At 31.2% G+C, this 115,343-nt stretch carries 120 protein-coding genes, 2 pseudogenes and 2 riboswitches (1 of these 124 running past the window's edge); of the genes and pseudogenes, 109 read left to right on the forward strand and 13 right to left on the reverse strand.

Translation table 11 applies throughout. The features are described 5' to 3' along the window. The first annotated feature begins 427 nt into the window (after positions 1-427). The 19 genes from pxpB (at position 428) to holA (ending at position 16,360) form a co-directional block, all read left to right on the forward strand. Positions 428-1,159 (forward strand): 5-oxoprolinase subunit PxpB, encoded by a 732-nt coding sequence (gene pxpB, locus HMPREF2576_RS03455; RefSeq protein WP_001831296.1) that lies wholly within the window; start codon positions 428-430, stop codon positions 1,157-1,159. Beyond that, positions 1,149-2,153 carry a 5-oxoprolinase subunit C family protein gene (locus HMPREF2576_RS03460; protein ID WP_001832780.1) on the forward strand — a complete coding sequence of 335 codons (1,005 nt, stop codon included), beginning with the start codon at positions 1,149-1,151 and terminating at the stop codon, positions 2,151-2,153. The genes pxpB and HMPREF2576_RS03460 overlap by 11 nt, the downstream gene beginning before the upstream one ends. Beyond that, the gene (locus tag HMPREF2576_RS03465) at positions 2,154-2,594 is read left to right on the forward strand and encodes an acetyl-CoA carboxylase biotin carboxyl carrier protein (RefSeq protein WP_001832766.1); all 441 of its coding nucleotides are present in this window, start codon (positions 2,154-2,156) and stop codon (positions 2,592-2,594) included. It begins immediately after the preceding gene. A gap of 13 nt (positions 2,595-2,607) precedes the next feature. Beyond that, on the forward strand, positions 2,608-3,966 hold the full coding sequence (locus HMPREF2576_RS03470; protein ID WP_002493556.1) for an acetyl-CoA carboxylase biotin carboxylase subunit: 1,359 nt from the start codon (positions 2,608-2,610) through the stop codon (positions 3,964-3,966). A gap of 2 nt (positions 3,967-3,968) precedes the next feature. After that, positions 3,969-4,721 (forward strand): 5-oxoprolinase subunit PxpA, encoded by a 753-nt coding sequence (pxpA, locus tag HMPREF2576_RS03475; RefSeq protein WP_001830928.1) that lies wholly within the window; start codon positions 3,969-3,971, stop codon positions 4,719-4,721. Positions 4,722-4,732: 11 nt separating this feature from the next. After that, entirely contained in the window at positions 4,733-5,977 is a 1,245-nt protein-coding gene (locus tag HMPREF2576_RS03480) for an NRAMP family divalent metal transporter (RefSeq protein ID WP_002493232.1), read from the forward strand. 198 nt (positions 5,978-6,175) lie between these two features. Continuing rightward, positions 6,176-6,862, forward strand: coding sequence for a 5'-methylthioadenosine/adenosylhomocysteine nucleosidase (locus tag HMPREF2576_RS03485; RefSeq protein ID WP_001831322.1), 687 nt, complete (start codon positions 6,176-6,178; stop codon positions 6,860-6,862). Between the two features lie 43 nt (positions 6,863-6,905). Then, positions 6,906-7,409, forward strand: a complete 504-nt coding sequence (locus HMPREF2576_RS03490) for a YqeG family HAD IIIA-type phosphatase (protein ID WP_153647389.1) — start codon at positions 6,906-6,908, stop codon at positions 7,407-7,409. Next, on the forward strand, positions 7,410-8,510 hold the full coding sequence (yqeH, locus tag HMPREF2576_RS03495) for a ribosome biogenesis GTPase YqeH (protein ID WP_001832784.1): 1,101 nt from the start codon (positions 7,410-7,412) through the stop codon (positions 8,508-8,510). It begins immediately after the preceding gene. Between the two features lie 15 nt (positions 8,511-8,525). Continuing rightward, positions 8,526-9,335: a shikimate dehydrogenase gene (aroE, locus tag HMPREF2576_RS03500; protein WP_002468805.1), complete on the forward strand. Its 810-nt coding sequence runs from the start codon at positions 8,526-8,528 to the stop codon at positions 9,333-9,335. Next, entirely contained in the window at positions 9,335-9,628 is a 294-nt protein-coding gene (gene yhbY / locus HMPREF2576_RS03505) for a ribosome assembly RNA-binding protein YhbY (protein ID WP_001830956.1), read from the forward strand. Before aroE ends, yhbY begins: the two co-directional genes overlap by 1 nt. Beyond that, positions 9,625-10,200: a nicotinate-nucleotide adenylyltransferase gene (locus HMPREF2576_RS03510; RefSeq protein WP_002468827.1), complete on the forward strand. Its 576-nt coding sequence runs from the start codon at positions 9,625-9,627 to the stop codon at positions 10,198-10,200. The genes yhbY and HMPREF2576_RS03510 overlap by 4 nt, the downstream gene beginning before the upstream one ends. Further along, on the forward strand, positions 10,187-10,771 hold the full coding sequence (gene yqeK / locus HMPREF2576_RS03515) for a bis(5'-nucleosyl)-tetraphosphatase (symmetrical) YqeK (protein ID WP_001831144.1): 585 nt from the start codon (positions 10,187-10,189) through the stop codon (positions 10,769-10,771). The genes HMPREF2576_RS03510 and yqeK overlap by 14 nt, the downstream gene beginning before the upstream one ends. Continuing rightward, positions 10,772-11,125, forward strand: coding sequence for a ribosome silencing factor (rsfS, locus tag HMPREF2576_RS03520; protein WP_001831075.1), 354 nt, complete (start codon positions 10,772-10,774; stop codon positions 11,123-11,125). Positions 11,126-11,127: 2 nt separating this feature from the next. Continuing rightward, complete coding sequence (locus tag HMPREF2576_RS03525) at positions 11,128-11,847, forward strand: class I SAM-dependent DNA methyltransferase (RefSeq protein WP_002468837.1); 720 nt, start codon at positions 11,128-11,130, stop codon at positions 11,845-11,847. A 58-nt stretch (positions 11,848-11,905) separates the two neighbouring features. Continuing rightward, positions 11,906-12,580 carry a helix-hairpin-helix domain-containing protein gene (locus HMPREF2576_RS03530; protein ID WP_002440106.1) on the forward strand — a complete coding sequence of 225 codons (675 nt, stop codon included), beginning with the start codon at positions 11,906-11,908 and terminating at the stop codon, positions 12,578-12,580. Between the two features lie 79 nt (positions 12,581-12,659). Continuing rightward, positions 12,660-13,121 carry a ComE operon protein 2 gene (locus tag HMPREF2576_RS03535; protein WP_002440103.1) on the forward strand — a complete coding sequence of 154 codons (462 nt, stop codon included), beginning with the start codon at positions 12,660-12,662 and terminating at the stop codon, positions 13,119-13,121. 3 nt (positions 13,122-13,124) lie between these two features. After that, the gene (locus tag HMPREF2576_RS03540) at positions 13,125-15,341 is read left to right on the forward strand and encodes a DNA internalization-related competence protein ComEC/Rec2 (RefSeq protein WP_002468789.1); all 2,217 of its coding nucleotides are present in this window, start codon (positions 13,125-13,127) and stop codon (positions 15,339-15,341) included. Between the two features lie 44 nt (positions 15,342-15,385). Then, positions 15,386-16,360, forward strand: coding sequence for a DNA polymerase III subunit delta (holA, locus tag HMPREF2576_RS03545; protein WP_002468790.1), 975 nt, complete (start codon positions 15,386-15,388; stop codon positions 16,358-16,360). 117 nt (positions 16,361-16,477) lie between these two features. Here the strand turns inward: holA and rpsT are convergent, their stop codons facing one another. After that, positions 16,478-16,729: a 30S ribosomal protein S20 gene (gene rpsT / locus HMPREF2576_RS03550; protein WP_001831221.1), complete on the reverse strand. Its 252-nt coding sequence runs from the start codon at positions 16,727-16,729 to the stop codon at positions 16,478-16,480. 292 nt (positions 16,730-17,021) lie between these two features. Between rpsT and lepA the strand changes: the two genes are divergently transcribed. The 19 genes from lepA (at position 17,022) to recO (ending at position 35,735) form a co-directional block, all read left to right on the forward strand. Further along, the gene (gene lepA, locus HMPREF2576_RS03555; protein ID WP_001831284.1) at positions 17,022-18,845 is read left to right on the forward strand and encodes a translation elongation factor 4; all 1,824 of its coding nucleotides are present in this window, start codon (positions 17,022-17,024) and stop codon (positions 18,843-18,845) included. Positions 18,846-18,963: 118 nt separating this feature from the next. Beyond that, a complete protein-coding gene (hemW, locus tag HMPREF2576_RS03560) occupies positions 18,964-20,088 on the forward strand; it encodes a radical SAM family heme chaperone HemW (protein ID WP_002468788.1) in 1,125 nt (374 codons plus the stop codon). 99 nt (positions 20,089-20,187) lie between these two features. Then, positions 20,188-21,165 carry a heat-inducible transcriptional repressor HrcA gene (gene hrcA / locus HMPREF2576_RS03565; RefSeq protein WP_001831038.1) on the forward strand — a complete coding sequence of 326 codons (978 nt, stop codon included), beginning with the start codon at positions 20,188-20,190 and terminating at the stop codon, positions 21,163-21,165. 28 nt (positions 21,166-21,193) lie between these two features. Continuing rightward, complete coding sequence (grpE, locus tag HMPREF2576_RS03570) at positions 21,194-21,826, forward strand: nucleotide exchange factor GrpE (protein WP_001831117.1); 633 nt, start codon at positions 21,194-21,196, stop codon at positions 21,824-21,826. Positions 21,827-21,881: 55 nt separating this feature from the next. After that, entirely contained in the window at positions 21,882-23,711 is a 1,830-nt protein-coding gene (gene dnaK / locus HMPREF2576_RS03575) for a molecular chaperone DnaK (protein WP_002446567.1), read from the forward strand. A gap of 144 nt (positions 23,712-23,855) precedes the next feature. After that, positions 23,856-24,977, forward strand: a complete 1,122-nt coding sequence (gene dnaJ / locus HMPREF2576_RS03580; protein WP_002468806.1) for a molecular chaperone DnaJ — start codon at positions 23,856-23,858, stop codon at positions 24,975-24,977. Between the two features lie 3 nt (positions 24,978-24,980). Continuing rightward, positions 24,981-25,919, forward strand: coding sequence for a 50S ribosomal protein L11 methyltransferase (prmA, locus tag HMPREF2576_RS03585; RefSeq protein ID WP_001831256.1), 939 nt, complete (start codon positions 24,981-24,983; stop codon positions 25,917-25,919). Position 25,920: 1 nt separating this feature from the next. Then, positions 25,921-26,673, forward strand: coding sequence for a 16S rRNA (uracil(1498)-N(3))-methyltransferase (locus tag HMPREF2576_RS03590; protein ID WP_002456176.1), 753 nt, complete (start codon positions 25,921-25,923; stop codon positions 26,671-26,673). 5 nt (positions 26,674-26,678) lie between these two features. After that, positions 26,679-28,025 (forward strand): tRNA (N(6)-L-threonylcarbamoyladenosine(37)-C(2))-methylthiotransferase MtaB, encoded by a 1,347-nt coding sequence (mtaB, locus tag HMPREF2576_RS03595; RefSeq protein ID WP_001831098.1) that lies wholly within the window; start codon positions 26,679-26,681, stop codon positions 28,023-28,025. Between the two features lie 125 nt (positions 28,026-28,150). After that, positions 28,151-28,327: a 30S ribosomal protein S21 gene (gene rpsU, locus HMPREF2576_RS03600; protein ID WP_000048060.1), complete on the forward strand. Its 177-nt coding sequence runs from the start codon at positions 28,151-28,153 to the stop codon at positions 28,325-28,327. Positions 28,328-29,172: 845 nt separating this feature from the next. Continuing rightward, a complete protein-coding gene (locus HMPREF2576_RS03605) occupies positions 29,173-29,883 on the forward strand; it encodes an NfeD family protein (protein WP_001831053.1) in 711 nt (236 codons plus the stop codon). 14 nt (positions 29,884-29,897) lie between these two features. Further along, positions 29,898-30,887, forward strand: a complete 990-nt coding sequence (floA, locus tag HMPREF2576_RS03610; RefSeq protein WP_001830989.1) for a flotillin-like protein FloA — start codon at positions 29,898-29,900, stop codon at positions 30,885-30,887. Positions 30,888-30,902: 15 nt separating this feature from the next. Further along, entirely contained in the window at positions 30,903-31,586 is a 684-nt protein-coding gene (locus HMPREF2576_RS03615; protein ID WP_002456484.1) for a hypothetical protein, read from the forward strand. A gap of 285 nt (positions 31,587-31,871) precedes the next feature. After that, the gene (locus tag HMPREF2576_RS03620; protein WP_001831049.1) at positions 31,872-32,819 is read left to right on the forward strand and encodes a PhoH family protein; all 948 of its coding nucleotides are present in this window, start codon (positions 31,872-31,874) and stop codon (positions 32,817-32,819) included. After that, positions 32,820-33,287, forward strand: coding sequence for an rRNA maturation RNase YbeY (gene ybeY, locus HMPREF2576_RS03625; RefSeq protein ID WP_001831142.1), 468 nt, complete (start codon positions 32,820-32,822; stop codon positions 33,285-33,287). A gap of 1 nt (position 33,288) precedes the next feature. Further along, complete coding sequence (locus tag HMPREF2576_RS03630) at positions 33,289-33,645, forward strand: diacylglycerol kinase family protein (RefSeq protein ID WP_001831257.1); 357 nt, start codon at positions 33,289-33,291, stop codon at positions 33,643-33,645. Continuing rightward, positions 33,645-34,049, forward strand: a complete 405-nt coding sequence (cdd, locus tag HMPREF2576_RS03635; RefSeq protein ID WP_001830967.1) for a cytidine deaminase — start codon at positions 33,645-33,647, stop codon at positions 34,047-34,049. Before HMPREF2576_RS03630 ends, cdd begins: the two co-directional genes overlap by 1 nt. After that, positions 34,049-34,948, forward strand: a complete 900-nt coding sequence (gene era / locus HMPREF2576_RS03640; protein WP_001831081.1) for a GTPase Era — start codon at positions 34,049-34,051, stop codon at positions 34,946-34,948. The genes cdd and era overlap by 1 nt, the downstream gene beginning before the upstream one ends. A 25-nt stretch (positions 34,949-34,973) precedes the next feature. Continuing rightward, positions 34,974-35,735: a DNA repair protein RecO gene (gene recO, locus HMPREF2576_RS03645; protein ID WP_001830983.1), complete on the forward strand. Its 762-nt coding sequence runs from the start codon at positions 34,974-34,976 to the stop codon at positions 35,733-35,735. Between the two features lie 129 nt (positions 35,736-35,864). Here the strand turns inward: recO and HMPREF2576_RS03650 are convergent, their stop codons facing one another. Then, positions 35,865-37,256 (reverse strand): glycine--tRNA ligase, encoded by a 1,392-nt coding sequence (locus tag HMPREF2576_RS03650; RefSeq protein ID WP_002456487.1) that lies wholly within the window; start codon positions 37,254-37,256, stop codon positions 35,865-35,867. A 335-nt stretch (positions 37,257-37,591) separates the two neighbouring features. Between HMPREF2576_RS03650 and HMPREF2576_RS03655 the strand changes: the two genes are divergently transcribed. The 31 genes and pseudogenes from HMPREF2576_RS03655 to HMPREF2576_RS12090 all read left to right on the forward strand — a co-directional run. Continuing rightward, positions 37,592-38,215, forward strand: coding sequence for a transcriptional regulator CcpN (locus tag HMPREF2576_RS03655; RefSeq protein ID WP_010959185.1), 624 nt, complete (start codon positions 37,592-37,594; stop codon positions 38,213-38,215). Between the two features lie 11 nt (positions 38,216-38,226). Further along, positions 38,227-39,045 carry a pyruvate, water dikinase regulatory protein gene (locus tag HMPREF2576_RS03660; protein ID WP_001831146.1) on the forward strand — a complete coding sequence of 273 codons (819 nt, stop codon included), beginning with the start codon at positions 38,227-38,229 and terminating at the stop codon, positions 39,043-39,045. A 173-nt stretch (positions 39,046-39,218) separates the two neighbouring features. Continuing rightward, positions 39,219-41,015 carry a DNA primase gene (gene dnaG / locus HMPREF2576_RS03665; RefSeq protein WP_001831005.1) on the forward strand — a complete coding sequence of 599 codons (1,797 nt, stop codon included), beginning with the start codon at positions 39,219-39,221 and terminating at the stop codon, positions 41,013-41,015. A 270-nt stretch (positions 41,016-41,285) separates the two neighbouring features. Then, positions 41,286-42,392, forward strand: coding sequence for an RNA polymerase sigma factor RpoD (rpoD, locus tag HMPREF2576_RS03670; protein ID WP_002440071.1), 1,107 nt, complete (start codon positions 41,286-41,288; stop codon positions 42,390-42,392). Positions 42,393-42,546: 154 nt separating this feature from the next. Continuing rightward, positions 42,547-43,236, forward strand: coding sequence for a tRNA (adenine(22)-N(1))-methyltransferase (locus tag HMPREF2576_RS03675; protein ID WP_002468796.1), 690 nt, complete (start codon positions 42,547-42,549; stop codon positions 43,234-43,236). Continuing rightward, the gene (locus tag HMPREF2576_RS03680; RefSeq protein ID WP_001831093.1) at positions 43,226-44,326 is read left to right on the forward strand and encodes a Nif3-like dinuclear metal center hexameric protein; all 1,101 of its coding nucleotides are present in this window, start codon (positions 43,226-43,228) and stop codon (positions 44,324-44,326) included. The genes HMPREF2576_RS03675 and HMPREF2576_RS03680 overlap by 11 nt, the downstream gene beginning before the upstream one ends. A gap of 34 nt (positions 44,327-44,360) precedes the next feature. Continuing rightward, positions 44,361-45,707 (forward strand): DEAD/DEAH box helicase, encoded by a 1,347-nt coding sequence (locus HMPREF2576_RS03685; protein WP_070856459.1) that lies wholly within the window; start codon positions 44,361-44,363, stop codon positions 45,705-45,707. Positions 45,708-45,716: 9 nt separating this feature from the next. Then, positions 45,717-46,607 (forward strand): deoxyribonuclease IV, encoded by an 891-nt coding sequence (locus HMPREF2576_RS03690; protein ID WP_002456488.1) that lies wholly within the window; start codon positions 45,717-45,719, stop codon positions 46,605-46,607. A gap of 201 nt (positions 46,608-46,808) precedes the next feature. Continuing rightward, positions 46,809-47,607: pseudogene (locus HMPREF2576_RS03695) on the forward strand (metal ABC transporter ATP-binding protein). A gap of 33 nt (positions 47,608-47,640) precedes the next feature. Continuing rightward, complete coding sequence (locus HMPREF2576_RS03700; protein WP_001831102.1) at positions 47,641-48,489, forward strand: metal ABC transporter permease; 849 nt, start codon at positions 47,641-47,643, stop codon at positions 48,487-48,489. A gap of 2 nt (positions 48,490-48,491) precedes the next feature. Then, on the forward strand, positions 48,492-48,911 hold the full coding sequence (locus tag HMPREF2576_RS03705; RefSeq protein WP_001831164.1) for a Fur family transcriptional regulator: 420 nt from the start codon (positions 48,492-48,494) through the stop codon (positions 48,909-48,911). 412 nt (positions 48,912-49,323) lie between these two features. Then, positions 49,324-49,923: a superoxide dismutase gene (locus HMPREF2576_RS03710; RefSeq protein WP_001831217.1), complete on the forward strand. Its 600-nt coding sequence runs from the start codon at positions 49,324-49,326 to the stop codon at positions 49,921-49,923. Positions 49,924-50,323: 400 nt separating this feature from the next. Then, positions 50,324-52,414: a peptidoglycan D,D-transpeptidase FtsI family protein gene (locus HMPREF2576_RS03715; protein WP_002456490.1), complete on the forward strand. Its 2,091-nt coding sequence runs from the start codon at positions 50,324-50,326 to the stop codon at positions 52,412-52,414. 104 nt (positions 52,415-52,518) lie between these two features. Continuing rightward, entirely contained in the window at positions 52,519-52,668 is a 150-nt protein-coding gene (rpmG, locus tag HMPREF2576_RS03720; protein ID WP_001830957.1) for a 50S ribosomal protein L33, read from the forward strand. Between the two features lie 182 nt (positions 52,669-52,850). Next, positions 52,851-53,402, forward strand: a complete 552-nt coding sequence (locus tag HMPREF2576_RS03725) for a 5-formyltetrahydrofolate cyclo-ligase (protein ID WP_001831001.1) — start codon at positions 52,851-52,853, stop codon at positions 53,400-53,402. Next, positions 53,403-54,863, forward strand: a complete 1,461-nt coding sequence (locus tag HMPREF2576_RS03730; protein WP_001832757.1) for a rhomboid family protein — start codon at positions 53,403-53,405, stop codon at positions 54,861-54,863. It begins immediately after the preceding gene. After that, positions 54,847-55,047 (forward strand): YqgQ family protein, encoded by a 201-nt coding sequence (locus HMPREF2576_RS03735; RefSeq protein ID WP_001831138.1) that lies wholly within the window; start codon positions 54,847-54,849, stop codon positions 55,045-55,047. Before HMPREF2576_RS03730 ends, HMPREF2576_RS03735 begins: the two co-directional genes overlap by 17 nt. Further along, entirely contained in the window at positions 55,047-56,033 is a 987-nt protein-coding gene (locus HMPREF2576_RS03740) for an ROK family glucokinase (protein WP_001831113.1), read from the forward strand. The genes HMPREF2576_RS03735 and HMPREF2576_RS03740 overlap by 1 nt, the downstream gene beginning before the upstream one ends. Beyond that, positions 56,033-56,359, forward strand: coding sequence for an MTH1187 family thiamine-binding protein (locus HMPREF2576_RS03745; protein WP_001831234.1), 327 nt, complete (start codon positions 56,033-56,035; stop codon positions 56,357-56,359). Before HMPREF2576_RS03740 ends, HMPREF2576_RS03745 begins: the two co-directional genes overlap by 1 nt. Next, positions 56,359-56,982, forward strand: a complete 624-nt coding sequence (locus HMPREF2576_RS03750) for an MBL fold metallo-hydrolase (protein WP_001831016.1) — start codon at positions 56,359-56,361, stop codon at positions 56,980-56,982. The genes HMPREF2576_RS03745 and HMPREF2576_RS03750 overlap by 1 nt, the downstream gene beginning before the upstream one ends. Before the next feature lie 56 nt (positions 56,983-57,038). Continuing rightward, a complete protein-coding gene (gene comGA / locus HMPREF2576_RS03755; protein WP_001831109.1) occupies positions 57,039-58,013 on the forward strand; it encodes a competence type IV pilus ATPase ComGA in 975 nt (324 codons plus the stop codon). Then, on the forward strand, positions 57,985-59,052 hold the full coding sequence (gene comGB / locus HMPREF2576_RS03760) for a competence type IV pilus assembly protein ComGB (RefSeq protein ID WP_001831131.1): 1,068 nt from the start codon (positions 57,985-57,987) through the stop codon (positions 59,050-59,052). The genes comGA and comGB overlap by 29 nt, the downstream gene beginning before the upstream one ends. 17 nt (positions 59,053-59,069) lie before the next feature. Beyond that, positions 59,070-59,387 carry a competence type IV pilus major pilin ComGC gene (comGC, locus tag HMPREF2576_RS03765; protein WP_001831271.1) on the forward strand — a complete coding sequence of 106 codons (318 nt, stop codon included), beginning with the start codon at positions 59,070-59,072 and terminating at the stop codon, positions 59,385-59,387. Next, complete coding sequence (comGD, locus tag HMPREF2576_RS03770) at positions 59,377-59,814, forward strand: competence type IV pilus minor pilin ComGD (protein WP_001831025.1); 438 nt, start codon at positions 59,377-59,379, stop codon at positions 59,812-59,814. Before comGC ends, comGD begins: the two co-directional genes overlap by 11 nt. Next, complete coding sequence (locus HMPREF2576_RS11525; protein WP_001831116.1) at positions 59,801-60,094, forward strand: hypothetical protein; 294 nt, start codon at positions 59,801-59,803, stop codon at positions 60,092-60,094. Before comGD ends, HMPREF2576_RS11525 begins: the two co-directional genes overlap by 14 nt. After that, on the forward strand, positions 60,018-60,509 hold the full coding sequence (locus HMPREF2576_RS03775; RefSeq protein WP_002440043.1) for a competence type IV pilus minor pilin ComGF: 492 nt from the start codon (positions 60,018-60,020) through the stop codon (positions 60,507-60,509). Before HMPREF2576_RS11525 ends, HMPREF2576_RS03775 begins: the two co-directional genes overlap by 77 nt. 164 nt (positions 60,510-60,673) lie before the next feature. Further along, positions 60,674-61,186, forward strand: coding sequence for a shikimate kinase (locus tag HMPREF2576_RS03780; RefSeq protein ID WP_002485736.1), 513 nt, complete (start codon positions 60,674-60,676; stop codon positions 61,184-61,186). Then, positions 61,183-61,325, forward strand: a riboswitch (glycine riboswitch). Its footprint overlaps the gene before it by 4 nt. Positions 61,326-61,403: 78 nt before the next feature. Then, positions 61,404-62,495, forward strand: a complete 1,092-nt coding sequence (gene gcvT, locus HMPREF2576_RS03785) for a glycine cleavage system aminomethyltransferase GcvT (RefSeq protein WP_001831107.1) — start codon at positions 61,404-61,406, stop codon at positions 62,493-62,495. Between the two features lie 19 nt (positions 62,496-62,514). Then, positions 62,515-63,861 (forward strand): aminomethyl-transferring glycine dehydrogenase subunit GcvPA, encoded by a 1,347-nt coding sequence (gene gcvPA, locus HMPREF2576_RS03790; RefSeq protein ID WP_002456181.1) that lies wholly within the window; start codon positions 62,515-62,517, stop codon positions 63,859-63,861. After that, a complete protein-coding gene (gcvPB, locus tag HMPREF2576_RS03795) occupies positions 63,854-65,362 on the forward strand; it encodes an aminomethyl-transferring glycine dehydrogenase subunit GcvPB (protein ID WP_002468801.1) in 1,509 nt (502 codons plus the stop codon). Before gcvPA ends, gcvPB begins: the two co-directional genes overlap by 8 nt. A gap of 450 nt (positions 65,363-65,812) precedes the next feature. Beyond that, positions 65,813-66,155, forward strand: a pseudogene (locus HMPREF2576_RS12090) (transposase); the annotation flags it as partial. A 98-nt stretch (positions 66,156-66,253) separates the two neighbouring features. Here the strand turns inward: HMPREF2576_RS12090 and HMPREF2576_RS03805 are convergent. Continuing rightward, entirely contained in the window at positions 66,254-66,640 is a 387-nt protein-coding gene (locus HMPREF2576_RS03805; protein WP_001831303.1) for a rhodanese-like domain-containing protein, read from the reverse strand. Between the two features lie 159 nt (positions 66,641-66,799). Between HMPREF2576_RS03805 and HMPREF2576_RS03810 the strand changes: the two genes are divergently transcribed. Continuing rightward, positions 66,800-67,630, forward strand: coding sequence for a lipoate--protein ligase family protein (locus tag HMPREF2576_RS03810; protein WP_001830993.1), 831 nt, complete (start codon positions 66,800-66,802; stop codon positions 67,628-67,630). 40 nt (positions 67,631-67,670) lie between these two features. Here HMPREF2576_RS03810 and HMPREF2576_RS03815 read toward each other — a convergent pair whose 3' ends face one another. Both HMPREF2576_RS03815 and HMPREF2576_RS03820 read right to left on the reverse strand, forming a co-directional pair. Further along, positions 67,671-67,889 (reverse strand): SA1362 family protein, encoded by a 219-nt coding sequence (locus HMPREF2576_RS03815; RefSeq protein WP_001831076.1) that lies wholly within the window; start codon positions 67,887-67,889, stop codon positions 67,671-67,673. A 13-nt stretch (positions 67,890-67,902) separates the two neighbouring features. After that, on the reverse strand, positions 67,903-68,481 hold the full coding sequence (locus HMPREF2576_RS03820) for a hypothetical protein (protein ID WP_001831193.1): 579 nt from the start codon (positions 68,479-68,481) through the stop codon (positions 67,903-67,905). A gap of 102 nt (positions 68,482-68,583) precedes the next feature. Here HMPREF2576_RS03820 and HMPREF2576_RS03825 point away from each other — a divergent pair, with 102 nt between their 5' ends. The 21 genes from HMPREF2576_RS03825 (at position 68,584) to HMPREF2576_RS03925 (ending at position 88,939) form a co-directional block, all read left to right on the forward strand. Further along, positions 68,584-69,645: a M24 family metallopeptidase gene (locus HMPREF2576_RS03825; protein WP_001831174.1), complete on the forward strand. Its 1,062-nt coding sequence runs from the start codon at positions 68,584-68,586 to the stop codon at positions 69,643-69,645. Positions 69,646-69,671: 26 nt separating this feature from the next. Beyond that, complete coding sequence (gene efp, locus HMPREF2576_RS03830; protein ID WP_001831269.1) at positions 69,672-70,229, forward strand: elongation factor P; 558 nt, start codon at positions 69,672-69,674, stop codon at positions 70,227-70,229. A gap of 149 nt (positions 70,230-70,378) precedes the next feature. Then, positions 70,379-71,404, forward strand: coding sequence for an N-acetyl-gamma-glutamyl-phosphate reductase (gene argC, locus HMPREF2576_RS03835; RefSeq protein WP_002440029.1), 1,026 nt, complete (start codon positions 70,379-70,381; stop codon positions 71,402-71,404). A gap of 18 nt (positions 71,405-71,422) precedes the next feature. After that, on the forward strand, positions 71,423-72,616 hold the full coding sequence (gene argJ, locus HMPREF2576_RS03840; RefSeq protein ID WP_001831095.1) for a bifunctional glutamate N-acetyltransferase/amino-acid acetyltransferase ArgJ: 1,194 nt from the start codon (positions 71,423-71,425) through the stop codon (positions 72,614-72,616). A gap of 9 nt (positions 72,617-72,625) precedes the next feature. After that, on the forward strand, positions 72,626-73,363 hold the full coding sequence (gene argB / locus HMPREF2576_RS03845) for an acetylglutamate kinase (RefSeq protein WP_001830946.1): 738 nt from the start codon (positions 72,626-72,628) through the stop codon (positions 73,361-73,363). Further along, a complete protein-coding gene (locus HMPREF2576_RS03850) occupies positions 73,363-74,493 on the forward strand; it encodes an acetylornithine transaminase (protein ID WP_002440024.1) in 1,131 nt (376 codons plus the stop codon). Before argB ends, HMPREF2576_RS03850 begins: the two co-directional genes overlap by 1 nt. Positions 74,494-74,750: 257 nt before the next feature. Further along, positions 74,751-75,218, forward strand: coding sequence for an acetyl-CoA carboxylase biotin carboxyl carrier protein (gene accB, locus HMPREF2576_RS03855; RefSeq protein ID WP_001831211.1), 468 nt, complete (start codon positions 74,751-74,753; stop codon positions 75,216-75,218). Continuing rightward, positions 75,218-76,576, forward strand: coding sequence for an acetyl-CoA carboxylase biotin carboxylase subunit (gene accC / locus HMPREF2576_RS03860; protein ID WP_002440022.1), 1,359 nt, complete (start codon positions 75,218-75,220; stop codon positions 76,574-76,576). Before accB ends, accC begins: the two co-directional genes overlap by 1 nt. A gap of 11 nt (positions 76,577-76,587) precedes the next feature. Beyond that, entirely contained in the window at positions 76,588-76,950 is a 363-nt protein-coding gene (locus tag HMPREF2576_RS03865) for an Asp23/Gls24 family envelope stress response protein (protein ID WP_002440021.1), read from the forward strand. 75 nt (positions 76,951-77,025) lie between these two features. Continuing rightward, positions 77,026-77,415: a transcription antitermination factor NusB gene (gene nusB, locus HMPREF2576_RS03870; protein ID WP_001831090.1), complete on the forward strand. Its 390-nt coding sequence runs from the start codon at positions 77,026-77,028 to the stop codon at positions 77,413-77,415. A 14-nt stretch (positions 77,416-77,429) separates the two neighbouring features. Next, complete coding sequence (xseA, locus tag HMPREF2576_RS03875; RefSeq protein ID WP_002440019.1) at positions 77,430-78,767, forward strand: exodeoxyribonuclease VII large subunit; 1,338 nt, start codon at positions 77,430-77,432, stop codon at positions 78,765-78,767. Beyond that, entirely contained in the window at positions 78,760-78,990 is a 231-nt protein-coding gene (locus tag HMPREF2576_RS03880; RefSeq protein ID WP_001830935.1) for an exodeoxyribonuclease VII small subunit, read from the forward strand. Before xseA ends, HMPREF2576_RS03880 begins: the two co-directional genes overlap by 8 nt. Beyond that, positions 78,968-79,849: a polyprenyl synthetase family protein gene (locus HMPREF2576_RS03885; RefSeq protein WP_002440017.1), complete on the forward strand. Its 882-nt coding sequence runs from the start codon at positions 78,968-78,970 to the stop codon at positions 79,847-79,849. The genes HMPREF2576_RS03880 and HMPREF2576_RS03885 overlap by 23 nt, the downstream gene beginning before the upstream one ends. Positions 79,850-80,163: 314 nt before the next feature. Further along, positions 80,164-80,616 (forward strand): transcriptional regulator AhrC/ArgR, encoded by a 453-nt coding sequence (ahrC, locus tag HMPREF2576_RS03890; protein ID WP_002456185.1) that lies wholly within the window; start codon positions 80,164-80,166, stop codon positions 80,614-80,616. Positions 80,617-80,631: 15 nt separating this feature from the next. Beyond that, positions 80,632-82,308, forward strand: coding sequence for a DNA repair protein RecN (recN, locus tag HMPREF2576_RS03895; protein WP_001830981.1), 1,677 nt, complete (start codon positions 80,632-80,634; stop codon positions 82,306-82,308). Between the two features lie 256 nt (positions 82,309-82,564). Continuing rightward, positions 82,565-83,986 (forward strand): dihydrolipoyl dehydrogenase, encoded by a 1,422-nt coding sequence (gene lpdA, locus HMPREF2576_RS03900; protein ID WP_002440012.1) that lies wholly within the window; start codon positions 82,565-82,567, stop codon positions 83,984-83,986. Between the two features lie 14 nt (positions 83,987-84,000). Continuing rightward, entirely contained in the window at positions 84,001-84,999 is a 999-nt protein-coding gene (locus tag HMPREF2576_RS03905) for a thiamine pyrophosphate-dependent dehydrogenase E1 component subunit alpha (RefSeq protein WP_002440010.1), read from the forward strand. Next, positions 84,992-85,975, forward strand: a complete 984-nt coding sequence (locus tag HMPREF2576_RS03910) for an alpha-ketoacid dehydrogenase subunit beta (RefSeq protein WP_002440009.1) — start codon at positions 84,992-84,994, stop codon at positions 85,973-85,975. The genes HMPREF2576_RS03905 and HMPREF2576_RS03910 overlap by 8 nt, the downstream gene beginning before the upstream one ends. A gap of 12 nt (positions 85,976-85,987) precedes the next feature. Beyond that, complete coding sequence (locus HMPREF2576_RS03915; protein WP_002440006.1) at positions 85,988-87,307, forward strand: dihydrolipoamide acetyltransferase family protein; 1,320 nt, start codon at positions 85,988-85,990, stop codon at positions 87,305-87,307. Between the two features lie 204 nt (positions 87,308-87,511). Next, positions 87,512-87,949, forward strand: coding sequence for a bacilliredoxin BrxB (gene brxB, locus HMPREF2576_RS03920; protein ID WP_001831204.1), 438 nt, complete (start codon positions 87,512-87,514; stop codon positions 87,947-87,949). Positions 87,950-87,961: 12 nt separating this feature from the next. Continuing rightward, positions 87,962-88,939 carry an aromatic acid exporter family protein gene (locus tag HMPREF2576_RS03925; protein WP_002440004.1) on the forward strand — a complete coding sequence of 326 codons (978 nt, stop codon included), beginning with the start codon at positions 87,962-87,964 and terminating at the stop codon, positions 88,937-88,939. Between the two features lie 51 nt (positions 88,940-88,990). Here the strand turns inward: HMPREF2576_RS03925 and prli42 are convergent, their stop codons facing one another. Next, complete coding sequence (gene prli42 / locus HMPREF2576_RS12290; RefSeq protein ID WP_002493579.1) at positions 88,991-89,086, reverse strand: stressosome-associated protein Prli42; 96 nt, start codon at positions 89,084-89,086, stop codon at positions 88,991-88,993. A gap of 230 nt (positions 89,087-89,316) precedes the next feature. Between prli42 and HMPREF2576_RS03930 the strand changes: the two genes are divergently transcribed. The 3 genes from HMPREF2576_RS03930 (at position 89,317) to HMPREF2576_RS03940 (ending at position 93,752) form a co-directional block, all read left to right on the forward strand. After that, the gene (locus tag HMPREF2576_RS03930; protein ID WP_002440001.1) at positions 89,317-90,441 is read left to right on the forward strand and encodes a M20/M25/M40 family metallo-hydrolase; all 1,125 of its coding nucleotides are present in this window, start codon (positions 89,317-89,319) and stop codon (positions 90,439-90,441) included. Positions 90,442-90,520: 79 nt separating this feature from the next. Then, positions 90,521-91,927 carry an NADP-dependent phosphogluconate dehydrogenase gene (gene gndA, locus HMPREF2576_RS03935; RefSeq protein WP_002440000.1) on the forward strand — a complete coding sequence of 469 codons (1,407 nt, stop codon included), beginning with the start codon at positions 90,521-90,523 and terminating at the stop codon, positions 91,925-91,927. 169 nt (positions 91,928-92,096) lie between these two features. Then, on the forward strand, positions 92,097-93,752 hold the full coding sequence (locus HMPREF2576_RS03940) for a glycoside hydrolase family 13 protein (protein WP_002439997.1): 1,656 nt from the start codon (positions 92,097-92,099) through the stop codon (positions 93,750-93,752). Between the two features lie 262 nt (positions 93,753-94,014). Here HMPREF2576_RS03940 and HMPREF2576_RS03945 read toward each other — a convergent pair whose 3' ends face one another. Further along, complete coding sequence (locus HMPREF2576_RS03945; RefSeq protein WP_001831085.1) at positions 94,015-94,896, reverse strand: AraC family transcriptional regulator; 882 nt, start codon at positions 94,894-94,896, stop codon at positions 94,015-94,017. 200 nt (positions 94,897-95,096) lie between these two features. After that, the gene (zwf, locus tag HMPREF2576_RS03950; RefSeq protein WP_002456186.1) at positions 95,097-96,581 is read right to left on the reverse strand and encodes a glucose-6-phosphate dehydrogenase; all 1,485 of its coding nucleotides are present in this window, start codon (positions 96,579-96,581) and stop codon (positions 95,097-95,099) included. Between the two features lie 423 nt (positions 96,582-97,004). On the opposite strand from zwf, the gene rnz reads away from it, so the two are divergent. Continuing rightward, complete coding sequence (gene rnz / locus HMPREF2576_RS03955; protein WP_002439993.1) at positions 97,005-97,925, forward strand: ribonuclease Z; 921 nt, start codon at positions 97,005-97,007, stop codon at positions 97,923-97,925. A 49-nt stretch (positions 97,926-97,974) separates the two neighbouring features. Here rnz and proC read toward each other — a convergent pair whose 3' ends face one another. Then, positions 97,975-98,790, reverse strand: coding sequence for a pyrroline-5-carboxylate reductase (gene proC, locus HMPREF2576_RS03960; RefSeq protein WP_070856457.1), 816 nt, complete (start codon positions 98,788-98,790; stop codon positions 97,975-97,977). 160 nt (positions 98,791-98,950) lie between these two features. Here proC and HMPREF2576_RS03965 point away from each other — a divergent pair, with 160 nt between their 5' ends. Beyond that, positions 98,951-99,709 (forward strand): SDR family NAD(P)-dependent oxidoreductase, encoded by a 759-nt coding sequence (locus tag HMPREF2576_RS03965; RefSeq protein ID WP_001831231.1) that lies wholly within the window; start codon positions 98,951-98,953, stop codon positions 99,707-99,709. A 222-nt stretch (positions 99,710-99,931) separates the two neighbouring features. Here the strand turns inward: HMPREF2576_RS03965 and HMPREF2576_RS03970 are convergent, their stop codons facing one another. After that, positions 99,932-100,840, reverse strand: coding sequence for an aldo/keto reductase (locus HMPREF2576_RS03970; RefSeq protein ID WP_070856455.1), 909 nt, complete (start codon positions 100,838-100,840; stop codon positions 99,932-99,934). An 82-nt stretch (positions 100,841-100,922) separates the two neighbouring features. On the opposite strand from HMPREF2576_RS03970, the gene HMPREF2576_RS03975 reads away from it, so the two are divergent. The 3 genes from HMPREF2576_RS03975 (at position 100,923) to xerD (ending at position 102,949) form a co-directional block, all read left to right on the forward strand. Next, the gene (locus tag HMPREF2576_RS03975) at positions 100,923-101,465 is read left to right on the forward strand and encodes an NUDIX hydrolase (RefSeq protein WP_001831173.1); all 543 of its coding nucleotides are present in this window, start codon (positions 100,923-100,925) and stop codon (positions 101,463-101,465) included. 104 nt (positions 101,466-101,569) lie between these two features. Beyond that, complete coding sequence (locus HMPREF2576_RS03980) at positions 101,570-102,019, forward strand: ferric iron uptake transcriptional regulator (RefSeq protein ID WP_001831103.1); 450 nt, start codon at positions 101,570-101,572, stop codon at positions 102,017-102,019. Positions 102,020-102,061: 42 nt separating this feature from the next. Beyond that, positions 102,062-102,949: a site-specific tyrosine recombinase XerD gene (gene xerD / locus HMPREF2576_RS03985; protein ID WP_002439987.1), complete on the forward strand. Its 888-nt coding sequence runs from the start codon at positions 102,062-102,064 to the stop codon at positions 102,947-102,949. A 52-nt stretch (positions 102,950-103,001) separates the two neighbouring features. On the opposite strand, the gene HMPREF2576_RS03990 is transcribed toward xerD, so the two are convergent. Continuing rightward, on the reverse strand, positions 103,002-103,526 hold the full coding sequence (locus HMPREF2576_RS03990) for a DUF309 domain-containing protein (protein WP_001831156.1): 525 nt from the start codon (positions 103,524-103,526) through the stop codon (positions 103,002-103,004). A 97-nt stretch (positions 103,527-103,623) separates the two neighbouring features. Here HMPREF2576_RS03990 and HMPREF2576_RS03995 point away from each other — a divergent pair, with 97 nt between their 5' ends. The 6 genes from HMPREF2576_RS03995 to HMPREF2576_RS04020 all read left to right on the forward strand — a co-directional run bounded on the left by HMPREF2576_RS03995 (position 103,624) and on the right by HMPREF2576_RS04020 (position 109,360). Continuing rightward, complete coding sequence (locus HMPREF2576_RS03995; RefSeq protein ID WP_001831064.1) at positions 103,624-104,355, forward strand: segregation and condensation protein A; 732 nt, start codon at positions 103,624-103,626, stop codon at positions 104,353-104,355. After that, on the forward strand, positions 104,348-104,890 hold the full coding sequence (scpB, locus tag HMPREF2576_RS04000) for an SMC-Scp complex subunit ScpB (protein ID WP_001830975.1): 543 nt from the start codon (positions 104,348-104,350) through the stop codon (positions 104,888-104,890). The genes HMPREF2576_RS03995 and scpB overlap by 8 nt, the downstream gene beginning before the upstream one ends. After that, the gene (locus HMPREF2576_RS04005) at positions 104,883-105,620 is read left to right on the forward strand and encodes a pseudouridine synthase (RefSeq protein WP_001830978.1); all 738 of its coding nucleotides are present in this window, start codon (positions 104,883-104,885) and stop codon (positions 105,618-105,620) included. Before scpB ends, HMPREF2576_RS04005 begins: the two co-directional genes overlap by 8 nt. Positions 105,621-105,753: 133 nt before the next feature. Then, positions 105,754-106,479 (forward strand): response regulator transcription factor, encoded by a 726-nt coding sequence (locus tag HMPREF2576_RS04010; RefSeq protein WP_001831066.1) that lies wholly within the window; start codon positions 105,754-105,756, stop codon positions 106,477-106,479. Continuing rightward, positions 106,463-108,229: an ATP-binding protein gene (locus HMPREF2576_RS04015; protein ID WP_001831150.1), complete on the forward strand. Its 1,767-nt coding sequence runs from the start codon at positions 106,463-106,465 to the stop codon at positions 108,227-108,229. The genes HMPREF2576_RS04010 and HMPREF2576_RS04015 overlap by 17 nt, the downstream gene beginning before the upstream one ends. A gap of 393 nt (positions 108,230-108,622) precedes the next feature. After that, a riboswitch (FMN riboswitch) is annotated at positions 108,623-108,758 on the forward strand. A gap of 62 nt (positions 108,759-108,820) precedes the next feature. Then, positions 108,821-109,360 carry an ECF transporter S component gene (locus HMPREF2576_RS04020; protein ID WP_001830988.1) on the forward strand — a complete coding sequence of 180 codons (540 nt, stop codon included), beginning with the start codon at positions 108,821-108,823 and terminating at the stop codon, positions 109,358-109,360. Positions 109,361-109,764: 404 nt separating this feature from the next. On the opposite strand, the gene HMPREF2576_RS04025 is transcribed toward HMPREF2576_RS04020, so the two are convergent. Further along, entirely contained in the window at positions 109,765-110,013 is a 249-nt protein-coding gene (locus HMPREF2576_RS04025) for a ferredoxin (protein WP_001831262.1), read from the reverse strand. Positions 110,014-110,121: 108 nt separating this feature from the next. Between HMPREF2576_RS04025 and HMPREF2576_RS04030 the strand changes: the two genes are divergently transcribed. From HMPREF2576_RS04030 to ypdA, 4 genes are all read left to right on the forward strand, one after another. Next, a complete protein-coding gene (locus HMPREF2576_RS04030; protein ID WP_002456188.1) occupies positions 110,122-111,084 on the forward strand; it encodes a YpbB family protein in 963 nt (320 codons plus the stop codon). After that, positions 111,071-112,450, forward strand: a complete 1,380-nt coding sequence (locus tag HMPREF2576_RS04035) for a RecQ family ATP-dependent DNA helicase (RefSeq protein ID WP_002470635.1) — start codon at positions 111,071-111,073, stop codon at positions 112,448-112,450. The genes HMPREF2576_RS04030 and HMPREF2576_RS04035 overlap by 14 nt, the downstream gene beginning before the upstream one ends. Before the next feature lie 156 nt (positions 112,451-112,606). Further along, complete coding sequence (gene ebpS / locus HMPREF2576_RS04040) at positions 112,607-113,989, forward strand: elastin-binding protein EbpS (protein ID WP_107515759.1); 1,383 nt, start codon at positions 112,607-112,609, stop codon at positions 113,987-113,989. A gap of 132 nt (positions 113,990-114,121) precedes the next feature. Then, a complete protein-coding gene (gene ypdA / locus HMPREF2576_RS04045; protein WP_001831121.1) occupies positions 114,122-115,108 on the forward strand; it encodes a bacillithiol disulfide reductase YpdA in 987 nt (328 codons plus the stop codon). Positions 115,109-115,319: 211 nt separating this feature from the next. On the opposite strand, the gene HMPREF2576_RS04050 is transcribed toward ypdA, so the two are convergent. Next, positions 115,320-115,343 carry the 3' end of an asparaginase gene (locus HMPREF2576_RS04050; RefSeq protein ID WP_001831213.1) on the reverse strand. The gene runs 945 nt beyond the window's last position, so only the last 24 of its 969 coding nucleotides appear in the window; its start codon lies beyond the right edge, outside the window; it ends in the stop codon at positions 115,320-115,322.

Genomic DNA, 115,343 nt, shown 5'->3' on the forward strand with positions numbered 1-115,343 from the left:
AACAAACCACCCGTTCATACGGGTGGTTTTGATTTACTTATCCTGGAACTTTATGTCCCTGACTCATAAAAAGTGCATTATACTTGTAGTTTGATAGTTATGATTACACTTCAATGCACTTTAAAAGTTGAGACTATTTTCGATGTCTCAGGTATTTTGTGTAATTTGAGAATGGTTTAAATAAATGTTTGATGAGGTTTTATCCACCAAAATATGACAAACTGTTATCAATATGATTAAATGATAATAGAAATTTAATGTTTGGAAGTTTGCAATAATTAAGATAACCCAATAACTTTAATTCAATTTATTATTTGTTATTATTAGCTATTTGAATTAATTATTAAACAACATCTTTATTGCAATGGTACAATAAAATTGTTGTAACAAATAATTCCTTAGTATTTTTAAAAGGAGGGATTTTGTTTTGAGGACACAATTTATTAATGAACAAACAATGATGATTTACTTTGAAAATGAAATTAGTGAATCAACTTTCAAAAAGGTACAACAAACAATTCAATATATAAAATCGAAAAATTTATCTGAAATAACAAACATGATACCTTCATATCGTGCTATTCTAATTTACTTTGATAATTCGGGGATAAACGGAACTGAATTATTAGAAAATTTAGAACTCGATGAAAATTCGAACAGTAGAAAACAATCACATTTTAAACAGCGTATCATTCATATACCTGTATTATATGGTGGAGATTTTGGTCCAGATTTATCAGAAGTAGCTAACGTTAATAAATTAAGTCAGGAAGAAGTTATTCAAATACATACACAACAACCTTATCTAATCTATATGCTTGGGTTTATGCCGGGTTTCCCATACTTAGGTGGATTGGATGCTAAGTTGCACACACCTAGACGGTCTGAACCTAGAATCAAAATTAACGCTGGTTCTGTTGGAATAGCAAATAATCAAACAGGTTTATATCCTATGGACTCACCTGGTGGTTGGCAGATAATTGGTCGCACACCAATAAAAGTCTTTGATTTAAATAGGACACCAATGACGTTATATGAAGCTGGTGATTACATACAATTTTATAGTATAAATTATCAAGAGTTTGAAAAAATATCAAACGATATTAATAAAGGAAAATTTGATATAGATAAGTGGGTGACATATCAAGATGAGTATTAAAATTTTAAAGCCTGGCCTGTTTTCAACAATTCAAGATATAGGTAGATTAGGGTATCAGGATTTAGGATTTTCTGAAGCAGGTGCATTAGATTACTATAGTTTATCTATTGCCCAAAAACTTATCGGAAATCATGGACCAGCAATTGAATATACTTTAGTAGGTCCTAATATAGAATTTTTAACAGACAATACTTTTGCCATTGTCGGTGGTGATTCAGAACCGAAACTTAATGGTAACAAAATTGACTTATTAACTGTTTATCATGTAAGAAATGGAGACCAATTAGACATTGGTCAAATCACTGAAGGAGCAAGAGGATATATTGTTTTTGGACACCCACTTAAAATTAATAAAGTGGCTCAAAGCTATTCTACACATGTTAGAAGTGGAATGGGCGGATTTAAAGGTCGTGCATTAAAGAAATACGATGTTATTGCAACTCAAGTAAATCATAACTATAAAACTAATTTAGGAAAAACAATTGATTTCTCATCTATACCTGATAATAATTACATACACGTCATTGAAGGACCTCAGATCAATGAATTTGATGAAGAAACGATAGCTAAATTCGTAAATAGCGATTTCAAAATTTCTGATCAATCAGATCGAATGGGATACAGATTAAAAGGTAATACAGTAGCACCTAAAAATAGTGCTGATATCATTTCTGAACCTGTCGCTTTGGGAAGTATTCAAGTACCTAACGATGGTAATCCCATTATTCTTTTAAATGATAAACAAACAATTGGTGGTTATACAAAAATTGCAACGGTAACACAATTAGATTTAAGAAAATTAGCACAGATGAAGCCTGGAGACATTATACAGTTTAAATGGATAACTGTTGAAGAAGCTTCAAAAAAGCTTAAAGAATTTAATACTAAATTTGAACAATTATTAAAGCGTTTTGATGAGCAACCATTGTTTAACCTAAATCAACTTAGACATACTTCTAATAAAATCGCAGAAATAATTAAGGAGGATAGATAAATGGATATTAAAAAAATTGAGGAAGTCATTAAATTGGTAAAAGCTAATGATGTAAAAAAATTTAAGTATAAGGACTCTCATAATGAAATAGAACTTGATTTTACTAATGGAGCATCTCAACAACATTCGCAACAATCATCTCAAGATATTCAACAAGAGAATATTAAATCCTTAGATGAAAAGCAAGAGTCCATATCAAATGACCAGCAAGAGATTAAATCTCCTATGGTTGGAACATTTTTCTTACAAGATAGTAAAGAACTAACAGAACCTAAGATTAAAGTTGGCGATACTGTAACTGAAGGAGATATTATCGGTTACATTGAAGCTATGAAAGTTATGAATGAAGTAACTACGGATGTTACTGGTGAGGTCACTGAAATATTAGTAGAACATGGAGACAATGTTGAATATGATCAGCTACTAGTCAGAGTTAAATAGGAGGAATTCAATGATGTATCGATGTTTGATTGCAAATAGAGGCGAAATAGCAGTAAGAATTATAAGAGCTTGTAGAGAGCTTAACATAGAGACAGTTGCCATTTATGCAAAAGGTGATGAAAATAGCTTACATGTAAGTTTAGCCGATCAAGCAATATGCATAGGTGAAGCAAATCCATTAGACAGTTATTTAAATATTGATCGTATTATATCTGCTGCAAAAGTTACAGAATCAAACGTAATTCACCCTGGCTATGGTTTCTTATCGGAATCTACGAATTTTGCGAAAGCCGTTGAAGACAATCATATACATTTTATTGGACCTAGTAAGACAACTATGGAAATGATGGGGGATAAAATTACTGCCAGACAAACTGTTAAACAAGCAGGAGTACCTGTTATACCAGGTTCTAATGATGCTGTTCAAAGTGTAGATGAAATTAAATTATTATCCAAAGAAATAGGATTTCCAGTTGTACTAAAAGCAGCTAGTGGTGGTGGTGGGAAAGGCATCAGAATTGTTAAAGAAGCATCTCATTTGGATCAGGCTTTGAAAGAAGCTAAAAGTGAAGGACAAAAATATTTTAATGATGATCGAGTGTATGTAGAGGCGTTCATACCAGTAGCAAAACATGTAGAAGTGCAGATTATCGGAGACGGTAAAAATAACTATGTTCACTTAGGTGAACGCGATTGTTCTGTTCAACGAAAGAATCAAAAATTAATAGAAGAAGCGCCTTGTGCTGCATTAACTGAAGAAAGAAGAACAAGAATATGTGGCGACGCAGTTAAAGTAGCTCAAGCTTCAAGATATCGTAGTGCTGGAACAATAGAATTTTTAGTTACAGAAGATGCACATTATTTTATTGAAATGAATGCTCGTATTCAAGTTGAACATACAGTTACAGAAATGCGTGCTGATAGAGACCTATTACAAGCTCAGTTATATTTATTAACACACGGTGAATTACCATTCACTCAGAAAGATATTTTATTTAATGGTCATGTAATTGAGGCGCGTATAAATGCTGAAAATCCTGAAAAAAACTTTTTACCCACTCCAGGAAAAGTTAATAAATTACACTTACCACAAGGATTTAATATACGTGTAGATTCTTTACTTTACACAGGTTATCAGGTTTCTCCTTATTATGATTCACTTGTAGCTAAAGTGATTGTAAAGGATTCTAATAGACAAACTGCTATTAATAAATTAAAAGTTGCGTTAGATGAAATGGTCATCGAAGGTTTTACTACTACAGCTGACTTTTTATATGCGGTTTTAAATTATCCAATATATGCAAAAGGCGATGCCAGTAAAGTAGATATAAAATTTCTTGAAAAACATCAAATCATTAAAGAGGTGAAATGAAGTTGAAAATTGATTTAAATTGTGATTTAGGAGAAGCTTTTGGTAACTATACATTCGGTGGAGATCAGCACATTTTACCATTAATAACTTCTGCTAATATTGCTTGTGGTTATCATGCAGGTGATGAAGATGTTATGAATGAAACTGTTCAATTAGCGAAAAAAAATAATATAAGTATTGGAGCACATCCGGGTCTTCCTGATTTGAAAGGCTTTGGTCGTCGTAAAATGGATCTTACTCCAAATGAAATTTATAACTTAGTTATATATCAATTAGGTGCGTTAAGTGGCTTTTGTAAAATCAATCATGTAAAAATGATGCATGTTAAACCTCATGGTGCCCTTTATCAAATGGGGGCTAGAAATAAAGAAATTGCACATGCAATTGCTCAAGCAGTTTTTGATTTCGACTCAAATCTAATTTTCGTCGGCTTAGCGAATACATTACTTATTTCGGAAGCTGAATTAGTGGGGCTTAAGGTAGCTTCGGAAGTATTTGCTGACCGTCGTTATGAAGATGACGGACAATTGGTAAGTAGAAAAAAAACCGATGCCACTATCACTAATACTGACGAAGCAATCCAACAAGCATTAAAAATGGTTTTGGAAAATAAAGTTGTAAGTAAAAATGGAAAAATCATCGATTTGAAAGCTGATACAATTTGTGTTCACGGAGATGGAAAACACGCATTAGAATTTGTTACGCAAATTAGAAATGAATTAATGAAAGAAGGCATTGATATTCAATCCTTATAGGGGGTCAAAAGATGGGGGAAAATACAAAACAAGATTTCAATCAAAAAGGACAAAATTTTAAATTCACAAAAAAACATAGACGATTATTATATGGTTCAGTTTTTTTAATGGCTACATCAGCTATTGGTCCAGCATTCCTGACTCAAACTGCAGTGTTTACTGCACAATTTTATGCTAGTTTTGCATTTGCAATATTAATTTCTATTATTATAGATATAGGCGCTCAAATAAATATTTGGAGAATATTAGTGGTAACTGGATTACGTGGACAAGAAATATCTAATAAAGTATTACCTGGACTTGGTACTATTATCTCCATACTAATTGCATTTGGTGGTCTCGCATTTAACATAGGTAATATTGCTGGTGCAGGTTTAGGTTTAAATGCAATGTTTGGTTTTGATGTAAAATGGGGTGCTGCAATAACAGCTATTTTTGCGATACTTATCTTTGTTAGTAGAAGTGGTCAGAAAATAATGGATGTTATTAGTATGATTCTAGGTATCGTAATGATTTTAGTAGTCGCTTATGTCATGGTTGTTTCAAATCCCCCTTATGGAGATGCATTAGTACATACATTTGCACCTGAACATCCTTTCAAACTTATATTACCTATAATTACATTAGTTGGTGGTACAGTAGGGGGTTATATTACTTTTGCAGGTGCACATAGAATTCTAGATTCTGGTATAAAAGGTAAGTCATACCTTCCTTTCGTAAATCGATCTGCTGTAGCAGGTATTTTAACAACTGGTGTCATGCGCACCTTATTGTTTTTAGCTGTACTAGGTGTTGTTGTAACTGGCGTTACGCTTAGTTCAGAAAACCCACCAGCATCAGTTTTCCAACATGCATTAGGTCCTATAGGTAAAAATATTTTTGGCGTAGTAATATTTGCAGCAGCAATGTCCTCAGTAATTGGTTCTGCATATACAAGCGCAACATTTTTAAAAACACTACACAAATCGTTACTCAATAAAAATAATCTTATCGTTATTACATTTATTGTAATTTCAACTTTTGTTTTCTTATTTATTGGTAAACCGGTGAGTTTACTTATAATAGCTGGTGCGATTAATGGTTGGATTCTACCAATCACATTAGGTGCAATTCTCATTGCAAGTAGGAAAAAATCTATCGTTGGTAATTACCAACACCCAACATGGATGCTTGTTTTTGGTATTATAGCCGTAATTGTCACAATAATGACTGGTATCTTTTCATTACAAGATTTAGCAAGTCTTTGGAAAGGTTAATTGTATAATAAAGTTCTATGACTACCCGCAACTGTTTTTAAATCAATTGCAGGGTAGTTTTTAATTATAAATAAGAAGAGATATTATTTAATCATAGTGATTTAAGCATTGATACTTTAAAACTAGCTATCGTGGAGATATTTAAAATGTGATAAAATACTTATGCTAATGCTTTATAAATGAGGTGTAAAAAGATATATGATAGGAATTATTGGAGCAATGGAAGAAGAAGTGACGATTTTAAAGCGTAAATTGAATGATATGAATGAAATAAATATTGCGCATGTTAAATTTTATGTTGGCAAGCTAAACCACAAAGAGGTGGTTTTAACACAAAGTGGTATAGGTAAAGTTAATGCTTCTATCTCAACGACTTTGTTAATAGAAAAATTTAATCCAGAAGTCGTCATTAATACTGGATCAGCAGGTGCACTAGATCAAACACTATCTATTGGAGATATATTAGTGAGTAATCATGTATTATATCATGATGCTAATGCTACAGCGTTTGGTTATGAATATGGACAAATACCTCAAATGCCTAAAACTTATACTACTGATCCTACTTTGTTGAAAAAAACAATGCATGTATTAGAACAACAACAACTGAATGGTAAAGTAGGTATGATTGTTAGTGGTGATAGTTTTATAGGTAGCTCAGAACAGCGACAAAAAATTAAGCAACAATTTCCAGAAGCTATGGCTGTCGAAATGGAGGCAACTGCAATTGCGCAAACATGTTATCAATTTAAAGTACCATTTATCGTAACTAGAGCTGTTTCTGATTTAGCAAACGGTAAAGCCGATATTTCTTTTGAAGAATTTTTAGATAAAGCAGCTTTATCATCTAGTGAGACAGTTTCATTATTAGTAGAATCATTATAAAGGTAAAGGTGAAAAGATAGTGGGAATCATAAAAAAATTATTTATGCCAAATGCATATGTGAAATCAATATTTGAAATTGATATAGAAAAACTTGCCGATAGTGGTGTTAAAGGTATCATAACTGATTTAGATAATACACTTGTTGGTTGGGATGTTAAAGAACCTACTAAGGGTGTTAAATCATGGTTTGCTAAGGCTAAAGATTTAGGAATAACTGTCACAATTGTGTCAAATAATAATAAAAGTCGAGTATCAAGTTTCTCAAGTAATTTAGGTGTAGATTATATATTCAAAGCACGTAAACCGATGGGGAAAGCCTTTAAGATGGCTATTAAAAAAATGAAAATTCAACCGAGAGAAACCGTTGTTGTAGGAGATCAAATGCTTACTGATGTGTTTGGTGGCAATTGTAATGGTTTATATACAATTATGGTAGTACCTGTTAAACGGACTGATGGATTAATTACAAAGTTTAATCGATTAATTGAAAGACGATTATTAAATCATTTTAGAAAAAAAGGTTATATTAAATGGGAGGAAAATTGATTGAATGAAATACTAAAATGTATTGGATGTGGTGCACCCCTACAGTCAGAAAATAAAGACGCACCCGGCTATGTTCCAGAACATAATATGTTTCGAGAAGATGTCATCTGTAGAAGATGTTTTAGATTGAAAAATTATAATGAAGTTCAAGATGTGGGTATGGAAAGTGAAGATTTTTTAAATCTACTTACTGGACTATCTGAAAAAAAAGGAATTATTGTCAATGTAGTAGATGTGTTTGATTTTGAAGGGTCATTCATCAATGCAATACAACGGATTGTTGGTAATAAAAAAATTATATTAGTGGCAAATAAAATAGATTTATTACCTAAACAAATTAATCATCGACGTGTAAAAGAATGGTTGAGAAAATCTGCTCGTAAATATGGATTAGAAGCAGAAGATGTCGTTCTTATTTCTGCAAATAAAGGTTGGGGGATTGATGAATTATTGCAATCTATAAACCATGTAAGAAATAAAGATGACGTATACATTGTAGGTACAACGAATGTTGGAAAATCTACATTAATTAATAAATTAATTGAACAGAGTGTGGGAGAAAAAGATGTAGTAACTACATCACGCTTTCCAGGAACAACTTTAGATATGATAGATATTCCATTAGACGAAAAATCATTTATGTTTGATACACCAGGTATCATTCAATCACATCAAATGACAAATTATGTATCTGAAAATGAGTTGAAAATCATTATACCTAAAAATGAAATAAAGCAACGTGTGTATCAACTTAATGAAAAACAGACATTATTTTTCGGAGGATTGGCACGCATTGATTATGTATCTGGTGGTAAAAGACCACTTGTTTGTTTCTTTTCAAATGATTTAAATATTCATAGAACTAAAACCGAGAAAGCTAATGATTTATGGAAATCCCAATTAGGCGCATTGCTTTCACCGCCTCAAGATGCACAACAATTTAATCTTAATGATGTAAAAGCAGTAAGACTGGAAACTGGTAAAACTAAACGTGACATCATGATATCTGGTTTAGGATTCATAACTATTGATGCTGGTGCAAAAGTGATAGTTCGTGTTCCAAAACATGTAGATGTTATTTTAAGAAATTCAATTCTTTAAAAAGAGGTGATAAAAGTGAAATTTGCAGTAATTGGAAACCCCATTTCTCATTCATTATCGCCATTGATGCATCATGCTAATTTTCAATCTTTAAATTTGGAAAACACGTATGAAGCGATAAATGTACCAGTTAATCAATTTCAAGACATTAAAAAAATAATTTCAGAAAAGAGCATTGATGGATTCAATGTTACTATTCCACATAAAGAACGTATTATTCCGTACCTAGATGATATTAATGAACAAGCGAAATCTGTTGGGGCGGTAAATACAGTTTTAGTTAAAGATGGTAAGTGGATTGGTTATAATACTGATGGAATTGGTTATGTTAATGGTTTAAAACAAATATATGAAGGTATAGAAGACGCTTATATATTAATTTTAGGTGCAGGTGGAGCAAGTAAAGGTATAGCAAATGAATTATATAAAATCGTTCGTCCGACTTTAACAGTTGCAAATAGAACGATGTCTCGTTTTAATAATTGGTCGTTAAATATTAACAAAATAAATTTAAGCCATGCAGAAAGCCATTTAGATGAATTTGATATTATAATAAACACTACACCTGCTGGTATGAACGGCAATACAGATTCTGTAATTTCTTTAAATCGTTTAGCTTCACATACTTTAGTAAGTGATATTGTTTATAATCCATATAAAACACCAATACTAAAAGAAGCTGAACAAAGAGGTAATCCAATCTATAATGGTCTTGATATGTTCGTTCATCAAGGTGCTGAAAGTTTTAAAATTTGGACTAATCTAGAACCAGATATAAAAGCAATGAAAAACATAGTAATTCATAAATTGAAAGGAGAATTATGATGTTAACTGGTAAGCAAAAAAGATATTTACGTAGTTTAGCTCATAACATTGATCCAACTTTCCAAATAGGTAAAGGTGGTATTAATGAAAATATGATTCAACAAATTTCTGAAACATTAGAAAAGAGAGAATTAATTAAGATTCATATATTACAAAATAATTTTGATGATAAAAAAGATTTAGCAGCAATAGTATCTCAACAAACGCAAAGTGAATTGGTACAAATAATCGGGTCAATGATTGTGTTATATAAAGAGTCTGAAGAAAATAAAGAAATCAAATTGCCACAATGAATAAAAAAATCGTTCTCTTTGGCGGTCAATTTAACCCGATTCACACTGCTCACTTAGCAGTAGCAAGTGAGGTTTATCATGCTATTAAACCAGATATATTTTTCTTTTTGCCTAGTTATATGGCTCCTTTAAAGCATCATAATACACAATTATATTCTGAACATCGAGTGAAAATGATACAGCTCGCTATTAAGGAGATTGGATTTGGTGAAATTTGCACTACTGATTTAGATAGAAAAGGTCCAAGCTATACGTATGAAACCATTTTGCATCTCAAAGAAATATATCATAATGCACAGTTATACTTTATTATTGGAACAGATCAGTATAATCAATTGGATAAGTGGTATAAAATTAATGAATTAAAAAAACTTGTAACCTTTATTGTAGTGAATAGAGAAACTGATAACCAAAATGTAAGTAAAGAGATGATTTCTATAAAGATACCTCGAATAGATATAAGCTCAACAATGATTAGAAATAGAGTGAGAAGGAACCAATCTATAAAAGTTTTAGTACCTAAAAGGGTAGAGAATTATATTAAAGAGGAGGGGTTTTATGGAGATAAGTAGAGCTAAAGAACTGGTAAAAGAAAAACTGCCTGATAAACGTTATCAACATTCATTACGAGTGGCGGATACAGCAGTTAAGTTAGCAGAAATATACGATGGTGATATCAAAAAAGCTGAGTTGGCAGGTATATTACATGATTACTGTAAATACGAAGACTTAAGTACAATGTATCAAATTGTTAGACAATACGAACTTGAAAGTGATTTGCTTAGCTATGGTGGAGAGATTCTTCATGGACCAGTATGTGCGGCACTTATGAAGCATGAATTTGATGTAAATGATGAAGAAGTTTTACTTGCTATAAAATATCATACGACTGGGCGTCAACAAATGACTAAAACAGAGAAACTTGTTTTTATTGCAGACTATATAGAGCCTGGTAGAAAAACGCCTGGAGTTGAAGAAATTAGAGATATGGCATACAATCAAGGTAGCTTAGATAAGACAATTTATGAGATTTCTAAGCGTACTGTATTATTTTTAATAGAAAAGGATATTACTGTATATGGCGCCACAATTGCGTGTTTAAATTATTATAATTATAGCGATGAAAGAATAAAGGATGATTAAATGAATTCAGAAGAATTATTAAATATTGCTGTCGAAGCGGCAGAGAATAAGAAAGCAGAAGATATTATTTCTCTCAATATGAATGAAATTAGTGATATGACAGATTATTTTGTAGTCTGTCACGGGAACAATGAACGTCAAGTTCAATCCATTGCTAGATCTGTTAAAGAAGTGGCACATAAACATGATATTGACGTTAAACGTATGGAAGGCTATCAAGAAGCTCGATGGATACTTATTGATTTAGCAAATGTAGTTGTTCATGTTTTTCATAAGGATGAAAGAAGCTATTACAATTTAGAGAAATTATATCAAGATGCACCTATTAAAGAATACGGTCAGGCAGTATTTTAGTCATGAATCAATATGAAGATATGAGTTTAGTATATGACCAACTTACTCAAGATCAACCGTATCATTCGTGGTTTAATATTGTTGAGCATTTCTTACCTTCTGATAGTCAAGATTTGTTAGATATTGGTTGCGGTACTGGCAACTTAACACAATTACTAACGTCACTAGGTGAAGTCACTGGTATGGATATTAGTGTAGATATGTTATCAATAGCTAGACAAAAAACAAATCAAGTGAAGTGGATCGAAGGTAATATGACTCACTTTAATTTGAACAAAAAATTTAATATGATTACAATATTTTGTGATTCACTGAATTATTTAGAAACATTAAATGACGTAAAAATGACATTCGAAAGAGTGTATCAACATTTAAATAAAAATGGTGTTTTTATTTTTGATGTACATACTGTTCATAAAATGAAAACATTATTTAATAATAAAAGTTATATTGATGAATCTGATAATGTTTTTGTAGGTTGGGATGCAATATGTGGGGATGAACCATTAAGTGTTTATCATGAAATGACTTTCTTTGTATCACAGCAAAATGGATTGTATCAACGCTTTGACGAATCACATTATCAAAGAACATATGAGGAACAAATTTATCGAAATTTACTAAAAGATGTTGGGTATCATAGTGTTAAGACTTTTACAGACTTTAACATTCACAGTCATGAAGAAGATGCCCATCGCTTGTTTTTTGTTGCTAAAAAATAAATTTTTAAAAGTAAAATCACTTCTCAGTACGTTAATAATACTGAAGGAGTGATTTTTTGTGTTTAATATTAACAGACGATATATCGATTTTTTTATGAAATGGAAGTTGTACATCTTAATTATATTAATAATGTTAACAACATTCTTTTTTTACTTACTCAATGATAACAATAATGATTTGATACAGAATAGTCAGGAAAGACAATCTAAAATATCTGACCAGCAAATAAAAAATAGCAAAAAGTTAAATAAAAAAGAAGTGTCTATTCAAAAAGATAATACAAAAGAAACTAAAATATTTATCGATATTAAAGGTGCTGTTAAACATCCGAATGTATATGAAATGGCTTCTTCGAATAGAGTCATTGATGCTTTAAATAAAGCAGAGGTATTAAAGGATGCAGACTTATCACAATTAAATCTTTCTGAAAAATTAGTTGATCAAAAACTTATCTATGTTCCTAAAAAGGGTGAGAATAGTATGAAAATCAACTCACAGCAATCAACATTGAATTCGAGTGACGTAAAAATCAACACGAATCAACCTTTAAATTTAAACTCTGCTACTGAAGAACAATTGAAAAACATACCAGGAATAGGTCCAAGTAAAGCTAAAGAAATTTTAAATTACAGAGAACAAAATCATGGATTTAATAGTATCGATGACTTAATGAAAATAAAAGGATTCGGAAAGAAAACATTTGAAAAACTGAAAGAACATTTTACTATTTAAATTATCATTCATTGCAATATTAAGTCTAAATGATTAAGCTATAAATATTACAACTACTTAATTTAAGGAGGCATAGTTAATGGAACGAATTAAATGGGAAGAATACTTCATGGCTCAGAGTCATTTACTGGCATTAAGATCAACGTGTAAAAGATTATCAGTTGGTGCTACAATCGTAAAGGATAATAGAATAATAGCGGGTGGATATAACGGCTCAGTAGCTGGAGAAGTGCACTGTATTGATGAGGGGTGCTTAATTGAAGATGGACATTGTATACGTACTATACATGCAGAAATGAACGCACTACTACAATGTGCAAAACAGGGTGTATCAACAGAAGGAGCAACGATTTACGTTACTCATTTCCCTTGTTTAAACTGTACGAAATCAATAATACAAGCAGGTATCAAAACGATTTACTATGCACAAGATTATCATAATCATGACTATGCCATTAAATTATTGAAGCAATCAGGAATTGAATATAAAAAAATTCCGTTTTCACCTGAATATGTTGCTCAATATCTGACTCAAGAATAACCAATGTTTTACATTGCTCTTGCTTTTTTGGTAGGGGTACTTTGGATAAAATTCAAAGTAATCTCTATCTCCTTAATATTAACTCTTTTGTTACTAATTATGATAAAAAGGCTTAATATTATAATACTATTATTAATGTTTATTTCAGCTATAAGTTCATTTTTTTTAATAAGTTCCTATAACCAAACTGATATTAAAAACTTAAATAGTTTATATAGTGAACCGTTTATTGATGATTTTGTTCGTTTCAAATCTTTTACGCTTAAATCAACATACTATACTGGCATATTAAATTATAAAAATAAAGACTATAGATACTTTTACAAAATATTAAAGTCAAATTTCAAGCAAGATTTAACTCATAAAAGTTGTCGAGTTAAAGGAGAATTTAAATTCGAAAAAGAGTTGCCCTTGTTGGATATTTCAACAGTTCAATTTAAGTCTTGCCAAGAAAACAATATTTTCACTCCTATATATCATCATCAAAATTATATCACCAAAATAATTCATAAATCTGGCGTCACGCATCCTGAAAGAATATTAGCGTTGATAACAGGTGATACCTCTCTAATTGATGAATATTACAAATCTAACATCAAAGATATAGGTATTTACCATTTACTAGCTATAAGTGGTACACATGTTGGTACAATTATTGTCCTCGTTTATCAACTGTTAGTACGCTTAAATATACCTCTAGTTCTCATTAAAGGTGTAACTATTTTACTATTATTAATCTACGCTGTTTATACTGGATTTGTACCTAGTGCCATGCGTGCCATTTCAATTGCAATCATTATACTTATGTTGCCAATCCATTTTAGGAAAAGTTCTATACATGTGCTTTCATTTATATTTGTGTTAATGATTCTCTTAAATCCTCAATTTATAAATCACATTGGTTTTCAGTTCTCTTTTTTGATAAGTTTATTTATTATATTGGCAAAACCATATATAAGTGCTTTAAAACCACTTAAATGTTTGTTTATTATTAGTTTTTTGGCTCAATTAGGTTCAATTGTAATTAATACCTATCATTTTAATCAATTTCAATGGATAGGTTTGCTATCTAATTTTATATTTGTTCCATTCTATTCTTTTATATTATTTCCTTCGGTCATTATCTACTTTATTTTAATTCACTTTTTTCAACATAGCTTCCTATTAAATACTTATATAAATATGCTTTTTAAAATTCATGACTGGCTAGTTCAATTATTTTTAAATTTAAATCATTTTAAGTGGTACATTCCTAAATTAAACCAATATAGTTTACTTATTTTGATTATACTAACGTTAATTTTTCTTTACATACTTGTCTATAGAGGGTTTGTTACATCCGTACTAAGTTTTTTAATTGTTTTAATCATTTTTACACATTTAATTAGACCACATTATGCCGAGTTAACACTTTTTGATGTGGGTCAAGGAGATAGCATTTTATTCAAAACAAAGTCAAATAAAAGTGTTTTGATTGATACAGGTGGTAAAAGAAATGAAAATGTAAGTTTTAAACATAATAATATTGCCAAATATAAAATTTTACCAAGTATTAAGAAAAAGGGTATCACCACTATAAATTATTTAGTAATTACACATCCTCATGCCGATCATATGGGTGAATTAATATATTTTTTAAATAATATTAATGTGAATAATCTCGTTTTAAATATTGAAAGTTTCCCATTAGAATTACTTAAAGAGGTTACGACAAAATGCAAGGAAAAAAAGATAAATATCTTGGATGTAAATCAAGTTAAAAAAATAGATATTGATAATAGTAAGATAAGCTTTTTAAATAGTTTTATACCATTAAGTGATGATAAAAATGAACATTCCATTGTTACATTAATTGAATATAACGGCATTAATATTCTACTGATGGGAGATGCAACTGTTAATAATGAAGACATTCTAATGAAGAGATATAATTTACCAAAAATAGATATTTTAAAAGTTGGTCATCATGGAAGTAGGACAAGTAGTTCGGAATTATTTATTAAAGATATAGAACCTAAAATCAGTCTTATATCTAGTGGTAAAAATAATAAGTATCATTTACCTAATTTGGATGTTATTCAAAGATTAAAATATTATGGTAGTAAAGTTTTTGATACTCAAGACAACGGGGAATTAACTATAAATTTAGATGAAGAAGTTTACATAGTCTACCGTGATAATTTAAATCAAAAGAGTTTAGCTAGAGAAAGTGTATCGTAAAGTGATATAATTCATGAGTATGATATATAGAGGAAGGTGTACGTATGAGCAACAATATCTTCACTGTCTACGGTGAAGTACCAGAATTAGTCGAAAAGAAAACAAAAGAAATTGTAAATGATTATCTAGGACAAAAGATAGATGACTTTAATTATGTAAAATACAACTTGTATGAGAGTGACCTAACTCCGATTATTGAAGAGACACTTACTATGCCTTTTTTCTCAAATAAAAAAGCAATTGTTGTAAAGAACTCGTATGTTTTTACAGGAGAAAAATTTTCTAAAGATTTAAATCACAATTCTGACGAGCTTATAAAATTTTTAGAAAAATATGATGGTGAAAATCTCATTATCTTTGAAGTGTATCAGCCTAAACTAGATGAGCGCAAAAAACTCACGAAAACGTTGAAGAAAAATGCACAACTTAAGAAAATTGAACAAATGTCTGAAAAGGAATTAAAGCATTGGATTAAAAATACACTAAACAATAATTATAAAGATATTAAGCAAGATGCTCTTGAATTATTTATTGAATTAACTGGTGTTAACTATAATATTGTTTCTCAAGAATTAGAAAAATTAATTTTATTCATAGGTGAAAGACCTATAATTAATAAAGATGATATCGATTTAATTATTAATAGAAGTTTAGAACAAAATGTATTTCTACTAACTGAATACATTCAAAAAGGTAATAAGAATAAAGCTATACAATTAGTCAATGATTTAATTATTATGAAAGAGGAACCTATAAAATTACTGGCATTAATTACTAGTAATTATAGATTATATTATCAATGTAAAATTCTTAGTCAAAAAGGCTATAGTGGGCAACAAATTGCAAAGACTGTAAATGCACACCCTTATAGAGTAAAACTAGCACTCAATCAATCCCGACATTATAAACTAGAAAGTTTATTTAACATTATAAACGCTTGTGCAGAGACTGACTACAAACTAAAATCATCTTATATGGATAAACAACTCATTTTAGAATTATTCATACTATCTCTATAAAAAATTTGAGGTAGGAGATATAAAATAAATCCTATCGACAATAGAAATATTGGTTGTAAAGTAATAAAAAAGAGCCTAGGACAATTCGTTTTGTCCTAAGCTCTGTTTTAATAATCATTATTTATTAGCTGACATAAGTTTAGATTTAATACGGTCAGCTTTATTAGAATGGATTAAATTACTTTGAGATGCTTTGTCAACTTGTTTGATAGCAAATCTTAATAATTCATCTTTGTTTTCAGCATCAGTAGAGATAGCTGTTTTAGCTCGTTTCACAGCTGTACGCATAGCGTTTTTCTTAGAAATATTTCTTTCTTCAGCTGTTTCAGTTGTTCTTACACGTTTGATTGCAGATTTAATATTTGGCATTACTGTCACCTCCTAAAAGTGATCATAACTTATCAAAATTTATTTGATTACAACAAGAAATATTTTATCAAATGTCTTATATTTGTGCAATCATTTATTTAAAAGTAACTTCATTTGAATTTATTACTTTTTAATTGTTGGAATGAACTACTGAACTAGATATAATAGTTATGTTAGAATTTACATTTAATTAATTATGTCAAAGATATATTGCATTAAAGTAATAAAAACGTTACTATATCAAAGATACATAGAAGTGACAGGTTATAAAGATGAAAGCGAGAAGGATAAAATGGATAAGCAAGAACGATACAATAGAAGAGAAAATATTAGAAATTTCTCCATTATTGCTCATATAGACCATGGTAAATCGACATTAGCTGATCGAATTTTAGAGAATACAAAATCAGTTGAAACTCGAGAAATGCAAGATCAATTACTTGACTCTATGGATTTGGAAAGAGAACGAGGCATCACTATTAAACTAAATGCTGTTCGATTAAAATACGAAGCTAAAGATGGAGAAACTTACACATTTCATTTGATAGATACACCAGGACATGTCGACTTTACATATGAGGTTTCTCGCTCATTAGCTGCATGTGAAGGTGCAATTCTTGTAGTTGATGCTGCCCAAGGTATAGAAGCACAAACCTTAGCAAACGTTTATTTAGCATTAGATAACGATTTGGAACTTTTGCCAGTTGTTAATAAAATAGACTTGCCTGCAGCTGAGCCTGATAGAGTTAAGCAAGAATTAGAAGATGTTATAGGTATAGATCAAGAAGATGTAGTACTTGCAAGTGCTAAGTCAAATATAGGTATTGAAGAAATTTTAGAGAAAATAGTTGATGTTGTACCAGCACCGGACGGTGATCCAGAAGCCCCACTTAAAGCACTTATCTTTGATTCAGAATATGATCCATACAGAGGAGTAATATCTTCAATTCGAATTATTGATGGTGTTGTTAAAGCTGGAGATAGGATTAAAATGATGGCTACCGGTAAAGAATTTGAAGTTACAGAAGTCGGAATCAATACACCTAAGCAACTACCGGTAGAAGAATTAACAGTTGGTGATGTGGGTTATATTATCGCAAGTATCAAAAATGTTGATGATTCTAGAGTAGGTGACACAATTACTTTAGCTGAAAGACCTGCTGACAAACCGTTACAAGGATATAAAAAGATGAATCCAATGGTATTTTGTGGTCTATTCCCTATTGACAATAAAGACTATAATGACCTAAGAGAAGCTTTAGAAAAATTACAACTTAATGACGCATCCTTAGAGTTTGAACCAGAGTCTTCACAAGCACTTGGTTTTGGATACAGAACTGGATTTTTAGGAATGTTACATATGGAGATTATTCAAGAAAGAATTGAAAGAGAATTTGGTATTGAACTCATTGCAACAGCGCCTTCTGTTATTTATCAATGTATCTTAAAAGATGGTTCTGAAGTTTCAGTTGATAATCCAGCACAAATGCCCGAAAGAGATAAAATAGAACATATTTATGAACCATTTGTCAAAGCTACGATGATGGTGCCGAATGATTATGTAGGTGCAGTGATGGAATTATGTCAACGTAAAAGAGGTCAATTTATAAACATGGATTATCTTGATGATATAAGAGTTAATATTGTTTATGAAATTCCATTATCAGAAGTAGTTTTCGATTTCTTTGATCAACTTAAATCTAACACAAAAGGGTATGCTTCTTTTGATTATGAATTTATTGAGAATAAAGAAAGTAATCTTGTTAAAATGGACATATTACTGAATGGAGATAAAGTTGATGCTCTAAGTTTTATTGTCCATAGAGATTTTGCGTATGAAAGAGGGAAAGCGCTTGTCGAAAAATTAAAAACATTAATTCCACGACAACAATTTGAAGTGCCAGTTCAGGCGGCTATTGGTCAAAAAATTGTTGCACGAACAAACATTAAATCTATGGGTAAAAATGTTTTATCTAAATGTTATGGTGGAGATATCAGTCGTAAACGAAAACTTTTAGAAAAACAAAAAGCAGGTAAAGCTAAAATGAAAGCAGTAGGCAATGTAGAAATTCCGCAAGATGCATTTTTAGCAGTATTAAAAATGGACGATGAATAATGTAGATTAATGGGGTATAGACATTCTTAATGTCTTACCTCATTTTATAATGTCTAGAATGATATAAATATATAATGTAAAAACTATACTAAATGATTTAAAGATTGGTGGTTATAAAGTGAATGTAAAAAGTGCATATATTCATATTCCATTTTGCTATAGAATTTGTACTTATTGTGATTTCAACAAATACTTTATCGATAAACAGCCAGTTGATGAATACTTAGACGCACTTATTAGCGAGATGCAAGTTAAAAATAATAGAGACCTTGAAACAATGTATGTCGGAGGTGGTACACCGACAGCCTTGAATATGAGACAACTTGAGAAGCTACTTAGAGCAATTAATCAAACATTTACAATTAGCGGAGAATTTTCTTTTGAAGCTAATCCTGATGAGTTAACTTATGAAAAAGTTGCACTTTTAAAACAATATGGCGTAAATAGAATATCGATGGGTGTACAAACATTTAAACCTGAATTATTAAAAATTTTAGGCAGAACCCATAAAACTGAAGATATATATGATGCTGTTAGTCATGCCCGAAAGGCAGGTATTGAATCAATAAGTTTGGATTTAATGTATCATTTACCACAACAAACTATCGACGATTTTAAAGACAGCCTGGAGCGTGCCATTGCATTGGATATTGATCATATTTCAAGTTATGGATTAATTCTTGAACCTAAAACCCAGTTTTATAATTTATATAGAAAGGGACATTTAAAATTACCAAATGAAGATTTAGGGGCAGAAATGTATCGGTTTTTAATGGAGCGTATGAAAAACTCACCATTTCATCAATATGAGATTTCTAATTTTGGTAAACTTAATCATGAATCAAACCATAATAAAGTATATTGGTTAAATGAAGAATACTATGGCTTTGGTGCTGGTGCAAGTGGTTATGTAAACGGTGTACGTTACACAAATCTTAATCCAGTAAATCATTATATTAAAGCGATAAATGAAGGGAAAAAACCAATACTATCTGAAACGTCTCCTACTTATAACGAAAGAATGGAAGAAGAAATGTTTCTTGGTTTAAGAATGAATCAAGGTGTGAGTAAAAGCCGTTTTAAGAAAAAGTTTAATAAATTAATCGATGAGGTGTTTGTTGAAACTATTAAAGATTTGAGGTGTAGGGGACTCATAAAAGAAGAAGGAGAATTTATATCTTTAACCGAACGCGGAAAAGTTATAGGTAACGAAGTTTTTGAAGCATTTTTACTAAACTCATAAAAAGTTAGAAATTTTAGTGCTTTAACATTGACTTACTTTGACCAATTTGATAGATTATAATTAGCACTTGAGATAAAAGAGTGCTAATGAGGTGAAAACATGATTACAAAAAGACAATTAAGCATCCTTAATGCTATTGTTGAAGATTATGTTGATTTTGGACAACCGATTGGATCTAAAACTCTAATTCATCGTCATCACTTGGATGTGAGTCCAGCTACCATTAGAAATGAAATGAAGCAACTTGAAGAAATGCATTTCATTGAGAAGACACACACATCTTCTGGAAGGGTGCCATCTGAATCAGGGATTAGATATTATGTCAATCGCCTTTTAGAACAAACATCTCATCAAAGTCAAAACAAAATTCAACGTTTAAATCAATTATTAATTGAGAATCATTATGATAGTTCGACTGCACTCACAAACTTTGCACACGAATTATCTATGAAATCTCAATATGCAACGTTGGTAGTCCGCCCTAATCATAAACAAGATGTTATAAATGATATACATCTTATTCGTGCTAACAACCATTTGATTATTTTAGTAATGGTATTTTCCTCTGGACATGTTGAAAATATACATTTTGTATCACATGCTCAACTAAATAATATTAATTTAAATAAAATAGCAAACTTTTTGACCGAACATTTCAGTTTTAATCGTAAAGTACTAACTCAAAACATTGAGTCTTACTTTAGTCAAAAAGAAGAGCTATTACTTGCAAATGAAGTAGTTGAGATGATAAATTTACAAATTGGTAATCAAAGTAATAGCATTTATATGGGTGGAAAGGTTAAACTGATTGATGCGTTAAATGAGTCCAACGTTTCATCTATTCAACCGATTCTTCAATATATAGAATCAAATAAAATAACTGAATTATTAGAAGATATATCAACATCTCAAATCAATGTCCGAATTGGTAAAGAGATTGATGATAGTTTAAGCGATATATCAATTGTGACTAGTCAGTATCATTTTGATGAGTCACTAAAAGGTCAAATTGCAGTAATCGGACCAACTGCAATGCATTATCAAAATGTAATTCAATTATTAAACCGTATATGGTAGTAATTGGAATTGTATTGGAGGTCAGACTATGTCAGAAAAAGATCAGTCAGTGAATAATACTGAGGAAGATTTCAATGTAGAAACTGAAGACAATCAGAATGATACAAATATTGAAAACTCAGTATCTAACACAGATAATAGTGAAGCTAATGCTAGCGATTCAGAAAATAATTCAGAAGAAAGTATCAAGGATGAAGAGTCAGAGTCTCAAGATACTAAAATTAAAGAATTAGAAAAGCTTGCAAATGACAATGAAGAAAAATATTTAAGATTATATGCTGAATTCGAAAATTATAAACGTCGAATTCAAAAAGAAAATCAAATTAATGCTACTTATAAAGCTCAAGGTGTTTTAACTGACATTTTACCGTCTATAGATAATATTGAGCGTGCACTACAAATTGAAGGTGATGATGAATCGTTCAAATCACTTCAAAAAGGAGTGCAGATGGTTCATGAAAGTTTACTAAGAGCTTTAAAAGACAATGGTCTTGAAGAAATTTTAGCTGAAGGTAAGGAATTCGATCCTAATTTACATCAAGCTGTCGTTCAAGATGACAATCCTGATTTTAAATCAGGAGAAGTTACTCAAGAATTACAAAAAGGATACAAACTTAAGGATCGTGTTTTAAGACCATCAATGGTAAAAGTAAATCAATAATTTGATTGAAAATACATTGAAATAAATAAAATGATTAAATTGGAGGAATTATATTATGGGTAAAGTAATTGGAATTGATTTAGGTACAACTAACTCTTGTGTTTCTATCTTAGAAGGAGATGAACCAAAAGTAATTCAAAACCCAGAAGGTGCACGTACTACACCATCAGTGGTTGCATTTAAAAATGGTGAAACTCAAGTGGGTGAAGTAGCAAAACGACAAGCTATCACAAACCCTAACACTGTACAATCTATTAAACGTCATATGGGTACAGATTATAAAGTAGATATTGAAGGTAAATCATATACACCACAAGAACTTTCAGCAATGATTTTACAAAATTTAAAAAGCACTGCAGAAAACTATTTAGGGGATACAGTAGACAAAGCTGTTATCACTGTCCCTGCTTATTTCAATGATGGTGAACGTCAAGCAACTAAAGATGCTGGTAAAATTGCAGGCTTAGAAGTTGAACGTATTATCAACGAACCTACAGCTGCTGCACTTGCTTATGGTTTAGATAAAACTGAAACAGATCAAAAGGTTCTCGTATTTGACTTAGGTGGGGGAACATTTGACGTATCTATTCTAGAGTTAGGCGACGGCGTATTTGAAGTATTATCAACTGCCGGAGATAATAAACTTGGTGGCGATGACTTCGACCAAGTGATTATTGATTATCTTGTTTCAGAATTCAAAAAAGAGAATGGTGTAGATTTATCACAAGATAAAATGGCATTACAAAGATTAAAAGATGCTGCCGAAAAAGCTAAAAAAGATTTATCAGGTGTTTCTCAAACTCAAATTTCATTACCATTCATTTCTGCTGGAGAAAATGGCCCATTACACTTAGAAATTAGTTTAACTCGTTCTAAATTTGAGGAATTAGCTGATTCATTAATCAAAAAAACTATGGAACCGACTCGTCAAGCATTAAAAGATGCTGGTTTATCTACTTCAGAAATAGATGAAGTTATTTTAGTTGGTGGTTCAACACGTATTCCGGCCGTTCAAGAAGCTGTTAAAAAAGAAATTGGGAAAGAACCACATAAAGGTGTTAACCCAGATGAAGTTGTAGCAATGGGTGCTGCTATTCAAGCTGGTGTAATCACAGGTGATGTTAAAGATGTAGTATTACTTGATGTTACGCCATTATCTTTAGGTATCGAAATTATGGGTGGACGTATGAACACATTAATTGAACGTAATACTACTATTCCAACCTCCAAATCACAAGTTTATTCTACAGCAGCTGACAATCAACCAGCAGTAGATATTCATGTATTACAAGGTGAACGTCCAATGGCATCTGACAACAAAACTTTAGGAAGATTCCAATTAACTGACATTCCACCTGCACCACGTGGTGTACCTCAAATCGAAGTAACATTTGATATCGATAAAAACGGTATTGTTAACGTTACAGCTAAAGATTTAGGTACTAATAAAGAACAAAACATTACAATACAATCAAGCTCATCTCTATCTGATGAAGAAATCGATCGCATGGTGAAAGATGCTGAAGAAAATGCTGAAGCAGATAAAAAACGTCGTGAAGAAGTAGACTTGCGAAACGAAGCAGATAGTCTAGTATTCCAAGTTGAAAAAACAGTTAAAGATCTAGGCGAAAATATTAGTGATGAAGATAAGAAAAATGCTGAAGAGAAAAAAGATGCACTTAAAACAGCATTAGAAGGTGAAGACATCGACGATATTAAAGCTAAAAAAGAAGAACTTGAAAAAGTAATTCAAGAATTATCTGCAAAAGTTTATGAACAAGCTCAACAAGCACAACAACAAGCTCAAGAAGAACAAGGTTCTCAAGATAGTACTGTTGAAGATGCAGACTTTAAAGAAGTTAAAGATGACGAAGATAAAAAATAAGTTTAGTATCTAACTTATAATTATCTATTAATTTTTAGTAAAAAAAGTCAAAGTCAATCGATCATTGACTTTGACTTTTTATTTGGATATTAAGAAACAATTAGATAAACTATTCTTGTTAAACGTATAAAAGGAGAGGTAATTATGGCCAAAAGAGACTATTATGAAGTCTTAGGCGTAAACAAAAGCGCTTCTAAAGACGAAATTAAAAAAGCTTATCGTAAATTATCAAAAAAATACCATCCAGATATAAATAAAGAAGAAGGCGCAGACGAAAAATTCAAAGAAATCTCCGAAGCATATGAAGTTTTAAGTGATGAAAACAAACGTGCAAATTATGATCAATTTGGTCATGACGGACCACAAGGCGGATTTGGAAGTCAAGGCTTTGGTGGCAGTGACTTTGGTGGATTTGAAGATATTTTCAGCTCATTCTTTGGTGGCGGTTCACGTCAAAGAGATCCTAATGCACCTCGCAAAGGTGATGACCTTCAATACACAATGACAATAACATTTGAAGAGGCTGTATTCGGGACAAAAAAAGAAATATCAATAAAAAAAGATGTAACATGTCATACATGTAACGGTGATGGGGCTAAACCTGGTACAAGTAAAAAAACTTGTAGCTATTGTAATGGCGCTGGTCGTGTTTCTGTTGAACAAAATACTATTTTGGGTAGAGTGAGAACTGAACAAGTTTGTCCTAAATGTGAAGGTAGTGGACAAGAATTTGAAGAACCATGTCCAACATGTAAAGGAAAAGGTACTGAAAATAAAACAGTTAAACTAGAAGTAACTGTTCCTGAAGGCGTAGATAACGAACAGCAAGTTCGTTTAGCTGGAGAAGGTTCACCTGGTGTTAACGGAGGACCACATGGTGACCTATATGTGGTGTTCAGAGTTAAACCATCTAATACATTTGAACGTGATGGAGACGATATCTACTATAATCTAGATATTAGCTTTTCACAGGCTGCACTAGGTGATGAAATTAAGATACCTACATTAAAAAGTAATGTTGTTTTAACCATTCCGGCAGGTACACAAACGGGTAAACAATTCCGACTTAAAGATAAAGGTGTAAAGAATGTTCATGGTTATGGCCACGGGGACTTATTTGTCAACATAAAAGTGGTTACACCAACAAAATTAAATGACCGTCAAAAAGAATTATTAAAAGAATTTGCTGAAATTAATGGTGAAGATATAAATGAACAGTCATCTAATTTCAAAGATAGAGCGAAAAGATTCTTTAAAGGAGAATAGTCAATGAATTGGATGGAACTCTCAATTGTAGTTAATCACGAAGTAGAATATGATGTTACAGAAATTCTTGAAAGTTATGGCTCTAATGGAGTTGTAATTGAAGATTCAAATATTTTAGAAGAACAACCTGTTGATAAGTTTGGAGAAATTTATGACTTAAACCCTGAAGACTATCCTGAAAAAGGAGTTCGATTAAAAGCTTACTTTAATGAGTTCACTTATAATGAAAACTTAAAATCCAACATCAATTATGAAATATTAAGTCTTCAGCAAATTGATAAAACAATTTATGATTACCAGGAAAAACTTATTGCCGAAGTAGATTGGGAAAATGAATGGAAGAATTATTTTCATCCATTTAGAGCTTCAAAACAATTTACGATAGTACCAAGTTGGGAATCATATGTTAAAGAAAATGATAACGAATTGTGCATTGAATTAGATCCAGGTATGGCTTTTGGAACAGGTGATCATCCAACGACAAGTATGTGTTTAAAAGCAATTGAAACTTTTGTAAAACCAACTGATTCAGTTATCGACGTTGGAACAGGGTCAGGCATTTTAAGTATTGCTAGTCATTTACTTGGAGTTCAAAGAATAAAGGCATTAGATATAGATGAAATGGCTGTAAATGTGGCAAAAGAAAACTTTAAGAAAAATCATTGTGATGATGCAATTGAAGCAGTTCCAGGTAATTTATTAAAAAATGAAAATGAGAAATTTAATATCGTTATTGCAAATATTCTTGCTCATATTATTGAAGAAATGATTGAAGATACTTATAATACTTTAATTGAAGATGGTTATTTTATCACATCAGGTATTATTGAAGAAAAGTATCAAGATATAGAATCACAAATGAAGCGTATTGGTTTCAAAATTATTTCAGTAGAACATGACAATGGCTGGGTTTGTATAGTTGGTCAGAAAGTGAGTGGATAATTTGCAAAGATATTTTATGAATCAAAGCGCTGATGAAAATCAGTGCTTTTTTATTGAAAACAAAGAAGACTATCATCATATCGTGAATGTTATGCGCTATAAAGAAGGACAAAATATTATTGTCACTTTTTCAGATGAAAATGTATTCAAATGTAAAATTATTTCAATAAACGATCAATCGATTGAAATTAAATTAGTAGAAAAGCAACAAATTAACACTGAACTACCTCAGAACATTACAATATGTAGTGGTTTAATCAAAGCAGACAAATATGAATGGATGATACAAAAAGCAACTGAAATGGGGGCAAATGAGTTTATAGCTGTAGCCATGGAACGTTCTGTGGTCAAGCTCAATGATTCTAAAGTAGAAAAGAAATTATCGAGATGGCAAAAAATTATAAAGGAAGCTGCAGAACAAAGTTATCGTTTAACAATACCAAATATAAAATTTAAGTCGAATTTAAAAGAAATTTATGGTATGATAAGTCAATATGACTATGTTCTTATAGCATATGAAGAACAAGCAAAGCACGGTGAATTAAGTCAATTTAAGCAAACAATTAAACAATTTAAGACACAGGATCGTGTTTTAATCATATTTGGACCTGAAGGTGGGCTATCAGATAGTGAAATTTCATTATTCGGTGATGTAAGTACTATAGTTGGATTAGGTCCACGTATCTTGCGTGCTGAAACTGCACCTCTTTACGCTTTAAGTGCAGTAAGTTATGAAAAAGAATTATTGGGGTGAAGATTATGTCAACAGTTGCGTTTCACACATTAGGTTGTAAAGTAAACCATTACGAAACTGAAGCAATTTGGCAATTATTTAAAGATGCAAATTATGAAAGAGTAGAATTTGAAACAAATGCTGATGTATTTGTTATTAATACATGTACGGTGACAAATACAGGGGATAAAAAAAGTCGTCAGATAATAAGAAGAGCTATTAGACAAAATCCTGATGCAGTCGTTTGTGTAACTGGGTGTTACGCACAAACATCATCTGCCGAAATTATGGAAATCCCTGGTGTTGACATCGTTGTAGGTACTCAAGACCGACATAAATTATTAGATTATATACAACAATTTCAGGACGAGAGACAACCTATTAATGGTGTAGGCAATATCATGAAAAATAGAACTTATGAAGAATTAGAAGTTCCTTACTTTACTGATAGAACACGTGCTTCATTAAAAATACAGGAAGGCTGCAATAATTTTTGCACGTTCTGTATTATCCCGTGGGCACGTGGATTGATGCGTTCTAGAGATCCAGAAAAAGTAGTAGAACAAGCTACTCAACTTGTTAACTCTGGTTATAAGGAGATTGTATTAACAGGTATTCACACTGGTGGTTATGGGCAAGACCTTAAAAATTATAATCTAGCACAATTGCTAAGAGATTTAGATACTATTGAAGGGCTTGAACGTATACGTATTTCTTCTATTGAAGCAAGTCAACTTACTGATGAAGTTATTGATGTCATTGGAAACTCAAATAAGGTGGTACGTCATTTACATATACCGCTACAATCTGGGTCTGATGATGTGTTAAAACGTATGAGACGTAAATATACCATGGCACACTTTTCAGAAAGATTGACAAAATTACATCAAGCATTACCTGATTTAGCAGTTACTAGTGATGTAATCGTTGGTTTCCCTGGAGAATCTGAAGATGAATTCCAAGAAACTTACGATTTCATCGTAAATCATCATTTTTCAGAGTTACACGTATTCCCTTATTCTCCTAGAATAGGAACGCCTGCTGCAAGAATGGACAATCAAATTGATGAAGAAACAAAAAATGTTCGTGTACACAAACTAATTAGTCTAAGTAATCAATTAGCCAAAGAATATGCTTCTAAATTTGAAGATGAAGTTTTAGAAGTTATACCTGAAGAAATGGGTGAAGAACCACATACACTTGTTGGCTATGCTGACAATTATATGAAGGTAAGATTTGAAGGAGATGACTCATTAATAGGTCAAATAGTAAAGGTCAAGATAGTTAAAGCCAATTATCCAATTAATGAAGGCAAAGCAATACGTGTTGTTAAACATGCAACGAATCAATCTGAAAAAGAAGTACTTGTTTAATTAATAAAAAATTGTAAATTTTACTGATTGACCGTCATTTAGAGTTATATTATACTAATAACTGCATAGTTTTACTATGCAATGACTATAAAGTTCCGTTGATATTTGGAGGGAGGGAAATACAGATGTCTAAAACAGTAGTACGTAAAAATGAATCACTAGAAGATGCTTTACGTAGATTTAAACGTTCAGTATCAAAAAGTGGAACTATTCAAGAAGTACGTAAACGTGAATTTTACGAAAAACCAAGCGTAAAACGTAAAAAGAAATCTGAAGCTGCACGTAAACGTAAGTTCAAATAATTAATAGCTCTGTTGACTCCCTCAACAAGAATGTTAATTATATATTAGGACAGAATTTGAATTGAATTCACTGTTCTATCGAAAAATGAAGACTAGAACTGATTTATTTGTTTTTAACTTATTTCAGTTCTGGTCTTTAATTGTTAATAAGTAAAAAACTTGGGACAATGTCCCAAATATCGAAAAAAACACTTTCGTTGAATTCATATTAAAATTGATTCATGCGAAAGTGTTTTTCTATTAAAAGGAAATCTTATTCAATAGAAACAAAATATCAAGTAGTTGAAATGAAAGTAGATGAGTATAATTTAAAACAATTATGGAACCATTGAATATTCAAAATCATACACAAGTTAAGTATTGTTGGCGATGATATAAAAATATTATAAGCTACACATTTTCTCAACATACTAGAAAATATCAGAAAAGATATAGAATTGGAGATTAAAAGAGTATAAGGTAATGAAAAAACGGTATCAGCAAAAATGATTGAATTAGTGGAGCACTTAAAACTAAAATATCTATCCAAACTGATAATAAAAGTATTGTGCATATCTAAATTACCATAATACTATGATAGAAAGTTTCCATTCTTTTCAAGCGTGTGTTATTAATTATGCTCAGTTTTTTATTTTTATGCCCCGACTTCACGCTTGTACCTATAACAAACTGTTGTAACTAAATCTAAATGCGTTTGAGTAATAGTTAAAATGCTTTGATTTTATATTGTCTAATATTGCGTTTTTATTTTACTAAATTAACATACTATTTTTATTATAGATAAGTAAATGACTATATGATATGTTTCATTTCATGTATAATTATTTTGAGGGCGAGGTGAAAAAATGGATAACTTACATCTAATACATATGCTATTTATGGCAAAACCTTTAAATGGAATGAATTGGGTTGAAAACCTTGCACAGTTTATCACTCAACCTTTTGTTTCTCTTATTTTCACTTGTATTATATTTATTGGCTTTTTATACCAACTATATTCAAAGCGCATAAACTTAATGGGAATAATAGCATTACTTGCTTTACTACTTTTATTTTTAGCATTCCTAATTAATGGTGATGTCAATGTGATGTCAGTATTACTGTTTACAATTGGCCTCATACTACTGATTGTTGAATTATTTGTTATAGGCGCTGTAATAGGTATTATTGGTATTATTCTAATAACACTAAGTATTATTATACTTGGTGACAATATTTTATTAATGCTTGGAAATGTTATAGTTGCATTAATATTATCAATTGTAGAATGGGTGATTTTAGTGAAAATATTCAATAGAAAAATTCCATTTTTAGATAAAGTTATTTTAAAGGATTCAACAAATTCTGAAGCAGGTTATCGTTCACATGACGACCGCTCTCATCTTGTAGGAAAAACTGCACATACTGTTACCGATTTAAGACCAGCAGGAATTATAACTTGTGACAATGATCGAATAGACGCAGTATCTGATGGATCATTTATTTTACGTAATCGACAAGTTAAGATTCTTGAAGTTGAAGGTACACGTGTTGTTGTTAGAGAAATCGAAAAATAAAAAGGAGCGATTTAATGTTTAGTATTGGTTTTATAATCATTGCAGTCATTATAGTAGTTGCACTACTCATTCTGTTTTCATTTGTTCCGGTCGGATTATGGATTTCAGCACTAGCTGCTGGAGTACATGTTGGAATAGGCACACTTGTGGGGATGCGTTTAAGACGGGTTTCACCAAGAAAAGTTATCGCACCTCTGATCAAAGCGCATAAAGCTGGTTTAAACTTAACTACAAATCAACTTGAGTCTCATTACCTAGCAGGCGGTAATGTTGATCGTGTTGTAGATGCAAACATTGCAGCACAACGAGCAGATATCGACTTACCATTTGAGCGAGGCGCTGCCATTGATTTAGCAGGTAGAGATGTATTAGAAGCAGTACAAATGTCAGTTAATCCAAAAGTTATTGAAACGCCATTTATTGCAGGTGTAGCGATGAATGGTATCGAAGTTAAGGCGAAAGCTCGTATTACCGTACGCGCTAACATAGCAAGACTTGTTGGTGGTGCTGGTGAAGAAACAATCATTGCTAGGGTCGGAGAAGGTATAGTATCTACAATTGGTTCTAGTGAGCATCATACAGAAGTGCTCGAGAATCCAGATAATATCTCAAAAACAGTACTAAGTAAAGGTTTGGACTCTGGAACTGCATTCGAAATTCTATCTATCGATATTGCCGATGTTGATATTAGCAAAAACATCGGTGCTGATTTACAAACAGAACAAGCACTTGCTGATAAGAACATTGCACAAGCTAAAGCAGAAGAACGTCGCGCAATGGCTGTTGCTTCTGAACAAGAAATGAAAGCGCGTGTTCAAGAAATGAGAGCTAAAGTTGTTGAAGCTGAATCCGAAGTGCCTTTAGCTATGGCGGAAGCATTAAGATCAGGCAATATTGGAGTTAAAGATTATTATAACCTTAAAAATATTGAAGCGGATACAGGTATGAGAAATGCAATAAATAAGCGCACTGATCAAAACGATGATGAATCACCACAACAATAATGAAGAGGTGATAAGATGAATATTGGCATTATCATTTTCATCATATCTGTGATAATTACAGGTGTTAGCGCATTACGAGATAAAAGTCACGAGGACAGACAAAATCAAAGACCCAATCAAAAAACCTCAAACGAGCAACATCAAGAAGGTGGTTTCTTTGAAAAATTAGAAAAAACTTTTCAAGAAATTAGTGACGAATTAAATGATGAACCTGAAAAAAAACAGAGTAAACCTTTTGAAACTTCATTACCACCACTGAACGAAGATTGGAATGAAAATGAAAAGAAAAAAACATCACATCATAAAGAAAAACAAAATACTTCACAATCCAAACGTCAAACAACGTCTACTCATGAACATCAAAATATCCCTCAGCCAGATAAAACAACATCAAGAGATGATAATTATGAAAAACTTAAGCAAGAACTTGAACAAGATGTAACTAAAAATTTAATTGACGTACGTAAAGAAATTGATAAAGAAAAAGAAAAGCAACTTGTTATGATTGAGAGGAAAGCTCAAGACATTATCAACGATAAATATCTTTCAGAAAGAACAAAACGATATAGAATAAAACAACTACTAAATTCTAGGAATGTTGAGAAAAACATGTCGCGCTCTGCTTTTCAATATGATAGTGATGAAGTTATTAATGGTATTATTTGGTCAGAAATTTTAAATAAACCAAAACAGCTTTAATTATTTTTTTCAAACATTAATTTAAATATTTAAGCATATAAGAGAGTATATTGTAATTTATTACGGTATACTCTCTTTTTAGTTTGTCTAAAAACACGTATTTTAGTAAAATTTAATTAAGATTTAAAATGAATTTTAGCTATGAATGATAATAAGAGTTTAATTCAACATTTATTTATAGCAAGCATGATACAATATTGATGTATCAAGCTAAAATTTATATTATGAAATTTATCTCATGTTGATGAAACATTAAATTTACGTAACTTGAAAAGGAGCGCGTTTATGCCAGGAATAATTCAAATTGACGATATTAATCAATCTCAAGCTTTAATAGGAAATAACGATGAAAACCTAAAAGCGATTGAAGCACATTTTAATGTCGTAATACATGCTAGAGGTCAAGAAATTGCTGTTAAAGGTGAAAAAATAGAGCATGTTGAAAAAGCAGAATTAGTTCTAAAGAATTTACTTAAAGTAATTGAATTAGGTAATACAATTACGCTTAAAGATGTAGAAGCTGCTATAAAAATGGCCGACAATAATACAATTCATCATTTATTAGATTTATACGATGAAGAAATTACAAAAGATGCTTATGGTAAAACAATTCGTGCTAAGACTATGGGACAACGTATATATATTAATGCTATGAAACGTAATGATTTAGTATTTGGCATTGGTCCAGCTGGAACTGGTAAAACCTTTTTAGCAGTCGTATATGCGGCTAAACAACTACGTAAAGGATCTGTTAAGCGTATTGTTCTAACGAGACCTGCTGTTGAAGCAGGTGAATCTCTAGGATTTCTACCAGGCGATTTAAAAGAAAAAGTAGATCCATATTTAAGACCTCTTTACGATGGGTTAAATACTGTTTTAGGTAGAGAGCAAACTCAAAGACTCATCGAACGAGGTGTAATAGAAATTGCGCCATTAGCATATATGAGAGGTAGAACCCTAGATGATGCATTTGTTATATTAGATGAAGCTCAAAATACGACACATGCACAAATGAAAATGTTTCTTACCCGCTTAGGATTTGGATCAAAAATGGTTGTCACTGGTGATCAAACTCAAATCGATTTACCAAAAGGTGTAAAAAGTGGTTTGAAAGAAGCGGTAAAAAAACTAAGTGGTGTCAGCGGCATAAGTATCATGAAAATGGATCAAAGTGATGTAGTTAGACATCCACTTGTAAGTAAAATTATTAATCGTTATGAAGGAGTTGAATAAATGTTTACTATAGATTTTAGTGACCATACAGGTCTAGTAGAAACGTCTTGGTTTGACCAAATAGATCAATTATTAACATTCGCTAAGAAGAAAGAAAATATTCATAATGATGCCGAATTGTCAGTAACTTTTGTAGATAAAGATGAAATTCAAAATATAAATAAAGTATATCGCGACAAAGATAAAGTTACTGATGTCATCTCATTTGCTCTAGAAGAAGATGAACCAGAAATAGATTTCAATGACTTTGATATACCACGTGTTCTAGGTGATATTATTATATGTACAGATGTTGCCAAAGAACAATCAGAAAGCTACGGACACTCATTTGAGCGTGAATTAGGATTTTTAGCATTACATGGCTTTTTACATTTGCTAGGATATGATCATATGAATGATAATGATGAAAAAGAAATGTTTGGTCGACAAGATGCTATACTAAACGAATTTGGTCTAACTAGAAATTAATATGAAACGTTTTAAATATGCATATGAGGGTTTTTGCGCAATTTTAAAAAAAGACCAAAATTTCTTATTACACATTTTAGCGGCCATAATTATTATCATATTAGGATTTGTGTTAAATATTGATCGTATAGATTGGATATTAATCATCGTAGCTATAGGACTTGTTTTAAGTTTTGAAGCTATTAATACCTCAATTGAATTTGTTGTTGACCTAATTACAACTGACTATCATGAATATGCAAAATACGCTAAAGATATAGCTGCGTTTAGTGTTGTCATCGTTTCAATCGTTTCAATATGTATTGGGTTAATCGTTTTTTTACCATATATATTAGAAATATTTAAGGGAGGAATGTAATGAGTTATCAATCACACTACTTTAAAGAAGTCCGAGAGGCACAAAAAAATGCTTACGCACCATACAGTAACTTTAAAGTTGGTGCTTATTTAAAGACGAAAGATGGTCGATGTTTTTATGGAGCAAATGTTGAGAACGCTGCATATCCGATGGGAATATGTGCAGAAAGATCAAGTTTAGTAAGCGCTATATCAGAAGGTTATCAACCAGGTGATTTTGAATCCATTACAGTTACTGTCGATGCTGATAAACCATCATCCCCATGTGGCGCATGTCGCCAGGTGATGATGGAACTTTGTGATAAAGATATGCCTGTATATATGACCAATCAAAACGGAGATATGATAGAAGCTACAGTTGATGAATTATTACCATTAGGATTTTCTGGAAAGGATTTAAATTAATGACAGAACATAAATCAGGATTTGTTTCAATTATCGGTAGACCTAATGTAGGTAAATCTACCTTTGTAAACAGAGTAATAGGACATAAAATTGCTATTATGTCAGATAAAGCTCAGACGACTAGAAATAAAATACAAGGTGTGATGACAAGAGATGATGCTCAAATCATCTTTATCGATACACCTGGTATCCATAAGCCTAAACATAAATTGGGAGATTACATGATGAGAGTAGCTAAAAACACACTTTCTGAAATTGATGCTATTATGTTTATGGTTAATGTAAATGAAGATATAGGTAGAGGAGACGAGTATATAATGGAAATGCTAAAAAACGTCAAAACACCTATATTTTTAGTTTTAAATAAAATTGATTTGGTTCATCCAGATACATTGATGCCAAAAATTGAACAATATCAGTCATATATGGATTTTACAGACATAATTCCAATTTCTGCTTTAGAAGGGTTGAATGTTGATCATTTTATTGATGTATTAAAATCTTTTTTACCAGAAGGGCCTAAATATTATCCTGACAATCAAATTTCAGACCATCCTGAGCAATTTGTGGTGAGTGAAATCATTAGAGAAAAAATTCTACATTTGACTAGTGAAGAAATTCCACATGCAATTGGTGTCAATGTCGATCGTATGATTAAAGAGGATGAAGATAGAGTACGTATTGAGGCGACAATTTATGTTGAAAGAGATTCACAAAAAGGTATAGTAATAGGTAAAGGTGGTAAAAAGCTTAAAGAAGTGGGTAAACGTGCACGTAGAGATATCGAGATGTTACTTGGCTCGAAAGTTTATCTTGAATTATGGGTGAAAGTACAACGTGATTGGAGAAATAAGGTTAATTTTATAAGACAAATTGGATATGTTGAAGATCAAGATTAATCAATAGAAGGTTGGTGATCAACTGATGCTAATGAAACAAAAGGGCATCATTATCAAATCTGTTGATTATGGTGAATCAGACAAAATTATTACAATTTTAAATGAATACGGAGCTAAAATACCACTAATGGCCAGACGAGCAAAAAAAGTTAAGTCTGGACTTCAAGCAAATACACAGCTTTTCGTATATGGCTTATTTATATATAATAAATGGCGAGGCATGGGAACACTAAATTCTGTTGATGTGATTAATCAACATTATGAACTCCAACTCGACTTATTTGAAAGTAGCTATGCATCTTTATGTGCTGAAACAATTGACCGATCAATGGAAGAGAATGAGGTTTCAAAATATAATTATGACTTACTTCAATTTGTTCTTTCCAAAATTAACGAAGGAACCCCTGCACAATTAATGTCTGTAATCGTCTTATTAAAAAATATGTCTAAATTTGGATTCACAGCTTCATTTGATCACTGTGCAATTACCGGCATTCAAGATCAATCAAAACTTATAGCGTATAGTTTTAAATTTGACGGTGCTATTTCAGAATCTGCATTATATCAGGATCAACATGCTTTTCATCTCTCTAATCGCACCTTATATCTTCTTAATATCCTGCAGCAATTACCTATAAGTAAGATGAATCATTTAAATATTCAGCAAGACATATTAAATGAAATGTCTGAACTACTTATCATGCTTTATCGTGAGTATGCTGGTATGTTTTTTAAAAGTCAAAAATTAATAAACCAATTAAATAGATTAGAAAAAGATTCATTGTAAAAAGATTTCTATTATAATGAAAGATCTTAAAATAAATTTATCAATAAAAAGCTCCTATCTTTTGTTGTTAAAACTTAAGATAGGAGCTTTATTCGTATTCAAAATTTTTACTTATAACTAAATAGTAAACTAAAATTTAACTTTCTCAGCTAAAAATGTTTCAAGTTCTGATATAGGCATACGTACTTGTTCCATACTATCTCTGTCACGCACTGTTACTTGGTTGTCCTCTAATGAATCAAAATCAAAAGTAATACAATATGGTGTACCTATTTCATCTTGACGACGATAACGTTTACCAATAGATTGTGATTCATCAAAGTCTATTGCAAAGCTAGAGCTTAGTTGTTCAAAAATTTTAATAGCTTCACTTGATAATTTTTTACTTAATGGTAATACTGCCGCTTTATATGGTGCTAAAGCAGGGTGGAAGTGCATAACTGTACGTGCATCTTTACTACCTTCAACACCTTCTTCAGCATACGCGTCACATAAAAATGCTAAAGTCACACGATCTGCACCAAGAGATGGTTCAATACAATAAGGAATGTATTTTTCGTTTGTTTCAGGATCGTGATATTTAAAATCTTCACCTGAATGTTCACTATGTTGTCTTAAATCATAGTCTGTACGACTCGCAATACCCCATAATTCACCCCAACCAAATGGGAATTTATATTCAATATCAGTAGTAGCATTGGAATAGTGTGATAATTCATCTTCATCATGATCTCTAAGGCGCATATTGTCTTCTGAGATGTTTAAATCTGTTAACCATTCACTTGCAAAAGTTTTCCAATAATTTTGCCACTCAATTTCTTCGCCAGGTTTACAGAAGAATTCAAGTTCCATTTGTTCGAATTCTCTTGTTCTGAAAATAAAGTTTCCTGGTGTGATTTCATTACGGAATGATTTACCAATTTGACCAATACCAAAAGGTAATTTTTTACGCATAGAACGTTGAACATTTTTATAGTTCACAAAAATACCTTGAGCTGTTTCAGGTCGTAAAAATAATTCATTAGTAGAATCTTCAGTAACACCTTGGAAAGTCTTGAACATAAGATTAAATTGACGGATATCGGTCCAGTTTGCAGTCTTACTGACCGGACAAACAATTCCTTCATCATCTATAATTTTTTTCATCTCATCAAAACTTAAGCCATCTGCTATAAAGTTTTCGTCACCTTTTTCATTTTGCATATAATCTTCGATTAATTTATCTGCACGATAACGAATTTTACTGTCCTTATTATCAATCATAGGATCATTAAAATTTCCTAAATGTCCTGATGCTTCCCATGTTTTTGGATTCATAAGAATCGCAGCATCAATACCCACATTGTAAGGTGATTGCGTAATAAATTTTTGCCACCAAGCTTTTTTAATATTATTTTTTAATTCAACACCTAACGGACCATAATCCCATGTATTCGATAATCCACCATAAATATCACTACCAGGGAATACAAATCCTCTATGCTTCGCAAGTTGTACAATTGTATCCATATTTTTAACCATAAAAGCCTCTCCTTATACATAAAAACGCCCCAAGACAATACACATAGATTATGCAATATTATCTTGGGACGAGTTTAAATTATTTAAAACACATTGTTGTAATAACATGTGTTTATTTACTTTTCAACCCGCGGTTCCACCCAAATTAGTGTAAACACTCGCTTTTATAAAAATTTAATCATATGCCAAAATATATTTGTTAAGCTCACACCATCCTTAACTCGCTTATTAATAATTCTAATTGAAATAATTTTTAATAGCAAGTGTTTATATGTATTTGTAGCAATTGAAAATAAAAGTTATAATGAGTAAGTATTAAAAAGGGGTGAAGACCTATAGAATTAAGTCAAAGACAAGAACAAATAATAGAGATTGTTAAATCGGAAGGACCTATCACGGGCGAGCATATAGCTGAAAAAATCAATTTAACTCGTGCTACATTACGTCCTGACTTGGCTATACTCACGATGTCTGGTTTTATAGAGGCACGTCCTCGAGTAGGTTATTTCTATTCTGGTAAATCTAAAAATAAAATCATAAACGAAAAATTACGAAAATATGTTGTAAAAGATTATATGTCGCATCCTGTTGTCATAAAAGAAAACATGACTGTTTATGATGCTATATGTACCATCTTTTTAGAAGATGTCAGTACATTATTTATTACAAATGAGAATAACGATTTTGTAGGAGTATGTTCTAGGAAAGACTTACTTCGTGCCTCAATGATTGGTGAGGACATACATACAATGCCTATCAGTGTAAATATGACTAGAATGCCTCATGTTTCATATTTAAAAGAACAGGAACTCGTTATTTATGCTGCAAATCAAATGATTGATAAAGAGATAGATTCATTACCAATTGTTAGACCTAAAGAAAACGACAAATTTGAAGTAATAGGTCGCATCTCTAAAACAACAATCACTAAATTATTCGTTTCATTATTTAAAGAATAGGTGGTAAGTACATGGATAATATAAAGATAATTGTTGCCTCTGATTCAATTGGTGAAACTGCGGAACTCGTTGCAAGAGCAGGCGTTTCACAATTCAACCCTAAACAATGTAAGCATGAATTCCTTCGATATCCATATATCGAATCATTTGAAAATGTTGATGAAGTGATTCAGGTTGCTAAAGATACGAATGCAATCATTGTTTATACATTAATAAAACCCGAAATTAAAAAGTATATGATATCAAAAGTCAATGAACATGCATTGAAATCTGTTGACATCATGGGTCCACTAATGGAATTGTTATCGAATTCTATTGAAGAAACACCTTATTATGAACCAGGAATGGTTCACCGATTGGACGATGCTTATTTTAAAAAGATTGATGCAATCGAATTTGCTGTTAAATACGATGACGGAAAAGATCCTAAAGGATTGCCGAAAGCAGATATTGTGTTACTTGGCATTTCAAGAACATCAAAAACACCTTTATCTCAATATTTAGCACATAAAAGCTATAAAGTAATGAATATTCCAATAGTACCTGAAGTGACTCCACCAGACGGTTTATTTAATGTTGATCCATCAAAATGTATTGCGTTAAAAATTAGTGAAGAAAAATTAAATCGTATACGTAAAGAGAGATTAAAACAATTAGGATTAGGTGACAAAGCTAGATATGCAACTGAAGCAAGAATTCAGGAAGAATTAGATTACTTTGAAAAGTTAGTCGATAAGATTGGTTGTCCTGTTATTGACGTTTCAGATAAAGCCATTGAAGAAACAGCAAATGATATTATTCATTTTATCGAACAAAATAAATCGAAATGATTTCTTTTCCAATAAATTGAAGGTATAATAATAGAACTTTAATAAGATTGCTACCATAGAAATAAATGTATTTTATAGGTGGTATTTAATGTTTGAAATATATTCCTTCATTCTTTTAGCAACCACATAAAAATAAACAATTAGCAATTATGAATATTGATAGGTGATGTCTTTTGCGTATAGATCAATCCGTCATTGATGAAATAAAAAATAAAACTGATATATTAGATTTAGTTAGTGAATATGTAAAACTTGAAAAAAGAGGACGCAATTATATCGGTTTGTGTCCTTTTCATGATGAAAAAACACCCTCATTTACAGTTTCAGAAGATAAACAAATTTGTCATTGTTTTGGATGTAAAAAAGGTGGTAATGTTTTTCAATTTACGCAAGAAATTAAAGACGTATCATTTGTTGAAGCTGTAAAGGACTTGGGTGAACGAGTTAATATTCAAGTTGATATCGGGCAGAACCAAACAAATTCCTCGACAAAAATTGCGTCTGATGAGTTGAAAATGATTGAGATGCATGAACTCATTAAAGATTATTATCATTATGCTTTAATGAAAACAGTTGAAGGTGAGGAAGCCCTAAATTATTTACATGAACGCGGCTTTACGGATGACCTTATTAAAGAAAGAGAAATTGGATATGCACCTGATAACTCACATTTTTGTCATGATTTTCTTGAAAAAAAAGGATATGATATAGAACTAGCATTTGAAGCGGGTTTGTTATCTCGTAATGAAGAGAATTTCACATATTTTGATAGATTTAGAAATAGAATTATGTTTCCATTAAAGAATGGACAAGGACGAATTGTTGGGTATTCAGGACGGACATATACTGATCAAGAACCAAAATATTTAAATAGTCCAGAAACACCTATTTTCCAGAAGCGTAGAATTTTATATAATTTAAATAAAGCACGTAAATTTATTCGAAAGCAAGATGAAATTATTTTATTAGAAGGTTTCATGGATGTAATTAAATCAGATTATGCTGGTTTAAAACAAGTTGTCGCTAGTATGGGTACACAGTTATCACAAGAACATATTACTTTTTTACAAAAACTAACGCAAAATGTAACATTAATGTTTGATGGTGATTATGCTGGTAAAGAAGCTACTCTAAAAACTGGACAAGCACTGTTGAATCAAGGCTTAAATGTGTATGTGGTTCAACTACCTTCAGGTATGGATCCTGATGACTATATTAGAAAATATGATAACGAACAATTCTTAAAATTTGTTCAACAAGACAAACAATCATTTGTGCTATTTAAAGTTAAAATGTATCAAAATGAGATTAATCATAATGATCTTGCATACGAAAAACATTTTAAAGAAACTGTGCGAGACCTTTCTTTAGTCAATTCAGGTATCATTCGTAATAAACTTATTCAAAACATAGCTGATATATTTAAAGTTAATCCAGAAACCATTCAATATGAGTTAGATGCAACTTATCAACATCAGATGTCGTCGAACACTTATCCCACTTTTCAAGATGAGCCAAGCAAACAACAATTAATACTCGGTCGTCTGACTAAAAATGAGAAAGCAGAAAGAGCTTTAATTAAGCATTTAACGAAAGATAAAGATACTTTTTTGAATTATTATCAAAAAATTGTGCCAGAAGACTTTACAAATAGCTATTTAAAGCGTATATTTAGTTATTTGTACGACTATTATTCAAAAAATGATTATTATACAATTAGCGATATGATGCAATATATTGAATCTAATGAATTGAGAGAAGTTCTTATTGAATTAGATCAATATCATCTAAATGATGAACCTTATGAAAACGAAATAGAGGACTATATTCAAATTATTAAAAATAATAATAACGAAGATTCCTTAGAAAGTTTGAATTATAAATTAAGGGAAGCATCGCGTATTGGAGATTCAGAATTACAAAAATATTATTTGCAACTTATCGTTAACAAAAATAAAAATCGAATGTAAAAGCAATATTTAAAAGGATTTAATTTAAAATTCAAGAGTAGTTAATCGAATATGGTTACTTTAATTATTTATCGGGTAAATTTGTTATATCAGAACTTCAAAAGTGTATATTTATTCAATTGAACACCGCTTATTTAAGGTAATATCACTTGATTTTCACTTACTCAGTGTAATCTAGTGATTATTTAGAATATACAAATCATATTAAATTGATATAATATATAATTATTAATAGATTATCAGTATTTACTAAAATCGGGAGGCCTTTTCATGTCTGACAACCAAGTTAAAATTAAAAAGCAAACAATTGATCCGACTTTAACACTAGAAGATGTTAAAAAACAATTAATTGATAAAGGAAAAAAAGAAGGTCATTTAAGTCACGAAGAAATCGCTGAAAAACTGCAAAATTTTGAAATGGACTCAGATCAAATGGATGATTTCTTCGACCAATTGAATGACAATGACATTACACTTGTTAATGAAAAAGATAGTTCTGACACGGATGATAAAATCAATCCTAATGATTTGAGTGCCCCTCCTGGTGTCAAAATCAATGACCCAGTGCGTATGTATTTAAAGGAAATTGGTAGAGTTAATCTTTTAAGTGCTCAAGAAGAAATTGAGCTTGCAAAAAGAATTGAACAAGGTGATGAAATTGCTAAATCACGATTAGCCGAAGCAAACTTGCGTTTAGTTGTTAGTATTGCTAAACGATATGTTGGTCGTGGAATGTTATTCTTAGATTTGATTCAAGAAGGTAATATGGGCTTAATTAAAGCTGTGGAAAAGTTTGATTTTAGCAAAGGATTTAAATTTTCAACATATGCCACTTGGTGGATTAGACAGGCTATTACACGAGCAATTGCTGACCAAGCACGTACAATTCGAATACCAGTACACATGGTAGAAACGATTAATAAATTGATTCGTGTTCAACGTCAATTATTGCAAGATTTAGGAAGAGATCCGGCTCCTGAAGAAATTGGAGAAGAAATGGATTTACCACCAGAAAAAGTCAGAGAGATTTTAAAAATTGCACAAGAACCCGTTTCATTAGAGACGCCAATTGGTGAAGAAGATGATAGTCATTTAGGAGATTTCATTGAGGACCAAGAAGCTCAAAGTCCATCTGACCATGCAGCATACGAATTGTTAAAAGAACAATTAGAAGATGTTTTAGATACACTTACTGACAGAGAAGAAAATGTTTTACGTTTACGTTTTGGTTTAGATGATGGACGAACAAGAACACTAGAAGAAGTTGGAAAAGTATTCGGTGTAACACGTGAAAGAATTCGTCAGATTGAAGCAAAAGCTTTAAGAAAACTAAGACATCCTAGTCGAAGTAAACGTCTTAAAGATTTCATGGATTAAATTAAAGGAATAAGACATTGGCGTTTGAATTATTAATTAATAGTAATGTCGTTTAACTAAATCATCACACTAAAGAAGGGTGGGATAGTGAATTCAAATTTCTTATTACTGAATTCTATCCTACTCTTTTTTAATACATATAAGGAGTTTAAAAATGATTAACCTTAACCAAAGATTATCAATTGTATGCTCATTTATTAAAAGAGGAACATTGGCTGATATTGGCTCAGACCACGCATATCTACCTATATATGCAATTCAAAACGACTTATGCACAAAAGTAATAGCGGGAGAAGTGATTCAAGGACCTTATAAGGCTGCTAAAAGAAATATTGCAAATTATGAATTAAATCAACAGGTTGATGTACGTCTAGGCGATGGTCTAAGCGTTATAAACTCAGAAGACCAAATTGATAATATAACTGTTTGTGGTATGGGAGGGCCATTAATTGCAAAAATATTAAACGATGGAAAAGATAAATTAGTTAACCATCCAAGACTCATACTACAAAGCAACATACAAACTCAAGCATTAAGACAAACTCTTAATAAACTTTCATATGAAATCGTTGATGAAAGAATCATTGAGGAAAAGGGTCACATATATGAAATCGTGGTAGCTGAGTTTAATAATAACTTAGTTAAATTAAATATATTACAAGAAAAATTCGGACCATTTTTACTTAGAGAATGTAATAACATTTTTCAAAAAAAATGGCAAAGAGAGTTAGAAGCACTGCGTGATATAAAATCCCAATTGAATTCAACATCACATCATGAGAGACTAAAAGAAATAGAAGATGAAATTAACTTAATACAAGAGGTGTTAATTAATGAAAATTAGTGAACTGATGGAAGTTTTAAATAATCACGTTCCATTTCATCAAGCTGAATCATGGGATAATGTAGGATTATTAATTGGTAATGATAAGTTAGATATTACAGGTATTCTGACAACACTCGACTGCACCGATGATGTTGTTAACCAAGCAATTGAACTTAATACCAATACCATCATTGCTCATCATCCACTTATTTTCAAAGGAGTAAAACGTATCGTTGAAGATGGATATGGTAGTATAATTCGTAAACTTATCCAAAATAATATCAATCTTATAGCATTACACACTAATCTTGATGTAAATCCTAAAGGTGTCAATCGAATGTTAGCGGATCAAATAGGTTTAGAGAACATATCAATGATTAATACAAATAGCTCATATTATTACAAAGTTCAAACTTTTATACCTAAAAATTATATTGAAGATTTCAAAGACAGTTTAAACGAACTTGGATTAGCTAAAGAAGGTAATTACGAATATTGTTTCTTTGAAAGTGAAGGTAAAGGGCAATTTAAACCAGTAGGTGATGCAAGTCCTTATATAGGGAAGTTAGATAGTATCGAATATGTTGATGAAATAAAACTTGAGTTTATGATAAAAGACAATGAATTAGAAATAACTAAACGTGCTATTTTAGATAATCACCCATACGAAACACCAGTTTTTGATTTTATTAAAATGAACAAAGAAAGTGAGTATGGATTAGGGATTATTGGACAATTAAACCAAACTATGACTTTAGATGAATTTTCTGAATATGCCAAAAAACAGCTCAATATACCGAGCGTACGATATACAGGTCAACATGATAGTCCAATTAAGAAAGTAGCTATCATAGGTGGTTCAGGTATAGGATTTGAGTATAAAGCTAGCCAACTTGGAGCAGATGTTTTTGTTACTGGTGATATTAAACACCATGATGCTTTAGATGCTAAAATCCAAAATGTAAATTTATTAGACATCAATCATTATAGTGAGTATGTTATGAAAGAAGGATTAAAAGAATTATTAGAAAAATGGTTATTTAAATATGAAAATCAATTTCCAATATATGCTTCTGAAATCAACACAGATCCATTTAAATATAAATAAATGTTATTGATAAACATTTAAAGGAGAACAAATTATGTCAAAACATCCATTTGAACACTTTAATTTAGATGAGAATTTAATTGAAGCTGTTAAAAATCTCAATTTTGAAAAACCGACTGAAATCCAAAATAGAATCATACCGAGAATTCTTAAAGGAACAAATTTAATAGGACAATCTCAAACTGGAACTGGAAAGTCACACGCTTTTCTTTTACCATTAATTCAACTTATAGAAAGTGACATTCAAGAGCCACAAGCCATCGTAGTAGCTCCAACACGTGAACTTGCTCAGCAACTATATCAAGTTGCTATGCATTTAGTAAAATTCAAAAAAGGTATAAATGTAAAACTTTTCATTGGTGGTACCGATTTAGAAAAAGATAAACAACGATGTAGCCATCAACCACAACTCATTATTGGTACACCAACAAGAATTAATGATTTAGCACATTCAGGTTATCTTCATGCACATTTAGCGTCATATTTAATTATAGATGAAGCTGATTTAATGATTGACCTCGGTCTCATTGAAGATGTTGACCATATTGCAGCGAGATTAGATGATGAAAATGCTCATCTAGCGGTATTTAGTGCAACAATACCTAAATCATTACAACCATTTTTAAATAAATATTTAAGTCAACCAGAATTTGTAGAAGTTGATGGCAAAGCTCATAATAAAGAAAATATCGAATTTTATCTAATTCCTACAAAAGGTTCTGCTAAGGTAGATAAAACATTGGAATTGATAGATATATTGAATCCTTATCTATGTATTATTTTCTGTAACAGTCGTGAAAATGCCGATGAATTGGCAGACACTTTAAATAAAGAAGGAATTAAAATAGGTATGATTCATGGTGGTTTAACACCAAGAGAACGTAAACAACAAATGAAAAGAATAAGAAATTTAGATTTTCAATTTGTCATTGCAAGCGATCTTGCTTCTAGAGGAATAGATATTGAAGGCGTAAGTCATGTTATTAATTTCGATGTACCCAATGATATCGATTTCTTCACACATCGCGTAGGTCGAACAGGAAGAGGTAATTATAAAGGTGTAGCCATTACATTATATAGTCCTGATGAAGAAAGTAATATTACTCTTATTGAAGACAGAGGTTATAAATTTGAAAATGTAGATATTAAGAATGGTGAATTAAAACCGATAAAGGCATACAATATGCGTAAATCAAGACAGCGCAAAGATGACCATTTAACAAATGAAGTTAAACACAAAGTAAGAAGTAAATCAAAATGTAAAGTTAAACCAGGCTATAAAAAGAAGTTTAAACAAGAAGTTGAAAAAATGAAACGTCAAGAAAGAAAGCAGTATAGTAAAAAGCAAAATAGACAAAAACGAAAAAATAATAAAGGATAGGTGAAATGAATGTTAATAGGATCACATGTTTCAATGAGTGGCAAAAAAATGCTGCAAGGGTCAGCAGAAGAAGCACATAAATATGGTGAATCTACATTTATGATTTATACAGGTGCGCCTCAAAATACAAGACGTAAAAATATTGAAGATTTAAATATCGAAAAAGGCCAGCAGGCAATGAAAACATATGGCTTATCAAATATCGTTGTACATGCACCATATATCATTAACATTGCAAATACAACCAAACCTGAAGTATTTAATTTAGGAGTCGACTTTCTACAAAAAGAAATCGAAAGAACTCAAGCGCTCGGAGCGAAAGATATTGTACTGCATCCTGGAGCGCATGTCGGAGCAGGTGTAGATAAAGGAATTCAAAAAATTATTGAAGGACTTAATGAAGTACTCACACATGATAATGATGTAAGAATAGCACTTGAAACTATGGCGGGTAAAGGAACAGAAGTAGGGAGATCTTTTGAAGAAATTGCTCAAATAATTGATGGTGTTACACATAATGATCGCTTATCAGTATGTTTTGATACGTGCCACACTCATGATGCCGGTTATAACGTCAAAGAAGATTTCGATGGTGTACTAGAAAAATTCGACAGCATAATTGGAGTAGATCGAATTAAAGTAGTACATGTTAATGACAGTAAAAACCTAAGAGGTGCACAGAAGGATCGTCACGAAAATATCGGCTTTGGTCATATTGGCTTTGATGCACTTAATTACGTAGTACATCATGATACTTTTAAAAATATTCCCAAAATATTAGAAACTCCATATGTTGGTGAAGATAAAAAAAATAAAAAACCACCGTATAAATTAGAAATAGACATGTTAAAATCACAAAAATTTGATCCAGAACTCAAAAACAAAATTTTAACTCAATAAAATATTTATAAAATTAAGCCATTCATCGTCTTTTCATTCAGTGAATGGCTTAATTATTTCATCATGTTAAATAAAAATAACATCGTTTTAATTGCGACTATAAAGTCACTAGACTAATTATAGAACAAGCAAAACTATATGTAATTTAAAATAGTCGTAAACATTACTATTTACATAAAAATTAATAAGTTGTATAGTTATATGCGAGGTGAAAACCATGACAACACCAGTTTTTGAATTACGAAATTTAGATTATTATTTCGATAATAAGCATGTATTAGAGAACATAAATATCAAAATTAATCAGGGAGAATTTTTAGCAATTGTTGGTCCGAACGGGGCAGGCAAATCTACTTTACTAAAAGTTATACTAGGGCTATTGCCTATACAAAAGGGCGAGATAATTGTTGATGGAAAACCATTTAAAGGTAATAAATCTTCATTGAAAATTAGCTATGTTTCTCAAAAAGCTTCTGCCTTCAATGCAGGTTTCCCAGCTAGTGTAAAGGAAGTTGTTTTAAGTGGTCTGACTAAAACAAAAAAATTATTTCAAAGATTTAATAAAAATGACTATCAAAAAGTCACAAAGGTATTAGAGAGATTAAATATATCTCATTTAATAAATAAAAATATAGCTGAACTATCTGGTGGTCAACAACAACGTGTACTTATTGCTAGAGCACTTATTTCAGACCCAAGTGTGCTAGTGTTAGATGAACCTACAAACGGAATTGATGCAAAACATGTAAGCAAATTTTACGATACACTTGATAAATTAAAAAAACAGGGGATTACAATAATTTTAGTCACTCACGATATTGGCGTTGTAGCAGATACCGCTACTGAAGTAGCATGTTTAAATAAACATCTTCATTTCCACGGTTCCACAGAAGCATTTAAGTCTTTAGATGAAGTTGAAATTTCAAAAATTTATGGTCATCCTATTCAATTTGTTGATCATCAACACAACCGAACATGTTGTAATGAGGGAAATGAATAAATTTATATTAGAAACAAAGAGGAAGTGTAACTTTTGATAGATGCGTTATTAAATTTTGATTTTATTAGATATTCTTTGATTAGCGGTCTGCTTATTGGCTTTATCGCACCATTAATAGGTGCATTTATTGTAGTTCGGAGACTATCTTTAATTGCTGACGCTTTAAGCCACGTGACATTAGGTGGTATTTCCTTTGGTATGTTTTTGCTTACCATTATTCCCGTTTTCTCAGTAATAAACCCTATGTGGTTTGGTATTCTTTTTGCTGTTATTGGAGCGTTATTAATTGAAAAATTAAGGACTTCGTTTTCTAATTATCAAGAAATTGCAATTCCTATTATAATGAGCGCTGGTATTGCTCTAAGTGCTATTTTTATTTCTCTAGCAGATGGTTTTAATCAAGAAATCGTAGGCCTACTATTTGGATCAATTAGTGCAGTAAATATTAGTGATTTAACTACAATTATTATCATTACAATAATTGTTCTCATATTTATTGTTTTATTTTATAAAGAATTGTTTATTTTATCATTTGACGAAGAATATAGTAAGGTCATAGGTATACCAAAGTGGATTCAATTTTTATTTATAGTAATTGTTGCTATGGTAATATCTGCATCAATGAGAGTTGTAGGTATATTATTAGTAAGCGCGTTAATAACTCTTCCTATAGCAATTTCAATGAGAATAACTAAAGGATTTAAACAATTAATAGCATTAAGTGTTATATTAGGAGAATTATCTGTAATTCTAGGATTAATTATAGCTTTTTATATGAATATATCACCTGGTGGCGTCATTGTTGTACTATTGGTATTAATGCTCATACTAACGATGATTATTCAGAAGTTAAAAATTAAGTTTAAAAAGGGAGTCGTTTAAGAATGAATACAAATGATGCAATTAAAGTTTTAAAGGAAAACGGACTTAAATATACTGATAAACGTAAAGATATGCTAGATATCTTTGTTAAAGAGGATAAATATTTAAATGCTAAACATATTCAACAACAAATGGATAAAGACTATCCTGGAATATCATTTGATACTGTATACAGAAATCTTCATTTATTTAAAGATTTAGGCATTATAGAGAGTACCGAATTAGATGGAGAAATGAAATTCAGAATCGCATGCACAAATCATCACCATCATCATTTTATTTGCGAAAATTGCGGAGAAACTAAAGTGATTGATTTTTGTCCAATAGAAAAGATTAAAAGTCAATTACCCAATGTAAATATTCATACTCATAAATTAGAAGTGTATGGTATTTGTGAAGAATGTCAACGTAAAGCAAACTAAAATATCATTCGGATTATAATACTGGCACATTTCATCATTTAAATTTAAGATTTTCAATCATCGAATTTTAAATATTTAATTCTTAGCATAAAGTGAATACTCATGATTAGTAGGAAAAGAACCTAGTGACAATAACTGAGGTTCTTTTTATTAATTATAGGCCATTGGTCGTATTTATTAAAATTTATGCATTTTTATGTTTAATCTTCACAAATTTGAGATATATTTATAGTATATCAATTAGTAGGTTTAGAAAAATATTAACAAGATTCACATTAACAATTTTGTTTAATTGTCGTGTGAGTCGGGAAAATAATTTAATAATTAAAACTTTTTTGAAAGCATATTCTTTGTTGCTTATAAATCTACTTGTTATGATATAGTTATAGACAATTTAGGAGGATGATTATTTATGGCTTTTGAATTACCAAATTTACCTTATGCATATGATGCATTAGAACCACACATCGACAAACAAACTATGGAAATTCATCATGACAAACATCATAACACATATGTTACAAAATTAAATTCAGCAGTTGAAGGGACAGATTTAGAAGCTAAATCAATCGAAGAAATTGTTGCTAATTTAGATAGTGTGCCATCTAATATTCAAACAGCTGTTCGTAATAATGGCGGTGGTCACCTTAACCATTCATTGTTCTGGGAACTATTATCACCAAATTCTGAAGAAAAAGGTGAAGTAGTAGATAAAATTAAAGAACAATGGGGTTCTTTAGATGAATTTAAAAAAGAATTTGCAGATAAAGCTGCAGCACGCTTTGGTTCAGGATGGGCTTGGTTAGTTGTAAACAATGGACAATTAGAAATTGTTACAACACCAAATCAAGATAATCCAATTACTGAAGGAAAAACACCAATTTTAGGTTTAGATGTTTGGGAGCATGCTTATTATCTTAAATATCAAAATAAACGCCCAGATTATATCAATGCATTCTGGAATGTTGTTAACTGGGAAAAAGTTAATGAATTATATAATGCAACTAAATAATCAATATTAAATAACTTTAGAACATAAAAATTCTAAAAATCAGTTTGAACAATACCTTATATTTATTGTCATAGCCCTTAGATGATTTGCATCTAAGGGCTAATTACATATATAACTATATACTATCTACAACACGTGAGAAATGAGATTCATTACTTAATATCCATTTTTATTAAAATCTAAATGAACATAAAAGTATATACATTTAGTTTGAATTACAATACTGATGAAACCGATGTAAAAATTTTTGTTATTGATTATTGTTTAAAAGTATATTTATAAATTTGACTATCAATTGATAAAGGAATTTTTCTGCGCTTCTTTTTTGTTAAAATGATAGAAAAATAATCTAATATCATATATCATTTGTATGAGAGACTTTGAATAGAGGTAGGTTGTTTTGCTAAAAAGATTAAAAGAAAAATCAAATGATGAAAAAATGAGAAACACCATGAATAAAAGAATCAATTTCATATTTGGATTTATAGTATTTATCTTTGCTATAGTCGTATTGAGATTAGGTTATTTACAAATAGCACAAGGATCTCATTACAAACAATTAATCAAAAACGATGAAAACATAACTGTTAATGAATCAGTACCAAGAGGCCGAATACTAGATAGAAATGGCAAAGTACTAGTTGATAATGCTTCAAAGATGTCTATTACATACACTAGAAACCGTAAAACATCACAAAAGGAAATGTTAAATACTGCTAAGAAACTGACAGATTTAATTAAAATGGATACAGATAAAATTACTGAGAGAGATAAAAAGGATTTTTGGATTCAAATGTATCCGTCATCTGCTAAAAAGTTAATGAGAAAAGAACAATTAATGTTAGAGGATGGCAGTATTTCACAAGACCAATTTGATACCCAACTTAGAGATAAAATAGGAAAAAAACAATTAAAACAGTTAACTAAAAAAGATTTGCAAGTTTTAGCAATTTATCGGGAAATGAACGCTGGGTCAACTCTAGATCCTCAAACAATTAAAAATGAAGACGTAAGCGAGAAAGAATATGCAGCCGTATCACAACAGCTTTCTAAATTACCTGGTGTAAATACTACAATGGATTGGGATAGAAAATACCCATACGGTGATACTTTAAGAGGCATATTTGGAGATGTGTCGACTTCGACTGAAGGTATACCTAAAGAATTAACTGAACAATATTTATCAAAAGGTTATTCACGAAATGATCGGGTCGGTAAATCTTATCTTGAATATCAATACGAAGATGTTCTTAAAGGCACGAAGAAACAAATGAAATATACAACTGATAAATCTGGAAGAGTAATAAGTTCAGAAGTACTTAATCCTGGCTCAAGAGGTCATGATTTACAATTAACTATAGATATTGATTTACAGAAAAAAGTAGAATCTTTATTAGAAAAACAAATTTCTAAATTACGTAGTCAAGGTGCTAAGGATATGGACAATGCGTTAATGGTTGTCCAAAATCCTAAAAATGGAGACATTCTCGCTATTGCAGGAAAGCAAATTGATAAGCAAGGTAAACTCAAAGATTATGATATCGGCAACTTTACAGCTCAATACACAGTAGGTTCTTCAGTAAAAGGAGGAACATTATTAGCTGGATACCAAAATAAAGCTATTAATGTTGGAGAAACTATGGTAGATGAGCCATTAAAATTCCAAGGTGGTTTAACTAAGCGTTCTTATTTTAATAAAAATGGTCATGTATCTATCGATGATAAACAAGCACTTATGCATTCATCAAACGTATACATGTTTAAAACCGCACTTAAATTAGCAGGTGACCCCTATACTTCAGGTATGTCATTACCTAATAATATAGCAGATGCTGGTCGTAAATTGCGTAAAGGGTTAAATCAAGTAGGTCTTGGCTTAAAAACAGGTATTGACTTACCGAACGAAACGCCAGGCCAAATAGAACCCTTAACTAATAATCCTGGTAACTATTTAGACTTAGCTATTGGACAATACGACACATATACACCACTTCAGTTGTCCCAATACGTATCAACTATTGCTAATGATGGCTATAGAATTCAACCACATATTGGATTGTCTATTTATGAATCTACTAATAAAGATGAAACTGGTCCATTAAAACGTAAAATTAAGGGTAATGTTTTAAATAAGGTAAATAACTCAAATGACGAAATTAAAGAAGTTCAAGAAGGCTTCAAAATGGCTTTCAATGAAAAGCAAGGTACAGGTTATGCTAGTTTTAGAAATACTGTAGTACCTTCAGCTGGTAAAACAGGAACTGCTGAAGTTTTTCAAGACGGAGAACCTAGAGTTAACTCAACATATATCGGTTATGCACCCGTCGATGATCCTAAATTATCTTTTTCAATTGTCTATACAAATCAACCTGTTCCACCACCTTGGTTAAATGGTGGAGATTTAGGTAGAGACGTAATCAACTACTATTTTAAAGATAAGGATAATAAAAAAGATGACTCTCAATCTAATAACGAAGAGAAAGAAGATTAATTTAAATTGTCAACTCAACTAATCACGAAATTATACTTTGCAATTAGTTAAGTAATTGGTATAATAAAAAAGTCGTATTTTGAAAAGGTAAGGAGGAGAAACTCATGCGCGTAAACGTTACATTAGCTTGTACAGAATGTGGAGATAGAAACTATATCTCAACAAAAAACAAAAGAAATAATCCTGAACGTGTAGAAATGAAAAAATATTGTTCACGTGATAACAAACATACTTTACATCGTGAAACTAAATAATAAATTTTTTAAAATTTGTACATGACAATATAAAATCGATTTAATCCCTTTAAAGTAACCACTTATAAAAGTGAAAACTTTGAAGGGATTTTTCATTTACTTTTTTTATCATTAAATACCAACTTAATGACATTAGTAACTATAAACGTTATAATGTTAAGTGAACGAAATGGGTGAATAAAATGGATAAAAAAGGACTACGTAGAAATATAATTAAAAAGATGAAATCTTACGACAAAGAACAAAAATATTTGGCTGATGAATGGTTGGCTAAGAAATTATATCAAAGTGAAGCTTATCGCAAAGCTAACACAATTGGTTTTGTTTTATCGATGCCTCATGAAGTTAATACATATCCAATTATTACTCATTCGCTAAACAATAATAAGAAAATTTTTGTTCCTGAAACAAATTATCAACAGCAAGACATGACTTTTAAGCAACTATTATCAATTGAGGATATCGAGAAAGATAGCAAAGGTATTTATCATTCTATTTCCCCAGTCGGTACAACGAATAAAATGGACTTAGTTGTAGTACCGGGGGTTGCATTTGACAAATTGGGCTATCGAATAGGATATGGTGGTGGTTATTATGACCGATTCCTGAGCCAACATAAATGTAATACAGTTAGTTTACTATACGATTTTCAGTTAGCCCAATTCAATATAGAACCACACGATCAACCTGTAGAGCAATTAATTATTTATCACAATAAAGTGGTGGAGGAATAAATGAATATTAATAAACTTTATTGGAAGGCTTTATACTACTGGATTAGGTATCTTAATTATAATGTAATTTATCGTGATAAAGAGGACGATGAAATATGGTTGTCTCATAAGAGAAAACATTCAATTGTTGTATTTAGAAAAGATGTCACATCTACCCAAGAGATTAGGTTTGATAAATCAAAAATTATGGAACGACCTGAAGAAATACAACAATTCATCGGTTATATACCTGAATCTTATGAATTTTATTATTTTACGGATAAAGAGCTTTCAAAAGAAAATTTAAATGAAGAAAAACCAATTAAACTGAAATTTAAAATTATAAGCAATGAGCAAAGCTTAAATTCACTCCCTATAAACTTTTTACTTTTAAAAATGCTAATTAATAATGAAGATAAAAGGACTTACCTTCATTACAAAAGAAAAGTTTTAACACAAAATCTTGTTGATAAACATATGCAACGTTTTACCCCTATTACATATACACTTATCTTAATTAATATTGTGATATGGTTATGTATGATTTTATACTTAAATCGATTTTCTGATGTTAAACTATTAGAAGTAGGTGGACTTGTTCATTTTAATGTTGTTCACGGAGAATGGTATAGACTTATTTCGTCAATGTTTTTACATTTTAATTTCGAACACATTTTAATGAATATGCTCTCTCTATTTATTTTTGGTAAAATTGTCGAATCAATCATTGGATCATGGCGAATGCTAATAATTTATATAATATCCGGATTATATGGAAATTTTGTTTCTCTATCATTTAATACGACTACAATTTCAGTCGGTGCTAGTGGAGCAATATTTGGTCTAATTGGTTCTATTTTTGTGATTATGTATTTAAGCAAGAATTTTAATAAAAAAATGATTGGCCAGTTATTAATTGCTTTGGTTGTTTTAATCGTTTTTTCACTTTTTATGTCTAATATTAATATAATGGCACATTTAGGTGGATTTATCAGTGGTGTATTAATTACATTAATAGGCTATTATTTCAAAACACAACGCTCTTTATTTTGGTCATTTTTGATTGTATTTTTACTTATATTCATCATTTTACAAATTAGAATATTTACTATAAGTGAGGATAATATCTATGATAAATTAATTCGGGATGAAATGATTAAAGGTAATTATAGCGAAGCAAAAAATGTTGTAAAACAAACACTTAATAATAATTACGCCGATGATGAAACATATTACCTTAGTGGTTTGATTACTGCAACTAAGAGTTCGCAAGCAGAGGCCGTATCAGAATGGGAAAGAGGTTTAAGAAAATTTCCAAATTCAGGTGTACTTAATTATGAATTAGCTATAGCTAATCGTTCTTTAAGTGATGATAAAAAGGCTTTAAAATATATAAAAAAAGCTGTAGCAATTAATCCTAATAATAAAAAATATGTTAATTTAAAAAAAGAGTTGAGTAAATCTAATGACACGAAAAATTAAAAGTTTTTATGACGTGTTACAATTACTTAAAACATATGGTTTCATTATATATTTTAAAAATCCAGATGATATGTATGAAATGATGATACAAGAGATTAAATCCTTATATAGTTATCAATTGTTAACGAAGGATGAATATCTAAATTGTATACTGATAATTAATCAAAGAAGGAATGAAAAGTAATGACAGATATTATTTTAGCTGCTGATATAGGCGGAACAACTTGTAAATTGGGGATATTTGACAAGGATTTAGAACAATTGCATAAATGGTCTATTGATACTGATACAAGTGACCACACTGGTGAGTTACTTTTAAAAAACATTTATAATTCTTTTACTGAAAAGATTGCAGAATATAAATATGATTTTAACAATGTAGTTGGAGTCGGTATTGGTGTTCCTGGGCCTGTTGATTTTGATACTGGAGTTGTATACGGAGCTGTTAATTTACATTGGCCCGATAGTGTCAATGTAAGAGAAATTTTCAAACAATATGTTAATTGTCCAGTTTATGTTGATAATGATGCTAATGTTGCTGCTTTGGGAGAAAAACATAAAGGTGCCGGCGAAGGTGCTGATGATGTAGTAGCCATTACTTTAGGTACCGGCCTAGGTGGAGGTATAATTTCTAATGGAGAAATTGTACATGGACACAATGGGTCTGGCGCTGAGATTGGACATTTAAGAGCTGATTTTGATCAACGTTTTCAATGCAATTGTGGTAAATCAGGTTGTATAGAAACAGTTGCTTCTGCTACTGGTGTAGTAAATTTAGTTAATTTCTATTATCCTAAATTAACGTTTAAATCATCAATTTTACAACTTATTAAAGATAACCAAGTAACTGCAAAAGCTGTATTTGATGCGGCTAAAGCTGGCGATCAATTCTGTATATTTATAACTGAAAAAGTGGCAAATTATATCGGTTATTTATGCAGTATCATTAGCGTTACTAGTAATCCAAAATATATTGTTCTAGGAGGGGGCATGTCTACAGCGGGACTTATCCTTATAGAAAATATTAAAACTGAATACCGTAATTTAACTTTTACTCCAGCTCAAAATAATACTGAGATAGTACAAGCTAAGTTAGGGAATGACGCTGGTATTACTGGTGCAGCTGGGCTTATCAAAACATATATCATAGATAAAGAGGGTGCTAAATAATGGCAATTGTTGATGTAGTAGTTATTCCAGTAGGAACAGAGGGACCTAGTGTAAGTAAATATATAGCTGAAATCCAAACAAAGTTAAATGAATTTAAACAACAAGGGAAAATTGATTATCAATTGACACCAATGAATACATTAATCGAAGGTGATTTGAAAGACCTTTTTGAGGTGATTCAAGCGATTCATGAATTACCTTTTGATAAAGGGTTAGATAGGGTTTGTACAAATATTAGAATTGATGATCGTCGAGATAAATCAAGAAAAATGAATGATAAATTAAAATCAGTACAAAAACATCTAGACCATAGTGGTGAATTATAATGCGAATTTCAAATTTAACATTAGGAATAGTTGATACTAATACGTATTTCATTGAGAATGAAGAAAATGTAATATTAATCGATCCCTCAAGTGAAAGTCAAAAAATAATAAAAAAATTAAATCAAATCAATAAACCTTTAAAAGCAATTTTATTAACACATGCACACTATGATCATATCGGAGCATTAGATAATATTATTGAAAAATATCAGGTTCCAGTTTATATGAGTAAAGATGAGTTTGATTTTTTAACTGATCCAGATAAAAATGGCTCATCTAAATTTACACAATATGGTTTATCTAAAATAGAAAGTCACGCAAATCCCTTAAGTTTATCAGAAGGTCCTGCAGAGATTGAAGGATTTAAATTTAAAGTATTACATACGCCAGGTCATTCGCCAGGTAGTCTTAGTTTTGTTTTTAATGACTTTGCTGTTGTTGGCGATACTCTGTTCAAAAATGGTATCGGTCGTACAGACCTTTATAAGGGAGATTATGAAACATTAATTGATTCAATAAAAGATAAATTATTTGAATTAGAGGGTGATATGCCACTTTTCCCTGGACATGGGCCTTACACTACAGTTGACGATGAGCAACTCAATCCGTTTATAAATGGTTAAATATTATAGAGTAAAAAAATCACCTCCTACGTTTATATATGTAGGAGGTGATTTTTTTGAAAATTTTATTTGAACAGATTATCAATCATGCAATTAAGCAAGAAGCAAGTGACATACACTTTATACCATGTGAGGAACACACTATAATTAAGCTAAGAATTAAAGATGAGCTCACAATATATGATAGACTTTCATTTCCAATTTATAAAAAATTACTTATATACATGAAGTTTCAATCTGGCTTAGATGTATCAACACAGCATAGAGCACAAAGTGGTAGATATAGTTATAAGATGAAGCATTTATATTATTTAAGAATCTCTACATTACCTTTATCATTAGGCAATGAAAGTTGTGTAATTCGTATAGTACCTCAATACTTCCAAACTACACGAGAATCATATGAATTTAAAGATTTTAAACACTTTATGAAAAAGAAACAAGGTCTACTTTTGTTTAGTGGACCAACTGGCTCTGGCAAAAGTACTTTAATGTACCAAATGGTCCTTTATGCACATCAAAAATTGAATTTAAATGTAATATCAGTTGAAGATCCAGTTGAGCAAATACTTAATGGAATCACACAAATATCAGTCAATGAAAAGGCAGGTATAAATTATGAAAGCTCTTTCAAAGCCATTTTAAGGTGTGATCCAGATGTAATTTTAATTGGTGAAATCAGAGATTCTACCGTAGCTAAATACGTGATTCAAGCCAGTTTAAGCGGGCATTTAGTTTTGTCGACAATGCACGCGAATGATTGCAAGGGAGCACTATTACGATTATTAGAAATGGGTATTTCTGTCCAAGAGTTGTGCCAGGCAATCAATTTAATTTCTAATCAAAGATTAATCACTACTACTACAAATTATCGTCAACTAGTATCGGAATTAATGTTTCAAAGCCAAATAAATTATTTTTTTGAACATAATCATTCTTTACCTAAAAATTTCACAAAATTAGCTACACATTTAAACAAAATGTCTAAAGAAGGTGTTATATGTGAAGAAGTTGTCGATAAATACATTTAAATATAAGAGGAATAAATATCTTACTGAAATACAATCAATAGACTTACTACAGAGATTACAACAGCTTTTAAGTCACGGATTCACTTTATATCAAAGTTTTAAATTTTTAAACTCCTATTTTAAATATAAAGAGCGAACAATAAATAAAAAGATTATCCAACATCTACAAAACGGTGCTACATGTTATGATATTTTAAAAATAATAGGGTATCCAGAATTAGTTCTTCTTCAAATAAAATTTGCTGAAAACTACGGCAACATTGAGGAGGCTCTCGTTGATACTGTTCAATATATGAAAAGAAATCTGAAAGCTAAAAAACGACTCATCAAAACCTTACAATATCCTGTTGCATTAATTTCTATCTTCTTATTCATATTAACCATTTTAAATATAACTGTCATACCTCAATTTCAACAACTTTATGAGACTATGAATGTTAAATTATCAACATTTCAAAATCTACTAACTCTTATTATTACCCGTCTTCCCAAACTAACTTTCATTTTTATCTTTATTAGTGGTATAGCATTTTTTATCACTTATAAATTCTACTATTATCTACCAATTGAGAAAAAGTTAAAATCTATTTTAAAAATCCCAATGATTAATACGTATTATAAAATATATAGAACTTATCAACTTTCCAATCAACTTTCTTTATTTTACAGAAATGGTACAAGTCTTCAACAAATTGTCCGTATATATCGTAATGAGCAAGATAACGATTTTCTTAAATTTCTGGGTGATTATCTTTTTAAAGAAGCTAATAAAGGGCTCCCGTTACCTGTTATATTAATGAATTTAAAATGTTTTCAAAATGATTTGATTAAATTCATAGAACAAGGAGAGAAAAATGGGAAATTAGATATAGAATTAAAGTTATACAGTCAAATGCTATTACAGCAATTTGAAGAAAAAGTGTTAAAACAAACAAAATTTATACAACCTATCATCTTCTTTATCTTGGGAATTTTTATTGTATCTTTATACTTAGTCATTATGCTTCCTATGTTTGAACTTATGCAAACAATAAAATAATTTGAGGAGTGACATCAATGAAAACATTGAAATTATTGAAAAAAACACGAGCATTTACCTTGATAGAAATGCTTTTAGTATTACTAATAATAAGTTTATTGTTAATACTTATAATTCCAAATATTGCAAAACAAACATCTCATATTCAGTCAACTGGATGTGATGCTCAAGTTAAAATGGTAAACAGTCAAATAGAAGCCTACGCTTTAAAACATAATCGCAACCCTTCTAATATTGATGATTTGGTTTCAGATGGTTTTATAAAAGAAGGACAAAAAACATGTAAATCCGGTCAGACAATTAGTATTGCAAATGGAGAAGCAGTTGCCAATTAAAAACATTAAAGCATTTAGTTTAGTCGAGATGATTTTTACTTTATTTATTATCAGTTGCTTGTTGATAACAACTTTATGGTCACGAAGCCTGTTCGACATTCAGCTAATTGATGAAGAATATGAAATTAAACAATTAATAACAAAATTTAATTACTATAAATCTAAAGCTATTAGCAACAACGAATCAATAACTTTATTATTTTTTAATAATTCAAATAGAGTACAAGTAATTGAAGAAAATGGAGATAAATATAGTTTTAAACTTAATAAAGGCAAAGTGATTAATATAGCTAAAATTCAAACATTAAATTTTGATAAAAATGGAAATATAAATCATTTTGGATCGCTCATTTTACAATATAATTCACATGCTTATAGATTAATCTTCCATATTGAAAAGGGGCGTTTGAGATTTGTCAAAATATAAATTTAAAGGGTCTTTAATTATTGATGCATTGCTAGCCTTTTTTATAGTTAGTACAATAACAATGATTTTAATACCTATGTTTTCAAACTTAAACAATCAGTATCTTATCAATTTAAATAATATAAAAATCAAGCAAATCATGATAACTAGCCTTCAACACTATAAAAAGAAAGAACTTTATCAAGGGGTTGTAATAGAAAATTATGAAATACAATTATTCAATAATAAAATATGTGGGGAGGATAAAGCATTTAATACGCGAACATGTATTTCAATTTAATATAAAAGCATTTACTTACATCGAAGCATTATTTGCTTTATTTGTGACTACTTTAATTCTCGCTTTATTACCTACTATACTTAAATTGACTTCGTTTTATCTTAATACTGCTCAAAATAACGAAGATATTCAATTTGAATTTTTTAGAAGAGATTTACTTAAAGAGAAAATGACGACTCAAAACAATTATGAGATAGAAAATGCATATACAATTAAACTTAAGAAAGATAAAGATGTTATTAGATATATTTATAAAAACCGTAAAATTTACAAAAACATTAATCAAAAAGGTAATATTACATTGTTAAATCACGTCTTGTCTACTCGTATATTAAAAACGAACGATAATATAGTAAAATTATTAATAACAACAGGAGAAACGAACGATGAACACAAAGAAATCCTGTTTATATAGCCGAAAAGCGTTCATTAGTTTATATTTAATAGTAATTTTTTCAATTTATTTATCAATTATATCTTTTTATATCTCTCAATATAGTTTAAAATTAAAGACAATACATAACTTAGATGTTTACTACAATAAAGTTATCGTTAATAAGTTAAAAGAGGTAGATTAATTTGAAGAGTATTCAAGTGCCTATTATTTTAGTTGGTTTCATGGGAACTGGTAAAACTACTGTTGGAAAATATCTTTCAGATTTATATAATTTAAGTTATGTGGATTTAGATAATTTTATTGAAGTAAATGAATGTAAATCTATACCTGATATATTTAATGATATCGGAGAAAAAGGATTTAGATCATTGGAGACTAGATACCTAAAATCTTGTCTCAATACTTTCGATATTATTTCAACTGGAGGAGGTATTATAGAAGATACGAATTCATTAAAGCTCTTAAAAAATCAAAAGCATGTAGTTTGGCTAGACTGTGACATTGAAATCATTTTCAAACGAGTTAAAAATGATTCACATAGACCCAATGCTAAAAGTAAAAATCTTAACCAACTTGATGCCTTGTATTCTTCAAGACTTTCAAGATATAATGAAATCGCATTCATGAAAGTTGATAGTGCACAGAGTGTTTCTGAAATTTGCACTTTAATTAAAACAAAATTATTAAGCGATTGATCAGTATTAGAGAGAATAGAGATCAAAACTTGAATCATTATAAGTTAAACGTTTTTAGTCTATTACAATTTTGACTCTCTATCGCCGAAGGTGCAAGTGAAATAACGAAACTCTCAGGCAAAAGGATAATACTGTAACGCATTCCTGAAATGTGTATTAAAACAGGGTAGCTTTATGCTATCCTGTTTTTTAAAAATTATTAATTGGGGGTACACGTATGACAACAGATTTGAAAAAAACACCTTTATATCAAAATTACGTTGATAGTGGTGCTAAAATTGTTGAGTTCGGAGGATGGGCAATGCCTGTTCAATTCTCAAGTATCAAAGAAGAACATAATGCAGTTAGATATAATGTTGGTCTTTTTGATGTAAGTCATATGGGAGAGATAGAAATTAGTGGTAAAGATGCAGAACAATTCATACAATACATCCTTTCTAATGATACAAATCTTCTAACAAATGATAAAGCAATGTATAGTGCGTTATGTAATGATGAGGGGGGCATCATTGATGATTTAGTTACATATAAACTTAATGAAAACCACTACTTGCTTATTGTAAATGCAGCCAATACCAATAAAGATTATCAATGGATTAAGAAACATAGCTCTAATTTTACTGTAGATGTGAGCAATACTTCAGACAAATACGGCCAATTAGCTATTCAAGGTCCTCATTCAAGAGCATTAATAAATGAATTAGTGGATATAGATGTAAGCCATATGGCAATGTTTGAATTCAAACAGAACGTACAAATCTTTGGTAAATCTATTATTCTTTCGCAGTCTGGTTATACTGGAGAAGATGGCTTTGAAATTTACTGTAAGCAAGAAGATACTAAGGATATATGGGAGCAATTATTAGAATACGATGTTACACCATGCGGTTTAGGTGCTCGTGATACGCTAAGACTTGAAGCAGGATTACCTTTACATGGTCAAGATTTATCTGAATCAATTACTCCTTATGAAGGAGGGATAGCCTTCGCTGCTAAACCGTTAATTGAAAATCATTTTATTGGCAAATCCGTACTCAAAGCTCAAAAAGAAAATGGTTCCGAGCGTAGAACAGTAGGTCTTGAACTATTAGGTAAAGGCATTGCTAGAACAGGTTATGACGTACTAGATGAAAATAGTAATGAAATTGGTTTCGTTACATCAGGAACACAATCCCCATCTTCTGGTAAATCTATAGCACTTGCAATAATAGATAGAGATGCATTTGAAATGGGCAAAAAAGTAATTGTGCAAATACGTAAGCGTCAAGTTGAGGCAAAAATAGTTAAAAAAAATCAAATTGAGAAATAAATATAAAGGGGTGTAAATATTGAGTCATCGTTATATACCATTAACAGAACAAGATAAAAATGAAATGCTAAATAGTATTGGGGCAAAATCTATTTCCGAATTATTTGATGATATACCTACAGATATTTTATTAAAAAGAAATTTAAATATTGCCGAAAGCGAAGCGGAGACGATATTACTTAGAAGGTTAAATCGTCTCGCAGCTAAAAATACAACTAAAGAAACACATGCAACATTTCTAGGTGCGGGCGTTTATGATCATTATACTCCAGCTGTTGTCGATGCAATGATTTCAAGATCTGAATTCTACACCGCATATACACCTTATCAACCTGAAATTTCTCAAGGTGAGTTACAAGCAATTTTTGAATTTCAAACACTCATTTGTGAATTAACAGATATGGATGTAGCAAATTCTTCTATGTATGATGGTATGACTAGTTTTGCTGAAGCATGTATATTGGCACTAAGTCATACGAAAAAAAATAAAATTGTAGTTTCAAGTGGACTACATTATCAAGCTTTACAAATTCTACACACATACGCCAAAACTCGTGATGAATTTGAAATAATTGAAGTTGACCTTAAAGGTACTATTACTGATTTAGAGAAATTAGAACAACTTATCGATGACAACACAGCAGCTGTCGCTGTCCAATATCCCAATTTTTATGGTTCTATTGAAGATTTAGAACAAATTAATAACTATATAAAGGATAAAAAAGCTTTATTTATCGTATATGCCAATCCACTTTCTTTAGGATTACTAACACCCCCAGGTACATTCGGGGCAGACATAGTAGTGGGAGATACACAGCCTTTTGGTATTCCTACACAATTTGGGGGTCCGCATTGTGGATACTTTGCTACAACAAAGAAATTAATGAGAAAAGTACCTGGTCGATTAGTTGGGCAAACTCAAGATGACGAAGGTAATCGTGGATTTGTTCTCACGTTACAAGCTAGAGAACAACATATCCGCCGTGATAAAGCAACTTCTAATATTTGTTCAAATCAAGCTTTAAATGCACTTGCATCTTCAATAGCAATGTCAGCTTTAGGTAAACAAGGTATTTATGAAATTGCAGTTCAAAATCTTAAAAATGCCAATTATGCCAAAAATAAGTTTGAAGAACATGGTTTTGAGGTACTAAAAGCACAATCTTTTAATGAATTTGTAGTCAAATTTAATCAACCAATAAAAAATATTAATCTTAAATTAGCAGAATATGGATATATTGGTGGTTTTGACTTAGGTGAAGTATCTGATGATTTTAAAAACCATATGTTAGTAGCAGTTACAGAGTTAAGATCTAAAGATGAAATCGATGATTTCGTTACGAAAGCAGGTGAGTTAAATGATTAGTAAATCAAGTCCTTTAATATTTGAAAGATCCAAAAAAGATAGATATGCGTATTCATTACCACAAAATGACATTGAGAATATCAGTATTGCTTCACTCTTAGATGATAAGTATATTCGTAAACATAAGGCTGAATTTCCCGAGGTTTCAGAATTAGATTTAGTTAGACATTATACCGAACTATCAAATAAAAATTTCGGGGTAGATACTGGATTTTACCCATTAGGTTCTTGTACGATGAAATATAATCCTAAAATCAATGAAAAGGTAGCCCGTATTTCTGGTTTTAGTGAATCTCATCCTTTACAAGAAGAAGAACACGTTCAAGGTTCTCTTGAAATTATATATAGTTTACAAGAAGAATTGAAGGAAATTACTGGTATGGATGAAGTTACCCTACAACCTGCTGCAGGTGCACATGGTGAGTGGACTGCTTTAATGATTTTCAAAGCTTATCATGAAAAAAATGGACAAAGCCATCGTGATGAAGTAATAGTGCCTGATTCAGCACATGGTACTAATCCTGCTTCTGCCTCATTTGCTGGATTTAAATCAGTAACTGTAAAATCTAATCAATGTGGGGAAGTTGACATAGAAGATTTAAAAAGAGTAGTAAACGATAATACAGCTGCAATCATGTTAACTAATCCAAATACATTAGGTATATTTGAACAGAATATTATTGAAATAGGGAAAATCGTTCATGAAGCAGGAGGTTTATTATATTACGATGGAGCAAATTTAAATGCTATTTTAGATAAAGTACGTCCTGGTGATATGGGCTTTGATGCGGTACATCTTAATTTGCACAAAACATTCACTGGTCCTCATGGCGGTGGTGGACCAGGATCAGGACCAGTTGGAGTAGTAGAGAAATTAGCCAGTTATCTACCTAAGCCTATGGTTATAAAAGATAACGATAGGTATAAATATGATAATGATATTCCAAATTCAATTGGACGAGTAAAACCGTTTTATGGAAATTTCGGCATTTATTTAAGAGCATATACTTATATCAGATCAATGGGAGCCAATGGTTTAAAAGAAGTATCTGAAGCTGCCGTTCTTAATGCGAATTATATAAAATCTCGCCTTAAAAATCACTTTGAAATTCCGTTCAATCAATATTGTAAACATGAATTTGTATTAAGTGGAACTTTACAAAAACAATATGGTGTCAGAACATTAGATATGGCTAAGCGACTGTTAGATTTTGGTGTGCATCCACCTACAATATATTTTCCTCTCAATGTCGAAGAAGGAATGATGATTGAGCCAACAGAAACTGAATCTAAAGAAACACTTGATTACTTTATTGATGCGATGATTCAAATCGCTGACGAAACAAAAAATGATCCAGATAAAGTTTTAGAAGCACCACATACGACTATAATTGATCGATTAGATGAGACCACTGCAGCACGAAAACCAATTCTTAAATTTGAAGAACTTAAGGACGAAAAGTATAAAGAACACACAAATATTGATTCTGAAGATAATTAAATCGCTAATTAGAAATCTATATACTAGCTAAAACTTCTAAGAGTAACAATAATCAAAAGTTAACTTATACTAATCTTTTACTAAATAAAAAATATCTTTTTTAAAACATTTAAAAATAAGATTATATGTTAATACGTAGTGTTTTTACGATATTTCTGTGAAAGGTGCGCGAATCCAAAATACAGGCTGAAACGGTAACTTTTGATGACGAGTCGTTCAATATGAAAGTTATATAAATAAAGAAAAAGCAGGGACATAATTACTAGCTAAATAGCCAGTAAATGAGTTTTTCATAAATTCATTTACTGGCTTCTTTATTTACAATACTTCGTATTGTTGACTCGCATTCTTAGGAGGTAGCTTCAGCCTGTAGTCTTCAGCTATCCTGTTCTCTCAAGAGTCTCGCCAAAATATTTTTGTTGATATGTAATTTTACATTGAAATGTTTAAAAAATAATGAAGAATTTTAAATGGAAATATTTTATAAAACCCAAATTAATAAAACTTTCAGAACAAAAAGCAAAAACCATCTACAGTCAAAGAAAATTTGGTCTGGAAGCTTTTTTGGATTTGTGAAGTCTATTTTGAGTTTCACTCGAATGTCCGTTCGAGAGATAAATAAAGCCAAAAGAGAACTAGAATTTGTACTAATGGCACTTAATATAAGAAAAGTAACAGTTCAACGAGCTAAAAATAATCAAAAAAATTATAAAAAGACAATTTCTATATTTTTTCAATAGAAATTGTCTTTATTAACTTATCTTGGAACTTTATGTCCCAGCTTCTTCTTTGAAAGGTTTATATATCATCATCTAAAAAAACTCTTTGAAAGCATCTATTAACATAATCCTTTCAAAGAGTTTAATAACTTAAAGACATCATTTCGTAAAATTACTTTTTAGATTTTATTTTACCTGTCCATTTTTTGTAACCGCCTTTAAGCATGTAAATATTTTTATATCCATTTTTTCTTAATATACGTGCAGCACGATAACTTGCTATACCATTAGCATCACATAAATAAATAGGTTGGTCATTTCTTAGTCCTTGATATCGTTGCTTAAATACTGTGATAGGAATATTACGTGCACCATTAATATGTCCATAATCATAATCCACTTTTTCCCTCACATCAATAACTTGAGCTTTTCTTAAACCTTTATGGAATTCATTTTGGTCTAATTCATTTACAGCTCGCTTATTAAGAATTTGTTGGATAATCATATATGCAATGATAATAACAATAATACCAATTGCAATGTACAAAGAGATACTCATCTTGCATCCTCCCTAATTTACCGATATTATAATTATAAGACTGTTAGTACAATTTATCAAAATATTTTTTCGAGTTAGATTATGTTTATATCACATAATCTAAATATACAAAGAGATACATAATAGTTTTAATTTTAATATTTCGATAGGGGTATGATTATGACTGAAATATGGAATTTTATAAATACTGGAAGCAAAAATCCTTATTATAATATGGCAATGGACGAAGCGTTACTAAATTTTGTATCGCGTGGAGAAATCGATCCAGTTATAAGATTTTATACTTGGAATCCTGCAACACTCTCAATAGGCTACTTTCAGCGTCTCCAAAAAGAAATTGATATTGATAAAGTAAAAGAAAAGGGCTATGGCTTAGTAAGACGTCAAACGGGTGGTAGAGGCGTGTTACACGATAAAGAATTAACATATAGCGTTATTGTTCCTGAGTCTCATCCAAATATGCCTTCAACTGTAACTGAAGCTTATAAAATTATTTCACAAGGATTATTAGAAGGTTTTAAAAATTTAGGTTTTGAAACTTATTTCGCTATCCCCCGTTCTAAAGAAGAACGAGACAAATTAAAGCAACCACGAAGTTCAGTATGTTTTGATGCACCTAGTTGGTATGAGCTTGTAGTAGAAGGCAGAAAAATTGCAGGTAGCGCTCAAACCAGACAAAAAGGTGTCATTCTTCAACATGGTTCAATTTTACAAGATATAGATATCGATGATTTATTTGATATGTTTAAATTTAAAAATGAACGACTAAAAGCAAAAATGAAAGAAAATTTTGTTCAAAAAGCTGTAGCTATTAATGACATTTCAAATCAACATATTACATTAAATGAAATGGAGAACGCCTTTGAGGCAGGTTTTAAAAAAGGACTGAATATAGATTTTAAACCTCTAGAATTAACGGAAAAACAATTAGAGGAAGTACAAGAACTCGAAGATAAATACCGCTCTGAAGCATGGATGTACCGTAAATAATTATGAAGAGAGCAATAAGACGACATCATTTGATATCGCCTTATTGCTTTCTTTTTTGTCTTTTATATTTACGAAGTGCTTTTTTATACTTTCTTTGATCTTCTGTTAAAAAGAAGAAATAGTATATAATATAAATAATTAAAGCTATAATTGCAAAACTAATAATGGCTTTCATAATCGAAAATAAAAACTCATCAAGATTCATCATTAAACCAAATGCAGCTATCGCTAATATTAAATAAAAGATGAATTTGCGCATCTCAAAACTCCTATTAATTTAAATTTGTATTTATTGTTGCAAGTTTTTTTTGACCTTTTTCTATTTTTTTATTATCTTTCGTTTCATATCCTTTTTTTATTGTATTGAATGCTGAAGATAAGTCTTTATTAAGTTGACGTATTTCTTTTTCTTTTTTCTTATCTTCTTCAGATTGTGATTCAGAGTCTACAGATTCTTTATATTTAATGAAAGTACCGTCAATATCATTTAAAATGTCATCTAATTTTCTTTGAATCGCTACTTTATTATTATTTTTATTAACTTTTGATTCAATATCTCTATAATCTTTAATGGTTTTTGCAATAGAGTCGTAATAATCAGATGATGCTTTTAAATTTTTTATTTTTAACTTATTAGATGAAGCCTCTTTAGTATTTTCTTTATCTTGTTTAAGGGCGGCTATTTTAGATTTATGTTCGCCAATTTCTTGATTAAGTTCTTGAATATCAAGTTTTAATTGATGATTATCATCACGTAACTCAGTCGTTTTATCTTCTAAAGGAGCTAAGTTCTGACTTCCACAACCCATAAGCAAACTGCTCGCACCAACTATTAATATTAACTTTTTCATTGTCTTCTCCCTAAACCAAAAACTATTATTATTATTACTAGTTATGCTATCATTTTAATGTATAAAATAAAAATGTACAAATGTAAACGTAGGAGGGAAAAAATGAATAAATTAAGAAAAGTTCTAGATATCATTGAACATAAGCACTTAGATGCAATCATAGTATTATCAGATTATAATAGACGTTATCTTTCAGATTTTACTGGTACAAGTGGTGCACTAATCATAACACCTAAAAAACAATATCTTATTACTGATTTTAGATATATAGACCAAGCTACAGAACAGGCACAGGATTTTGAAATTATAAATCGAAAATCAAGTTTGATTTCTGAAATTAAATCCATATTAGAAAGAGAAAATTTATCAAATATTGGTTTTGAAGGTCATTTAATCAGTTATGATACTTATGTTGAACTTAATAAAGGATTAATTACTTTAATAAGCATATCTAATGAAATTGATAAGATTAGAGAAATTAAAAATAAGGAAGAAATTCAGCTCATTCAAAAAGCGGCTAAGATAGTAGATCAAACATATGAATATATCCTCACTCAAGTAAGTATCGGAATGACAGAACGAGAAATTAAAGCTAAATTAGAAAGTAAGATGTTAGAATTAGGCGCAGATGGCCCTTCATTCGACACAATAGTGGCTTCAGGTTACCGAGGTGCGTTACCGCATGGTGTTGCAAGTGATAAGCGTATTGAAAAGGGTGATATGATTACATTAGATTTTGGTGCATACTATAGAGGATATTGTTCAGATATTACGCGCACGTTTGCAATAGGAGAACCGGATCCAAAACTCAAAGAAATATTTAATATAGTTCTAACTTCTCAAAAGAAAGCTATTGAACAAATCAAACCAGGTATGACTGCAAAAGAAGCAGATGCTATATCTAGAGAGTATATTTCATCTCACAACTATGGTGAGCAGTTTGGCCATTCACTTGGTCATGGTATCGGCCTTGATATTCATGAAGGTCCACTATTATCTCAAAATAGTTCAGATGAATTAAAAATAAATAACTGTGTTACTATAGAACCAGGCATATACATTGAGGGATTGGGTGGCGTTAGAATAGAAGATGACATTCTTATTACAGAAAATGGATGTCATGTCTTTACTAAATGCTCAAAAGACCTTATTATTTTAGAGTAAGCGCGTATAATTGAGGAGGAGACTGAATGATTTCAGTAAATGATTTTAAAACAGGTTTAACGATTTCTGTTGATAACGGAATCTGGAAAGTTATTGATTTCCAACATGTCAAACCAGGAAAAGGTTCAGCTTTTGTTCGTTCTAAATTACGTAATTTAAGAACAGGTGCTATTCAAGAAAAAACTTTCAGAGCTGGCGAAAAAGTTGAGCAAGCAATGATCGAGAATCGTCGTATGCAATATTTATATGCTGATGGCGATAACCATGTATTCATGGATAACGAGACATTTGATCAAATCGAATTACCTGGTGACTACTTAAAAGATGAATTAAATTACTTAAAAGCGAATATGGAAGTTCAAGTTCAATCTTATGAAAGTGAAGTTATTGGTGTTGAATTACCAAAAACTGTAGAACTTGAAGTTACTGAAACTGAACCTGGAATCAAAGGTGATACTGCCACTGGCGCAACAAAATCTGCGACTGTTGAAACAGGTTATACTCTAAATGTACCTTTGTTTGTAAATGAAGGTGACACACTAGTGATAAATACTAGTGATGGAAGTTACATTTCTAGAGGATAAACACTAATTAACTAAACTCCAGAGTATACATCAATAAGATGTTATACTTTGGAGTTTTTGCTTTCAAAATGTAAAATTACATAATATAGTATTGTAATTATTAATAAATATGTATATAATTACATAATAATACAATAAGGAGTGTATATATGCATATTTCTATAGTAGGTATCACAGGCTATACAGGACTAGAATTGTTAAGATTAGCACTTAATCACCCTCATGTAACAGTTTCATCGATTCATGCTACAAAAGAAGTGGGAGTGCAAATTTCTGATATATTCCCTCATTTGAAAGGTATTTTTGATAAAGAAATTCAGGTTTTCGACAGTGAATTTATTATGACACATTCAGATTTGGTATTTTTTGCTACTCCGAGTGGCGTTGCAAAAGATTTATCCAAAAATTTCGTTAAAAATAATTTTCCTGTTATAGACTTATCAGGTGACCATCGTTTATCTCCAGATGTTTATCTCAAATGGTATAAAAAATCACCGTGTACTGTTGATATACAAAAGCGTTTTACATATGGTCTCTCAGAAGTAATGAATATTAGTCATCGCAATAGATTTATTGCTAACCCTGGTTGTTATGCAACTGCAACTGAATTAGCGCTATATCCCTTAATCAGCAATCATTTAATCCGTGTTGATTCTATAATTGTTGATGCTAAAAGTGGTCTTACTGGAGCTGGTAAAAAATTAAATCAGTCATCGCATTACGTAAATGTAAACAATAATTATGTGACGTATAAACTTAATAAACATCAACATATTCCTGAAATTGTACAAACGTTGCAGTTTTTTAACAAAAGTTTACAGAATATTCAGTTTTCGACATCGCTTATTCCGGTTAATAGAGGTATTGTTGCAACTATATACACACGGCTTGAAAACGGAGTTAAAATAAATCAAATAGAATCTACCTACAAGGATGTATATAAAAATAAGCCTTTCATAAGAATTAAAGATGGATTACCACAGTTAAATGAAGTAATAGGAACAAATTACACTGATATTGGTTTTGTTTATAACGAAACCACGGGTGTTTTAACAATTTCATCAGTTATTGATAATTTAATTAAAGGTGCCGCTGGACAAGCAATTCAAAACATGAATCTGATGTTTAATTTCGACGAAACTGATGGTTTAATTTTGGCGCCTTTATATATCTAATATAGGGGGGACTAAATTATGAATATAATTAAGGGAAATATTGCAAGTCCTCTTGGATTTTCAGCTGATGGTCTGCACGCTGGCTTTAAAAAGAAAAAATTAGACTTTGGTTGGATTGTTTCAGAAGTACCTGCAAATGTAGCTGGTGTATTTACAACTAATAAGGTCATTGCTGCACCATTAAAATTAACAAAAAACAGCATCGAAAAAAGTGGTAAAATGCAAGCTATTGTTGTTAATTCAGGTATTGCTAATTCTTGTACTGGTAAACAAGGAGAAAAAGATGCTTTTAAAATGCAACAACTGGCCGCAAATAAATTACAAATTCAACCAGAATATGTTGGTGTCGCATCTACTGGTGTTATTGGAAAGGTGATGCCAATGTCTATTCTAAAGAATGGCTTTTCCAAACTAGTTAAAAACGGTAATGCTGATGACTTTGCAAAAGCGATATTAACAACGGATACTCATACAAAAACATGCGTTGTAAACGAAGAATTTGGTAGCGATACAGTAACGATGGCAGGTGTAGCAAAAGGGTCAGGAATGATACATCCTAATTTGGCTACAATGCTAGCATTTATAACCTGTGACGCTAACATCTCATCACAAACATTACAACAGGCTTTAAAAGATGTGGTTGAAGTTACATTCAATCAAATCACTGTAGATGGTGACACTTCAACAAATGATATGGTGCTTGTGATGTCAAATGGATGTACAAATAATAACGAAATTAAAAAAGACAGCGAAGACTACTATAAATTTAAGCAGATGCTTCTATATATTATGACCGATTTAGCAAAAAGTATTGCAAGGGATGGCGAAGGTGCTTCTAAATTAATAGAAGTCACGGTTAAAGGTGCAAAAGAATCTAGTGCTGCAAGAATGATTGCTAAAAGTGTGGTGGGTTCAAGTTTAGTAAAAACCGCAATTTTTGGCGAAGATCCTAATTGGGGTAGAATTATTGCTGCTGCAGGTTATGCTAAAACATATTTTGATATTAATCAGGTAGACATTTTTATAGGTAGGATACCTGTATTAATAAGATCCTCACCAGTAAAGTACGATAAAGAAGAAATTCAAGAAATAATGAGTGCTGAAGAAATATCAATTCAGCTTGACCTTCATCAAGGGAATTGTGAAGGTCAAGCATGGGGATGTGATTTATCGTATGACTACGTTAAAATCAACGCACTATACACCACTTAGGAGGAACATATGAAAAACATCATCGTAATTAAGCTCGGTGGTATAGCTATAGAAAATTTAAACGACGCATTTATACAACAAATTAATGCTTGGCACCTTGAAAACAAAAAAATAATTATTGTTCACGGTGGCGGCCAAGTCATCAGTAATTTATTAACTAAAAACAATCATTCAACTATTAAAATTGATGGCATGAGAGTAACTGCTAAAAATGATTTACCTATCATATATGATGCTTTAATTAACATAGTTGGCCATCAACTTTTAGAAAGACTTAAAGAATCTAATTTAGAATTTTTTCAATTTAAAGAAAAGATAAAAGAACTTGTAAGCGCCGAATTTTTAAATAAAAATATCTATGGTTACGTTGGTAAAGTTAAAGAAATCAACACGATGCTATTAGAAAAAATGTTATCACGCGACATAATACCAATTATCACTAGTTTGGGTGTAAATGAGCAAGGGGAGTATCTTAATGTTAATGCTGATCATCTCGCCACCGCAATTGCTAAGAAACTAAAAGTCGAAAAATTAGTATATATGACTGATGTCCCTGGTGTAATTGAAAAAGATAAAACGCTTGCTACTCTTACAATTAATGAAGCAAAAACAAAAATTGAAAATAAAATAATTACAGGCGGAATGATACCTAAAATTGAGAGTGCAATCCAAACATTAGAATCTGGTGTTGAATCGATTTTAATTGCAAATAATTTACAAAAAGGAACAATCATAAGGGGTGATTAATGATGAGTTATCTTTTTAATAATTACAAGCGTGACAATATAGAGTTTGTTGATGCTAATCAAAATGAATTAATTGATAAAGATAATAATGTCTACCTAGATTTTTCGTCAGGTATAGGTGTGACAAATCTGGGTTTTAATATGGAAATTTACCAAGCAGTTTATAATCAACTGAATTTAATATGGCATTCACCCAATTTATACCTAAGTAGTATCCAAGAGGAAGTGGCTCAAAAATTAATTGGTCAACGAGATTATTTAGCTTTCTTTTGTAATAGCGGAACAGAAGCGAATGAGGCAGCTATCAAACTCGCACGTAAAGCTACTGGTAAGTCGGAAATTATTGCTTTTAAAAAGTCTTTTCACGGCAGAACGTACGGCGCAATGTCTGCAACAGGACAGAAGAAAATTACAGATCAATTTGGTCCGGTTGTTCCTGGATTCAAATTTGCTATTTTTAATGATTTTAATTCATTTAAATCATTAACTTCAAATAATACTGCTGCTGTAATTATAGAAATAATTCAAGGTGAATCAGGAGTACTACCTGCTGATCCTTTATTTATGAAGCAATTAAATGAGTATTGTAAACAAAAAGATATCCTTATAATTGTAGACGAGGTTCAAACGGGCATAGGTAGAACCGGTAAGTTATATGCTCATGAACATTATCAATTGTCTCCAGATATCATCACATTAGCTAAAGGATTAGGTAATGGCCTTCCTATTGGAGCAATGTTAGGCAAAAAGAATTTAGGTCATGCATTTGGCTACGGTTCTCATGGTACAACATTCGGTGGAAATAGATTATCATTGGCTGCTGCAAACCAAACGCTTTCTATCATTAATGATGCTGATTTGCTGAATGATGTTCAATCAAAGGGGCAATTTCTTATTGAAAACTTAAGAAAAAGTTTAGTAAATAAAAGAAATGTAATTGAAGTACGTGGTGTAGGTTTAATGGTAGGAATAGAGGTCACTAATGATCCTAGTCAAGTAGTGCGAGAAGCTAAACGTATGGGGTTAATCATTTTAACAGCTGGTAAAAATGTGATTAGGTTATTACCGCCATTGACCATCACTAAAAAACAATTAGAAAAAGGTATAGAAATATTAACTGAAATCATTTGATTTATAAATGGTAACTTATCTAAAATATCGAGTTGATATACAGAGTGTACAATTCAGCAAAGTAACTTTTAAAACACCGTTTCGTTAAAATACAAAAAATAAAACGAAACGAGTGTCTTTTTTATGCTTTTAGTCAATCTCTAAAATATTTAAATAAATACCGACGTTTTGATGTTTAATGAACATGCTTGAATTGAATCTTTTACTCAAGTAAAATAGATGGGTAGATGAAAACAAACCTAAGGAGTCAGTAAGAAATGAACTTTAAAGAAATAAAAGAATTAATCGAAATTCTTGATCAATCTAGTTTAACTGAAATAAATATTGAAGATAATAAAGGTAGCGTAGTTAATTTAAAAAAAGAAAAAGAGACTGAAATAGTTACACCGCAAGTTACTCAACAACCAACTCAACCGATAAATCATACGCATAATGAAACACAACAAAAGCCATCACATAGCTCTAAAGATGAACAAAGTAGTGATAATGAATACAATACCATTAATGCACCAATGGTTGGTACATTTTATAAATCACCTTCACCAGATGAAGAAGCATACGTTCAAGTTGGAGATAAAGTTACGAATGAAAGTACTGTTTGTATATTAGAAGCTATGAAATTATTTAATGAGATTCAAGCCGAAACAACAGGTGAAATCATAGAAATTTTAGTAGAAGACGGACAAATGGTAGAGTATGGCCAGCCGTTATTTAAGGTGAAATAATGAAAAAGATTTTAATCGCTAATCGTGGTGAAATCGCAGTAAGAATAATAAGAGCGGCACACGATTTAGGTATTCAAACAGTAGCTATATACTCAGAAGGTGACAAAGATGCATTACATACTCAAATTGCTGATGAAGCATACTGCGTCGGTCCTACTTTATCAAAAGATTCTTATTTAAATATACCAAATATTTTATCTATCGCTACTTCTACAGGATGTGATGGTGTTCATCCTGGATACGGCTTTTTGGCTGAAAATGGTGATTTTGCTGAATTGTGTGAAGCATGCCAATTAAAATTTATTGGGCCAAGCTATCAATCAATTCAGAAAATGGGAATAAAAGATATTGCTAAAGCTGAAATGATTAAAGCCAATGTACCTGTAGTACCAGGAAGTGAAGGACTTATTCAAAGTATAGATGACGCTAAAAAAATAGCTAAAAAAATCGGCTATCCAGTTATCATCAAAGCCACAGCAGGTGGTGGTGGAAAAGGTATTCGGGTTGCTCGTGATGAGAAAGAACTTGAAACTGGTTACCGTATGACACAACAAGAAGCTGAAACCGCGTTCGGAAATGGTGGTTTATACTTAGAAAAATTTATAGAAAACTTTAGACATATAGAGATTCAAATTATTGGCGATACTTATGGAAACGTTATACATTTAGGTGAACGTGATTGTACAATTCAAAGAAGAATGCAAAAGCTCGTTGAAGAAGCACCCTCACCAGTACTAAGTGAAGATAAACGCCAAGAAATGGGTAATGCTGCAATTAGAGCTGCAAAAGCTGTAAATTATGAAAACGCAGGTACAATTGAATTTATATATGATTTAGATGATAACCAATTTTATTTCATGGAAATGAATACACGTATTCAAGTTGAACACCCAGTAACTGAAATGGTAACAGGAGTAGATTTAGTAAAATTACAACTCAAAGTTGCTATGGGTGAGGCGTTACCTTTTAAACAAGAAGATATTTCCATTAACGGTCACGCTATTGAATTTCGAATCAATGCTGAAAATCCTTACAAAAACTTTATGCCATCACCAGGCAAGATTACCCAATATCTTGCTCCAGGCGGTTTTGGAGTGAGAATTGAATCAGCATGTTATACTAATTATACGATACCACCTTACTATGACTCCATGGTGGCAAAACTTATAGTTCACGAACCTACACGTGAAGAATCAATTATGACAGGCATTCGTGCTTTAAGTGAATATCTTGTTTTAGGTATCGACACTACGATTCCATTCCACTTAAGACTTCTAAATAATCATATTTTTAGAAGTGGGGAATTTAATACAAAATTCCTAGAAAAGTATAATATTATGGACGATAATAACCAATAGGAGGATAAAGAATGGTCAATGTAGCAGATTATTCTCAATCTAATTTAGGAAAAATTGAAATAGCACCAGAAGTATTATCTGTTATCGCATCCATTGCGACATCAGAAGTAGAAGGTATTACAGGCCATTTTGCTGAACTAAAAAAAACAAATCTAGAGAAGATTAGTCGAAAAAATTTAAACAGAGATTTAAAAATCGAAGCTAAAGAAGACGGAATATACATTGATGTATTTTGTTCTTTAAAACATGGCGTAAATATTTCTAAAACTGCAAATCAAATTCAATCAGCAATTTTCAATTCAATTACGACAATGACAGCTATTGAACCACAGCAAATTAATATTCACATCAGAAGTATCGTCGCAGAAAAATAAATAATTTAAATTATAGGTGCACTTTACTAGAAAGTTGTACCTATAATTTTATAAATACATTTGAAGGAGTAAAATATGAGTCGTAAAGATGCAAGAGTACAAGCTTTTCAAACTTTATTTCAACTTGAAATAAAAGAGACAGATTTAACAATTCAAGAAGCAATTGAATTTATTAAAGATGATCATTCTGATTTAGACTTTGATTTTATATACTGGTTAGTTACTGGAGTCAAAGATCATCAAATCGTTTTAGACGAAACAATTAAACCCCATTTAAAAGACTGGTCTATCGATCGTTTACTGAAATCAGATCGTATTATTTTAAGAATGGCAACTTTTGAAATATTGCACAGCGACACACCTAAAAAAGTAGTTGTTAATGAAGCTGTAGAACTCACAAAACAGTTTAGTGATGATGATCATTATAAATTTGTTAATGGTGTTTTAAGTAATATAAATGATTAAAATGAGTGATAACTATGACTGAATATTTAAGTGTTTCTGCACTAACTAAATATATAAAATATAAATTTGACCAAGATCCTCATCTACAGTCAGTTCTTATTAAAGGAGAATTATCTAACTTTAAAAAGCATTCAAGCGGACATTTATATTTTAATGTCAAGGACAAAGAAAGTGTCATCAGTGCAATGATGTTTAAAGGAAATGCTTCTAAGTTAGGCTTTGAGCCTAAAGAAGGTGATGAGGTTTTAATTGAAGCTCGCGTTTCTGTTTATGAAAGACGAGGAAATTATCAAATATATGTTAATAAGATGCAACTCGATGGTATTGGTAATTTATACCAAAAGCTTGAACTACTAAAAAAGAAATTGAAAAAAGAAGGCTATTTTAATCAAAGTAACAAAAAACTCATACCAAAGTATCCAAAGAAAATAGCGGTTTTAACAGCGAGCACAGGTGCAGCCATTAGAGACATACATAGTACGATTAACAATCGTTACCCTTTGGTCGAACAAATTCAAATCAGTACCCTTGTTCAAGGCACGCAAGCTAGACAAGATATAATAGAAAAGATTCAATATGCTGATTCATTAGATGTTGATACAATAATAGTTGGACGTGGTGGTGGTTCAATTGAAGATTTGTGGAACTTTAATGAAGAAGATGTTGTTAAAACCATCTTTAATTGTCAAACACCTATTATATCAGCTGTAGGTCATGAGACTGATTTTACATTGAGCGATTTTGTAGCAGATGTTAGAGCTGCGACACCTACTCAAGCTGCTGTTATAGCAACACCTGATCAATATGAGTTATTACAACAAATTAAACAGTATGAATATACATTATCAAGATATATAAAACAATATATCGAACATCAGAAGAAACAACTTAATCACATATCATCATATTACAAATTTAAGCAACCGAGTTTATTGTACGATCAACAAATTCAAAAACGAGATGAATTAGAAAGACAATTAAATCATCTATTAAATACTAAAGTTGAAAAGTCAAAACATCACCTCAAGTTACTTCAACAAAGTTTTAATTTTAAAAATTTAAATCAGCAGATTACTCAGGAAAAGCAATCTATTTATCAATTGCATTCTAGATTGTCCAAAATAATGTCCAATAACATTACTAATTTAAAAACAGTGCTAAAAAACAAATTAGAAAGTCTTAATAATTTAAGCCCCACCAATACGATGCTTAGAGGGTACGCAATTGTCAATAAAGACAATGAAGTGGTTACAAGCACACATAAATTGAATGAAAACGACCAAATATCTTTAACAATGAAAGACGGAAGTGTCGATGCAACGGTTAAGAAAGTAAGGTGTAATGATGAGTAAAGAAAAGCAAAGTTTCGAAGAAATGATGAAAGAACTTGAAAATATCGTTCAAAAATTGGATAATGAAGCAGTTTCTTTAGAAGAATCCCTCGATTTATACCAACGTGGTATGAAACTATCTGCTAATTGTGATTCAACTTTAAAAGAAGCAGAGAAAAAAGTGAATGAATTAATGCAAGAAGAAGTTGGTGATAAAGGAAATGAAGAAACTACAGATGAATAAATTAATAAATATAATTAATACATCACTGAATAAGTCAATACAATCATCACCATTAAAAACTAATTTAGAAGAAAGTATGAAATATTCATTAAATGCTGGTGGTAAAAGAATCAGACCAGTCATATTATTATTAACACTAAAAATGCTTAACAAAGATTATCAACAAGGACTAAATAGTGCTTTAGCATTGGAAATGATTCATACTTATTCTTTAATTCATGATGATTTACCAGCAATGGATAATGACGATTACCGTAGAGGAAAATTAACAAATCATAAAGTTTATGGTGAATGGAAAGCCATTCTTGCTGGTGATGCATTATTAACAAAAGCTTTTGAATTAGTTTCTAATGATACTACCATTGAAGATAGTGTGAAAGTAAGTATTATAAAAAGACTTTCAAAAGCAAGTGGACATTGGGGAATGGTGGGTGGCCAAGCGCTTGATATGGAAAGTGAAGGGAAGTCAATTCGTTTAGAAACTTTAGAATCAATTCATGAAACTAAGACAGGCGCTTTACTAAATTTTTCAGTTATGGCTGCGGTAGACATTGCTCAAGTAGAACAAAATATTGCTAAGAATTTAGATGAATTTAGTCATCATTTAGGAATGATGTTTCAAATTAAAGATGATTTACTGGATGTGTATGGTGATGAATCAAAACTTGGCAAAAAAGTAGGCAGTGATATAGTAAATCATAAAAGTACTTATGTTTCTTTACTTGGAAAAGAAGGAGCAGAAGAAAAGTTAAACAATCATCAATATCTTGCTATGAACTGCTTAAATCAAATTTCTGATCAATATGATACTTCTGAATTAAGTGATATTGTAGATTTATTCTATAACAGAGACCATTAATTTATAAAAAAATATACTATATTTAGAATGTCTATTTTAACGTTATAACGCATTTATATCTATAGGTTGTCTTCATAGCTTATCTATGAGGCAATCTTTTTTAATTCTTCAATTTATATACAAGAATTATTCACATTTTTATTTCTAAACACTTATTTTAGTATTATTAATTAGGAAAATGATTTTGTAATAAATACTGATATAGTGCTCGTTAGATATTTTAACTTTACAATTTCAAAATAGTGTTTAGTAGTAGTTCAGAACTCCATGTGTTAAAATCAATGTATAAATATTCGTAATTTGAGGTGTTAATTGTGCCAAAAAAGTCAGTGAGACATATAAAAATAAGAGAGATAATTTCAAATGAACAAATAGAAACACAAGATGAACTAGTTAAACGTTTGAATGAGTATGATTTAAATGTTACACAAGCTACTGTTTCACGAGATATTAAAGAATTGCAATTAATTAAAGTTCCTGCACCTACAGGGCAATATGTTTATAGTTTACCAAATGATCGTAGATATCATCCATTAGAGAAGTTGGGTAGATATTTAATGGATTCATTTGTAAACATTGAGGGTACTGGTAATCTACTAGTTCTTAAAACGCTTCCTGGTAATGCTCAATCCATTGGTGCTATACTTGATCAAATTGATTGGGATGAGGTACTTGGTACAATTTGTGGTGATGATACATGCTTACTTATTTGTCGAGACGAAGAAGCGAGTGAAGAAATCAAAACTCGAATTTTCAATTTATTATAAGGATGCGATGAATTTATGTTACAAACCTTATCAATAAAACAATTTGCCATTATTGACGAACTTGATATAAACTTTTCTGACGGTCTAACAGTTATGAGTGGTGAAACTGGCTCAGGAAAATCTATCATTATTGATGCCATTGGACAGTTAATCGGTATGAGAGCTTCTTCTGATTACGTCAGACATGGTGAAAAGAAAGCAATTATCGAAGGTATCTTTGATATAGACGAGAGTAAAGACGCAATTAATATACTAGAATCATTAGCTATAGATGTTGATGAAGATTTTTTATTAGTTAAAAGAGAAATTTTCAGTTCTGGTAAGAGTATTTGTCGTATTAATAACCAAACTGTCACTCTACAGGACTTAAGAAAAGTGATGCAAGAACTGCTTGATATTCATGGTCAACATGAAACGCAATCTTTACTTAAGCAAAAATATCATCTTCAACTATTAGATGATTATGCAGACAATCAGTATTCAGATTTACTTAATCAATATCAACTTTCTTATAACCAATATAAAAATAAACGTAAAGAATTAGAGGAATTAGAATCCGCGGACCAGGCTTTATTACAACGATTAGACTTAATGAAATTTCAATTAGAGGAACTAACCGAAGCTTCACTGAAAGAAGGCGAAGTGGACCAACTTGAATCCGATATTAAAAGAATTCAAAACTCCGAAAAATTAAATCTAGCTTTAAACAATGCACATCAAGTTCTAACTGATGAAAGTGCAATACCCGATAGGTTGTACGAATTAAGCAACTACTTGCAAACGATTAATGATATCGTTCCAGAAAAATTCGTAAGATTAAAAGAGGACATTGATCAATTTTACTATATGCTAGAAGATGCAAAGCATGAAATTTACGACGAAATGGCTAACACTGAATTCGATGAGCAAGTTTTAAATGAGTATGAATCCAGAATGAATTTACTTAATAATTTAAAACGTAAATATGGTAAGGATATTACTGAACTTATTGCTTATCAGAGTAAACTTGCAAATGAAATTGATAAAATAGAAAACTATGAACAAAGTACATCACAATTAAGGGAAGAAATTAAAACGCTTTATAACGAAGTGATAGATATAGGAAAAAAACTTTCTCAAGAACGTAGGCGTGTAGCGAGAGAGTTAAGGGACCATATTGTTTCTGAAATACAAAATTTACAAATGAAAGATGCTAACCTTGAAATTTCGTTTAAACCATTAGATGAACCTACAATTGAAGGTATTGAATTTGTGGAATTTTTAATTAGTCCAAATCGTGGTGAACCACTTAAAAGTCTTAATAAAATCGCTTCAGGTGGTGAACTTTCAAGAATTATGCTTGCTCTAAAAAGTATATTTGTTAAATCACGCGGCCAAACCGCGATTCTTTTTGATGAAGTTGACTCGGGTGTATCTGGTCAAGCAGCACAAAAAATGGCTGAAAAAATGCGAGATATTGCTCAATATATACAAGTTATTTGTATTTCACACTTACCTCAGGTAGCTTCAATGAGTGACCATCATCTTCTAATAAGCAAGGCATCCAATGCCGATAGAACTACAACTCAAGTCAAAGAATTGAAAGATGAAAACAAAATAGATGAAATAGCACGTATGATTTCAGGAGCAAGTGTGACTGAGCTCACGAGAGAAAATGCAAAAGAAATGATTAAGCAAAATCACAATATTTAATCAAAACCAAATTCAAACATAATGATTTTGGTTTTGATTAAATTTACAAATGATGTAAAATAGTTAAGTATTATTTTAAATTGAAGAAAACAAGATTGTAATTAGAAATATCAATAATGTTGGTACAACTATTTCCATTTCTTGTTTATTCTTTTTATCTAATGAAAAGCGTGAACATTAAATAAACCATTAGAGGACTAAAATACAGAATTTATATTTGTATTTTTAGTCTTCTATAAATTTAAGGAGTTAGACCATGTCAGAAAAACAATACGATTTAGTCGTGTTAGGTGGTGGTACGGCAGGATATGTAGCCGCCATCAGAGCTTCTCAATTAGGAAAAAAAGTAGCGATAGTAGAAAAATCACTCTTAGGTGGTACGTGTTTACATAAAGGATGTATACCTACTAAAGCACTTTTAAAATCGGCTGAAGTCAATCATACTATTAAAAACGCGCATACATTTGGAATTGATGTCAATCATTTTAAAATTAATTTCCCTAAAATTTTAGAACGTAAAGATGCTATTGTTAAGCAATTGCATGAAGGCGTCAATCAACTGATGAAACATCATCATATAGATATTTATAACGGTATTGGACGAATTATGGGAACATCTATATTTTCTCCTCAAAGCGGTACAATTTCTGTGGAATATGAAGACGGCGAATCAGATATACTCCCTAATAAAAATGTGCTTATAGCTACTGGGTCGTCACCACAGTCTCTTCCGTTCATTAAATTTGACCATAAACAAATACTATCGAGTGATGATATCCTAAGGTTAAATACACTACCACAAAGATTAGCAATCATAGGTGGAGGTGTTATTGGTTTAGAATTTGCATCTCTGATGAATGATTTAGGTGCTGATGTAGTAGTAATCGAAGCGAATGACAGAGTTCTTCCTACCGAGAGCACACAAGTTGCGTCATTACTAAAAGAAGAATTAACTAATCGAGGCGTTACATTCTACGAAAATATTCAATTGACCAAAGATCATTTTAACCAAACTGATAAGGGTGTAACTATTAATATTTCAGATGAGCCCGTCCAATTCGATAAAGTACTTGTTGCAATTGGTAGAAAGCCTAATACAAATGATATTGGTTTAAATAACACTCAAATTAAGACTTCTGATGCTGGTCATATTATTACAAATGCTTATCAGCAAACTGAAGATAAACATATATACGCAGCAGGAGATTGTATAGGGCAATTACAATTGGCACACGTCGGTTCAAAAGAAGCTATAGTTGCAGTTGAACATATGTTTGATTGTTCTCCTATACCTATCAATTATGACCTGATACCAAAATGTGTTTATACAAACCCAGAAATTGCTTCAATTGGTAAAAATTTAGAACAAGCAAAAAAAGCAGGCATCAAAGCAAAAAGTATCAAAGTTCCTTTTAAAGCTATAGGAAAGGCAATAATTGAGGATGTAACCCAATCAAAAGGATTTTGCGAGATGGTAGTTAACAAAGATGACGATGAAATCATAGGTCTTAATATGATAGGGCCACATGTTACAGAATTAATAAATGAAATTTCATTGTTACAATTTATGAATGGCTCATCTTTAGAACTTGGTTTAACAACACATGCACATCCTTCATTATCCGAGGTAGTCATGGAATTAGGTTTAAAAGCTAATGGTCAAGCAATTCATGTATAGTTGGAGGTAAAAAAATGATAGATTACAAGTCAGCAGGCCTTACAGAAGAAGACCTCAAAAAAATATATAAATGGATGGACTTAGGAAGAAAAACAGACGAAAGGCTATGGTTACTCAATCGTGCAGGTAAAATTCCATTTGTTGTCAGTGGTCAAGGGCAGGAAGCAACTCAAATTGGTATGGCATATGCAATGCAAAAAGGTGATATCTCATCACCTTATTATCGTGATTTAGCATTTGTCACTTATATGGGAATTTCTCCATTGGATACTATGTTATCAGCTTTTGGAAAACGTGATGACATTAACTCAGGAGGTAAACAAATGCCTTCTCATTTTAGTCACAAAGAAAAAGGCATTTTATCTCAAAGTTCTCCAGTAGCCACTCAAATACCACATTCTGTCGGTGCTGCATTAGCACTTAAAATGGATAACAAGCCAAATATTGCTACTGCAACAGTTGGAGAAGGCAGTTCAAATCAAGGTGACTTTCACGAAGGTATGAACTTTGCTGCAGTTCACAAATTACCTTTCGTCTGTGTAATAATTAACAATAAATATGCGATATCTGTACCAGATTCACTACAATATGCTGCTGAAAAGTTATCAGATCGTGCATTAGGTTACGGTATGCATGGAATACAGGTAGATGGAAATGACCCAATTGCAGTATACAAAGCGATGAAAGAAGCAAGAGAACGAGCGCTAGCAGGTGAAGGTCCAACATTGATAGAAGCTGTCACTTCACGTATGACACCACATTCATCTGATGATGATGATACATATCGTACAAAAGAAGAAAGAGACCTATTGAAACAAGAGGATTGTAATATAAAATTTAAAACGGCCTTACTCGATCAAGGCATCATAAACGAAAATTGGTTGAGTCAATTGGAAACAGAGCATAAAGAACTCATTAATGAAGCTACTAAATCTGCTGAAGCAGCACCATATCCTTCAGAAGAAGAAGCTTTGACATATGTTTATGAAGAGGGAGGTCAACAAAATGACTAAATTATCATACTTAGAAGCTATACAAAATGCACAAGACTTAGCACTAAATCATTTTAGTAATGCATTTATACTTGGCGAAGATGTAGGAAAAAAGGGTGGCGTTTTCGGCACAACCAAAGGATTACAAAGTAAGTATGGTGATGAACGTGTAATTGATACACCTCTTGCGGAATCGAATATTATTGGTACTGCTATTGGTGCAGCAATGCTAGGTAAGAGACCTATTGCCGAAATACAATTTGCAGATTTCATTTTGCCTGCTACAAATCAAATTATAAGTGAAGCAGCTAAAATGAGATACCGTTCAAATAATGACTGGAATTGCCCACTGACTATCAGAGCACCTTTTGGTGGTGGAGTTCATGGTGGATTATATCATTCGCAAAGTGTTGAAAGCATTTTTGCTTCAACTCCTGGATTAACTATTGTTATTCCTTCATCACCTTATGATGCTAAAGGTCTTCTATTGTCCTCTATAGAGTCTAACGATCCAGTCTTATACTTTGAACATAAAAAAGCATATCGTTTTCTAAAAGAGGAAGTTCCCGAAACATATTATACTGTACCTCTAGGTAAAGCAGATGTTAAAAGGCCAGGCGAGGACATCACTGTATTTTGTTACGGATTGATGGTGAATTACTGTTTACAAGCTGCAGATATTTTGGCAAATGACGGCATCGATGCTGAAGTAGTCGACTTAAGAACAGTTTATCCACTAGATAAAGCAACTATCATTGAACGCTCTCAACGTACTGGTAAAGTTCTTCTTGTTACTGAAGATAATCTAGAGGGAAGCATTATGTCTGAAGTATCTGCAATTATAGCTGAAAACTGTCTGTTCGATTTAGATGCGCCAATCATGCGATTAGCTGCACCGGATGTCCCATCTATGCCATTTTCACCAACATTAGAAAATGAAATTATGATGAACCCAGAAAAGATACAGGACAAAATGCGTGAACTCGCACAATTTTAAGGAGGGTGTCAATTGGATATAAAAATGCCTAAGCTTGGTGAAAGTGTGCATGAAGGTACGATTGAACAATGGTTAGTATCAGTAGGAGATCATGTAGATGAGTATGAACCATTATGTGAAGTTATTACAGATAAAGTAACAGCTGAAGTGCCTTCAACAATTTCTGGAACAATAACAGAATTAGTGGTTGAAGAAGGACAAACTGTCAATATTAACACGGTGATTTGTAAAATCGATTCGGAAAATGGTCAAAATCAAACAGAATCGGCAAATGAGTTTAAGGAAGAACAAAATCAGCATTCTCAATCAAATGTAAACGTGTCACAATTCGAAAATAATCCTAAAACTCATGAAAGTGAGGTACATACAACCTCTAGTCGCGCAAATAACAATGGACGATTTTCACCAGTTGTCTTTAAATTAGCTTCTGAACATGATATTGATTTAACACAAGTCAAAGGAACTGGTTTTGAAGGTCGTGTTACTAAGAAGGATATTCAAAATATTATTAACAATCCAAACGATCAAGAAAAAGAGAAAGAATTTAAACAAACAGATAAAAAAGATCATTCAATGAACCATGGTGACTTTTTACATCAATCCTCAACTAAAAACGAAGACTCACCATTATCAAATGAACGTGTCGTACCAGTTAAAGGTATTAGAAAAGCTATCGCACAAAATATGGTTACTAGTGTCAGCGAAATACCACACGGTTGGATGATGGTTGAAGCTGATGCAACGAATTTGGTTCAGACTAGAAACTATCATAAAGCTCAATTTAAAAAGAATGAGGGTTACAATTTAACTTTCTTTGCGTTTTTTGTAAAAGCTGTTGCAGAGGCTTTAAAAGCAAATCCATTACTCAATAGTACATGGCAAGGAGATGAAATTGTTATCCACAAAGATATTAATATCTCTATTGCTGTTGCAGACGATGATAAGTTGTATGTGCCAGTCATTAAAAATGCAGATGAAAAATCAATTAAAGGTATTGCGCGTGAAATCAATGATTTAGCTACTAAAGCAAGATTAGGAAAATTAGCACAAAGTGATATGCAAAACGGTACATTTACGGTTAATAATACTGGTTCTTTTGGTTCTGTTTCTTCAATGGGAATCATTAATCATCCACAAGCTGCCATTTTACAAGTAGAATCAGTCGTTAAGAAACCTGTAGTTATAGATGATATGATTGCAATTAGAAATATGGTTAATTTGTGTATTTCAATCGATCATCGTATTCTCGATGGTGTTCAAACGGGAAAATTTATGAATCTTGTTAAGAAAAAAATAGAACAATATTCTATTGAAAATACTTCTATTTATTAATTACAAACAATGATTACCAATTAAACTTCATATTAAAGTTGAACGCTTTAAGGAGGATAATTTCTTCTTAAAGCGTTCTTCAGTATTCGTTTTAAATTTCAACTAGAATTTTTCAATCATCATAAATTAATCCTGTTGAACAATGTGTTGTTAATTAGTAGAATAAAATAAGTAAAATTAACTTATTATGGAAGGTGACAAATCATGGATTTAAACTTTGATTTATATATGAATGATGTTGTTGAACAAGCACGAAACGAAATTGAGCATGCTGGTTATCAACAATTAACTTCTGCTGAGGATGTTGATCAAGTTTTACAACAAAAGGGGACATCTTTAGTCATGGTAAATTCCGTATGCGGATGCGCAGGTGGGATTGCACGTCCTGCAGCGGCACATGCATTACATTATGATAAATTACCTCAACGATTAGTTACAGTATTTGCAGGACAAGATAAAGAGGCAACACAACAAGCTAGAGAATATTTTGAAGGATATGCACCCTCAAGTCCATCTTTTGCTTTGATTAAAGATGGTAAAATCACCGAGATGATTGAACGACATCAGATTGAAGGTCATGATGTAATGGACGTAATCAATCAGTTGCAAGCATTGTTTGATAAATATTGTGAAGAAAGATAAAAGGTTAGTTCCATGCTTAAGTTAAATCCCTATAAAATAGGATTTAGAACTGTCAAAACTGCTGTGGGAATGACTTTAGGAGTAATCATATGTAAACTTCTAGGCTTAGATAATTATGCATCCAGTGCTATTTTAGTTGTATTGTGCATAAAGCACACTAAGATGCATTCAGTACAAGCAATTTTATCTCGACTAGTTTCATGTTTACTCATATTATTTTTAGGTTCAGCAATTTTTAGTCTTTTAGGACAACATGCATTTGTTTTAGGTTTAATTGTTTTGTTGTTTATTCCTTTGACAGTTGTTCTAAATGTGCAGGAAGGTGTTATCACTAGTTGTGTCATATTATTACATGTCTTTAACGCCAAAGCTATTAATGGGCACCTTATTTTAAATGAAATAATGCTATTAATAGTGGGCTTAGGTATAGCATTTCTAATGAACTTAATGATGCCTAGTTTAGATAAGAAATTGAATCATTTTAAGCAGGATATAGAAAATCAAATAACTGAAATATTTAATATTTTTAGTCAAGCCTGCTCAATGCATAATGATCATTTAAATATTAAATTTGATTCATTACTTTTAAATATTAAAAAAGCAAAATCACTTGCTTTTAGAGATGTTAAAAATCACTTTGTACGAAACGAAAATTCATTTTATCATTATTTTGATATGAGAGAAGAACAAGTTGAATTATTAAAACGTATGACATCGTTATTAGAAAGAATAAATACAGATGATCCTATACTCGAAAAGATTTCACAATTAATGTATGAAATTGGAAGTAACGTAAATAGCAATGATTATACGGCTCTAAGACTACATTCACTTTATGAAATACGTTTATCTCTCGATGATTTACCATTACCGACTACTCATAAGACTTTAAATTCCCGAGCACATATTATTCAAATTCTAAATGAACTAGAAGAATACTTAAATATTAAATCTCAATTTGGTTCTTTAAAATTGCATAGTGAAATATAAAAAAGCCGTTACGTGACGAAATATTAATTAACGCCATGTAACGGTTTTTTATTAGTTCATTAATGGTGCTATGCTAGTTAATAGCAATGCTAGTACTACTGCAATTAACATAACAACAATAATGACACGTAACACTTTATTATTCAATTTCAATCCTCCGCATCATTAGGTCATATATAACCATTGAGTAATTGACACTATAAACTATAATTCATTCACTCGTAAAATATCAACTTTATAATAATAAAATTATATACTTTATCTTGTAGGTTGTAAAATGTCATAGAATTAAATCATTAGTGAGTAGTTAAATTAGTTTTGACAATTCATAATGTCAGTTAAAATATATTTATACAAGTAAAAAGGGGGTACTATATATGATTAATCAAAAACGTTTATTAGATTGTTTTCTAGAATTAGTGCAAATTGATTCGGAAACAGGGCACGAAGAAACAATTCAACCTTATCTTAAAGATACGTTTGAAAAAATGGGGCTCCATGTTATTGAAGATGAAGCTTCAAAAAATAATAGATTAGGTGCTAACAATCTTATTTGTACGTTAAAAAGTAATATAAGTCATCAGAATGTGCCGAAAATTTATTTTACAAGCCACATGGATACTGTCGTTCCAGGAAAAAACATCCAACCTGTAGTAAAAGAAGATGGATACGTTTATAGCGATGGAACTACGATACTCGGGGCGGACGATAAAGCCGGTCTTGCGGCAATAATTGAAGCGATTAAACAAATTAAGGAATCAAATTTGCCACACGGACAGATTCAAATAATTATTACCGTGGGAGAGGAATCTGGATTAGTAGGTGCTAAAGCAATAGATACTCGCCTTCTTGATGCAGATTTCGGCTATGCTGTAGATGCAAGTAAAGATGTTGGAACTACTGTTATCGGTGCTCCAACTCAAGTAAAGATTTATACAACTATAAAAGGGAAAACCGCCCATGCAAGCACACCTAAAAAAGGTATTAGCGCAATAAATATTGCATCAAAAGCAATCAGTCGAATGAAATTGGGACAAGTCGATGCATTAACAACAGCCAATATAGGTAAATTTCACGGAGGTTCTGCCACTAATATTATAGCTGATGAAGTCACTTTAGAGGCAGAAGCACGGTCACATGATGATCAAAGCATTAATAAACAAGTGAAACATATGAAAGAGACTTTCGAAACGACAGCAAATGAATTAGGCGGTCAAGCTGAAGTGTTAGTTGAAAAAAGTTATCCGGGATTTGAAGTTAGTGAAGCTGACAAAGTAACACAATATGCTATATCTAGTGCATTAGCCCTCGGTCTAAAAGGTGATACTTGTATTGCTGGTGGTGGTTCAGACGGCAACATCATGAATCAATATGGCATTCCTTCTGTGATTTTAGGAGTAGGATATGAAAACATACATACTACTTCGGAAAGAATAGCAATAAAGGATATGTATATGCTCACAAGACAAATAATAAAAATTATTGAGCTAGTAGCTGAATAAAACATGCATATCGTAATTGTTAATTAGCGATTTATGTTACAATATTATTGAAAATTTTTGAACAAGAGAGGTAAGTAATATGACACAACAAATTGGAGTAGTGGGTTTAGCAGTAATGGGGAAAAACCTAGCTTGGAATATTGAATCACGTGGTTATAGTGTTTCTGTTTATAACCGATCAAGACAAAAAACTGATGAAATGGTTAAAGAATCGCCTGGAAGAGAAATTTACCCAACATACTCATTAGAAGAATTTGTAGAATCTTTAGAGAAACCTCGTAAGATTTTATTAATGGTAAAAGCTGGACCTGCAACAGATGCCACTATAGATGGTTTATTACCTTTATTAGACGATGATGATATTTTAATTGATGGTGGTAATACTAATTACCAAGATACGATTCGTCGAAATAAAGCTTTAGCTGAAAGTAGTATTAACTTTATTGGTATGGGAGTTTCTGGTGGAGAAATCGGCGCACTCACGGGCCCTTCTTTAATGCCAGGTGGTCAAAAAGATGCTTATAACAAAGTCAGCGATATCTTGGACGCAATTGCTGCTAAGGCACAAGATGGTGCTTCATGTGTAACTTACATTGGCCCTAATGGTGCAGGACATTATGTTAAGATGGTACACAATGGTATCGAATATGCAGATATGCAATTAATTGCTGAAAGTTATGCAATGATGAAAGATTTATTAGGCATGTCACATAAAGAAATTTCTCAAACTTTTAAAGAATGGAATGCTGGAGAACTTGAAAGTTATTTAATAGAAATTACAGGTGATATTTTCAATAAATTAGATGATGACAATGAAGCACTTGTAGAAAAAATATTAGATACTGCAGGTCAAAAAGGCACAGGTAAATGGACTTCAATTAACGCACTAGAATTAGGTGTTCCTTTAACAATCATTACAGAATCTGTATTTGCGAGATTCATCTCATCAATTAAAGAAGAACGTGTTACTGCTTCTAAATCTTTAAAAGGACCTAAAGCACATTTTGAAGGCGATAAAAAAACATTCTTAGAAAAAATACGTAAGGCACTTTATATGAGTAAAATATGCTCATATGCACAAGGTTTCGCTCAAATGAGAAAAGCCAGTGAAGATAATGAGTGGAATTTGAAATTAGGCGAATTAGCAATGATTTGGCGTGAAGGTTGTATTATTCGTGCACAATTCCTACAAAAAATTAAAGATGCCTACGATAATAATGAAAACTTACAAAACTTATTATTAGACCCTTACTTCAAAAACATTGTTATGGAATATCAAGATGCACTACGTGAAGTAGTAGCTACTAGCGTGTACAATGGCGTGCCAACACCTGGTTTTTCAGCAAGTATAAATTATTATGATAGTTATCGCTCAGAGGATTTACCTGCAAACTTAATTCAAGCACAACGTGATTACTTTGGCGCACATACTTATGAACGTAAAGACCGTGAAGGTATTTTCCATACACAATGGGTAGAAGAATAATTTACGCTATAAAATCTCACTCTAAATTGGGTGAGATTTTATAAAAATTTTAATGTAAACGTTTTCTCTTAGTATAGTTTTTATCAAAATTAATGAGTCCTTTTATTTAAACTTATTAATTTTGTTTATATAAATTATTTAGTTTTTTAATAACATAGGAGGAGATATTATGAAAAGAAATTGGTGGAAAGAAGCAGTTGCATATCAAGTATATCCACGAAGTTTTAATGATAGTAATGGAGATGGAATAGGTGATCTACCTGGATTAATTGAAAAATTAGATTATCTAGAAAATTTAGGAATAGATGTCATTTGGTTAAGCCCAATGTATCCATCACCAAACGATGATAATGGATATGATATTAGTGACTACAAAGGCATTATGAGTGAATTTGGTACAATGAACGATTTTGATCAATTGTTATCAAGCATACATCAAAGAGGGATGAAATTAATATTAGACTTAGTGGTTAATCACACATCAGATGAACACCCTTGGTTTATTGAATCAAAATCTAGTAAAACAAATGCAAAAAGAGATTGGTATATTTGGGCAGATCCTAAACCGGATGGATCTGAACCTAATAACTGGGAAAGTATCTTTAATGGTTCAACTTGGGAGTTTGACGAATCGACTAAGCAATACTATTTCCATTTATTTAGCAAAAAGCAGCCAGATTTAAATTGGGAAAATCCAGATGTAAGACAAGCTGTGTTTGAAATGATGAATTGGTGGTTTGAAAAAGGTATTGACGGATTTAGAGTTGATGCCATTACTCATATTAAAAAGAATTTTGAAGCAGGAGATTTACCTGTACCTGATGGCAAAAAATTTGCTCCAGCATTTGATGTAGATATGAATCAGCCAGGAATACAAGAATGGCTCCAAGAAATGAAAGATAAATCGTTAAGTCGGTATGACATTATGACTGTAGGCGAGGCTAATGGTGTTACTCCTAATGATGCTGAAGAATGGGTAGGAGAAGAAAATGGGAAATTTAATATGATATTCCAGTTTGAACATCTTGGTTTATGGAGTACTGGCGATACGAAATTCGATGTTAAATCCTATAAACAAGTCTTAAATCGTTGGCAAAAGCAACTAGAAAATGTAGGTTGGAATGCTTTATTTATCGAAAACCATGATCAACCACGTCGTGTTTCAACCTGGGGTGATGATAAAAATTATTGGTATGAATCAGCAACTAGTCACGCTACTGCCTACTTTTTACAACAGGGCACACCTTTTATTTACCAAGGTCAAGAAATAGGTATGACTAATTATCCATTTGAAAGCATTGAAAGTTTCAACGATGTCGCAGTGAAAACTGAATATCAAATAGTCAAAAAAGAAGGTGGAGATGTCAATCAATTACTAGATAAATATAAAATGGAAAACCGAGACAATGCAAGGACTCCAATGCAATGGAATAATTCTATCAATGCTGGATTCACTACTGGTAAGCCATGGTTTCATGTAAACCCTAACTATACAGAAATTAATGTTAAACAACAACTAAATGATAAGTTTTCGATACTTTCTTATTATAAAGCGTTAATTCAACTAAAAAAATCTGATTTGATTTACATCTACGGTAAGTTTAATATGGTCGATGCTGAAAATAAGCAGGTTTTTGCATATACACGCACATTTAAAAACAATACTGTATTAATTGTAGCCAATCTCACAAATGAAGTATCAGAACTAAACCTACCTTTTGAATTAGATATTTCATCTGTAGATATAAAATTGCATAATTATCACTTAAATGATATAAATTTAGACCATATTAAACCTTATGAATCATTCGTCGTTGAAATATAATACCATGACGATAATTCAAAAATTAAAAATAAACACGCCAGTGATTTTAAATACGTCACTGGCGTGTTTCACTATACATTGGTAGTATTGGTAGTCCATAACTTAATTAATTTGAAAAACTCATTTATATTAAGTTTGTCCCAACTAAATTTAGGTGAACACAACTCGAAGAATTTCATTCTAAAATTCAACAAATCTATCGAGTTGAAATTCGAAACACGATTCATATAATACTGATAATCTCATAACTCTATGTCACATCTTAATTTTGATAACCTTCATCTAAATCATAGATTTCTTGTTTAATAGGCAACCATAATTGAATCTTAGTGAATGGGTCATTAAATGAAATATCAAGTGGATAAATCTCAACATATAAACTATTTCGCTCATAAGGTAAAGTAAGTTGCAAGCTAGACTCAATATAATACCAAGCCTCGTTTGTAGCATAATCAATTTCACCTTGTAAATTAAACAATGCATAATGGCGACCAGGTAAAAATCTGCTTTCAAGATGTGAAGGGTAACGTTCACTCGGAACACCAACAAATATTTCTAAACCTTGTTCCAGAGGACAGCTGACTACAAATAATTCATACGGGCTCGTATCATTATAACGTTTAAGTTCTTTAATATAACCATCTACTAATAGATCCTCTAAAAAGTCTGGAATATTAAATGGATTTGATAATTGCTCAGTAGGAATAAATCTTGAATAGCCAACTAAAGAAATATCATCAGTCTCTTGAAGTCTGTATGTATAGGGTGCATTTTCAGTCGTTGATAATTTTATATACAGTCGTTGCTGTATTTTTAGTTCATCTTTTTTTGTTGTAGCTTGAATAGGTGAGATACCATGAAAATCGCTAAAATCATTTGCGAAATCATTAGAATTCGCATAACGATATTTCTTAGCAACATCCATTAATCGACTAGCTCCATTAACTACATCGTTTGCTGCTATTGTCATTTTACGTGCACGCGCATATTCCTCTGGGGACTGACCAACTATCATCTTAAAAGATTGATCCAAATGATACGGAGAAAGACCAACGTAATCACTTAATTCTTGCAAATTAAAAGGCTCTAACAAACGATCCTCAATATATACAATTGCCTGTTGTATTTGCTTGATAACGTCCAAAACTTTCACTCCAATTAAATTCAATCATAATCTTTATTGTACATTATTTTTAAATATTATACATCTTAAAGCCAGATTAATTTTTTGCAAAATATAAAAAATGTGAATGATTAAGTCCTAAATCACTACAAGTTCTTTTAAACGTTGCGTAATTGAAGATATCATCATTCACACTAATCTATATTTATATAAAATCCATATTAGTGGATATCATCCCACCAATGATTTCCATCACGACTTAATAAAAGATCACTTTCAAGAGGTCCATTTGTACCCGCTTCATAGTTAGGGAAACATGGTTCAACCATTGTCCATTGATCTTGGATTGCATCTACAAATTTCCAAGTAGATTTTAATTCTTCCCAATGTGTAAAATTAGTCGCATCACCTTTAAGACAATCAAACAATAAGTTTTCATATGCATCAACTGTATTCATTTTATCTTGAGCACTCATTGCGTATGATAATTGCACTGGCTCAGTATCAATTCCTTGAATGTTCTTTTTAGCATTTAAATGCAATGAAATTCCTTCATTTGGTTGAATATTAATGACTAGCAAATTAGAATCTAGTAAATTGTCAGTTTCATAATATAAATTCATAGGTACTTCTTTAAATTCTACTACGACTTGTATCGTTTTTGATTTCATACGTTTACCCGTTCTAATGTAGAAAGGAACTCCAGCCCATCTAAAGTTATCAATTGTTAATTTACCCGATACAAATGTCGGTGTAACCGAATCCTTTGCTACGCGATCTTCTTCTCGATATGACTTAACCTGTTTACCATCTATATTGCCTTGATCATATTGACCACGCACGAAATTCTTTTTAACTTCTTCTGGTTTTAATTGTCTAAGAGATTTAAGTACTTTGACTTTTTCTGCACGTATATCTTCACTATTCAAACTTATCGGTGCTTCCATTGCAAGTAAAGCAACCATCTGTAGCATGTGATTTTGTACCATGTCTTTAAGTGCACCACTAGATTCATAGTAGCCACCACGATCTTCGACACCTAATACTTCTGATGATGTAACTTGAATATTTGAAATGTATTTATTATTCCATAAAGGTTCAAACATCGCGTTTGCGAATCGCAAAACTTCTATATTTTGCACCATATCTTTGCCAAGATAGTGATCTATCCGATAAATTTCTTCTTCTTTAAACGAACGTCTTATTTGATTATTTAATGATTCAGCAGATTTAAGATCACTGCCAAATGGTTTCTCTATAACTAAGCGTTTAAATCCTGTAGTTTGAGTAAGACCAGAAGATTTAAGGTAATCTGAGATCACTCCAAAAAATTGTGGTGCCATCGCTAAGTAAAACAGACGATTCCCACCTAAAGCAAATTCTGAATCTAGTCGCTCACTAAATTGAAGTAATGACTGATAACTTTCTTTATCACTCACGTCAGTTTTATGATAAAAAACATGCGTCATAAACTCATCAATTCTATCTGTATCTTTAACATAAGTTTGAATTGACGTTTTAACTTGGTCGCGAAATTGTTCGTTATTATAATCGCGACGTCCTATACCAATAATAGCAATATGTTCATCTAAATTGTCTTGTTGATATAAATGGAATATAGAAGGAAATAGCTTTCTATGACTCAAATCTCCTGTGGCACCGAATATTGTAATCAAACAGGGAATGTGTTTTTGTTTAGTACTCAAGATTAAAACCTCAATTCTTAAATAAATATAATAAAAGATGATATTCTTTATGATTAAACATAATTTTAGTTACGATACTTTTATTGCGTAGTATTAAAAGTAACTCAATCGCATAGTCAAATATGTTTATGGATTTCATTTGATATGAATACAATTTTAATTCATATCAAAGCATACTAGATTAATTTATTATATGATAATCACAACCTAAGGTCATTATATTTGCTTAAAGTTAAGTAAAATAAATTGAAAAATGCATTATGACTTAAAAATCAACTTTAACAAATATGAGACACAAGTTTGCGCTTAATAAAATAATATCAAAAATGATTATTCGATAATAGTTTATAATTATATTTTATTTCTTGATATAGAAATTATTCTTACGTATGATAAAATGAGTTAAGAAGAGGAGGATGAAGCATGGAAGTTACATTTTTCGGTACAAGTGCTGGGTTACCGACGAAAGAGAGAAACACACAATCCATTGCTTTAAATCTAGAACCATATTCAAATTCGATATGGTTATTTGATGTGGGCGAGGGAACACAACATCAAATTTTAAGACACTCTATTAAGTTAGGGAAGATAGATCATATTTTTATAACACACATGCATGGTGATCATATTTTTGGTCTCCCTGGACTTTTAACAAGTCGTTCGTTTCAAGGTGGAGAAAATAAACCCCTTACTATTATAGGGCCTAAAGGTATTCAAAATTACATAGAAACATCTTTACAACTTTCTGAATCGCATTTGAATTATCCGATTACCTATATCGAAATCAATCAACAATTAGCGTATCACCACAATGGTTTTACTGTACAAGCTGAAATGCTTAACCATGGCATACCTTCATTCGGATATCGTATTGAAGCCCCAATCATGCCTGGTACAATCAATGTAGAGGCCTTGAGAGGTATTGGACTAGAGCCTGGTCCAAAATATCAGGAAGTCAAATTACAAGAAACGTTCGAATATAAAGGATTAATTTACAATTCGGATGATTTTAAAGGTAAAGCTAAACCTGGTCCAATTATCAGTATATTTGGTGATACAAAACCGTGTGAAAATGAATATGAATTAGCAAAGAACTCAGATTTAATGATTCATGAAGCAACTTACATTGAAGGAGATAAGAAACTTGCTAATAATTACCATCATAGTCATATAGACGATGTATTTAATCTAATTAAGCAAGCTAATGTAAATAAAAGTCTTATCACTCATATCAGTAACAGATATAACATTGATGAAGTTACATCAATATACAATGAGTTATCCCTTGATCAAACTTCTCCACATTTTTATTTCGTTAAAGATTTTGATACTTTCAAAATATAATAAAACGCTTTTCTCTCAGAATACTATCTTAGGAGAAAAGCGTTTTTATTTATTCATCTTCTTTATGTGATAATTCCATACTTCTATTCACAGCTGCACCTAAACAATCTTCAAACATCGATACAATATCATATTGAGATAGTGCATCAAGTCCAGCTTGTGTAGTACCACCTTTAGATGTAATATTTTTCCTTAATTGAGACATACTTAAGTCTGAACGCTCAATCATTTTACTTGTTCCAATAATTAAATTGCGTATAGATTCTTCGACTTGATTTCGTTCTAAACCTAATTCTGTACCTGCTTTTACATATTGTTCAAATACATGATATAAAAATGCAGGCCCACTTCCTGTAATTGCAGTAACTTGATGTAGATGTTCTTCGGAGACTTCTATAACTGATCCAAATGCATTGATTAATTCATCCACTTCATTTTTAGATTTAGGATCAAAATTATTTGAAAAACTTATTCCAGTAACCGAATGTCCAACTTGAGCATTTGTATTTGGCATAATACGAGCTAATGGATTATTGGTATTAAGCTGCTGACGAATATAATCAATAGATAAACCTGCCATTATAGAAATAAACCTATTATCATTAGTAATGTGTTTTCTAATACGATTAGCTAAATTTTCAAAATCATGGGGCTTTGTACCTAAAAATACATAATCGGCATCTTTGAGTAATGCTTCATCATCATAACTATAATTAACCCCTAATTTTTCTGCAAAGCTTTTTAATGCTTGTTCATTGGATTTATTAGTTAAATAAATATCATTTGCATTTAAATTGTTGGAATTAATAATTCCAGTAAAAATTGCCTGCGCCATATTACCAGCACCATAAAATACAAGTTTCATATTCAACTCAACTCCTTCAATTTTGAATTCTATTCATTGACTTAAAGTTATGCATATATAGTATCATATATCATAGATAAGTAATATTACACATAAATAAAATTGAATGCTATCACACTTATTAAGCTTGTTATTAAAATATACATAAAGGAGGAGCGACGTGATAGGTAAACACTTTATTATAACTGGAGCAACGAGTGGGTTAGGTTTTGCAATAACCAATGAATTACTTCAAAGAGGGGCCCATGTTACTATACTTGCAAGAAATATAGATAAGTTCAATCGAATCAAAGAAAACTATTTTAAACCTGAACATATCAATGTGATTAAATGTGATTTAATGCAACGAAAAGATATTGAATCATTACAAAAATTTTTAAATACACCTATAAATGGTTTCATCTACAGTTCAGGTGTTGGATATTTTAAGTCTATAAGTGAGCATTCAACTCGTGAAGTAGTAGAAACTTACGAGGTTAATCTTACAAATTTTAATTTGTTATACAAAGTGATTCAACCACAATTAGTAAAAGCAGCATATATCGTTGGTATATCTAGTCAAGCTGCTCTTGTTTCACAGGCTAATGCGGCACATTACGGTGCATCGAAAGCAGGGTTTAGCGCCGTTCTTAATGCATTGAGATTAGAACAACCGGAATTAAAAGTGCTCAATGTACAGCCCGGTCCAATAGATACACCATTCCAAAAAAACGCAGATCCTACTCTAAAGTATTTTAAAAATTATAGACACATGATGATACAACCTCAACAACTTGCCAAGCAAATAGTGGAAGGAATAATACTAAATAAAATTGAAATTAATCAACCATCATGGATGCAAATAATGCTTAAATTTTATCAATTATGTCCACGTACACTAGAAAAATTATGTCCAAATCTATTTAAAAATAAAGTTTAAACACAGGTCAATTTTAAGGTAATCAAAAGTATTGACTGAATGAACATTTTATAAATGATTTTTTCAAAAACTCATCTTTGGCTTTTGTCAACGTTATCAATATGATTTTTGTATTGCCTTAAAGTAAAGAGATCCTACAGACGTCATTTAACCGTTTCATCTGTTGGATCTCTTTATTTAAGTATAGTCATCTAGGTATTTAACAAGTTGGTTAATATCCTTTTATTTCAAATGTTGTGTATATTCAATATCTTTAACTCTATTACGTGCGGATTTGATTTGATCTAAACTGATTTCTTTATAATAATTGCGGACATTCTCTTCAAGTTGTTCAACGCTACTAGCTCCTACAATAATTGACCCCATAGCATCATGAGAAGTTAAATATTTAAATGATAACGCGGTTAAATTACTTTCCAATTCTTTAATAGAAGCAATCGTGCTACCTAATTCGTCTTGAGTGTAATCTAACACACCGTTTTTAAATTTTTCATCTATAACATCAACACTTTTTGAAGTTAATAAACCTTTAAATACAGGGCCACGTGCTAGAATTTTAACTTGCTTATCATGAACGTCATTAATAAGACTTTCAGGGCGATTATCTATTAAATTAAACTGGGACATAAGTGTTTCAATTTGACTATTTTTAAGATAATAGTCTATCACGTTAGGCCGTATAGATGAAATTCCATATGCACGAATATATCCTTCTTGCTTTAATTCATCAAATGCACTAATAGTTTCGTCTAGAGGATCATCTATTGTTCCGCCATGTAATTGATATAAGTCTAAATGGTTTAATCCTAATCGTTTCAATGATCCCTTAACATTTTCTTTAATATGTTTTTTCGAAGGATCCCACGTCATATGTCCATCGTCAGTTAATCGATTTCCAACTTTAGTTCCGATAACGATGTCATCACGATTTTGATATTTTTTTAAGGCTTTACCAACAATTTCTTCATTAACTCCTTGATCGTAAATATCTGCAGTATCAAAATACGTAATACCATTATCAATTGCACTTTCAATAATTGGTTGCGCTTTTTTATAATCTGTGCCTAAACTCATGCAACCTAACCCAAGTTCAGAAATTTCGATGCCACTTTTTAGAATATTTTTTTGCATGTCCAGTCTCCTTTCGATACACTTTAACTGACGAATTCAGTTTATCAATTTATAAAACCAATTAAAAGGAACGTGTTTAAATATGAGATTAAACGAAAAAACAATCGATAGAACAGTTATATATAATGGTAGTATTATTGATTTAGAAGTACATGATGTTGAATTACCCGATGGTAGCACATCTAAACGTGAACTTGTATTTCATCATGGTGCGGTGGCAGTGTGTGCAATAACTCCTGAAAATGAAGTTTTATTAGTTAAACAATTTCGTAAGCCTGCAGATCAACCACTTTTGGAAATTCCCGCAGGCAAATTAGAAAAGGGTGAAGATCGTAAAGAAGCGGCTATTAGAGAACTACAAGAAGAAACAGGATATATTGCTTCAGATTTGCAATTTGTCACTAATATGTATGGGTCTCCTGGATTTTCAAGTGAAAAACTTTCTATATACTTCACAGACCAATTAACGGTTGGAGAAACCAATTTAGATGATGATGAATTTGTGGAGCTTCACAAAGTACCTTTAAGTCAAATCGATTCATTGTTAAAAGATAATAAAATTGAGGATGCCAAAACAATCATTGCATTGCAACATCTATTATTAAATTATAATCATTCTAAATAACAAGCAAATCTCCTTGCTTTTTACCGACAATATTGGTATTTTATTAAATGAATCATGGATTAAATTAAAATGATTATAATTCTTAGTAGAGGAGTGAGGCTTCCGTGGAAGAACGATTAAATCGCGTGAAGCAACAATTACAACAATCTTCATATAAATTGACTCCACAAAGAGAGGCAACTGTTAGAGTATTAATTGAAAATGAAAAAGACCATCTTAGCGCAGAAGATGTGTACTTAAAAGTCAAAGATAAGGCTCCAGAAATAGGATTAGCTACCGTTTATAGAACTTTAGAATTGCTAGCTGAAATAAAAGTGCTAGATAAAATAAATTTTGGTGATGGTGTAGCTCGTTTTGATTTAAGAAAAGAAGGAGCCAAGCATTTCCATCATCATCTTGTTTGTATGGAATGTGGTAAAGTTGAAGAAATTGAAGAAGATTTATTACCTGAGGTTGAAAATCGTGTTGAAAATGAGTTTAATTTCAAGATTTTAGATCACCGTTTAACGTTTCACGGTGTATGTTCTGAATGCCAAGCCAAAAATAAGCAATAACTTATCCAATAGACAAGTTACCGCTTCAATAGGGGTGCCAACATGAATACTATCATTGAAGAATATTTAAATTTCATTCAAATTGAAAAAGGATTAAGTAACAATACTATAGGAGCGTATCGAAGAGATTTAAAAAAATATAAAGATTATCTTGAAGATAACAAGATTTCACATATCGATTTTATTGATAGACAAATTATCCAAGAGTGTCTTGGACACCTTATAGATATGGGGCAATCTTCAAAATCTCTCGCAAGGTTTATTTCTACAATAAGAAGCTTTCATCAGTTTGCATTACGCGAAAAATATGCTGCTAAAGACCCAACTGTTTTAATCGAAACGCCCAAATATGAAAAGAAATTACCAGATGTGCTTGAAATAGACGAAGTAATAGCATTACTGGAAACGCCTGATTTAACTAAGAATAATGGATATCGTGATCGTACGATGTTGGAGCTTTTATACGCCACAGGTATGCGTGTAACTGAAATTATTCAATTAGATGTTGAAGACGTAAACTTAATTATGGGATTTGTAAGAGTGTTCGGGAAAGGGAATAAGGAAAGAATCGTCCCCTTAGGAGATACCGTCATCGAATATTTAACTACATATATTGAAACCGTAAGACCTCAATTACTCAAACAAACCACAACTCAAGCGCTATTTCTTAACATGCACGGAAAGTCTTTATCAAGACAAGGCATTTGGAAAATCATTAAACAATACGGTTTGAAAGCTAATATCAATAAAACGCTTACACCACATACATTACGGCATTCATTTGCAACACATCTCTTAGAAAATGGTGCTGATTTGAGAGCCGTACAAGAAATGTTAGGTCACTCTGATATTTCTACAACTCAACTTTATACACATGTATCTAAATCACAAATTAGAAAAATGTATACGCAGTTTCATCCAAGAGCTTAGTAATATAGGAATATGTAACCAGTAAATTTATGTTTAATAGCCAACCATAAATTTACTGGTCTTTTTTATTGCTTTTGTTTCGATACTGTCTATGGAATAGAGCACGTTCTCTATTTTTTATCACTTCAGTTCTGTCACGTTTAATATGATGATCAACAATATAAGGTTCCTTAATTATTTGAGAAGTAAACAAATAATCCGGATATTTACGTTTAATAAGTGTCTGAAACTCTGGTTCAATAGGTAATTGTAACGGAGTAAATTGTTTTTGTAATTTTACTGCTTCAATCATTTTCACAATAAGTTGTTTAAATTCATTGATATTAAGGTGTAATTGAGTGTCATCTTTAGCGTGGTTAATAGTTAATAAAGCTTTTTCAAAAGATTTTAATGCGCCTTTTAAATTCCCACGACGATAGTGATAATTAGCTGTTGCAAACAAAATGAGACTTACTACTGCATCATGTTTTGAAAAAGTATTTTGTGATTTCCAAGCATCTTCTAAAATATCATGACATAGGAAGTAATGTTGATGCTTATGAAATTGATAATAATAATCCATTAATGATTGATCCATTAGATTTCACCCATAATTTAAAAGTTATATGTATTCATGCTATAATAATTTTGTGAAATATGCATTAACGATGCAATTTGATATAGAGGTAGATGTAATGTATGAAGTAAAACTCGATGCATTTAATGGTCCATTAGACTTATTATTGCATCTAATTCAAAAATATGAAATTGATATTTATGATATCCCTATGAAAGCCTTAACTGAACAGTACATGCAATATGTTCATGCGATGAATCAGCTAGAAATTAATGTTGCTAGTGAATATTTAGTTATGGCATCAGAATTACTAATGATTAAAAGTAAATTACTATTGCCTCAAACGAGCATCGAAGAAGATATAGAAGAGGATCCTCGTGAGGATTTAGTAGGAAGACTTATTGAGTATCAAAACTATAAAGAATATACTGAAATATTAAATACTATGAAAGAAGAACGCGATCTTTATTTTACTAAACATCCGACGGACCTTACTCATTTAGAGACAAATGAATCGTGGGATCCTAATCAAACGATTGATTTAACTGAATTGATTGTAGCTTATCAAAGAGTAAAAAATCGAGTTGAACTTAACACTCCTAAATCTGTAGAAATTAAAAAAGAAACCTTTACTATTCAACAAGCTACAGCACAGGTTACCGAACGATTAAAACAACATGAATCGTTTAACTTTTTCAGTTTATTTACATTTCATGAACCGGTCGAACAAGTTGTTACTCATTTTTTGGCAATTTTAGAAATGTCAAAATCAGGAATAGTTAATATCAAACAAACTAAACAATTTGATGACATTGACATAATTAGAGGAGTGAACTATAGCATTGGATAATATTGCAATACTTGAGGCATTACTATATACTTCTGGCGATGAAGGATTAGAACAAAAACAAATTATTGACATATTAGACATCAACCTCAATCAATTAGAAGATTTAGTTAGTAAATATCATTCACATGGCTTAACAATTCAAAGATACGGCTCAACTTATGTACTTACAACAAAAAAAGAAACTTCTACATACATAGAACAATTAGTCAAAGAAAAGTCTAAAATGAAATTATCCCAAGCAGCAATGGAAACACTCTCTATTATTGCATATAATCAACCGCTGACTCGTGGAGATATAGAAATGATTAGAGGAATTAATTCGGATGGAGCTGTAAAGACTTTAATCGCTAGGGGATTAGTAGAAGCCAAAGATGTTGATCATTCTAGAAGCCATCATTTAATAACCACAGATTTATTTCTAAATGTATTTGGAATCGAAAACTTAGATGCATTACCTACTACAGAAGAAGATGAAGCAGAAATGGATGAATTCTTTAGTAATTTAGTTAACCAAAAAGGAGAGTCAAATGAGTAAAGAACAAGAGAGATTACAAAAAAGAATCGCTAATAGCGGATATACATCTCGTCGAAAAGCAGAAGTACTTATCACTGAAGGACGAGTTAAAGTCAATGGACAAACTGTAACAGAATTAGGTTCCAAAGTGATGCCATCAGATTTAGTTGAAGTTGATGGTATTAAAATCGAACAAGAAGACAAAATTTATATTTTATTTTATAAACCAACTCAAGTCATTACAAGTGTCTCTGATGATCGTGGACGTAGGGTGGTTACGGATTACTTTGATGATCTAGAATCACGTATTTATCCGGTTGGACGATTAGATTATGACACATCTGGAGTTTTATTATTAACTAATGATGGAGAATTTACTAATTTGATGACACATCCTCGATATCACATTAAAAAGAAATACGTTGCTAAATTAAAAGGTTATTTAATGAGAGAGGAAATTAAGCAACTTGAAAAAGGAATAGAATTAGAAGATGGTTACACACAACCAGCACAAGTTAAAATAAAAAAGCAAGATAAAGAAAAAAATACGACTTTAGTTGAAATTACAATTAGTGAAGGGCGAAATAGACAAGTTAGACGTATGTTTGAGTATTTCGGTCATCAAGTTAATAAGTTAACAAGAATTCAATTTGGCCCTATAGATTTAAAAGGTTTGAACGCCGGTGAAGGAAGAGTTCTTACACCACATGAAGTAAAAATATTAAGACATTTGGCAGAAAACGGTAAATAAACACCAAAAAGATGTAATTACCATTAAGATTGATATTTTTTTCACAAGGTTAACCTTTGAGTCACTCAATAACGTTAACCTATGATATAATGACAAATGTATTTAACAGCAAGTGTAGGAGGTAGTAGAAAGTATGACTAACGAAATTTTAATCGTTGATGATGAAGATAGAATTAGAAGATTACTTAAATTATATTTAGAAAGAGAATCTTTTGAAATTCATGAAGCAAGAGATGGTAAAGAAGCCTACGAGCTTGCTCTTGAAAACAACTATGCGTGCATCCTCTTAGATTTAATGCTTCCTGAAATGGATGGAATTGAAGTTGCCTCTAAACTTAGAGAACATAAAGATACACCTATCATCATGCTTACTGCAAAAGGTGAAGAAACAAATCGTGTTGAAGGATTTGAATCGGGAGCAGATGATTATATTGTTAAGCCTTTCTCACCTAGAGAAGTAGTATTGAGAGTAAAGGCGTTATTAAGACGTACACAAACTGCAAACACTGAGCAAAGCGAACCGCATGCACGCGATATTATTGAATTTAGTCATCTAGTGATTGATAATGACGCTCATCGAGTCCTTGCGGATGATCAACAAGTGAATCTAACACCTAAAGAGTATGAATTACTCATCTATTTAGCTAAAACTCCAAATAAAGTATTTGATCGAGAACAGTTACTTAAAGAGGTTTGGCATTACGAATTTTATGGGGACTTGCGTACAGTAGACACTCACGTCAAAAGACTTAGAGAAAAGTTAAATCGAGTATCAAGTGATGCTGCACAAATGATACAAACTGTGTGGGGTGTCGGTTATAAATTTGAGGTAAAACCTAGTGATGAACCGACTAAATAGTGTTGTTATAAAACTGTGGTTAACTATTATTTTAATAGTAGCGACAGTTTTAATTTTATTAAGTGTTTCATTAATCACTTTTATACAATATTACTTTACGCAAGAAACAGAAAATGCAATTAAAGAAGATGCCAAAAGAATTAGTTCACTTGTTGAGAAGTCTCATAACAAAACATTAGCTATCCAAAATAGCCAAACACTCATTGATGGTGATGGACCGGGTGGCCTCATTATTATGAAAGACATGAGCGAGAAACCAGACTCATCGTATAAAGACACTAAAAAACAAATGTTTAATGAAATAAAAAAGAGTACTAAATTTAAAAAAGTGTTTAAAGAAGGTGAGTATGAAACTCAAAATATTACAATAAAAAATAAAGGTAATTCTCAATCTTATCTTTTGCTAGGATACCCAATGAAAGCTCAAAAAGGTGCTCAAAGTCATTATAGTGGTGTTTTTATATATAAAGATTTGAAATCTATCGAAGATACAAATAATGCTATTACAATTATTATATTAATAACTGCTATTATATTTACTATAGCAAGCACAATATTTGCATTCTTTTTATCTAATAGAATAACGAAACCCTTACGTCAATTAAAAACACAAGCACAAAAAGTTTCTGAAGGGGATTATAGTCAAATTTCAACTGTCGCTACTAAAGATGAAATAGGTGATTTATCACGTGCATTTAACAACATGAACGTAGAAATTCAAGAACATATCAAAGCAATTTCTTCATCTAAGAATATAAGAGATACATTATTAAACTCTATGGTAGAAGGCGTTCTAGGCATTAATAATCAACGTGAAATCATATTGTCGAACAAGATGGCTGATGATATTATGCGTCACATTGATGATTTTTCAAAAGAATCTATTGAACAGCAAATTGAAGCAACATTTGAATCACAACAGAATGAGTATTTAGAATTAGAAATTAATACAAGGTACTATGTATTTATCTCCAGTTATATAGATAGAATTCAAACAAATGGTAGAAGTGGTATTGTCATGGTCATCCGTGATATGACAAATGAACATAATCTTGATCAAATGAAAAAAGATTTTATAGCAAATGTATCACATGAATTACGTACGCCAATCTCTTTATTACAGGGTTACACTGAGTCCATAGTAGACGGTATAGTTACCGAACCAGATGAAATACGTGACTCATTAGCAATCGTTTTAGATGAATCTAAGCGACTTAATCGTTTAGTCAATGAATTACTAAATGTAGCTCGTATGGATGCTGAAGGATTATCAGTTGAGAAGGAATTACAACCTATTCAACACCTTCTTGATAAAATGGAGTCTAAATATCGCATGCAAAGTGAAGAATTAGGTTTAACAATGACGTTTGATTCTAATAATGACGAACAATTATGGAACTATGATATGGATAGAATGGACCAAGTGTTAACTAATTTAATTGATAACGCAACAAGATATACACAAGCTGGTGATTCTATAAAGATTTCTATTGATGAAGATTCAGATTTCAATATTTTAACAATAACTGATACAGGCACTGGTATAGCGCCGGAACATCTGAAACAAGTATTTGACCGTTTTTATAAAGTGGACGCTGCTCGAAAAAGAGGTAAGCAAGGCACCGGATTAGGACTTTTCATTTGTAAAATGATTATTGAAGAACACGGGGGACGTATTGATGTTGAGAGCGAATTAGGCAAAGGTACTTCATTTATTATTAGACTACCTAAATCAAAACAAATTAGTTAGAAACCGAAAAGTATCATAAATTGTCAGTTTCAATGATTCTTTTGAAAACAGAGAAATTATAACGCAATACATCAAAAATAATATATGAAAAACGCCTGCGACTCAGAGTGATGTCTCAGGCGTTTTTTTGTATATAATCAGTAGATAACTAAATTGAACATAAATTTAATTATCATTTTATTTGAATAACTTCTACAAGTTTAAAGACATAATTTCAGAATCAATAAAGCCTATTTATTTATTTGTAAATATTTTATGTGTTAAAACTTAAATTCATGTTATATATTGATTTCATATTTTGTTATTAATGTCAAAACATTATATTAACCGTAAGCAGAAATATTGAGTTTTTAAAACTAATAATGTAATATAAATTTAAAATAAAATTGATATATTCATCTTCGGGGTAGGGTGTAATTCCCAACCGGCAGTAATCTAAGCCTGCGACGACAACGTATTAATTTTTGCTTTGTCTTGATTCAGTGAGAGTCTGAAGCCGACAGTATAGTCTGGATGGGAGAAGATGGAGGTTTTTTGTTGTTCAAATTTCCTCCTTTTCTAAGTAAGATGAATGGAAGGAGAAAATTATATATGCAACAAAACAAACGTTTGATTACAATTAGTATGTTAAGTGCGGTAGCGTTTGTGTTAACTTTCATCAAGTTTCCATTGCCATTTATACCACCGTATCTAACTCTCGATTTTAGTGATGTACCGACGTTATTAGCAACATTCCTCTTAAGTCCTATTGCTGGGATTATCGTTGCACTCATCAAAAATATTTTAAATTTTCTATTCAATATAGGGGATCCTGTTGGACCAGTAGCTAACTTTTTAGCAGGCGTCAGCTTTTTGCTATCATCATACTATGTTTATAGAAAAAGAAAAAATAATCGTTCTTTAATTTATGGATTAATTACAGGTACAATCGTTATGACTATTGTTTTGAGCATCTTAAATTATTTTGTGTTACTTCCATTATATGGAATGATATTTAATTTAGGTGATGTGCTTAATAACGTAAAAATTGTTATTGTGTCTGGAGTCATACCTTTTAATTTAATTAAAGGCATAATCATTTCCATTATATTTGTGCTGTTATTTAGAAGATTAAGACATATCATCAAATAAAAAACATTTAAAACCTTTTTTATTTATCTATTATAAAGACAATGTTCATATTCAAAATTGGACATTGTCTTTATCTTTATACTATTACTGAAGATATAAAGAAAGTGTAACTCATAAAAAATTTAACAATAGTGAGCGTAACGTTTTAAGGTATTATGTTTTTAAATTTCTTATCAAATAGAACACTGGTTTTAAAGAGCCATATAAAATGTCATCATTAGTTCCTAATAAACAACCCCAAATGAATCATATTAAACAATTCATTTGGGGATCAATTCATCTAATAGCTGATTATTTTATTGTTTATGGCTAGTTACCTTAAAAATTAATTCTCATACAAATTGTATACTATAAATAGTAATAAATCATTTAGATTAATTTTTATGTATTCTAAGAATCATATATTATTCAAATTTCAGTGCGTCACCATCAAATGGTTCGTCTTCAATTTTGATTGAGTCAGTAGGACAACCTTCTAGCGCATCTTCCATATCTTCATATAACTCTTCAGGCACTTCAGCAGTACCTTGGTTATCGTCAAGGATTACGTATGCAATACCTTCATCATCGTAATCATATATATCTGGAGCAGCTGCACCGCAAGCACCGCATGCTATACATGTATCCATATCAACGATTGTATATTTTGCCATATTTATTCGCCTCCTTTGATAAAAATGCTACACTAGTATTATAAATACAATTGTAGACATCGATAGATTACATTTCAATTTATTCGTTTTATAGAGTGAGGGTTTAATTTGTACAATATACTATCATACGCTATGAGTCATGCATTTAACTACAAAACCAATAAAAGTATCTATAATATTTTAACAGGCAAGAAGTCACACCAAACGTTTTTCGATGCGTCAAGCCAACAACTTTTGTCATTATATCATAGTTTACCTAACTTAAAGTATTCAACTTTTGAGCAATTTATACTCCAAAAGGATGATTTTAAAAAATCAATTCAAGTAAAAATACATCCACAATACACTTATGATAGTCTCACTCAAACCTTTAGTTGCATACAATTACTTATCCAAACGTTATCTCATACACGCAAGGAGTCAAATACATTTATTCCAATCGTTCAAAATACCTATATCCAACAAAGGGTTAAACAACTTTATCATCAGGTCATTGAATCAAATCAAGTATCAAATACTATAGACGAAATATATTTATTATTTGAGAATTTAAATAATAAATATAACCATACATTTCTTCATTATTATTTACAAGGATATGAGGAATCCATGTATACTAGACAACAAATAAGTTTAATTGAGGGTATACCACAATCAGAATTATTTGAACGAGAAATGAATGAACTGATTGACATATTGAATCAATTAAAAGATTCAACGAAATATCCAATACTTTCTCAAGCTATCATTCTTTCACCATTACTAACAAATACATACTTAAGCTATCAAAAGTTAAAATCTGGTCTCAATTTAAAAGAAATTGCTCAATTACAAAATGTAAAACTTAACACAATTGAAGATCATATTCTAGAAATGTATATTAAAGGTTATTTGATAGACTATACATTATTTATAAATAAAAAAGATATTCTCGAATTTATAAACTACTATCAAAAACATCGCGGTGAACGATTAAAATTTTATAAAGAACATTTTACTGATTGGACTTACTTTCAAATTAAGTTAGTTATAGTAGGAATAGAAAGAGGTGATTTAATTGCTGAAAGATAATTTAAAGGAATGGTTTGGTTTTGATGAATTTAAAGAGGGGCAAGAAGAAATTATTGATAGTGTCCTTCATGGAAGGCATACACTTGGAATTTTACCAACTGGTAGCGGTAAAAGCTTATGTTATCAACTCCCTACATATATATTAGAAAAACCGACATTAATTATATCACCACTCATTTCGCTTATGGATGATCAAGTTATGCAAACGAAGTTAAAAGGTGAAACACATGTTGCATGTGTACATTCCGGCATGGACGAAGTAGAAAAAAGAGACAATATTAAACGACTAAGTAAAAGTCGATTTATTTATTTAAGTCCAGAATATATACTGCAACCTCATAATTTTAAGTACATCGCTCATATCAACTTTGGATTAATAGTATTAGATGAAGCGCACTGTTTATCAGAGTGGGGGTATGATTTTAGACCTCACTATGCTTTAGTTGGTAAAATTATTCATCATTTTAATTCAGCAACAGTGTTAGCACTAACAGCTACAGCATCACCTCAATTAGAAACTGATTTATCTCACATTTTATCACTCAAATTAAATGTAGTTCAAAAAAGTATGAATCGAGAAAATATTAGCTTACAACACTATAATTTTAATGATGATGAGGGGAAGATTGAATGGCTGTTACCATTTTTATCTAATTCTGGGCCTACAATTATATATGTTTCTTCTAAAAAAAGATGTTTAGAACTAGCTCAAATGATTTATGACTCAGGATATCTAACAGGTATATATCATGGAGATTTAAGTTATCAGGAACGCCAAACAGTTCAACAACAGTTTTTTAATAATGACATCCCCGTTATAGTAGCAACAAGTGCTTTTGGAATGGGAATAAATAAAAAAGATATTCGTACAGTCATACATTTTCATTTATCATCTTCACCATCTAACTATTTACAAGAAATTGGTCGTGCTGGTAGGGATGGTAAACAAAGTCAAGCCATTAGTTTATTTCAACCTGATGATAGTTTTATTCTAGAAACACTACTATTCACTGATATTATCACAGATGACGATATTACAATGTTTGAGACGGGAAACCACTTACCAGATGAAAAGGAAAAAATTTTAAGTACTTTAAATATACAATTCACATTTAGCCAACTTAAAGATATATTTCATCAATCATATCAACGTAAGCGACTAGGTTATATGAGAATGATGGGCTATACTAATTTAGATCAATGTCGACGTAAATACTTACTAGAATTTTTTGGCGAACATCCTCAAAGTCCAAAACAATGTTGTGAGCAAGATTCAAGATTAGAGCCTATTCAGATATTGAATCGTAAAAAGGTGAAAAGAAAACTAAGTTTTAATGAAAAATTATATAATTTGTTCGAAACCTAGCTATCACTTTACTTACTGAAATTTAACAAGCTATAATCAATATGTAGACCCAATTAAGCAGTGTTAAATACTTTTAATTATTTTACATATTTAATTTCAACTTGGGTATAGAGTTATAACGTGATTGAATTAATTAAAATGGAAGGGATGATAGTTGTGTCTAATAATAATTTTAAAGATGATTTCGAAAAGAATCGTCAATCTATTAATCCAGACGAACAGCAAACAGAATTAAAAGAAGATGATAAAACAAATGAAAATAAAAAAGAAGCTGACTCTCAAAACAGTTTATCTAATAACTCAAATCAACAATTTCCTCCGAGAAATGCCCAACGACGAAAAAGACGTAGAGAGACAGCAACTAATCAAAGCAAACAACAAGACGACAAACATCAAAAAAATAGTGACGCTAAAACTACAGAAGGTTCATTAGATGACCGTTATGACGAAGCACAGTTACAGCAACAACATGATAAATCGCAACAACAAAATAAAACTGAAAAACAATCACAAGATAATAGAATGAAAGATGGAAAAGATGCAGCTATTGTAAATGGAACATCTGAGTCACCAGAACATAAATCAAAATCAACACAAAATAGACCCGGCCCTAAAGCTCAACAACAAAAGCGTAAATCAGAAAGTACGCAATCAAAACCGTCAACAAACAAAGATAAAAAAGCAGCTACAGGTGCTGGAATAGCTGGTGCAGCTGGTGTTGCTGGTGCAGCAGAAACATCCAAACGTCATCATAATAAAAAAGATAAACAAGATTCTAAACACTCAAACCATGAGAATGACGAAAAATCTGTTAAAAATGATGACCAAAAGCAATCTAAAAAAGGCAAAAAAGCAGCAGTCGGTGCTGGCGCAGCTGCAGGAGTTGGTGCGGCTGGTGTTGCGCATCATAATAATCAAAATAAACATCATAATGAGGAAAAAAATTCTAATCAAAACAATCAGTACAATGACCAATCAGAAGGTAAGAAAAAAGGTGGTTTCATGAAAATCTTGTTACCACTTATAGCAGCCATTCTTATTCTAGGTGCAATAGCAATATTCGGTGGTATGGCTCTAAATAATCACAACGATAGTAAAAGTGATGACCAAAAAATAGCGAATCAAAGTAAGAAAGACTCAGATAAAAAAGATGGTGCGCAATCCGAAGATAACAAAGACAAAAAATCTGATAGTAACAAAGACAAAAAATCTGATTCTGATAAGAACGCAGATGATGACTCTGATAATAGTTCCTCAAATCCTAACGCTACTTCAACTAATAATAACGATAATGTAGCCAATAATAACTCAAATTATACAAACCAAAATCAACAAGATAATGCAAACCAAAATAGCAATAATCAACAGGCAACTCAAGGTCAACAATCACATACAGTATACGGTCAAGAAAACTTATATCGTATCGCCATACAATATTATGGAGAAGGAACTCAAGCTAACGTAGATAAAATTAAACGTGCGAATGGATTAAGCAGTAATAATATTCATAATGGTCAAACATTAGTTATTCCTCAATAACATTATTAATAGTCTCAATATTGGTGATAAACACCAATATTGGGGCTATATTTTTATTTAATTCAAAATTCAGGTCTTAGCTAAAATAGAAAATAACTGATATAATAATTTGGTGATTAAAGGAGGATAAGTATGCAAACTATTGAAAGCATCATTATAGGTGGCGGTCCATGCGGATTAAGCGCGGCAATTGAACAAAAGAAAAAAGGTATTGAAACATTAGTAATTGAAAAAGGTAATGTTGTTGAATCAATCTATAATTATCCAACACATCAGACTTTTTTCTCATCAAGTGATAAATTAAGTATCGGCGATATTCCTTTTATTGTTGAAGATAGTAAGCCAAGACGTAATCAAGCGCTTGTATATTATAGGGAAGTCGTTAAACATCATCAACTTAACATACATCCATTCGAAGAAGTTTTAACAGTTAAAAAAATAAACAATAAATTTGCAATTACAACTACAAAAGGTGTATATGAATGTAAATATTTAACTGTTGCTACGGGTTATTATGGTCAACATAACACTTTAGAAGCGGAAGGGGCAGAATTACCAAAAGTATTCCATTACTTTAAAGAAGCACATCCGTATTTTAATCAAAATGTTGTTATTATTGGAGGCAAAAACTCTGCTGTTGATGCTGCCTTAGAATTAGAAAAAGCTGGTGCTAATGTAACTGTTTTATATCGTGGCGAACAGTACCCTAAAGCAATTAAACCATGGATATTACCCAATTTCGAATCATTAGTCAATCACGAAAAAATTACGATGGAATTTAATGCGACAGTAACCAAAATTACCGATCATTCAGTGACTTATGAAAAAGATGGTCAACTTATAGAAATTGATAATGACTACGTTTTTGCTATGATTGGTTATCATCCAGATTACGATTTCTTAAAAACAATAGGTATTGATATCCATACCAATGAATATGGAACTGCTCCTGTTTATAATCGAGAAACATTCGAAACAAACGTCGAAAATTGTTATATAGCTGGTGTTATTGCTGCGGGTAATGATGCAAATACTATTTTTATCGAAAATGGTAAATATCATGGTGGTGTCATTACACAAAGCATTTTGACAAAAAAACAAACACCTCTTGAAACATAGAGCTTACAAAAAGCTTGGGATACTAAACAATGTCCCAAGCTTTCTTAATGTATAGTCAATCAATGACTCAATTAAAATGCACATATTAATAATAGGTAATCCTTAATTATAGTATAATTGCACTAAAGAAGTTTCATAGACAATGCATACAACTAATAGAAATCGGAGTGTGACAATGAACTTGATACGAATTTTGTCCCACTCTTTTTAATTACTCTTCGAAATATCGCTCTAA

This window comes from Staphylococcus sp. HMSC063F05 (assembly GCF_001837075.1).
Classification (GTDB): Bacteria; Bacillota; Bacilli; order Staphylococcales; family Staphylococcaceae; genus Staphylococcus; species Staphylococcus epidermidis.

Bases quoted from the DNA above. Each gene is read 5' to 3' on its own strand.
- gcvT (WP_001831107.1), top strand. From the start codon at position 61,404: ATGACAACAGATTTGAAAAAAACACCTTTATATCAAAATTACGTTGAT.
- HMPREF2576_RS03735 (WP_001831138.1), top strand. From the start codon at position 54,847: ATGACACGAAAAATTAAAAGTTTTTATGACGTGTTACAATTACTTAAA.
- HMPREF2576_RS03820 (WP_001831193.1), bottom strand. From the start codon at position 68,481: ATGAAAAAGTTAATATTAATAGTTGGTGCGAGCAGTTTGCTTATGGGT.
- gcvPB (WP_002468801.1), top strand. From the start codon at position 63,854: ATGATTAGTAAATCAAGTCCTTTAATATTTGAAAGATCCAAAAAAGAT.
- HMPREF2576_RS03660 (WP_001831146.1), top strand. From the start codon at position 38,227: ATGGATAATATAAAGATAATTGTTGCCTCTGATTCAATTGGTGAAACT.
- HMPREF2576_RS03745 (WP_001831234.1), top strand. From the start codon at position 56,033: ATGGCAATTGTTGATGTAGTAGTTATTCCAGTAGGAACAGAGGGACCT.
- prmA (WP_001831256.1), top strand. From the start codon at position 24,981: ATGAATTGGATGGAACTCTCAATTGTAGTTAATCACGAAGTAGAATAT.
- accB (WP_001831211.1), top strand. From the start codon at position 74,751: ATGAACTTTAAAGAAATAAAAGAATTAATCGAAATTCTTGATCAATCT.
- grpE (WP_001831117.1), top strand. From the start codon at position 21,194: ATGTCAGAAAAAGATCAGTCAGTGAATAATACTGAGGAAGATTTCAAT.
- HMPREF2576_RS04005 (WP_001830978.1), top strand. From the start codon at position 104,883: ATGAGTAAAGAACAAGAGAGATTACAAAAAAGAATCGCTAATAGCGGA.
- HMPREF2576_RS03740 (WP_001831113.1), top strand. From the start codon at position 55,047: ATGACAGATATTATTTTAGCTGCTGATATAGGCGGAACAACTTGTAAA.
- HMPREF2576_RS03535 (WP_002440103.1), top strand. From the start codon at position 12,660: ATGGAACGAATTAAATGGGAAGAATACTTCATGGCTCAGAGTCATTTA.
- HMPREF2576_RS03465 (WP_001832766.1), top strand. From the start codon at position 2,154: ATGGATATTAAAAAAATTGAGGAAGTCATTAAATTGGTAAAAGCTAAT.
- HMPREF2576_RS03615 (WP_002456484.1), top strand. From the start codon at position 30,903: ATGAATATTGGCATTATCATTTTCATCATATCTGTGATAATTACAGGT.
- HMPREF2576_RS04015 (WP_001831150.1), top strand. From the start codon at position 106,463: ATGAACCGACTAAATAGTGTTGTTATAAAACTGTGGTTAACTATTATT.
- dnaJ (WP_002468806.1), top strand. From the start codon at position 23,856: ATGGCCAAAAGAGACTATTATGAAGTCTTAGGCGTAAACAAAAGCGCT.
- yqeK (WP_001831144.1), top strand. From the start codon at position 10,187: ATGGAGATAAGTAGAGCTAAAGAACTGGTAAAAGAAAAACTGCCTGAT.
- cdd (WP_001830967.1), top strand. From the start codon at position 33,645: ATGAGTTATCAATCACACTACTTTAAAGAAGTCCGAGAGGCACAAAAA.
- HMPREF2576_RS03930 (WP_002440001.1), top strand. From the start codon at position 89,317: ATGATTAATCAAAAACGTTTATTAGATTGTTTTCTAGAATTAGTGCAA.
- comGC (WP_001831271.1), top strand. From the start codon at position 59,070: ATGAAAACATTGAAATTATTGAAAAAAACACGAGCATTTACCTTGATA.
- HMPREF2576_RS03650 (WP_002456487.1), bottom strand. From the start codon at position 37,256: ATGGTTAAAAATATGGATACAATTGTACAACTTGCGAAGCATAGAGGA.
- proC (WP_070856457.1), bottom strand. From the start codon at position 98,790: ATGAAACTTGTATTTTATGGTGCTGGTAATATGGCGCAGGCAATTTTT.
- HMPREF2576_RS04010 (WP_001831066.1), top strand. From the start codon at position 105,754: ATGACTAACGAAATTTTAATCGTTGATGATGAAGATAGAATTAGAAGA.
- HMPREF2576_RS03970 (WP_070856455.1), bottom strand. From the start codon at position 100,840: ATGCAAAAAAATATTCTAAAAAGTGGCATCGAAATTTCTGAACTTGGG.
- ypdA (WP_001831121.1), top strand. From the start codon at position 114,122: ATGCAAACTATTGAAAGCATCATTATAGGTGGCGGTCCATGCGGATTA.
- argJ (WP_001831095.1), top strand. From the start codon at position 71,423: ATGAATATAATTAAGGGAAATATTGCAAGTCCTCTTGGATTTTCAGCT.
- lpdA (WP_002440012.1), top strand. From the start codon at position 82,565: ATGTCAGAAAAACAATACGATTTAGTCGTGTTAGGTGGTGGTACGGCA.
- rpmG (WP_001830957.1), top strand. From the start codon at position 52,519: ATGCGCGTAAACGTTACATTAGCTTGTACAGAATGTGGAGATAGAAAC.
- argC (WP_002440029.1), top strand. From the start codon at position 70,379: ATGCATATTTCTATAGTAGGTATCACAGGCTATACAGGACTAGAATTG.
- HMPREF2576_RS03975 (WP_001831173.1), top strand. From the start codon at position 100,923: ATGAGATTAAACGAAAAAACAATCGATAGAACAGTTATATATAATGGT.
- HMPREF2576_RS03880 (WP_001830935.1), top strand. From the start codon at position 78,760: ATGAGTAAAGAAAAGCAAAGTTTCGAAGAAATGATGAAAGAACTTGAA.
- HMPREF2576_RS03675 (WP_002468796.1), top strand. From the start codon at position 42,547: ATGATTAACCTTAACCAAAGATTATCAATTGTATGCTCATTTATTAAA.
- accC (WP_002440022.1), top strand. From the start codon at position 75,218: ATGAAAAAGATTTTAATCGCTAATCGTGGTGAAATCGCAGTAAGAATA.
- HMPREF2576_RS03490 (WP_153647389.1), top strand. From the start codon at position 6,906: ATGCCAAATGCATATGTGAAATCAATATTTGAAATTGATATAGAAAAA.
- HMPREF2576_RS03810 (WP_001830993.1), top strand. From the start codon at position 66,800: ATGACTGAAATATGGAATTTTATAAATACTGGAAGCAAAAATCCTTAT.
- argB (WP_001830946.1), top strand. From the start codon at position 72,626: ATGAAAAACATCATCGTAATTAAGCTCGGTGGTATAGCTATAGAAAAT.
- HMPREF2576_RS03525 (WP_002468837.1), top strand. From the start codon at position 11,128: ATGAATCAATATGAAGATATGAGTTTAGTATATGACCAACTTACTCAA.
- ybeY (WP_001831142.1), top strand. From the start codon at position 32,820: ATGTTTACTATAGATTTTAGTGACCATACAGGTCTAGTAGAAACGTCT.
- HMPREF2576_RS03460 (WP_001832780.1), top strand. From the start codon at position 1,149: ATGAGTATTAAAATTTTAAAGCCTGGCCTGTTTTCAACAATTCAAGAT.
- HMPREF2576_RS03540 (WP_002468789.1), top strand. From the start codon at position 13,125: ATGTTTTACATTGCTCTTGCTTTTTTGGTAGGGGTACTTTGGATAAAA.
- HMPREF2576_RS03805 (WP_001831303.1), bottom strand. From the start codon at position 66,640: ATGAGTATCTCTTTGTACATTGCAATTGGTATTATTGTTATTATCATT.
- era (WP_001831081.1), top strand. From the start codon at position 34,049: ATGACAGAACATAAATCAGGATTTGTTTCAATTATCGGTAGACCTAAT.
- HMPREF2576_RS03690 (WP_002456488.1), top strand. From the start codon at position 45,717: ATGTTAATAGGATCACATGTTTCAATGAGTGGCAAAAAAATGCTGCAA.
- gndA (WP_002440000.1), top strand. From the start codon at position 90,521: ATGACACAACAAATTGGAGTAGTGGGTTTAGCAGTAATGGGGAAAAAC.
- HMPREF2576_RS04025 (WP_001831262.1), bottom strand. From the start codon at position 110,013: ATGGCAAAATATACAATCGTTGATATGGATACATGTATAGCATGCGGT.
- HMPREF2576_RS03885 (WP_002440017.1), top strand. From the start codon at position 78,968: ATGAAGAAACTACAGATGAATAAATTAATAAATATAATTAATACATCA.
- rsfS (WP_001831075.1), top strand. From the start codon at position 10,772: ATGAATTCAGAAGAATTATTAAATATTGCTGTCGAAGCGGCAGAGAAT.
- HMPREF2576_RS03680 (WP_001831093.1), top strand. From the start codon at position 43,226: ATGAAAATTAGTGAACTGATGGAAGTTTTAAATAATCACGTTCCATTT.
- HMPREF2576_RS03750 (WP_001831016.1), top strand. From the start codon at position 56,359: ATGCGAATTTCAAATTTAACATTAGGAATAGTTGATACTAATACGTAT.
- rpoD (WP_002440071.1), top strand. From the start codon at position 41,286: ATGTCTGACAACCAAGTTAAAATTAAAAAGCAAACAATTGATCCGACT.
- rpsU (WP_000048060.1), top strand. From the start codon at position 28,151: ATGTCTAAAACAGTAGTACGTAAAAATGAATCACTAGAAGATGCTTTA.
- xseA (WP_002440019.1), top strand. From the start codon at position 77,430: ATGACTGAATATTTAAGTGTTTCTGCACTAACTAAATATATAAAATAT.
- HMPREF2576_RS03995 (WP_001831064.1), top strand. From the start codon at position 103,624: ATGTATGAAGTAAAACTCGATGCATTTAATGGTCCATTAGACTTATTA.
- HMPREF2576_RS03485 (WP_001831322.1), top strand. From the start codon at position 6,176: ATGATAGGAATTATTGGAGCAATGGAAGAAGAAGTGACGATTTTAAAG.
- HMPREF2576_RS03990 (WP_001831156.1), bottom strand. From the start codon at position 103,526: ATGGATCAATCATTAATGGATTATTATTATCAATTTCATAAGCATCAA.
- floA (WP_001830989.1), top strand. From the start codon at position 29,898: ATGTTTAGTATTGGTTTTATAATCATTGCAGTCATTATAGTAGTTGCA.
- yhbY (WP_001830956.1), top strand. From the start codon at position 9,335: ATGTTAACTGGTAAGCAAAAAAGATATTTACGTAGTTTAGCTCATAAC.
- hrcA (WP_001831038.1), top strand. From the start codon at position 20,188: ATGATTACAAAAAGACAATTAAGCATCCTTAATGCTATTGTTGAAGAT.
- holA (WP_002468790.1), top strand. From the start codon at position 15,386: ATGAGCAACAATATCTTCACTGTCTACGGTGAAGTACCAGAATTAGTC.
- recN (WP_001830981.1), top strand. From the start codon at position 80,632: ATGTTACAAACCTTATCAATAAAACAATTTGCCATTATTGACGAACTT.
- HMPREF2576_RS03775 (WP_002440043.1), top strand. From the start codon at position 60,018: ATGAAATACAATTATTCAATAATAAAATATGTGGGGAGGATAAAGCAT.
- HMPREF2576_RS03730 (WP_001832757.1), top strand. From the start codon at position 53,403: ATGAATATTAATAAACTTTATTGGAAGGCTTTATACTACTGGATTAGG.
- dnaK (WP_002446567.1), top strand. From the start codon at position 21,882: ATGGGTAAAGTAATTGGAATTGATTTAGGTACAACTAACTCTTGTGTT.
- HMPREF2576_RS03865 (WP_002440021.1), top strand. From the start codon at position 76,588: ATGGTCAATGTAGCAGATTATTCTCAATCTAATTTAGGAAAAATTGAA.
- HMPREF2576_RS03685 (WP_070856459.1), top strand. From the start codon at position 44,361: ATGTCAAAACATCCATTTGAACACTTTAATTTAGATGAGAATTTAATT.
- HMPREF2576_RS03510 (WP_002468827.1), top strand. From the start codon at position 9,625: ATGAATAAAAAAATCGTTCTCTTTGGCGGTCAATTTAACCCGATTCAC.
- HMPREF2576_RS03815 (WP_001831076.1), bottom strand. From the start codon at position 67,889: ATGCGCAAATTCATCTTTTATTTAATATTAGCGATAGCTGCATTTGGT.
- rpsT (WP_001831221.1), bottom strand. From the start codon at position 16,729: ATGCCAAATATTAAATCTGCAATCAAACGTGTAAGAACAACTGAAACA.
- xerD (WP_002439987.1), top strand. From the start codon at position 102,062: ATGAATACTATCATTGAAGAATATTTAAATTTCATTCAAATTGAAAAA.
- HMPREF2576_RS03620 (WP_001831049.1), top strand. From the start codon at position 31,872: ATGCCAGGAATAATTCAAATTGACGATATTAATCAATCTCAAGCTTTA.
- nusB (WP_001831090.1), top strand. From the start codon at position 77,026: ATGAGTCGTAAAGATGCAAGAGTACAAGCTTTTCAAACTTTATTTCAA.
- HMPREF2576_RS03850 (WP_002440024.1), top strand. From the start codon at position 73,363: ATGATGAGTTATCTTTTTAATAATTACAAGCGTGACAATATAGAGTTT.
- efp (WP_001831269.1), top strand. From the start codon at position 69,672: ATGATTTCAGTAAATGATTTTAAAACAGGTTTAACGATTTCTGTTGAT.
- HMPREF2576_RS03825 (WP_001831174.1), top strand. From the start codon at position 68,584: ATGAATAAATTAAGAAAAGTTCTAGATATCATTGAACATAAGCACTTA.
- HMPREF2576_RS03925 (WP_002440004.1), top strand. From the start codon at position 87,962: ATGCTTAAGTTAAATCCCTATAAAATAGGATTTAGAACTGTCAAAACT.
- recO (WP_001830983.1), top strand. From the start codon at position 34,974: ATGCTAATGAAACAAAAGGGCATCATTATCAAATCTGTTGATTATGGT.
- HMPREF2576_RS03470 (WP_002493556.1), top strand. From the start codon at position 2,608: ATGTATCGATGTTTGATTGCAAATAGAGGCGAAATAGCAGTAAGAATT.
- HMPREF2576_RS03705 (WP_001831164.1), top strand. From the start codon at position 48,492: ATGAATACAAATGATGCAATTAAAGTTTTAAAGGAAAACGGACTTAAA.
- HMPREF2576_RS03710 (WP_001831217.1), top strand. From the start codon at position 49,324: ATGGCTTTTGAATTACCAAATTTACCTTATGCATATGATGCATTAGAA.
- mtaB (WP_001831098.1), top strand. From the start codon at position 26,679: ATGTCAACAGTTGCGTTTCACACATTAGGTTGTAAAGTAAACCATTAC.
- HMPREF2576_RS04020 (WP_001830988.1), top strand. From the start codon at position 108,821: ATGCAACAAAACAAACGTTTGATTACAATTAGTATGTTAAGTGCGGTA.
- rnz (WP_002439993.1), top strand. From the start codon at position 97,005: ATGGAAGTTACATTTTTCGGTACAAGTGCTGGGTTACCGACGAAAGAG.
- HMPREF2576_RS03940 (WP_002439997.1), top strand. From the start codon at position 92,097: ATGAAAAGAAATTGGTGGAAAGAAGCAGTTGCATATCAAGTATATCCA.
- HMPREF2576_RS03630 (WP_001831257.1), top strand. From the start codon at position 33,289: ATGAAACGTTTTAAATATGCATATGAGGGTTTTTGCGCAATTTTAAAA.
- lepA (WP_001831284.1), top strand. From the start codon at position 17,022: ATGGATAAGCAAGAACGATACAATAGAAGAGAAAATATTAGAAATTTC.
- HMPREF2576_RS03725 (WP_001831001.1), top strand. From the start codon at position 52,851: ATGGATAAAAAAGGACTACGTAGAAATATAATTAAAAAGATGAAATCT.
- HMPREF2576_RS03905 (WP_002440010.1), top strand. From the start codon at position 84,001: ATGATAGATTACAAGTCAGCAGGCCTTACAGAAGAAGACCTCAAAAAA.
- HMPREF2576_RS03910 (WP_002440009.1), top strand. From the start codon at position 84,992: ATGACTAAATTATCATACTTAGAAGCTATACAAAATGCACAAGACTTA.
- brxB (WP_001831204.1), top strand. From the start codon at position 87,512: ATGGATTTAAACTTTGATTTATATATGAATGATGTTGTTGAACAAGCA.
- HMPREF2576_RS03480 (WP_002493232.1), top strand. From the start codon at position 4,733: ATGGGGGAAAATACAAAACAAGATTTCAATCAAAAAGGACAAAATTTT.
- HMPREF2576_RS03605 (WP_001831053.1), top strand. From the start codon at position 29,173: ATGGATAACTTACATCTAATACATATGCTATTTATGGCAAAACCTTTA.